This is a genomic window from Rhodococcus sp. AB351, assembly GCF_049538275.1.
Lineage (GTDB): Bacteria > Actinomycetota > Actinomycetes > Mycobacteriales > Mycobacteriaceae > Rhodococcus.
Window position 1 is genome coordinate 1 of sequence record NZ_JBMVFW010000005.1, and the last position, 115,343, is coordinate 115,343.

88 protein-coding genes, 2 tRNA genes and 1 riboswitch are annotated in these 115,343 nt (G+C 69.0%); of the genes, 33 read left to right on the top strand and 57 right to left on the bottom strand.

What is annotated here, in order from left to right:
* Positions 1–1,415: class II fumarate hydratase (locus tag ACPCXD_RS12440; protein WP_423659781.1), on the top strand; the 1,415-nt coding region annotated here is incomplete at its 5' end.
* 127 nt (positions 1,416–1,542) lie between these two features.
* Here ACPCXD_RS12440 and ACPCXD_RS12445 read toward each other — a convergent pair.
* Positions 1,543–2,133 (bottom strand): LGFP repeat-containing protein, encoded by a 591-nt coding sequence (locus ACPCXD_RS12445; RefSeq protein ID WP_423659782.1) that lies wholly within the window; start codon positions 2,131–2,133, stop codon positions 1,543–1,545.
* A gap of 161 nt (positions 2,134–2,294) precedes the next feature.
* Between ACPCXD_RS12445 and ACPCXD_RS12450 the strand changes: the two genes are divergently transcribed.
* The gene (locus ACPCXD_RS12450; protein ID WP_024103278.1) at positions 2,295–2,717 is read left to right on the top strand and encodes a limonene-1,2-epoxide hydrolase family protein; all 423 of its coding nucleotides are present in this window, start codon (positions 2,295–2,297) and stop codon (positions 2,715–2,717) included.
* 104 nt (positions 2,718–2,821) lie between these two features.
* Complete coding sequence (locus ACPCXD_RS12455) at positions 2,822–3,250, top strand: carboxymuconolactone decarboxylase family protein (RefSeq protein ID WP_423659785.1); 429 nt, start codon at positions 2,822–2,824, stop codon at positions 3,248–3,250.
* Between the two features lie 55 nt (positions 3,251–3,305).
* Here the strand turns inward: ACPCXD_RS12455 and phoH2 are convergent, their stop codons facing one another.
* The 5 genes from phoH2 to ACPCXD_RS12480 form a co-directional block, all read right to left on the bottom strand.
* A complete protein-coding gene (gene phoH2 / locus ACPCXD_RS12460) occupies positions 3,306–4,670 on the bottom strand; it encodes an RNA 5'-3' helicase PhoH2 (protein ID WP_423659787.1) in 1,365 nt (454 codons plus the stop codon).
* Between the two features lie 325 nt (positions 4,671–4,995).
* Positions 4,996–6,249: an enterobactin transporter EntS gene (gene entS, locus ACPCXD_RS12465; RefSeq protein ID WP_423659789.1), complete on the bottom strand. Its 1,254-nt coding sequence runs from the start codon at positions 6,247–6,249 to the stop codon at positions 4,996–4,998.
* Between the two features lie 10 nt (positions 6,250–6,259).
* Positions 6,260–7,303 carry an ABC transporter substrate-binding protein gene (locus ACPCXD_RS12470; RefSeq protein WP_088896598.1) on the bottom strand — a complete coding sequence of 348 codons (1,044 nt, stop codon included), beginning with the start codon at positions 7,301–7,303 and terminating at the stop codon, positions 6,260–6,262.
* Positions 7,300–19,614, bottom strand: a complete 12,315-nt coding sequence (locus ACPCXD_RS12475; RefSeq protein WP_423659791.1) for a non-ribosomal peptide synthetase — start codon at positions 19,612–19,614, stop codon at positions 7,300–7,302. The genes ACPCXD_RS12470 and ACPCXD_RS12475 overlap by 4 nt, the downstream gene beginning before the upstream one ends.
* 76 nt (positions 19,615–19,690) lie before the next feature.
* A complete protein-coding gene (locus ACPCXD_RS12480) occupies positions 19,691–30,319 on the bottom strand; it encodes a non-ribosomal peptide synthetase (protein WP_423659793.1) in 10,629 nt (3,542 codons plus the stop codon).
* Between the two features lie 137 nt (positions 30,320–30,456).
* Here ACPCXD_RS12480 and ACPCXD_RS12485 point away from each other — a divergent pair, with 137 nt between their 5' ends.
* Positions 30,457–31,332, top strand: a complete 876-nt coding sequence (locus tag ACPCXD_RS12485) for a siderophore-interacting protein (protein WP_160877115.1) — start codon at positions 30,457–30,459, stop codon at positions 31,330–31,332.
* Positions 31,333–31,408: 76 nt separating this feature from the next.
* On the opposite strand, the gene panD is transcribed toward ACPCXD_RS12485, so the two are convergent.
* The 4 genes from panD to ACPCXD_RS12505 all read right to left on the bottom strand — a co-directional run bounded on the left by panD (position 31,409) and on the right by ACPCXD_RS12505 (position 35,294).
* Entirely contained in the window at positions 31,409–31,816 is a 408-nt protein-coding gene (panD, locus tag ACPCXD_RS12490) for an aspartate 1-decarboxylase (RefSeq protein WP_160877113.1), read from the bottom strand.
* Between the two features lie 34 nt (positions 31,817–31,850).
* Positions 31,851–32,537: an isochorismatase family protein gene (locus ACPCXD_RS12495; RefSeq protein ID WP_160877111.1), complete on the bottom strand. Its 687-nt coding sequence runs from the start codon at positions 32,535–32,537 to the stop codon at positions 31,851–31,853.
* A gap of 175 nt (positions 32,538–32,712) precedes the next feature.
* On the bottom strand, positions 32,713–34,008 hold the full coding sequence (glyA, locus tag ACPCXD_RS12500) for a serine hydroxymethyltransferase (RefSeq protein WP_160877109.1): 1,296 nt from the start codon (positions 34,006–34,008) through the stop codon (positions 32,713–32,715).
* 95 nt (positions 34,009–34,103) lie between these two features.
* Entirely contained in the window at positions 34,104–35,294 is a 1,191-nt protein-coding gene (locus tag ACPCXD_RS12505; RefSeq protein WP_016691281.1) for a hypothetical protein, read from the bottom strand.
* Positions 35,295–35,445: 151 nt separating this feature from the next.
* Here ACPCXD_RS12505 and coaA point away from each other — a divergent pair, with 151 nt between their 5' ends.
* Complete coding sequence (coaA, locus tag ACPCXD_RS12510) at positions 35,446–36,378, top strand: type I pantothenate kinase (RefSeq protein WP_016691280.1); 933 nt, start codon at positions 35,446–35,448, stop codon at positions 36,376–36,378.
* A gap of 48 nt (positions 36,379–36,426) precedes the next feature.
* Here the strand turns inward: coaA and ACPCXD_RS12515 are convergent, their stop codons facing one another.
* The gene (locus tag ACPCXD_RS12515; protein WP_145692749.1) at positions 36,427–37,194 is read right to left on the bottom strand and encodes an isoprenyl transferase; all 768 of its coding nucleotides are present in this window, start codon (positions 37,192–37,194) and stop codon (positions 36,427–36,429) included.
* A 157-nt stretch (positions 37,195–37,351) separates the two neighbouring features.
* Between ACPCXD_RS12515 and trhA the strand changes: the two genes are divergently transcribed.
* Together trhA and ACPCXD_RS12525 are read left to right on the top strand one after the other, a co-directional pair.
* A complete protein-coding gene (gene trhA / locus ACPCXD_RS12520) occupies positions 37,352–38,020 on the top strand; it encodes a PAQR family membrane homeostasis protein TrhA (RefSeq protein ID WP_016691278.1) in 669 nt (222 codons plus the stop codon).
* Positions 38,021–38,094: 74 nt separating this feature from the next.
* Entirely contained in the window at positions 38,095–39,012 is a 918-nt protein-coding gene (locus ACPCXD_RS12525; protein ID WP_026060961.1) for a mechanosensitive ion channel family protein, read from the top strand.
* Here the strand turns inward: ACPCXD_RS12525 and ACPCXD_RS12530 are convergent.
* Positions 39,009–41,117 carry an ABC transporter permease gene (locus ACPCXD_RS12530; RefSeq protein WP_423659798.1) on the bottom strand — a complete coding sequence of 703 codons (2,109 nt, stop codon included), beginning with the start codon at positions 41,115–41,117 and terminating at the stop codon, positions 39,009–39,011. The two genes, ACPCXD_RS12525 and ACPCXD_RS12530, sit on opposite strands and share 4 nt — an antisense overlap.
* 187 nt (positions 41,118–41,304) lie before the next feature.
* Here ACPCXD_RS12530 and ACPCXD_RS12535 point away from each other — a divergent pair, with 187 nt between their 5' ends.
* Positions 41,305–41,967, top strand: a complete 663-nt coding sequence (locus ACPCXD_RS12535; protein WP_088896592.1) for a TetR/AcrR family transcriptional regulator — start codon at positions 41,305–41,307, stop codon at positions 41,965–41,967.
* A 4-nt stretch (positions 41,968–41,971) separates the two neighbouring features.
* Here the strand turns inward: ACPCXD_RS12535 and ACPCXD_RS12540 are convergent, their stop codons facing one another.
* The 3 genes from ACPCXD_RS12540 to mca are packed head-to-tail and all read right to left on the bottom strand — an operon-like array spanning position 41,972 to position 45,190.
* Complete coding sequence (locus ACPCXD_RS12540) at positions 41,972–43,966, bottom strand: thioredoxin domain-containing protein (protein ID WP_088896591.1); 1,995 nt, start codon at positions 43,964–43,966, stop codon at positions 41,972–41,974.
* Positions 43,967–44,009: 43 nt separating this feature from the next.
* On the bottom strand, positions 44,010–44,333 hold the full coding sequence (locus ACPCXD_RS12545; RefSeq protein WP_060651825.1) for a hypothetical protein: 324 nt from the start codon (positions 44,331–44,333) through the stop codon (positions 44,010–44,012).
* On the bottom strand, positions 44,330–45,190 hold the full coding sequence (mca, locus tag ACPCXD_RS12550; RefSeq protein ID WP_106200461.1) for a mycothiol conjugate amidase Mca: 861 nt from the start codon (positions 45,188–45,190) through the stop codon (positions 44,330–44,332). Before mca ends, ACPCXD_RS12545 begins: the two co-directional genes overlap by 4 nt.
* A gap of 180 nt (positions 45,191–45,370) precedes the next feature.
* Between mca and ACPCXD_RS12555 the strand changes: the two genes are divergently transcribed.
* Together ACPCXD_RS12555 and greA are read left to right on the top strand one after the other, a co-directional pair.
* On the top strand, positions 45,371–45,799 hold the full coding sequence (locus ACPCXD_RS12555; RefSeq protein WP_016691271.1) for a DUF4307 domain-containing protein: 429 nt from the start codon (positions 45,371–45,373) through the stop codon (positions 45,797–45,799).
* A 247-nt stretch (positions 45,800–46,046) separates the two neighbouring features.
* The gene (gene greA, locus ACPCXD_RS12560) at positions 46,047–46,541 is read left to right on the top strand and encodes a transcription elongation factor GreA (protein WP_006553878.1); all 495 of its coding nucleotides are present in this window, start codon (positions 46,047–46,049) and stop codon (positions 46,539–46,541) included.
* Between the two features lie 65 nt (positions 46,542–46,606).
* On the opposite strand, the gene ACPCXD_RS12565 is transcribed toward greA, so the two are convergent.
* The 8 genes from ACPCXD_RS12565 to ACPCXD_RS12600 all read right to left on the bottom strand — a co-directional run bounded on the left by ACPCXD_RS12565 (position 46,607) and on the right by ACPCXD_RS12600 (position 56,214).
* Positions 46,607–47,968: an NlpC/P60 family protein gene (locus ACPCXD_RS12565; RefSeq protein WP_202400335.1), complete on the bottom strand. Its 1,362-nt coding sequence runs from the start codon at positions 47,966–47,968 to the stop codon at positions 46,607–46,609.
* A gap of 149 nt (positions 47,969–48,117) precedes the next feature.
* A complete protein-coding gene (locus tag ACPCXD_RS12570) occupies positions 48,118–50,028 on the bottom strand; it encodes an SEC-C domain-containing protein (RefSeq protein ID WP_229567423.1) in 1,911 nt (636 codons plus the stop codon).
* 71 nt (positions 50,029–50,099) lie between these two features.
* Positions 50,100–50,975, bottom strand: a complete 876-nt coding sequence (locus tag ACPCXD_RS12575; RefSeq protein WP_160877101.1) for an NmrA family NAD(P)-binding protein — start codon at positions 50,973–50,975, stop codon at positions 50,100–50,102.
* 111 nt (positions 50,976–51,086) lie between these two features.
* Positions 51,087–52,238, bottom strand: a complete 1,152-nt coding sequence (locus ACPCXD_RS12580; protein WP_016691268.1) for a cystathionine gamma-synthase — start codon at positions 52,236–52,238, stop codon at positions 51,087–51,089.
* Between the two features lie 13 nt (positions 52,239–52,251).
* On the bottom strand, positions 52,252–53,637 hold the full coding sequence (locus tag ACPCXD_RS12585) for a cystathionine beta-synthase (RefSeq protein WP_016691267.1): 1,386 nt from the start codon (positions 53,635–53,637) through the stop codon (positions 52,252–52,254).
* A 131-nt stretch (positions 53,638–53,768) separates the two neighbouring features.
* Positions 53,769–54,611: a Bax inhibitor-1/YccA family protein gene (locus ACPCXD_RS12590; RefSeq protein ID WP_016691266.1), complete on the bottom strand. Its 843-nt coding sequence runs from the start codon at positions 54,609–54,611 to the stop codon at positions 53,769–53,771.
* 96 nt (positions 54,612–54,707) lie between these two features.
* Positions 54,708–55,850, bottom strand: a complete 1,143-nt coding sequence (locus tag ACPCXD_RS12595; RefSeq protein WP_088896589.1) for a class I SAM-dependent methyltransferase — start codon at positions 55,848–55,850, stop codon at positions 54,708–54,710.
* Between the two features lie 7 nt (positions 55,851–55,857).
* Entirely contained in the window at positions 55,858–56,214 is a 357-nt protein-coding gene (locus ACPCXD_RS12600) for a hypothetical protein (protein WP_145692757.1), read from the bottom strand.
* A gap of 159 nt (positions 56,215–56,373) precedes the next feature.
* Here ACPCXD_RS12600 and ACPCXD_RS12605 point away from each other — a divergent pair, with 159 nt between their 5' ends.
* Positions 56,374–59,874, top strand: a complete 3,501-nt coding sequence (locus ACPCXD_RS12605) for a protein kinase domain-containing protein (RefSeq protein ID WP_423659806.1) — start codon at positions 56,374–56,376, stop codon at positions 59,872–59,874.
* A gap of 54 nt (positions 59,875–59,928) precedes the next feature.
* A complete protein-coding gene (locus ACPCXD_RS12610; RefSeq protein ID WP_229567420.1) occupies positions 59,929–60,948 on the top strand; it encodes a magnesium transporter CorA family protein in 1,020 nt (339 codons plus the stop codon).
* Positions 60,949–60,976: 28 nt separating this feature from the next.
* Here the strand turns inward: ACPCXD_RS12610 and ACPCXD_RS12615 are convergent, their stop codons facing one another.
* Complete coding sequence (locus tag ACPCXD_RS12615; protein WP_162836410.1) at positions 60,977–61,153, bottom strand: hypothetical protein; 177 nt, start codon at positions 61,151–61,153, stop codon at positions 60,977–60,979.
* A 119-nt stretch (positions 61,154–61,272) separates the two neighbouring features.
* Here ACPCXD_RS12615 and ACPCXD_RS12620 point away from each other — a divergent pair, with 119 nt between their 5' ends.
* On the top strand, positions 61,273–61,470 hold the full coding sequence (locus tag ACPCXD_RS12620; RefSeq protein WP_026060957.1) for a CsbD family protein: 198 nt from the start codon (positions 61,273–61,275) through the stop codon (positions 61,468–61,470).
* 118 nt (positions 61,471–61,588) lie between these two features.
* Here ACPCXD_RS12620 and ACPCXD_RS12625 read toward each other — a convergent pair whose 3' ends face one another.
* A complete protein-coding gene (locus ACPCXD_RS12625; protein ID WP_006553868.1) occupies positions 61,589–61,786 on the bottom strand; it encodes a hypothetical protein in 198 nt (65 codons plus the stop codon).
* 220 nt (positions 61,787–62,006) lie between these two features.
* On the opposite strand from ACPCXD_RS12625, the gene ACPCXD_RS12630 reads away from it, so the two are divergent.
* Positions 62,007–62,153, top strand: coding sequence for a hypothetical protein (locus tag ACPCXD_RS12630; protein ID WP_016691258.1), 147 nt, complete (start codon positions 62,007–62,009; stop codon positions 62,151–62,153).
* Between the two features lie 7 nt (positions 62,154–62,160).
* Here ACPCXD_RS12630 and ACPCXD_RS12635 read toward each other — a convergent pair whose 3' ends face one another.
* Positions 62,161–63,873, bottom strand: coding sequence for a hypothetical protein (locus ACPCXD_RS12635; RefSeq protein WP_237451350.1), 1,713 nt, complete (start codon positions 63,871–63,873; stop codon positions 62,161–62,163).
* A 321-nt stretch (positions 63,874–64,194) separates the two neighbouring features.
* A riboswitch (TPP riboswitch) is annotated at positions 64,195–64,291 on the top strand.
* Between the two features lie 36 nt (positions 64,292–64,327).
* Here ACPCXD_RS12635 and ACPCXD_RS12640 point away from each other — a divergent pair.
* The 4 genes from ACPCXD_RS12640 to ACPCXD_RS12655 all read left to right on the top strand — a co-directional run bounded on the left by ACPCXD_RS12640 (position 64,328) and on the right by ACPCXD_RS12655 (position 67,602).
* The gene (locus tag ACPCXD_RS12640) at positions 64,328–65,341 is read left to right on the top strand and encodes an ABC transporter substrate-binding protein (protein WP_423659810.1); all 1,014 of its coding nucleotides are present in this window, start codon (positions 64,328–64,330) and stop codon (positions 65,339–65,341) included.
* Positions 65,319–66,104 (top strand): ABC transporter permease, encoded by a 786-nt coding sequence (locus ACPCXD_RS12645; protein WP_423659812.1) that lies wholly within the window; start codon positions 65,319–65,321, stop codon positions 66,102–66,104. Before ACPCXD_RS12640 ends, ACPCXD_RS12645 begins: the two co-directional genes overlap by 23 nt.
* Positions 66,101–66,871: an ABC transporter ATP-binding protein gene (locus tag ACPCXD_RS12650; protein WP_301851159.1), complete on the top strand. Its 771-nt coding sequence runs from the start codon at positions 66,101–66,103 to the stop codon at positions 66,869–66,871. Before ACPCXD_RS12645 ends, ACPCXD_RS12650 begins: the two co-directional genes overlap by 4 nt.
* A gap of 74 nt (positions 66,872–66,945) precedes the next feature.
* Entirely contained in the window at positions 66,946–67,602 is a 657-nt protein-coding gene (locus ACPCXD_RS12655) for an SDR family NAD(P)-dependent oxidoreductase (RefSeq protein ID WP_423659814.1), read from the top strand.
* Positions 67,603–67,715: 113 nt separating this feature from the next.
* On the opposite strand, the gene ACPCXD_RS12660 is transcribed toward ACPCXD_RS12655, so the two are convergent.
* Together ACPCXD_RS12660 and ACPCXD_RS12665 are read right to left on the bottom strand one after the other, a co-directional pair.
* Positions 67,716–67,789 (bottom strand) — tRNA-Leu (locus ACPCXD_RS12660).
* Positions 67,790–67,808: 19 nt separating this feature from the next.
* Positions 67,809–68,315, bottom strand: a complete 507-nt coding sequence (locus ACPCXD_RS12665; RefSeq protein WP_145691624.1) for a GNAT family N-acetyltransferase — start codon at positions 68,313–68,315, stop codon at positions 67,809–67,811.
* Between the two features lie 145 nt (positions 68,316–68,460).
* On the opposite strand from ACPCXD_RS12665, the gene ACPCXD_RS12670 reads away from it, so the two are divergent.
* Both ACPCXD_RS12670 and ACPCXD_RS12675 read left to right on the top strand, forming a co-directional pair.
* A complete protein-coding gene (locus ACPCXD_RS12670; RefSeq protein WP_423659819.1) occupies positions 68,461–69,714 on the top strand; it encodes a lipase family protein in 1,254 nt (417 codons plus the stop codon).
* Between the two features lie 14 nt (positions 69,715–69,728).
* Positions 69,729–70,193 (top strand): hypothetical protein, encoded by a 465-nt coding sequence (locus tag ACPCXD_RS12675; RefSeq protein WP_145691626.1) that lies wholly within the window; start codon positions 69,729–69,731, stop codon positions 70,191–70,193.
* A 123-nt stretch (positions 70,194–70,316) separates the two neighbouring features.
* Here ACPCXD_RS12675 and ACPCXD_RS12680 read toward each other — a convergent pair whose 3' ends face one another.
* From ACPCXD_RS12680 to ACPCXD_RS12740, 13 genes are all read right to left on the bottom strand, one after another.
* Positions 70,317–70,520 (bottom strand): cold-shock protein, encoded by a 204-nt coding sequence (locus tag ACPCXD_RS12680; protein ID WP_145691627.1) that lies wholly within the window; start codon positions 70,518–70,520, stop codon positions 70,317–70,319.
* 230 nt (positions 70,521–70,750) lie between these two features.
* Positions 70,751–71,695 carry a Ppx/GppA phosphatase family protein gene (locus tag ACPCXD_RS12685; protein WP_423659821.1) on the bottom strand — a complete coding sequence of 315 codons (945 nt, stop codon included), beginning with the start codon at positions 71,693–71,695 and terminating at the stop codon, positions 70,751–70,753.
* Positions 71,692–72,219 (bottom strand): DUF501 domain-containing protein, encoded by a 528-nt coding sequence (locus ACPCXD_RS12690; RefSeq protein ID WP_423659823.1) that lies wholly within the window; start codon positions 72,217–72,219, stop codon positions 71,692–71,694. Before ACPCXD_RS12690 ends, ACPCXD_RS12685 begins: the two co-directional genes overlap by 4 nt.
* Positions 72,216–72,923 (bottom strand): FtsB family cell division protein, encoded by a 708-nt coding sequence (locus ACPCXD_RS12695; protein WP_229567416.1) that lies wholly within the window; start codon positions 72,921–72,923, stop codon positions 72,216–72,218. Before ACPCXD_RS12695 ends, ACPCXD_RS12690 begins: the two co-directional genes overlap by 4 nt.
* Positions 72,924–72,931: 8 nt before the next feature.
* Complete coding sequence (eno, locus tag ACPCXD_RS12700) at positions 72,932–74,218, bottom strand: phosphopyruvate hydratase (RefSeq protein WP_094980862.1); 1,287 nt, start codon at positions 74,216–74,218, stop codon at positions 72,932–72,934.
* Between the two features lie 116 nt (positions 74,219–74,334).
* Complete coding sequence (locus ACPCXD_RS12705; RefSeq protein ID WP_423659993.1) at positions 74,335–75,057, bottom strand: lytic transglycosylase domain-containing protein; 723 nt, start codon at positions 75,055–75,057, stop codon at positions 74,335–74,337.
* 184 nt (positions 75,058–75,241) lie between these two features.
* Positions 75,242–76,249, bottom strand: coding sequence for a UDP-glucose 4-epimerase GalE (gene galE / locus ACPCXD_RS12710; RefSeq protein WP_229567414.1), 1,008 nt, complete (start codon positions 76,247–76,249; stop codon positions 75,242–75,244).
* A gap of 61 nt (positions 76,250–76,310) precedes the next feature.
* The gene (locus ACPCXD_RS12715; protein WP_229567413.1) at positions 76,311–77,774 is read right to left on the bottom strand and encodes a sugar transferase; all 1,464 of its coding nucleotides are present in this window, start codon (positions 77,772–77,774) and stop codon (positions 76,311–76,313) included.
* Positions 77,775–77,865: 91 nt separating this feature from the next.
* Positions 77,866–79,773 (bottom strand): putative bifunctional diguanylate cyclase/phosphodiesterase, encoded by a 1,908-nt coding sequence (locus ACPCXD_RS12720; RefSeq protein WP_229567412.1) that lies wholly within the window; start codon positions 79,771–79,773, stop codon positions 77,866–77,868.
* 19 nt (positions 79,774–79,792) lie between these two features.
* Positions 79,793–81,955 (bottom strand): Rv1355c family protein, encoded by a 2,163-nt coding sequence (locus ACPCXD_RS12725; protein WP_229567411.1) that lies wholly within the window; start codon positions 81,953–81,955, stop codon positions 79,793–79,795.
* On the bottom strand, positions 81,952–82,698 hold the full coding sequence (locus tag ACPCXD_RS12730; RefSeq protein WP_229567410.1) for a hypothetical protein: 747 nt from the start codon (positions 82,696–82,698) through the stop codon (positions 81,952–81,954). Before ACPCXD_RS12730 ends, ACPCXD_RS12725 begins: the two co-directional genes overlap by 4 nt.
* Before the next feature lie 73 nt (positions 82,699–82,771).
* On the bottom strand, positions 82,772–83,197 hold the full coding sequence (locus ACPCXD_RS12735) for a hypothetical protein (protein ID WP_016691478.1): 426 nt from the start codon (positions 83,195–83,197) through the stop codon (positions 82,772–82,774).
* Entirely contained in the window at positions 83,194–83,658 is a 465-nt protein-coding gene (locus ACPCXD_RS12740; protein WP_026060997.1) for an effector binding domain-containing protein, read from the bottom strand. Before ACPCXD_RS12740 ends, ACPCXD_RS12735 begins: the two co-directional genes overlap by 4 nt.
* 236 nt (positions 83,659–83,894) lie before the next feature.
* On the opposite strand from ACPCXD_RS12740, the gene ACPCXD_RS12745 reads away from it, so the two are divergent.
* Both ACPCXD_RS12745 and ACPCXD_RS12750 read left to right on the top strand, forming a co-directional pair.
* Positions 83,895–84,935, top strand: coding sequence for an NAD-dependent epimerase/dehydratase family protein (locus tag ACPCXD_RS12745; RefSeq protein ID WP_016691476.1), 1,041 nt, complete (start codon positions 83,895–83,897; stop codon positions 84,933–84,935).
* A gap of 99 nt (positions 84,936–85,034) precedes the next feature.
* Positions 85,035–86,105: an NAD(P)-binding class I SAM-dependent methyltransferase gene (locus ACPCXD_RS12750; protein ID WP_229567407.1), complete on the top strand. Its 1,071-nt coding sequence runs from the start codon at positions 85,035–85,037 to the stop codon at positions 86,103–86,105.
* 40 nt (positions 86,106–86,145) lie between these two features.
* Here the strand turns inward: ACPCXD_RS12750 and ACPCXD_RS12755 are convergent, their stop codons facing one another.
* From ACPCXD_RS12755 to ACPCXD_RS12780, 6 genes are all read right to left on the bottom strand, one after another.
* The gene (locus ACPCXD_RS12755; RefSeq protein WP_016691474.1) at positions 86,146–86,808 is read right to left on the bottom strand and encodes a nucleoside triphosphate pyrophosphohydrolase; all 663 of its coding nucleotides are present in this window, start codon (positions 86,806–86,808) and stop codon (positions 86,146–86,148) included.
* Positions 86,805–90,458 (bottom strand): transcription-repair coupling factor, encoded by a 3,654-nt coding sequence (mfd, locus tag ACPCXD_RS12760; protein ID WP_229567406.1) that lies wholly within the window; start codon positions 90,456–90,458, stop codon positions 86,805–86,807. The genes ACPCXD_RS12755 and mfd overlap by 4 nt, the downstream gene beginning before the upstream one ends.
* Before the next feature lie 88 nt (positions 90,459–90,546).
* Entirely contained in the window at positions 90,547–91,122 is a 576-nt protein-coding gene (locus ACPCXD_RS12765) for a PIN domain-containing protein (protein ID WP_423659829.1), read from the bottom strand.
* A gap of 66 nt (positions 91,123–91,188) precedes the next feature.
* Entirely contained in the window at positions 91,189–91,518 is a 330-nt protein-coding gene (locus ACPCXD_RS12770; RefSeq protein WP_088899102.1) for a helix-turn-helix domain-containing protein, read from the bottom strand.
* Positions 91,515–92,156 (bottom strand): ScbR family autoregulator-binding transcription factor, encoded by a 642-nt coding sequence (locus ACPCXD_RS12775; RefSeq protein ID WP_267499189.1) that lies wholly within the window; start codon positions 92,154–92,156, stop codon positions 91,515–91,517. The genes ACPCXD_RS12770 and ACPCXD_RS12775 overlap by 4 nt, the downstream gene beginning before the upstream one ends.
* An 83-nt stretch (positions 92,157–92,239) precedes the next feature.
* A complete protein-coding gene (locus ACPCXD_RS12780; protein ID WP_172415033.1) occupies positions 92,240–92,845 on the bottom strand; it encodes a TetR/AcrR family transcriptional regulator in 606 nt (201 codons plus the stop codon).
* 192 nt (positions 92,846–93,037) lie between these two features.
* On the opposite strand from ACPCXD_RS12780, the gene ACPCXD_RS12785 reads away from it, so the two are divergent.
* The 6 genes from ACPCXD_RS12785 to ACPCXD_RS12810 all read left to right on the top strand — a co-directional run bounded on the left by ACPCXD_RS12785 (position 93,038) and on the right by ACPCXD_RS12810 (position 99,953).
* A tRNA-Gln gene (locus ACPCXD_RS12785) sits at positions 93,038–93,109 on the top strand.
* Positions 93,110–93,188: 79 nt separating this feature from the next.
* On the top strand, positions 93,189–94,664 hold the full coding sequence (gene glmU, locus ACPCXD_RS12790) for a bifunctional UDP-N-acetylglucosamine diphosphorylase/glucosamine-1-phosphate N-acetyltransferase GlmU (RefSeq protein ID WP_258259808.1): 1,476 nt from the start codon (positions 93,189–93,191) through the stop codon (positions 94,662–94,664).
* Positions 94,661–95,638: a ribose-phosphate diphosphokinase gene (locus ACPCXD_RS12795; protein ID WP_006553847.1), complete on the top strand. Its 978-nt coding sequence runs from the start codon at positions 94,661–94,663 to the stop codon at positions 95,636–95,638. The genes glmU and ACPCXD_RS12795 overlap by 4 nt, the downstream gene beginning before the upstream one ends.
* A 33-nt stretch (positions 95,639–95,671) precedes the next feature.
* A complete protein-coding gene (locus tag ACPCXD_RS12800) occupies positions 95,672–96,301 on the top strand; it encodes a DUF2461 domain-containing protein (RefSeq protein WP_160873891.1) in 630 nt (209 codons plus the stop codon).
* A 157-nt stretch (positions 96,302–96,458) separates the two neighbouring features.
* Positions 96,459–97,142, top strand: a complete 684-nt coding sequence (locus ACPCXD_RS12805) for a hypothetical protein (RefSeq protein ID WP_026060991.1) — start codon at positions 96,459–96,461, stop codon at positions 97,140–97,142.
* A 222-nt stretch (positions 97,143–97,364) separates the two neighbouring features.
* On the top strand, positions 97,365–99,953 hold the full coding sequence (locus tag ACPCXD_RS12810; protein ID WP_229567403.1) for a LuxR C-terminal-related transcriptional regulator: 2,589 nt from the start codon (positions 97,365–97,367) through the stop codon (positions 99,951–99,953).
* Here ACPCXD_RS12810 and ACPCXD_RS12815 read toward each other — a convergent pair.
* From ACPCXD_RS12815 to egtA, 5 genes are all read right to left on the bottom strand, one after another.
* Positions 99,922–101,148: an MFS transporter gene (locus tag ACPCXD_RS12815; protein ID WP_145691643.1), complete on the bottom strand. Its 1,227-nt coding sequence runs from the start codon at positions 101,146–101,148 to the stop codon at positions 99,922–99,924. The genes ACPCXD_RS12810 and ACPCXD_RS12815 overlap by 32 nt on opposite strands.
* A 64-nt stretch (positions 101,149–101,212) precedes the next feature.
* Positions 101,213–102,169 (bottom strand): L-histidine N(alpha)-methyltransferase, encoded by a 957-nt coding sequence (gene egtD, locus ACPCXD_RS12820; RefSeq protein ID WP_088899095.1) that lies wholly within the window; start codon positions 102,167–102,169, stop codon positions 101,213–101,215.
* On the bottom strand, positions 102,166–102,915 hold the full coding sequence (gene egtC / locus ACPCXD_RS12825) for an ergothioneine biosynthesis protein EgtC (RefSeq protein ID WP_088899094.1): 750 nt from the start codon (positions 102,913–102,915) through the stop codon (positions 102,166–102,168). The genes egtD and egtC overlap by 4 nt, the downstream gene beginning before the upstream one ends.
* Positions 102,908–104,200, bottom strand: a complete 1,293-nt coding sequence (gene egtB / locus ACPCXD_RS12830) for an ergothioneine biosynthesis protein EgtB (protein WP_423659835.1) — start codon at positions 104,198–104,200, stop codon at positions 102,908–102,910. Before egtB ends, egtC begins: the two co-directional genes overlap by 8 nt.
* Positions 104,197–105,420 (bottom strand): ergothioneine biosynthesis glutamate--cysteine ligase EgtA, encoded by a 1,224-nt coding sequence (gene egtA, locus ACPCXD_RS12835; protein ID WP_145691644.1) that lies wholly within the window; start codon positions 105,418–105,420, stop codon positions 104,197–104,199. The genes egtB and egtA overlap by 4 nt, the downstream gene beginning before the upstream one ends.
* Positions 105,421–105,580: 160 nt before the next feature.
* On the opposite strand from egtA, the gene ACPCXD_RS12840 reads away from it, so the two are divergent.
* From ACPCXD_RS12840 to pth, 3 genes are all read left to right on the top strand, one after another.
* A complete protein-coding gene (locus ACPCXD_RS12840) occupies positions 105,581–106,759 on the top strand; it encodes an aminotransferase class V-fold PLP-dependent enzyme (protein WP_088899122.1) in 1,179 nt (392 codons plus the stop codon).
* Between the two features lie 232 nt (positions 106,760–106,991).
* Positions 106,992–107,600 (top strand): 50S ribosomal protein L25/general stress protein Ctc, encoded by a 609-nt coding sequence (locus ACPCXD_RS12845; RefSeq protein ID WP_088899091.1) that lies wholly within the window; start codon positions 106,992–106,994, stop codon positions 107,598–107,600.
* Positions 107,601–107,695: 95 nt separating this feature from the next.
* Positions 107,696–108,268 carry an aminoacyl-tRNA hydrolase gene (gene pth, locus ACPCXD_RS12850; protein WP_088899121.1) on the top strand — a complete coding sequence of 191 codons (573 nt, stop codon included), beginning with the start codon at positions 107,696–107,698 and terminating at the stop codon, positions 108,266–108,268.
* Positions 108,269–108,293: 25 nt separating this feature from the next.
* Here pth and ACPCXD_RS12855 read toward each other — a convergent pair whose 3' ends face one another.
* Positions 108,294–109,931: a fatty acyl-AMP ligase gene (locus ACPCXD_RS12855; protein ID WP_088899090.1), complete on the bottom strand. Its 1,638-nt coding sequence runs from the start codon at positions 109,929–109,931 to the stop codon at positions 108,294–108,296.
* A 205-nt stretch (positions 109,932–110,136) separates the two neighbouring features.
* Here ACPCXD_RS12855 and ACPCXD_RS12860 point away from each other — a divergent pair, with 205 nt between their 5' ends.
* Together ACPCXD_RS12860 and ACPCXD_RS12865 are read left to right on the top strand one after the other, a co-directional pair.
* The gene (locus ACPCXD_RS12860) at positions 110,137–111,846 is read left to right on the top strand and encodes a peptide chain release factor 3 (RefSeq protein ID WP_016695768.1); all 1,710 of its coding nucleotides are present in this window, start codon (positions 110,137–110,139) and stop codon (positions 111,844–111,846) included.
* Between the two features lie 101 nt (positions 111,847–111,947).
* Positions 111,948–112,565: a hypothetical protein gene (locus ACPCXD_RS12865; protein ID WP_202399333.1), complete on the top strand. Its 618-nt coding sequence runs from the start codon at positions 111,948–111,950 to the stop codon at positions 112,563–112,565.
* Between the two features lie 18 nt (positions 112,566–112,583).
* On the opposite strand, the gene ACPCXD_RS12870 is transcribed toward ACPCXD_RS12865, so the two are convergent.
* From ACPCXD_RS12870 to ACPCXD_RS12885, 4 genes are read right to left on the bottom strand one after another with little or no spacing between them, the layout of a single operon-like run.
* The gene (locus tag ACPCXD_RS12870) at positions 112,584–113,624 is read right to left on the bottom strand and encodes an enoyl-CoA hydratase/isomerase family protein (RefSeq protein ID WP_160873886.1); all 1,041 of its coding nucleotides are present in this window, start codon (positions 113,622–113,624) and stop codon (positions 112,584–112,586) included.
* Between the two features lie 49 nt (positions 113,625–113,673).
* Positions 113,674–114,345 carry a pyridoxine/pyridoxamine 5'-phosphate oxidase gene (locus ACPCXD_RS12875; RefSeq protein WP_160873885.1) on the bottom strand — a complete coding sequence of 224 codons (672 nt, stop codon included), beginning with the start codon at positions 114,343–114,345 and terminating at the stop codon, positions 113,674–113,676.
* A gap of 25 nt (positions 114,346–114,370) precedes the next feature.
* Positions 114,371–114,832 carry a VOC family protein gene (locus ACPCXD_RS12880; RefSeq protein WP_016695772.1) on the bottom strand — a complete coding sequence of 154 codons (462 nt, stop codon included), beginning with the start codon at positions 114,830–114,832 and terminating at the stop codon, positions 114,371–114,373.
* Positions 114,833–114,846: 14 nt separating this feature from the next.
* Positions 114,847–115,329 carry a nuclear transport factor 2 family protein gene (locus tag ACPCXD_RS12885; RefSeq protein ID WP_016695773.1) on the bottom strand — a complete coding sequence of 161 codons (483 nt, stop codon included), beginning with the start codon at positions 115,327–115,329 and terminating at the stop codon, positions 114,847–114,849.
* Positions 115,330–115,343: the final 14 nt, after the last annotated feature.

Here is a 115,343-nt window from a genome sequence, read left to right on the forward strand (position 1 = left end):
TGACCGACACCGAACAGTCTTCTCAGCAGTTCCGTATCGAACGCGACACGATGGGCGAGGTCCAGGTTCCGGTCGACGCCTTGTGGCGCGCCCAGACGCAGCGCGCCGTGGAGAACTTCCCGATCTCGGGCCGTGGACTCGAACGCGCACAGATCCGCGCGCTGGGTCTGCTCAAGAGCGCCTGTGCCCGGGTGAACAAGGACCTGGGTCTGCTCGACCCCGACAAGGCCGACGCGATCGTCGCCGCCGCCGATGCCATCGCCGCCGGTGAATACGACGACCAGTTCCCGATCGACGTCTTCCAGACCGGTTCGGGCACGAGCTCGAACATGAACACCAACGAGGTCATCGCGTCGATCGCCGCCAAGACCGGCGTCACGGTCCACCCCAACGACGACGTCAACATGTCGCAGTCGTCGAACGACACCTTCCCCACCGCGACGCATGTCGCCGCGACCGAGGCGACAGTCAAGGATCTGATCCCCGCCCTCGAGCATCTGCACGGTGCCCTCGACGAGAAGGCGAAGGAGTGGCGCACGGTCGTCAAGTCGGGCCGCACCCACTTGATGGATGCGGTCCCGGTGACCCTGGGCCAGGAGTTCGGTGGTTACGCCCGACAGATCGAGGCCGGGATCGAACGCCTCCGCGCAACCCTCCCCCGCCTCGGCGAACTGCCGATCGGCGGTACCGCGGTGGGCACGGGCCTCAACGCACCGGCGGATTTCGGTCCGCGCGTCGTGGCCGTGCTCGTCGAGACCACGGGGCTCGACGACCTGCAGCGGGCCCGCGACAGCTTCGAGGCGCAGGCCGCGCGTGACGCGTTAGTCGAGGTGTCCGGCGCGCTGCGAACCGTCGCCGTGTCGCTGACGAAGATCGCCAACGACATCCGCTGGATGGGATCCGGCCCGCTCACGGGTCTGGCCGAGATCCAGCTCCCCGATCTGCAGCCCGGTAGCTCGATCATGCCGGGCAAGGTCAATCCCGTTCTTCCCGAAGCGGTTACGCAGGTCGCCGCACAGGTGGTGGGCAACGACGCCACCGTGGCGTGGAGCGGCGCCGCCGGGGCGTTCGAACTCAACGTCTACATCCCGGTGATGGCCCGCAACGTCCTCGAGTCGATTCGTCTGCTCGCCAACGTCTCCCGGCTGTTCGCCGATCGCTGCATCACCGGACTGGTGGCGAACGTCGAACATCTGCGCACGCTGGCGGAGTCGTCGCCGTCGATCGTCACTCCCCTCAACTCCGCGATCGGATACGAGGAGGCGGCCGCTGTCGCCAAGGAGGCGCTGAAGGAGAAGAAGACGATCCGTCAGACCGTCGTGGACCGCGGCCTCGTCGGCGACCGCCTGAGCGAGGAGGAACTGGACCGCCGCCTCGACGTCCTGGCGATGACGCGGGTGGACGAGGAGTCCTGACCCGCAGGGTCCGGACCTACCCCCGCCTGCATCCGCTACGAATTTCGCCATCCGCTACAGCAAGTTCCTGTAGCGGATGGCGAAAACGTGAGCGGATAGCGAGGGCTCAGCGAGCCGGGGAGTCACCTCACTCCTGGACCACCTCGGTCCCGGCGTCGGGCGCCCACGTGATGTAACCGAACTGGAAGTTGCTCCGCGCACCGTCGGGCGTCTGTTCCTCGTCGGTGATCGGGAAGCCCAAGTCGCCGCCGGCGCCACCCGCGGCCTCCCAGGCCGTGCGGATCTCACCCCACACGATGTGGGAATCGGTGTCGGGGCTCCACGCGATGATGCCGCCCTCGAACTCCGCGACGTAACCGTCGCCGACCTCCTCCTGCTGGCCGGTCGCGGCGCCGAGCGGGCTGGACGCACCGCCGACCTCGTCGTACTTCTGCAGGATCGGTCCGCTGAGTTCGACCTGCTCGCCGTCCGGTCCCGGCACCGCACTGGACTGATCCGCCGCGGGCTCGTCGGCCTCGGGCGAATCGTCGCCCTGGGTGATCGATTCGACGGCGCTCTCCGCCTCGGACGCCACGCTCTCCGCGGCGGACTGGACCGCGCTGGTCGCGCTGCCCACCGTCTCCTCCGCGGATTGGTCGTCGCTGCAGCCCGCGACCACCAGTCCGACCGCCGCTGCGGCCGCCACCAACGCTGCTCTGCGTCGGGGAATTCGATTCATCGGTTTCGCTCCTGTCACTCGAGAGGACGGGTACCTGATTTCAGGGTGCCCGACTCCTCCGCGACACAACCCGGTTTCCGGTGATTCCGTGCTTGCACGAATCCACCCCACCCCCGGCATCCTGCCGTTACCATGCGACGCAGCCGACGCCGAGGAGAACGATGAGCACACAGACCGCCACCGCGCAGGACGCCGTCGCCACGGTGACCGATTTCCTGGAGGCAACGGCCGCGGAGGACATCGACCGCGCCGCCTCGCTGATCACCGACGACATCGCGTGGCACAACACCTGGCTCCCCACCATCCGCGGCGGTTCCCGGGTCCGGAAGATCCTCGCCGGCCTCGCACGGCCTTCGGTGGGCTTCGGTGTCGTCGTCCACCACATTGCAGCCGACGGCGACATCGTGCTCACCGAACGCACCGACATCCTGCGTTTCGGACCGGTGAGCATCGAGTTCTGGGTGTGCGGCACCTTCGAACTGCGTGACGGACGGATCGCCGTGTGGGACGACCACTTCGACGTCCTCACCTTCCTCCGCGGAACCGTCGTGGGCGTACTGCGCGCCGTCCTGCGACGCTCCTGACGATCCTCACCCCCACCGCTCCCCGAAGAGCCATGGATGGGCGCCCCCATAGAATCCGTTCGGCGCCGAACCGTTCGGCGACGGATCAGCAGGGAGCGATGAACATGTCCGACGCCGAGCACACTCCGGGATTCACGGCGGGTCTGGAGATCCGGCGCGAAGTGATGGGTGACGACTTCGTCGAGCGGGCGTTCGAGCGGTCCCGCGGCACCGACTCCGAGGCGATGCAGGAGTTCGTGACCGAGCACGCCTGGGGGGCCGTGTGGTCGCGTCCCGGCCTGGACCGGCGCAGTCGCAGCCTGCTCAACCTCGGCATGCTCATCGCTCTGCGCGCCGAGAACGAACTGCGCGGACACGTCCGCGGAGCCCTGCGCAACGGGCTCGGCCGCACGGAGATCGTCGAATCCGTCATCCACTGCTCGGCGTACTGCGGTGCCCCCGCCGGACTCGCTGCGATGCGCGTGGTCCAGGAAGTGCTCGAGGCCGAACTCGGCCCTCGCCCCGAGGACACCGACGCCTCCGACGAGGCCTGACGACGACGGCGCGCCCGGCGGATGCCGGACGCGCCGTGTCGGCCGTGCTCGGGCGTCAGGCGCCCGGAGCGAACCCCTCGAGCATCTCCGTCACCAGCGCCGCGATCGGCGACCGCTCACTGCGGGTGAGCGTGACGTGCGCGAACAGTGGATGTCCCTTGAGCTTCTCGATGACCGCCGCGACACCGTCGTGCCGGCCGACACGCAGGTTGTCGCGCTGGGCGACGTCGTGGGTGAGCACGACGCGCGATCCCGCACCGAGCCGCGACAGGACGGTGAGCAGCACGTTGCGTTCGAGCGACTGTGCCTCGTCGACGATGACGAACGAATCGTGCAGCGACCGGCCGCGAATGTGCGTGAGCGGCAGCACTTCCAGCATTCCGCGGCTGAGCACCTCCTCGAGCACCGCCGGGCTGGCAAGTCCTTCGAGGGTGTCGAAGACCGCCTGGCCCCACGGATTCATCTTCTCGGCCTCGGTACCCGGCAGGTAGCCGAGTTCCTGCCCACCCACCGCGTAGAGCGGCCGGAAGACGACCACCTTGCGGTGGGTGCGTCTTTCCAGGACGGCCTCGAGTCCGGCCGTCAGTGCCAGGGCGGACTTTCCCGTTCCGGCCTTGCCGCCGAGGGAGACGATGCCGACGGATTCGTCGAGCAGCAGGTCGAGGGCGACGCGCTGTTCGGCGGAGCGTCCGTGCAGTCCGAACGCCTCCCGGTCGCCGCGGACGAGCTGCACCCGCTTGTCGGCGGTGACCCGGCCGAGTGCGCTGGACGAACCACCGAGAAGTCTGATCCCCGTGTGGCACGGCAGATCCCGCGCGTCGTCGATGTCGACGATGCCCTCGGTGAACATCTCGTCGATGAGGGCCCGGTCGACTTCGAGTTCGATCATGCCCGTCCATCCCGAGATCACCACGTCCTGGGCGTGGTACTCGTCGGCGTCGAGGCCGACGGCACCGGCCTTGACGCGCAACGGGATGTCCTTGCTGACGAGCACCACGTCGCGACCCTCGGTGGCCAGGTTCAGGGCGCACGCGAGGATGCGGGAGTCGTTGGTGTCGGTGCGGAATCCCGCGGGCAGGACCATGGGGTCGGTGTGATTGAGCTCCACGTGGAGGGTGCCACCCTCGTCCCCGATGGGGATGGGCTGGTCGAGGCGTCCGTGCCGCTGCCGCAGGTCGTCGAGCAGGCGCAACGATTCGCGGGCGAACCAGCCGAGTTCGTGGTGGTGCCGTTTCCCTTCGAGTTCGCCGATCACGACCAGCGGGAGGACGACTTCGTGCTCGGCGAACCTGGTGACCGCCCAAGGGTCGGAGAGCAACACTGAAGTGTCCAGCACGTAGGTGCGTACAGCGGATTCTTTCGCAGCGGCGGTACCGGAGGCGTGGCCGGAGCGGGTGGGGACGGAGCGTGTTGCGTTCACGTGGGGCTCCTCGGCCCGGACGGCACCGCCCGGACGTATTCGGTGGGCCGGTGGGTCCCCGGTGTCGTCACGACCACGGAGGCCCGGTGCCGGCCCCCTCGCTCGGACTGTGTCAGCCACACGATCAGGGACCTCCCGTGTAGACGGCACCTGCGCCGCCTACACCCCCGACGCTAACCCCGATACGGACGATTCGCTCGGCAGGGGGAAGCGTGTCGGTGAAGATTGCGTTAACGACACCTCGTAAGTACCCCTGAACCCCAGCAAACACAGTCGACTCCGCTGCGTCAGGAGCGCGCGAACCCGTGGATCGCGCGGCGTACGGTCACTCGACCGTGACCGGATACGCGCTCGGTTCCACCGCCGCGCCGCGCAGGCGCCGCAGCACCAGGGTCACGAGCAGCGCGAGGACCGCCATCGCGGCGCTGTACCAGACGACCGCGTCCGGGGCGTCGAAGATGCCGCCGAACAGGCCCGCGACGAGCGCACCGACCGACATGCCCGCGACCTCCTGGGCGGACCACAGGCCGTTCACCCGGCCGAGCAGCGTGTGGGGCGTGTGCGTCTGGATCAGCGAGTAGCGCAGCACCTCCTGGACGGCCCCGAACACACCGACGATCACGAGCAGCACGGCGGTGAGCGCCAGGACGGACGTGAAGCCGACCAGTGCCTGGACGACGAATCCGAGGATCAGTGCGGTGAGCAGCACGCGGCCGGGCCGCACCGACCGGCCGAGCCACCCGCTGGTGACCGTGGCCGCGGCGGCACCGAGCGCGATCGCCGCATACATGACGCCGATGGCGACGGCGTTGCCCTCGAAGCGCGCGTCGGCGAAGGCCGGGACGAGCACGAGCACACCGCCACCGAGCATCGCGACGACACCGGCGATCATCACGCCACCGACGACGCGTTCGCGGCGCAGGAAGCCGGTCACCGTCTCCGAGGGTGTGTCGGCGTCGTGCCCGGCATCCGACTTCGGCGGGTTCAGCGCGGGCAGGCCCGAGAGCAGGGTGACGGTCACGGCGGTGCCGATCGCGGCCACCCAGTAGTTCCACGCCACCGAGAACGTAGCGATGACGAGACCGCCGAGCGCCGGGGACAGGACGGCTCCGGCGCGGGCACTGAGGACGTTGAGCGCGCCGACGGCGACGAGCTGGTCATTGGGGACGAGGGTGGGTACGACTGCGAGCAGAGCGGCGATGCTGATCGACCCGATCAGGCCGTTGACGACCGTCAGGGCGATGATCGCCGGCACCGAGGGCGACGACAGGCCGGCGTTGACGGCCAGTCCGACGAAGGTGAGACCGGAGACGGTGCGGGCGAACAGGATCAGGAACTTGCGGTTGTCGCGGTCGGCGAGCATGCCGCCGAGCAGCATGCCGCCGATCGCAGCGCCCCCTTCGAGCGCGGAGACCAGACCCACCATCGGTGACGATCCGGTCAGGTCGTAGACCTGGATCGGTACGCCGACCATGAGCATCCCGATACCGAAGATCGAGATGGTGCGAGCGATGAAGATCCGGCGGAATGCCGCGCTCTCGCGCAGCGGCCGCAGATCGAAGAGGGCGCCGTTGCTCATTGCCGGGCCGTCACTCGGACTTCGCGGCGGCGTCGGCGAGCATCGGGGCGATCTCGTCGGTGGCCCACTTCAGCGACAACGCCGACGGGAAGCCCACGGCGTTCGGCATGCCGGTGTTGCGGGCGAGCGAGACGACCGCGCCGCGCTCGACGGCCGGCAGACGGTTCCACGCCTCGAACTTGGTCAGGTATCCGAGATCGCCGGTGGGCGAGACGACGACGAGCAGGTCGGCGTCGAGCTGCGAGATCTCCTCGTAGGACAGCACACCGCGTCCGTCGGCATCGACCTGCAGTGTGTTCGCGTACTCGCTGAGCTCGAGGCCGAGGGAGTTCAGGAACTGCCCGATGCCGCGGTCGTCGGCGGCGAGCACCGACAGCTGACCACCGGTGTCACCGATGATCGCGTTGTAGGTCGCGCCGTCGAGCGCGGGGTACTGCTCCTTGGCGGCGTCGAGATCGACCTCGGCCTGCTCGATGACCTCCTCGGCCTTCTCTGGGATGCCGAGGGCCGAGGCGATCTTGCGGGTGGAGTCCTGCCACGGCTCACCGTTGGCGCGGTAGTCGAAGTGGACGACGGGGAACTGTTCGGCGAGCTGGTCGTAGGTGTTCTGCTCGAGTCCCCAGAAGCCGGTGGAGACGATGATGTCGGGCTGCAGCGCGGCGATCTGCTCGGCGATCACCGTGGCACCGCCGTCCATGTTCAGCAGCGGCGGGACGTCGGCGCCGAGCGCTTCGGCCTCCCACGGCCACACACCGGTGCCGCCGGTCGCGGCGAGGTTCTGGGCATCGACGGGGAGCGCGAGCGGGGTGACGCCCAGCGACAGCAGGATGTCGGCGTCCTGCGGCGACAGCGGCAGGGCGCGGGTCGGGGCGGACTCGACGGTGGTGTCGCCGAACTTGCCGGAGACGGTGACCGGGAACTCGCCGTTCGCCGCCGTCGCGCTGCCGGACGAGCCACCGCTGTCGGTGTCCGAGCCGCACGCCGTGACACCGACCAGCATGGCGGTGGCGGCGAGGGCGACGCCGATCCGGCGCAGTCGCTTGTGGATCCTCATCGATTCTCCTCTGCTGTAGAACACTTCGTGGGTCCGCCGGCCGGGTCCCCGTTCCCGGCGCCGCGGATCTCGTTCTCGTGGAGGGTCGCGGCGAGTCCGCCGATCGACCCGGTGGTGAAGATCGACTCGGCGTCGATCACGTATCCGGCCGCGCGCAGTCCGCCGAGGATCCGCATCACCGAGATGCTGTCGCATCCGAGTTCGAGCAGATCGTCGTCGACGCCGACCTGCTCGACGCCGGTGACCTCGGAGGCGAGGGCGCACAGCAGTTCTTCGGCCGGTGTGGACGGTGCCCGGTGCGTTCGCGGGGCGAGTTCCGGTCGCGGCAGCGCGGCGCGGTCGATCTTGCCGTTGGCGAGCGTGGGCAGGGTGTCGAGCACGACCGTCGCCGACGGCACCATGTAGTCGGGCAGCACCCGCGCGACCGCGCGTCGCAGCGTCTCGGCGTCGAGGGTGTGCCCGGCGGCCGGGACGACGTAGGCGACGAGACGTGCCGTCGCACCGAGATCGGTGCGGGCGAGCACCACGGCGGTCGCGACGTCCGGTCGCGACGACAGCACGGTCTCGATCTCGGCCGGCTCGATCCGGTACCCGCGGATCTTGACCTGGTCGTCACCGCGGCCGCGGTACCGGATGTGTCCGTCGGGCGTCCACAGGGCCCGGTCACCCGTGCGGTACATGCGGTCGCCGGGGAATTCCGGATCGATCGTGTCCGCGACGAAGCGGTCGGCGGTGCGACCCGGGTCGGCGAGATAGCCGCGGGCCAGTCCACGACCGGCGAGGTAGAGCTCACCCTCCACGCCGATCGGCGCGGGACGCATCCACCGGTCGAGGATGTAGGCCCGGGTTCCGGCGACCGGTCGGCCCGCGACGGGCGCCTCGGCGTCCGAAGCCCGTGCGACGAGCGCGTCGACGGTGCTCTCGCTCGGCCCGTAGAGGTTGTAGGCGCTCACCCCGTCCAGGTCGCGCAGCCGGTCCCACATCGGTTGGGAGACGGCCTCGCCACCGAAGCCGAGCGAGGCCGGGCACCGGCCGTCGTCCGCGAGTCCGTGATCGAGCAGCTGCGCGAGGTGCGACGGGGTGACCTCGACGAAGTCCCAGCGGGATTCGTGGGCGACGCGGACCATCTCGGCCGGGTCGCGCTGGACCTTCTCGTCGACGACGTGCACCGCGTGCCCGTCGAAGAGCCACAGCTGCGGTTGCCACGACGCGTCGAAGGCGAACGACCACGCGTGGCCGACCCGGAGCCGGTCGCGTCCGGTCCGTGCCTGCGTGGGCGCGTAGAGGTCGGCGCGGTGGCTGTGGAACAGCGCGGTCAGGCCGCGGTGCAGGGCGAGGACCGCCTTGGGTGTGCCGGTGGAGCCGGAGGTGTACACGACGTAGGCCGGGTGGTCGGCGCGCAGCGGTGCGAGCCGGTCGGCGTCGGTCAGCGGGGCGCCGTCGTAGCCGGCGACCCGCGCCGCGAGCGTCTCGTCGTCGAGCGCGAGCACCGGCGCGTCCACCGCGGGCAGCGACGACGCGAGCTCCGCGGTGGTGAGCACGACGACCGGCTCCGCGGTGCCGAGGATCGTCGCGACACGCTCGGTGGGAGTGCGCGGTTCGAGCGCGACGTAGGCGCCGCCGGAGACGAGCACCGCGAGCATCGCCGCGATCGAGTCGGCCGTGCGGGGCAGCACGAGCGCCACGCGGGTCTCGGGAGCGACACCGTGGTCGACGAGCAGGCGCGCCCATCGGCGGACCCGGGACGCGAGGTCGGCGAAGGTCCATTCGAGATCGCCTGCCACGAGCGCGGTCTCGTGCGGGTGGCGGGCGACCGCGTCGTCGAACAGGTCCGCGACGGTGACGGCCTCGGTGACCGGTGCCGGTGTGGCCCGCCACTGTTCGAGCCGGGCGCGTTCGTCGGCCGGCAGGACGTCGATGGCGGACAGGCGCCGGTGCGCCTCTCCCCCGGCCAGCGTGCGCAGCACCCGGTCGAGTCCGGCGGCGAGACGTTCGACGGTGCCGCGGTCGTACAGGTCGGAGCTGTACTCGACGACGCCGACGACGGTGTCGGTGCCCGCATACTCGACGAGGTCGAACGACAGGTCGAACTTCGAGGTCTCCATCGGGTGCGGTTCGGGGGTGACACCCGCCGTGAGCCCACCCGCACTGCGCGGATCGGGTTCGACGAGATAGACGATCATCACCTGGAACAGCGGGTGCAGGGCGCGCGAGACGGATCGGTCGGAGCCGAGCACCGCGTCGACGACCTGCTCGAACGGCAGGTCCTGGTGGTCGAACGCCTCGAGGTCGGTGCGGCGGATCCGGTCGAGCAGTTCGGCGACGGTCGGGTCGCCGGACAGGTCGGTGCGCAGCACGAGGGTGTTGAGGAAGAAGCCGACGAGATCCTCGAGTTGCGCGTCGCCGCGTCCGGAGACCGGGGTGCCGAGGGGGATGTCCTCGCCACCGCCGTAGGCGGCGAGCAGCACCGCGACGGCGGCCTGCACGACCATGAACATCGAGACGTCGTGTGCGCGTGCGACTTCCCGCAGTGCGCGCACGACCTCCGGGTCGAGCGCGAACGGCACGGCGCCACCGCGATAGGAGGTGCGGGCCGGACGGGTCCGGTCGGTCGGCAGCGGCAGTTCCTCGGGCAGGCCGGCGAGGGCGTCGCGCCAGTAGGCGCGCTGACGCGCGGCGAGCGACTCCGCATCCGCCGGGTCGCCGAGCAGGTCGCGCTGCCACAGTGTGAAATCGGCGTACTGCACGGCGGGCTGCGTCCACTCCGGTGCCTGCCCCATCTGCCGCAGCGCGTAGGCGGTCGCCAGATCGGTGAGCAGCGCCTTGGTCGACCACTCGTCGACGGCGATGTGGTGGATCACCAGCGCCACGACGGTGTCGTCCCCGGCGTCGAGGACCGACAGCCGCACCGGCAGCTCGGCCGACAGATCGAAGCGGTGATCGATCGCCTCGGTGAGCGCGCCGCGGACGTCGGCCGGGTCGACCGGGCGGTGGTCGGCGATCACGCGGACCTCGTCGGGCGTGAGCACCTGCTGGTAGGCCTGTCCGTCCTCGGTCGGGAAGACAGTGCGCAGCGCCTCGTGACGCAGGACGACGTCGCGCACGGCCGCTTCGAGTGCCGGGACGTCGACGCGTCCGTGCACCCGCCACGTGACCGGCACGTTGTACACGCCGCCGCGGGCCCCGAGCTGGTCGAGGATCCAGAGGCGTTGCTGCGCGTACGACAGCGGCACCATCGCAGGTCGCGGGTCGGCCGCAACCAGCGCGGGTCGCGGCGACGCCTGACCCGCCGCCGCGCACCGCTGCGCGAGCGACTCCACCGTCGGGGCGTCGAAGACCGTGCGCAGGGCCAGATCGGCGCCGAGCTCCGAGCGGATCGCGTTCACGAGCCGGATCGCAGCGAGCGAATGCCCACCGAGCGCGAAGAAGTCGTCGTCGATACCGACCTCGTCGAGTCCCAGCGCATCCGCGAACAGTGTCGCGATCGTCGCTTCGAGCTCGGTACGCGGCTGCCGTCCGGATCCGGTGTCGAACTCCGGTGCCGGAAGGGCACTGCGATCGAGTTTGCCGTTGAAGGTCGTCGGGACCGCGTCGATCACGAGAATCCGTGCGGGCAGCAGATAGTCGGGCACACGTCCGACGAGCGCCTCACGGACCGCCACCGGGTCCACCGCGACTTCCGCTGCGGGAACGACATATCCGACGAGCACCGAATCGCCTGTGCCGGTCGGACCGGCAGAGCCGGCGGGACCGGGTTTGACCGCCGCTACGGCACGGGCGACACCGTCGACGGCATCGAGAGCCGCCTCGAGTTCACCGAGCTCGATGCGCAGACCTCGCAGCTTGATCTGGTCGTCGCCGCGACCGAGAAATTCGAGGTCGCCGCGGGCGTCCCATCGCGCGAGATCGCCGGTGCGGTAGAGCCTCTCACCGGTATCGCCGTAGGGGTCGGCGACGAACCGCTGCGCGGTGAGTGCCGGGCGCCGCAGATAGCCCTGCGCGACCTGCACTCCCCCGATGTACAGCTCACCGGGGGTGCCGGCCGGCACGGGGCGCAGATACCGGTCGAGCACGTACAGGCACACGTTCGCGCCCGGCCGGCCGATGACGGAACCGCGGGTGGGCGAACCGATCCGGGCACCCGGGTCGGCGTCGAGGGTCACCTCGACGGCAGCTTCGGTCGGGCCGTACAGGTTGTGGACCTTCACCTGCGGCAGCACCTTCGCCGCGCGTTCGACGGTGCGGGGCGACAGTGCTTCTCCGCTGCACACGATGCGGCGCAGGTTCGCGGCGTCCGCGGTGGCGGGCACGGCGAGAGTCTCCTCGAGCATCGACGGCACGAAGTGGGCGACGGTGATGTTCCCGTCGCGCAGCAAGGTCGCCGATTCGACGGGATCGCGATGCGCGTCGGGTCCGCCGACGACGACACTCGCACCGTCGACGAACGGCGCGAACAACTCCCACACCGACACGTCGAAGGTCGCGGGCGTGCGCAGCAGCACCCGGTCGTCGGGCGAGAGCGGCAGTTCGCGGCGCACCCATTCGAGCCGGTTCGCCACGGCGCGGTGCGACACGGCGACGCCCTTGGGCAGACCCGTCGACCCCGAGGTGTAGATGACGTAGAGCGGGTGGTCGAGGGTGAGCGGCGCGATCCGGTCCGTGTCGGTGACGGGCTCCGGGCTGCGGGCGTCGATGCGGGCACGGACCTCGGCGTCGTCGAGGTCGAGTCGCGGATGCTCACCGGGCAGTTCGATGTCGCTGCGCGTGAGCACGACTCGCGGACGCGCGTCGCCGAGCAGGTACTCGATGCGCGTTTCGGGCAGCGTCGTGTCGATCGGCTGGTAGGCCGCACCGGACTTCACGACGGCGTGGATCGCGACGACCTGCTCCACGGAGCGGGGCACCGCGACCGCAACGATCGCACCCGGTCCGGCACCGAGCGCCACGAGTTCGCGGGCGAGGCGGTTCGAGGCGGCGTCGAGCGCAGCGTGGGTGAGGGTGCGGTCGGCCGCGACGAGAGCCGGCCGTCGGGCGTGCTCGGCGGCACTGCGCGCGAGTGCCTGACTCAGCGGGACGAGAGCGAAGTCGACGCGCTCGCCGGTGCCGACGGCGAGCTGCCCCGCGGCCTCGTCGGCGTCGAGGATCGCGACGTCGCCGATCCTGGTCTCGGGTGTGCTCGCGACCTGATCGAGCAGCGTGAGCAGCGCGGCGAGCAACGTATCGGCCGTGGTGGCGTCGAACAGGTCGGTCGCGTACTCCACCGACACGGCGACCTCACCGGTGTCCGGGGCGTCGACGAAGGTGAGATTGAGGTCGAACTTGGCGCGGACGTTGCTCAGCGGCTCCCAGCGGGTGGGCACACCGAGCAGGTCGGGCAGCTGCGCGGGGCGCTGCAGGTAGCTCACCATCACCTGGAACAGCGGGTTCCGTCCCTCGACGCGCGGCGGTGCGAGTCGCTCGACGAGCTGCTGGAAGGGCACCTCCTGGTGCGCCATCGCCGCGAGATCGGTTTCGCGCACCCGGTCGAGGAGATCGGCGAAGGTGGGTTCGCCGGACAGGTCGGTGCGCAGCACGAGGGTGTTGACGAAGAAACCGACGAGTTCGTCGAGGGCGGTGTCGGACCGGCCCGAGACCGGGGTGCCGACGACGATGTCGTCGCCCGCGCCGAGCCGCGAGAGCAGTGCCGCGACGGCCGCGTGCAGCGCCATGAACATCGTGCCGCCACGGGCATCCGCGACCGCACGCAGGCGGGCGGCGATGTCGGCGGGGACCGTCGCGGTGGTGTTGCCCGCCGCGCCGGTCGGCCGCGCGGGGCGGGGCCGGTCGGTGGGCAGGACGATCTCGTCGGGCAGCTGCGCGAGAGTGTCGGTCCAGTAGTCGATCTGGGTGTCGATCCGGCCGGACTCGATCAGTTCGCGCTGCCACAGCGTGTAGTCGGCGTACTGGACGGGCAGCGGCGACCACTCGGGTGCCGCACCGGCCGATCGGGCGAGGTAGGCGCGGGTGAGGTCGCCGAGCAGCGGCGCGTCCGACCATTCGTCGGTCGCGATGTGGTGCAGCACCACCGCGAGGACGTGCCGGTCGGGTGCGACGCGCACCAGCACGACCCGCAGCGGCGGGTCCGTGCGCAGATCGAACGACGCGGTGAGCCGCTCGGTGAGCAACACCCGGACGGCATCCTCGGATTCCGTCTCGTGCAGTTCGAAGCGCACGGCCTCGGCTGTGGACAGGATCCGCTGGTAGGGCGTGCCGTCCTCGGACTCGACGACGGTGCGCAGGCTCTCGTGACGTTCCACGACGTCGGCGACCGCCGCGGCAAGGGCATCGGCGTCCACCGCACCGTCGAGGCGCGCGACGTGCGCGTAGTGGTAGGCGAGGCTGTCGTCCTGCAGTTGCTGCAGCAGCCACAGGCGTTCCTGGGCGGCCGACAGCGGCACCCGGTCGGGGCGCGGCAGCGCGGTGACCGGCGGGAGCGCCGCTGCGGCACCGGGAATGCGGCGGGCGAGTTCCTCGACGCTGCGGGCCTCGAACAGGTCGCGGATGGTGACGTCCACGCCGAGTTCGGAGCGGATGCGGCCGACGATCCGCATGGCGATCATCGAGTGCCCGCCGAGTTCGAAGAAGTCGTCGTCGGCGCCGACCTCGTCGATGCCGAGGACGTCGGCGAAGACCTCGCACAGGACCTTCTCGGTCCCGGTGCGCGGTGCGCGTCCGCCGAGGCCCGTGGCGGCCTGCGGTTCGGGCAGGGCGCGGGTGTCGAGCTTGCCGTTGACGGTCATCGGCACGGAGTCGATGAGCTGCACCCCGGCCGGGACCATGTAGTCGGGCAGCTGGGCGCGCAGGTGGGCGACGAGCCGCGAGGACAGATCGGACGGATCACCGGCACCGACCGGAACCGCGTAGGCGGCAAGTCGTTTCGTGCCGGGTACGAGCGGGTCGTCGACGGCGATCACCGCCGCGGTGCCGACCTCGGGGTGCTCCTCGAGCACGGCCGCGATCTCGTGCAGTTCGACGCGGTAGCCGCGGATCTTGACCTGGTCGTCGACGCGGCCGAGATAGTCGAGGTTGCCGTCGGCACGCAGGCGCATGAGGTCGCCCGTGCGGTACATGCGACCACCGGCCGACCACGGATCGGCGACGAACCGGTCGGCGGTGAGCCCGAAACGGTTCAGATAGCCGCGCGCGAGACCCACACCGGCGATGTACAACTCGCCGACGACACCGTCGACGACGGGGCGCAGCCACGGGTCGAGGATGTAGGCGCGGGTCGCGCGGATCGGGACGCCGACCGTGGGGGTCGCGCTGTCGTCGGTGCCACCGCCGAGGGTGTTGATCGTGTACTCGGTGGGGCCGTAGAGGTTGTACCCGAGGGTGCCGTCGGTCTCGCGCAGGCGCGTCCACACCGAATCCGACACGGCCTCACCGCCGAGCAGGACGAGCGGCGGGCGGTGCTGTCCCGGCCCCTCGTCGAGCATGCCGTCCGCGATCAGCTGCGTCGCGTAGGTGGGGGTGACGTTGACGACGTCGATGGCGTGGGTGTTGCAGTACTCGACGAGCGCGGTGGCGTCGCGACGCAGGTCCTCGTCGCAGACGTGCACCTCGTGACCCTCGACGAGCCAGAGCAGTTCCTCCCACGACATGTCGAAGGCGAACGACACGGTGTGCGCGACCCGCATCCGGCGTCCGTCCACCGACGAGACCACCGGATCGAAGATCTCGTCCTGATGGTTGCGCTGCATGTTGGTCAGGCCCCGATAGGGGGTGACCACACCCTTCGGCTTGCCGGTGGACCCGGAGGTGTAGATGACGTAGGCGGGGTGCTCGAGCCGGCCCGGACGGCCCGGGGCGAACGCGCCGAGTTCGGCGTCGGTCAGCGGCGCGGTGTCGGCGGTGCCGAGTTCCATCGCGACCGCTTCGTCCAGGCGGATGCTGCGGTCGGCGGGCAGGCCGAGACGGTTCTGCACCGCGGTCGTGGTGAGGAACAGCGCCGGCTGCGCGTCGTCGATGACGGTGCGCAGACGCTCGTCGGGCTGGTCGAGTTCGAGCGGCAGGTAGGCGGCACCGGTGCGCAGGATCGCGAAGAGCGCGACGACGGTGTCGATGCTGCGGGGCAGGCCGAGGCACACGATGGTCTCGGGCCCCGCTCCCCCGGCGATGAGGGTGCGGGCGAGCGCTTCGACGCGGCCGGCGAGTTCGCCGTAGGTGCAGCTCTGTTCACCGGAGACGAGGGCGATGCGGTCGGCGTCGGTCGCGGCGCGCGCGATGAGCATCTCGGCGACGGTGACGTCCTCGACCTCGGGGATCTCGGCGCGCAGCCGGGCATCGGTGACGGCGTGCTCGGCGGCCGTCAGTGCCGGCACGGACGCGACCGGCAGATCCACTCCGCGGGCGACGAACTCGAGCAGCGCCATGAAGCGGTCGTGCAGGGCCCGGGCACGCGCGCCGTCGACGACGTCGGGCCGGTAGTCGATCTTGACGTGCATCGTCTGTCCCGGCGACACGACGATCGCGAGGGGATAGTGCGTGTGGTCGAGGCTGTCCTCCGCGACGATGTCGTGCCGCGCGGACTGCCGGGCCATCTCGTCGGCGTCCTTGAAGTTCTGCAACACGAACAGGGTGTCGAACAGTTCGGAATGACCGACGGCGCGGAGGATGTCGCCGAGTCCGAGATACTCGAACTCCATGCGGTCGGCGTACTCGTCCTGCATGCGGCGCAGCAGGTCCGCGACGGTCTCGGCGCCGGACAGGCGCACCCGCACCGGGACGGTGTTGAGGAACATGCCGATCACGCGGTCGAGTCCGACGATCTCGGTGGGCCGCCCGGCGACGGTGGAACCGAACACGACGTCGGTGCTGCCGGACTCGGCGGCGAGCAGCAGGCCCACGACGGCGTTCATCAACGCGTTGAGGGTGACACCCGTGCTGCGGGCCCGGTCGCGCAGTGCCGCGGTGAGCGTCTCGTCGATGAACGACTCGATGCGCAGCGGCACGATGGCGGCGCGGTCGCGGGTGGATCCGGCGAGCAGCGTGGGCTTGTCGAAACCGGCGAACTCGTCGCGCCAGGCCTGCTCGGCGGCGGCGCGGTCGCGTGCGGCGAGCCACTGCAGGTAATCGGTGAAACCCGCTTCGGGCGCCGCGATCTCGTCACCGGCGTAGCGGGCGAGCAGTTCGTCGACGAACAGCGCACCGGACCAGCCGTCCCACAGGATGAATTCGCGGTTGACGACGAGACGGTCGATGCCGTCGAGGTGCAGCAGCAGCATGCGCCACAGCGGCGGGGACGCGAGGTCGAACGGCTGCAGCCGATCCTCCTCGATCAGTTTCTCGGCGCGGGCCTGCTGCTCGGCGGGGTCGAGGTCGGTGAGGTCGACCTCGGTGAACGGCACCTCGAGATCCGCCGCGCCGATGAACTGCACCGGATCGGACAGACCGTAGTCGGTGAAACCGGCACGCACGGTGGGATTCTCGGCGAGCAACCGTGCGGCGGCGCGGCGCAGGCGCGCGACGTCGAGGCGGTGGCCGAAGTCGAGCGAGAACTGGGCGGTGTAGATGTCCTTCGACGAGTCGAAGACCGACTGGAAGTACAGGCCGCGCTGCAGCGGCGACAGCGGCCAGATGTCCTCGATCCGCACGGGCGCGATCCGTGCGACACGATCGATCTCGGCCTGCGTGAGCGTGACGTGCCCGAGATCGGACGGGGTGAGGGAGGTTCTTCCCGAGGCTGCGTCGGCGCGGCCGAGGAGATCGTCGAATGCCGCGCGCCATGCCTCGGCGAGCCGGGCCACGAGATCGGGGTCGAGAGCCTCGTCGGCGGTGAGATGCACCGTGGCGCCGCCGGTTCCCCGTTCGACGTGGATGTCGAGCAGGTAGTTGCCGATGCGGTCTCCGCCGCTCCGCACGAGCACCTGCGGCTGCCCGAGCGGCGCGAGGGCCGGTCCGGCCTGGACGTTGGCGTAACGCAGCATCGGCCAGCCGATGCCCCGGTCGGGGGCGGCGCGCAGGCGTTCCTTCGCGGCGCGCAGGGCGTCGAGCGGATCGGTGGCGAGCGCCAGCCGCACCGGCGTCGTCCAGTCGAGCGCGCCGACGGTGCGGGTGAGGTCGGCGTCGGCGGTCAGTGCGATGCGGCCGTCGCGGACGATGTCGACGAGCAGTTCACCGTCGCCGCTCTCACGGGTGTTCGCGACCGCGGCTGCTGTCACCGCGGTCCACACATCGGTCGAGTCACCCGAGACGAGACCGGCCACCGTGGTTGTCGCCGTGGCGAATTCGTCGTCGGTCAGCGTGACGGTCACGGGCGTCCGTGTGCGGCCGGTGGCCACCGCTGCGGCGAACTCGGCACCGGGTGCGACGGTGGTCATCCAGTCGGGCAGTTCTGCGAGTCGCTGCGGGGAGGCGGCCTGCTCGGTGAAGACGCGGGCGTGGGTCGCGGGCGAGGTGGGCACGGGCGGCAGCACGATCTGCGTGCCGCGCCGGGCGGCGCGCAGGGCGCGGTGCAGGTCGGCGGTGACGATCGACCAGGACGTCTCGTCGACGAGTCCGGCGGGGGCGAGGAAGACCAGTTCCCCGGCGGTCTCGTCCGCGCCGGTGAGCCGCACCGCGGTCAGGATCCGGCCGACGGTGGCCTCGGGACGCAGGGGCAGGTCGGCGGTCGCGGCTCCCGCGGGCAGCGCGGCGTCCGCGACGAGAGTCCGGGCGTCGACGGCGGCGGTGTCGTTCACCGACAGCAGCCACAGCACCGGGGCCGGTGCGGTGAGGGTCGTCCGCAGCGCCGGGTGGTGCGCGACCACGGCGGCGACGGCGGCGGCCAGGGTGTCCTCGGTGAGATCCTCCGGAGCCGGAATGCGGTATTCGCGCAGGTCGGCGTCGACGGCGAGTCCGGCGTCGCGGCGTCGCGCGGTGGCCGGCATGAGCGCGAGCGGCCCCGCGATGGTGTCCTCGTGCCCGGCGGCAACGCCGATGTGATCGGCCTCGGAACTCTCGCCCACGTGGTCGGCCTCGGGGTTCTCGGCGAGCGACGGTGCCGGGGCGACGTCGAAGGTGCCGAGCGGCGCGTCGAGGTCGTCGAGGATCGCGGTGAGGAAGTCGTCGAGGTCGGCGGCGCAGCGCTGCGCGAGCGGTGCATCGTCGGCGTGGCCGCGCAGTCCGATCTCGATCGGGTGCCCGGCCTTCTCGAGCACGAGGATGAATTCGAGTTCGCCGACCGGTCCGGAGGACAGCATGTGCGCCTGCGATTCCCGGCCGACCGAGTACCGCGAGGCAGCTGCGGGCATGATGTTCACGCCGACGGTCGGGGGCCGCCAGTCCGGGTCGATCTCGGCGAGTTCGCGGCCGAGATCCTCGCCGCGGTACCGGCCGTGCTTGAGCAGTCCGAGCAGTTTGCCGTCGATGACCTCGGCGACGTCGGCCAGACGCGCGTCGTCGGGCACGTCGAAACGCAGGGGCAGGACGCTGGCGACCATCGCGGGCACGGTGCGCAGTTCGCGGGTGCCACGCGCGGTCGTGGGCAGGCTGATCACCACGTCGCGGCGGCGGGTGGCCCGGGCCAGATAGGCACCGAGGAGTGCGATGAGCACGGTGGCGGGCCGGGTGCCGTGGGCCTTGGCGTACCGCTCGAGCCGGCCGCGTCCGTCGGCGTCGATGTGCGACCAGGCGACGAGTTCGCCGGGGCTCGACAGGCGACCCGAGCCGAGCAGGCGCGTCACCTGCGGGAGGTCGGCGAGTTCGTCGAGCCAGTAGCGCCGGTCGAGTTCGCGCTGTTCGCTCGCGACGTACGCCTCGTCGACGCGCACGTACCGTTCGAGGGTCCACTCCGCGGCGCGGTCGGGGCCCTTGCCCTCGACGTACGCCTTGGTCATCGCGGTGGTCGCCAGGCCGATGCCGTAGCCGTCGTTCACGATGTGGTGGTACTGCTGGTACAGCCGCACGGTGTCGTCGGACAGGCGGTGGATGGCGAATCGGAACAGCAGGTCGCGGGCGAGGTCCTGCGGTTCGCTCATCGTCTCGCGCATCCAGCGGTCGGACGCCGCCGCCGGGTCGTCCTCGCCGCGGAAATCGATGACCGGCAGGTCCCACTCGTGGGTCGCGCGCGGGATCTGGACGACGTTGCCGTCGGCGTCGACGTCGAAGTTGACGTGCAGGGTCTCCGCGACGTCGAGCACCGAGTGGATCGCCGTGATCATCCGGTCGATGTCGATGTCGTCACCGATGGTCTCGGTGTACATGCCGGTGTTGTAGAGGTGCCCGGTGGCGTCGAGCTGATGACCGAAATAGATGGTCCGCTGCGCGCGCGTGACGGGATACACCGACTGCATCGAATTTTCTCTCTCCCACGGATGCCGCGACGAACCGCGGGCGCATACCGACTAGCTGATGGTTAGGCTAACCATACTAGGTGCCCGAGGGGGTGCTGAAACCTGCTCCCACCGGCGCGTTCATCGCCGTCGTCCAGGCCTCGGACAGCGCTCGGATCTCCTCGGAGGGAATTCGTCCGTCCGACCGCATCGTCGCCACGAATATGCGACCGTCCGCCTCGTCCTCGATCCGCACCGACAACTCGAGGGCGTGACCGGACGGGGTCCGCCGTTCCGTCGGCACCGTCTCGATCCGGACGAGGACGTCGGGTCGGGCCAGCGCCATGAAGGCCGGCGCGGCCTGGGCGTTGAGGTGTCGCAGCAGCGCGTAGCCGGAACCGTCCCCGGGCACGGCGTCCACGGCGGCGGTCACACCGGCCGACACGGCGTCCGGATCGTCGGCGACGGGAACCCGTACGGGCACACCGACGGCGAACGGCCCGACGGTCCGGATGCAGTCCGGCTCGCCGTCGGAGACCCGGCGCGGGTCGCGTTCGATCTCGACGAGCAGCTGTGCCGGCGCGGCCTCGCGGACGCGTGCGACAGCGACGGCCAGCGCGGTCACCGCTGCGGCAGCGGGGTCCAGCTCATCGGCCGGACCGGCGGGGATCTCGACGGGGGCGACCTCGACAGGTTCGACCGGATCGCCGACGGGGAGCACAGCCGTGCTCAGCGCGGCCCCCGGTGCGAGGACCTGCGCCCAGTGCGCCAGTTCCCCGAGCAGCGCCGGATCCTGCGCGCGCTCGTTGATGCGGGTCGCGAGTCCCCGCGCGGTGGCTGCGGGAACGGCGACCGGTCTCCCGGTCACCGCCGCAGCGAGGTCGGCGGCGAGCACGCCGACGGAGACACCGTCGGCGACGATCGGGTGGACCGCCACCACGAGGCGACCCGCCTGTCCGGTGGTCAGCAGGACGGCCGAGAGCACCGGCCCGGATTCGGGGTCGAGCGTCGTGGCGGCCTCGATGCGGGCCCGCTGCTCGGCGGCTGCGAGATCGGTGGTCTCGACGACCCGGACCGGCACCTCGTCGGCGGGGTGGGTGTCGAGCGACCACAGCACCGACGCCACGCGGGTCAGCCGCATGCGCAACGCATCGTGCGCGGCGACCACCGTGCGCGCAGCCTCGGCGACCTGCTCCTCGTCCGCCGGGGTGTCGACGGCGAACACGATCGCCGCACCGGCCGGCTCGATGCCGGTCTCGCGCAGCGCGTGCACGGCCGGCGGTACGGGCACCGGGCCCGGCTCCCGATCGTCCACGGGACCGGCCGGCCGTTCGGCCGTCTCGGCGAACTGCGCGACGGCGGCGAGACCGGCCGGGGTGCGCCACCGGAAGATCTCGCGCGGACCGAATTCGATGCCCTTGCGACGCGCGGCCGTGACGACCTGCATCGAGACGATGCTGTCGCCACCGAGCGCGAAGAAGTCGTCGTCCGGTCCGACGACGTCGAGACGCAGTGCCTCCGCGAACAATTCGCACAGTGCGGCCTCGGCGGGGGTCTCCGGGTCGCGGCGCGCCGTCACGGTCGGCTGGGGGTCCGGGAGTGCCCTGCGGTCGAGTTTGCCGTTCGGTCCGAGCGGCAGTGCATCGAGCACGGTCACGGTGACCGGGACCATGTGATCGGGCAGGGAGGTCGCGGCGTGCACGAGCAGGTCCGCAGGTTCGACGGTGTGCCCGGACAGGGGCACCACGTAGCCGGTGAGCATGCCGTCGCGCACGACGACGGCGCTCTGCGCGACGTTCGGATGCGCGACCAGCGTCGCCTCGATCTCCCCGAGTTCGATGCGCAGGCCGCGGAGCTTGACCTGGCCGTCGGCGCGACCGATGTAGTCGAGTTCGAGGCCCGCGCCCCGGTCGCGCCATCGCACGAGGTCGCCGGTGCGGTAGAGCCGCTCCCCCACGTCACCGAAGGGGTCGGCGACGAACCGGCCCGCCGTCAGGCTCGCCCGCCGGTGGTAGCCGCGGGCGAGCTGGACACCGCCGAGATACAACTCGCCGACGACGCCCGGCGCCACCGGCCGGAGCCGTTCGTCGAGGACGAGGGTGCGGGTGTTGTCGATCGGTCGCCCGATCGGGACCCACGGGATGTCCTGCGCCGGAATCGGTGCCGCGGTGACGTCGACGGCCGCCTCGGTCGGGCCGTAGAGATTGTGCAGTTCGGCGTCGACGAGGGTGTGGAAGCGGTCACGGTGATCGGCGGTCAGCGCCTCACCACTGCAGATCACCCGGGACAGGCGCAGCGGCCCGTCCTGCTCGGCGAGCACGTCGAGCAGCGCCGCGAGCATCGACGGCACGAAGTGCGCCGTGGTGATCGACTGCCGGGCGATCACGTCGCGCAGATAGTGCGGGTCGCGGTGACCGTCGGCGGTCGCGACGACGAGCGTGGCGCCGGTGATCAGCGGCCAGAAGAACTCCCACACCGACACGTCGAATCCGGACGGGGTCTTCTGCAGCACCCGATCCTCGGCGGTGAGACCGTATTCGTCCTGCATCCACCGCAGCCGGTTCGCGACGGCGCGATGGCCGACGACGACGCCCTTCGGGGTTCCGGTGGATCCGGAGGTGTAGAGCACGTACGCCGCGCGGTCGAGAGGCATCGCGGCCGGTGCGGTGACCGTCTCTACGGGATCGGTACCGACGGAACCGGATTCGTCGGCCTCGAGCACCGGCACACCGGAGTCGAAGGTCATCGCCACGTCGGTTGCCACCACCGCCGCGACGGGCTGCGCATCGGAGAGCATGTACGCGAGTCGGTCGGCGGGATAGTTCTCGTCGAGCGGCAGATACGCCGCGCCGACGCGGTGGATCGCGAGCAGGGCGACCACGAGCGCGGTGCTGCGCGGAATCGCCACGGCCACGACGGCATCCGTTCCTACTCCGGGCACGGAACGCAGGTGTCCGGCCAGGGCGGCGACGGCACGGTCGAGTTCGGCGTAGCTCCACCGCCGTCCGGTGGCGTCGTCGACGAGTGCGAGGGCATTCGGTGTCGCAGCGACCTGCTGTGAGAACAGTTCGGGGATCGTGCGATCGGGACCGTTGTCGCGGACCGTGCCGATCTCCGCTGCCGCCAACACCTTCCGGTCGCCGGCGGTGAGCACGCTCAGCTCCGACAGCGAGGCGTCCGGATTCGCCGCGATCTCCGCCAGCAGGGCCGTGAGCCGCTGCGCGAATCCGTCGACGGTGTCGCGGTCGAACAGATCGGTCGCGTACTCGATGCGACCGCGGATCCCACCGTCGTCGGTCTCGGCGAGGTCGAAGGTCAGGTCGAACTTCGACGTGCCGGTCTCGACGAAGACCGGTTCGGCGTCGAGACCGGGCATGCGGATCTCGTCGAGCCGGTCGCGGTACTGCACCATGATCTGGAACAGCGGCTGGCGCGCGAGCGACCGGGCCGGGGCGAGTCGTTCGACGAGCACCTCGAACGGCAGGTCCTGGTGCGCGTAGGCGTCGAGATCGACTTCCCGGACCCGCGCGAGCAGGTCGCGGACCGTGGGATCGCCGGACAGATCGGTGCGCAGCACGAGCGTGTTGACGAAGAAGCCGACGATCCGATCGAGGGCGGCGTCGGGGCGCCCCGCGACGGGAGTGCCGACGACGATGTCGTCCCCGGCGCCGTGCGCGCGCAGCAGTGCCGCGACGACGGCGTGGGTGAGCATGAACATCGTCGCGCCGGATTCGGCGGCGACATCGGCGAGTGCCGAGCGGGTCTGCGGGTCGACGGTGAACGGGACCGCGCCGCCGCGGTAGCTGCTGACGGCACCGCGCGGCCGGTCGTGCGGCACGGCGAGTTCTTCGGGTGCGCCGTCGAGGACGCGTGCCCAGTACTCGGTCTGGACCTCACGCAGAGACTCTTCCCCGGTACCGAGACGTTCGTCCTGCCAGAGAGTGAAATCCCGGTACTGCACCGGCAGCGACGCAGGTGCGGGCGCCCCGGTGGTCAGGTGCGCGTACCAGGCCGACAGGTCGGCGACCAGCGGCGTGGCGGACCACTCGTCGGCGGCGATGTGGTGCACGAGCACCATCAGGTGCGCGTCGTCGGGAGCGGTGCGCACGAGCGTCGCGCGGATCGGCAGGTCGTGGGCGAGATCGAACGGGCGGCCCGCCTCCTCGGCGAGCAGCGCGTCGAGATCCGCCGGGGCGGTGTCGACGATCCGCAGGTCGACGGTGCAGTCCTCGACGGGCAGCACCCGCTGGTAGCCGATCTGCTCGACGTCATCCTCGTCCGGTTCGGTGAACACCGTGCGCAGCGTGTCGTGCCCGGCGATCAGGTGCTGCAGGGCGCCGCGCAGGGCGTCGATGTCGAGTGTGCCGCGCAACCGCATCGTGTACGGGATGTTGTAGGTCGCCGACGCGCCCTCGAGGCGGAAGAGGAACCACAGCCGGCGCTGCGCCGCCGACATCGGGACGAGATCGGCGTGGTCGCGGCGCACGAGTTCGGGTCCGGCGGCGGTGGCCGGGACCGTCGCCGCGAGTCGCGCGGGGGTGCGCAGATCGAAGATGTCGCGGATCGACGGGTTCCGGCCGGTGCGCACGCGCAGCACAGCGGACAGACGTGTCGCGAGGAGCGAATTGCCTCCGAGGGCGAAGAAGTCGTCGTCGGGGCCCACCTGGGGGACACCGAGGAGTTCGGCGAGCACCTCGCACACGGCGCGTTCGTCGTCGGTGGCCTCGCGCGTGCTGTGGCTCTGCGCGGGATCGGGCAGAGCCGCGCGGTCGACCTTGCCGTTGGGCAGGGTCGGCATGGCGTCGAGGACGGCGAAGACGGCGGGAATCATGTAGTCCGGCACCACCGTCCGCAGGTGGTCCTGCAGGTCGGTGACCGTCGGGCGCGGTGCGGCCGGATCGGCGACGACGTAGCCGACGAGCAGATCGGTTCCGGACGCCGACGGGCGCACGGTGACGAGGGCCGCGGTCACCGCCGGGTGGCGCCGCAATGCGACCTCGACCTCGCCGGGTTCGATGCGGAAGCCGCGCAGGCTCAGCTGGTGGTCGGCGCGCGAAACGAAGTCGAGTTCTCCGGAGGAACTGCGCCGCACCAGGTCTCCGGTACGGAACAGCCGAGCGCCGCTCCCGGTGGGGTCGGCGACGAACCGCGCCGCGGTCAGGTCCGGGCGGCCGAGATAGCCGCGGGCGGACTGCACTCCCCCGACGTAGAGTTCGCCGGTCACCCCGTCCGGGACGGGACGCAGGTGCCGGTCGAGGATGCGTGCGGTCACGCCGTCGACGGGGGCACCGATGCGGACGCGGTCGACGTCGGAGCCCGGCGCCGTCCAGGTCGTGACGTCGCCGGCGACCTCCGACGAACCGTACGAGTTGATCACCCGTGCGCCCGGCAGTGCCGCGATCACGCTCGCGCCGAGGGGTTCTCCGCTGAGGAACCACGTGTCGACGAGTTCCGCGGCCTCGGGGCGCAGGGCGGCGAGGGTCTCGGCGAGGCTGGGCACCGCGGTGAGCATCCGGACGCGGTGCCGGGCGACGAGATCGGCGAGGGTCTCGGCGTCACGGGAGGCCGCGTCGTCGGCGAGGACCATCGTCGCACCGGAGAGCAGACCGGCGAACAGTTCGGTGGAACCGTCGATGAAGCTCAGCGAGCTCTTGGCCAGGCGCACGTCGTCGCCGGCCGGGCGGACGCGTGCCGCCTGCCACGCCAGCCGGTTCGCCAGCGCCGCAGCGGTTCCGACGACCCCCTTGGGCACACCCGTCGAACCGGAGGTGTAGACGACGTACGATCCGTCCTCCGGATGCAGCGGCCGGGTGCGGTCGAGGTCGGTCACCGGCGCGTCGGGGTGGCCCTGTGCCGCCTCTGCCAGTGCGGCGAGGGTCAGCTCCGGTGCCCCTCCGGGCACGGCGCCGTCCGTATCGACGAGCACGAGATCGGGTGCGGCGTCGGTGAGCATGAACTCGATGCGTGCCGGCGGGTACGACAGGTCGACGGGCAGGTAGGCGGCACCGGCGACGACGACGGCGGCCAGGGCCACCACGGCGGCGTCGGAGCGTGCCGCCGCGACCGCGACGACACTGCCGGGTCCGATGCCCCGCTCGGCGAGCGCACGAGCCGAACGATGCACGCGCGCCCCGAATTCCCGACTGCTCAGGGTCTCGGTGCCGAACACGAGCGCCGGGCGGTCCGGGTGGGTGGCGAAGGCCGCCGCGAGCAGATCCGGCAGCAGCTGCGTGGTGGCGGGCACCGCCTCGGCGGTGCCGGCGGCGCGCTCCTCGTCGGTGCGCACGTCGATCGTCGAGAGGTGCCGCGGTTCGGGTTCGGCGAAGGCCGCGAGCACCGACAGCAGACGCTGCCCCAGGGTCCGTACGCTCGTACGGTCGTAGAGGTCCTCGGCGTACTCGAAGCGGATCGACAAACCGTCGGTGGCGTCGACGAAGTCGACGGTGAGATCGAACTTCGACGCGCCGGTGGACAGATACGACACGGTCGCGACGGTGTCGCCGATCTGCGGGACGACCGGTTCGGTGCGGTACTGCACCATCGTCTGGAAGAGCGGGTGCCGCGCGAGCGACGGGGTGACACCGACGGCGTCGACCACCTCGTCGAACGGCACCTCCTGGTGGGCGAGCGCGGCGAGGTCGGCGCGCCGTACGCGTGTCAGGATCTCGGCGGTGTCGGGATCGCCGGACAGATCGGTGCGCAGGGCGACGGTGTCGACGAAGAAGCCGACGATGTCCTCGAGCCCACTGTCGGCGCGACCCGCGACGGGCGCGCCGAGCACGATGTCGTCGCCCGCACCGAGCGCGGAGAACAGGGCGGCCACCGCGGCGTGGGTGAGCATGAACATGCTCGTCCCGGAACGGGCACACGTATCCCGAAGGGCCGCAGACAGTTCCGAACCCACCTGCACGTGCACCTCGCCACCGCGGTGACTCGGCACCGCGGGTCGCGGACGGTCGTGCGGCAGGGCGAGTTCCTCGGGTGCCCCGGCGAGGGTGGAACGCCAGAACGCGAGATCGCGGTTGCGGAGCGCGGCCGCGGCGGGGTCGTCGGCGAGACCGCGCTGCCACACCGCGAAGTCCGCGTACTGGGGACGCGGCGCGTCGTCGGGCACACGACCCGCCGAGAGATCCGCGTAGGCGGCGGCGAGGTCGGCGAAGACCGTCTCGGCCGACCACTCGTCGCCGGCGATGTGGTGCACGACGAGCAGCAGCACCGCGTCATCCGGTGCGCGTCGCACGAGATGCGCACGGAACGGACGGTCCTGTCCGAGGTCGAAGGATGCCCGCGCAGCCGCGTCGAGAAGTGCCGCGGCATTCCCGTCGCGCGCCTCCGCGACCTGCAGGATCGTCGACGGCGTGTCGGTGACGACCTGCACGGGCTCACCGTCGACGACGCCGACGACGGTGAGCAGCACCTCGTGCCGGGCAACGACGTGCACCAGCGCACGGTCGAGCAGGTCGGCGTCGAGCCGGCCGTGCAGTTCGAGGGCGAACGGGATGTTGTAGGTCGGCGACGGTCCCTGGGCGCGGTCGAGGAACCACAGGCGTTGCTGGGCCGACGACAACGGGATCCGTTCCGGTCGCGGCCCTGCGACGAAGCGGGGCCGTGCCGGGCTCGCACCGTCGACCACCACGGCCAATTCGGCCACGGTGGGAGCGTTGAAGACGTCGCGCAGCGACACCTCGACGTCCAGCGCCGAACGGATCCGCGCGACGAGTCGGGTGGCGGACAGCGACGTTCCGCCGAGGGTGAAGAAGTCGGCGTCGACACCGACGGCCGGGAGCCCGAGCAGGTCGGCGAAGACATCCGCGAGGGTGTGTTCGGTGGCGGTCTCGGGATCGCGTCCGGTGTCGGGGGCGCCGATCTCCGGGGTGGGCAGGGCCTTGCGGTCGACCTTGAGGTTCGCGGTGAGCGGGAACTCGTCGAGCACGACCGTCACCGACGGCACCATGTACTCGGGCAGACGCGTGCGGAGGAAGTCGTGCAGCGCTGCGGTGTCGACGTCGGTGCCGGTCACGTAGCCCACGAGGCGGGCCGCTCCGGTGGCGTCGGGCCGGGCGACCACGACGGCCTGCGTCACGCCGGGGAAGTGCGCTGCTGCGGTTTCGATCTCGCCGAGTTCGATGCGGTGGCCGCGAACCTTGACCTGGTCGTCACCGCGTCCGAGATACTGCAGGGTGCCGTCGGCGGTCCAGCGCACGAGATCGCCCGTGCGGTACATCCGGCCGTCGCCGAAGGGGTCGGCGACGAAGCGGGTCGCGGTGAGGCCAGGGCGGCCGCCGTAACCGCGTGCGAGCTGCTGCCCCACGACGTACAGCTCACCGGCCGCGCCGACCGGCACGGGCTGCAACTGACGGTCGAGCACGCGCACACCGGTTCCCGGATAGGGGCGGCCCACCGACCCGGTCCACGGCAGGTCCGGCGCGACCGGAGCGGAGGTGCACCACACCGTCGCCTCGGTGGGACCGTACATGTTGACAACCGAACGCGCTCGCGCGGCGAGGGTTCCGGCCAGGACGGCGGGTAGGGCCTCGCCGCCCACGAGCACGTCCGCACCGGCGAGATCCAGACCGTCGTGCTCGACGATCGCGCCCCACAGCGACGGGGTGGCCTGGATGCAGTTCACCGACTCGGTGGCGGCGAGCGTGGCGAGGGCCGCCGGATCGCGCGCCTCGTCGTCGCCCGCGAGCACGACGGCCCCGCCGCGGCACAGCGGCACGATCAGTTCGAGCACCGAGATGTCGAACGACAGGGTGGTCAGGGCGAGAAGCCGGGTGTGCGTGCCGATTCCGGTGAGATCGGTCGCGGCGTCGACGAAGCGGGCGAGTGCGCCGCGCGAGAGCACGACACCCTTCGGCCGGCCGGTCGACCCCGAGGTGTAGATGACATATGCCGACTGGTCGGGCACGACTCGCCCGGAAGGCGTGGTGCCGGCGGGGACGTCGCCGCGCCAGTGCAGGACGCCGTCACGGAAGACCGCCGTGGCGTCCGGGATCGATGCGCCGAGACGGTCGGCGAAGTCGTCGGTGGTGAGCAGGATCGCCGGTCGCGCGTCGTCGAGCATGTACTCGAGTCGCTCGGCGGGAAAGGCGGGGTCGAGCGGCAGGTACGCCGCGCCCGTCCGCAGCACGGCGAGGAGCGCGACCACCATGTCGGCGGTGCGCGGCAGCGCGAGCGCGACCGTCACCTCGCGTCCCGCGCCGGCCCGTGCGAGTTCGTCTGCGACGGCATCGATGCGCGCGTCGAGTTCGGCGTAGGTGAGACGGTCGGCGCCGGCGACGAGCGCGGGCGCGGCACCGGTGGCGGCCACCTGCGCGTCGAACAGATCCATCGCGTCGGGCGCGACGGATTCGGCGACGGTTCCGTGCCAACGGGATTCGAGGCCGGCACGGAAATCCGGGTCCAGCAGGTCCGCGTGAGCGAGGGGACGCTCGTCAGCGTCCTCCCGGGCGGCGAAGGCGAGCAGTCGCGCGAGGGCCGCGGCGTGACCGGCGACTTCCTCGACGGTGTACCGGTCGGCGTCGGCGTCGAGGGTCAGTTCGAGTGCGCGGGTGCTGTCGACGCGACGGGCGACCACCGCGAGGTCGTGGACGGGACCGCGCGCGAGCGAGTGCACGGTGGCGGTCGCGTCGCCGAATCGCACGGTGTCGCCGAACGGCTTGATGTTGACGGTGGGGCCCACCGGACCGGGGCTGGTCGCGGGCAGACGCAGGTCGCGGTGGATGTCCTCGCCCCGGTAGCGGGTGTGGCGTCCCTGTGCGGCGACGGTGGCACGCACATCGGCGGCGAGCGCCGCGAGACTCGCCTCCGGGGCGACCTCGATGCGGAGGGGCACGACGTTGACGGCGGTGGTGAGCACCTTCGCGGCGACGCTGCCCATCCGGTTCATGGCCGGGAAGCCGAGCACCACGTCGCGGACCCCGGTGACCCGGCCGAGATAGGCGGCGGTCGCGGCGGTGACGAGGTCGGGCCAGCCCACCCCGGCGCGGCGTGCTGCTGCGTCGAGTGCCTCGGCGACGTCCCCGGGGACCTGCACCGATTCGGTGACCACCGCGCGGGCGAGCGACGATGCGGCCGGCACCGCGGTCTCTGCGAGGCCGAGTGCGTCGGGCGCACCGCGCAGCGTCCCGGTCCAGAAGTCGCGGTCGGCGACGATGCGCTCGCTGCTGCGGTACTCCTCGTCCTCGGCGACGATCTGCTCGACGGAAGCGAAGGTCGCGGGCGGGACGTCCTCGCCGCGCACGAGTGCGGTGTACACGGCGACGATGCGGCGTTCGATCAGGCTGTAGCCGTAGACGTCGAGCAACGCGTGGTGGGCGCGCAGGAACAGCAGGACGCGGTCCGGTCCGAGGACGAACACCCGGGCGCCGATGCCGGCTTCGGCCGTCGGATCCATCGGCACGCGCAGGATCGCGCACATCGTGTCGACGGCCGTCCGCCGCGGGTCGGCGTCGGCGGTGAGGTCGGTGACCTCGATCTCCGGCGCCGGATGGGCACCGGGGAACTGGACGGGCACCTCGTCGACGACGGCGATCCGGGCGCGTAGTCCGGCGGACTCGGCGAAGACCGTGTGGACGGCGCTGGCGAGGACGGCCGGATCGATGGCGCCGTCGATCTCGAGGAAGTGCCCGGTGACGAGTGTCGGGTTCGACGGGTCGATCGTCTGCGCGAACCACATTCCCGCCTGGGCAGCGGTCAACGGCAGAGGCACGATCGATTCCACGGGTACTCCTCGACATTCCTGGACCCGCCCCCTCGGATCCGCCCCTCCGTCCGGATATAGTTAGGGCCGCCTAACCATACCAGCAGCGACGCGCCCGCCCGAATTGTCCGGCCGGTCCCGTCCGGAAGGAGCTCACCATGCCGGTGACGACGCCCCCGACCCGCGTCTCCCTGCCCATCGTCCTGCGGCGCCTGACCGTGCTCCGCGCGGTGGACGTGACACCGCGGATGCGTCGGATCACCCTGGGCGGCGAGCAGCTCGGTGCCTTCCGCAGCGGCGACTACGACGCCCCGGCGTTCACCACCGAGGGTGCCGACGACTACGTCAAGATCTTCCTGCCCGAACCCGGCAGCGACACCCCTGCCCTGCCCGAGCAGCACGACGGGCACCTGCACTGGCCCCGCAAGCCCGCACCCGTGGCCCGCGCCTACACCGTGCGGCGGTTCGATCCCGTGGCCGGGGAGCTCGATCTGGATTTCGTCCTGCACGGCCACGGCCCCGCCGGTAACTGGGCCCGCACCGCCGAACCCGGCAGCGTGCTCCATCTCGCGGGACCCAAGGTCGCGATCATCCCGCCGCAGGGCGCCGACTGGTGGCTGCTCGCCGGCGACGAGACCGCACTGCCCGCGCTGGGGCGCTTCGTCGAGACCTTCGGCGGCACGGTGCCGATGCACGTCTTCGCGCTGGTCGACGGTTCGCAGGAGGAACAGTCCGATCTCGCGGGCGTGACGTGGGTGCACCGCCGTCCCGGCGTCTCCGACGCCACCGTGCTCGCCGAGGCCGTCGAGTCGGGTGCGCCGCGCGGCGGCGAGGGCTGGATGTGGATCGCCGGCGAGGCGTCGATCGTGAAGGAACTGCGCGCCGTGTCGAAGCGGCTCGGCATCGCCAAGCCGATGCTCGACGCGTCGGGTTACTGGCGCAGCCCCGAGTCCGATCGCCCACTGGCCCGCCTGCGGCTGCTGCGCGAGCAGGCCGTCGAGACCCTCGAGGCGCGCCGTCGCGGCACCACCTAGACGATTCCTGTGTGCTCTGTTTCGGTGTTCTCGACAGCGCCTGGCGAGGTCGAGAACACCGAAATCGTTTCCCGGGTCAGCGCGGTGAGAGTTGGCCGGTCGCGCCGGGGACGGGTCGTGCCGGATCGGCGCCGAGTTCGACGATCGTGTTCACCCCGTCGACGTGCACGATGCGCGGCCGGAAGTCGCGGGCCTGCTCGTCGTCGACGTGACGGTAGGACAGGATGATCACGAGGTCGCCGGGCGAAACGAGCCGTGCCGCAGCACCGTTGATGCCGATGACACCCGACCCGCGTTCCCCCTCGATCGCATAGGTCTCGAGCCGTGCCCCGTTGTCGATGTCGACGATGTGCACGAGTTCGCCCTCGCGGATGTCGGCGGCGTCGAGGAGATCGCGGTCGATCGTCACCGATCCGACGTAGTGCAGATCGGCGTGGGTGACGGTCGCGCGATGGATCTTGCCGGACAGAAGAATTCGCTGCATGTGCTGACGTTCCTGCTTTCTCGGACCGTGTCGGTCAGCGCAGCGACGCGGTGAGTTCTTCGGTCTCGCGATCGCGGCGACGCGCCGACGCGGTGATCGACTCGATCAGCGCATCCGTGGTCTCGACCCGGCCGACCCGCTTGGCGACGTACTGCAGCGCCATGAGGTGCTCGTCGCGGGAGAAATCGGCGGTGGCGTCGAGGGCCATGAACGGCGCGACGTCGCTCATGAAGGCGTCGGCGGCGCTGAGCATGCAGCCCATGTGCGCGTAGACGCCGGTGACGATGAGCTGGTCGCGGCCGTTGTGCGCGAGCAGCTGACGGAAGTCGGTGCGCTGGAACGCCGAGTAGCGCCACTTGGTGACCTGGATGTCGTCCGGGCCGGGGGTGAGTTCGTCGATGACCTCGGTGTCGCGGCCCGTGCTCAGCCCCACGCCCCAGAAGTCGGCGAGGATGCCGCGACGCGACGGATGCTGGTCGCCGGGCTGCATCGTGTAGACGACGGGGATACCGGCGGCCAGGCACGCCTCGCGGAGGCGGACGATGTTGGGCACCACGGTCGCGAGCGGTTCGGCGTCGCGCTGGTAGGCGTCGATGAAGTACCTCTGCATGTCGTGGATCAGCAGGGCGCAGCGGGACGCGTCGAGCGTCCAGTCCACCCGAGCATCGGGAATCTCGTCGCCGGTGGGCAACTCGTACGGATCGATGCTCGGGATGGCCATGCGACTTCCTTCTGCTGTTCGGGGGTACGCGTGCGGGCACCGAAAGTGTCGGCATGCGTAGGCTACCCTAACCAACCCTGCGGTGGGATGTCTCGTCCCCCGGATACGCGACCGGCCCGCACCGGAGTTCGGTGCGGGCCGGTCGGCGACAGTGGAAGCCGTCAGTGGAAAACCGTCAGATCAGACGCCAGTCCTCGAGGCCCTCGTACAGCGGCACGGACTGCGCCAGGGCGCTCACGCGGGTGCGCAGCGACTCGGCGTCGGCGCCACCGACGAGCGTCTGCGCGATGATCTCGGCGACCTCGGCGAACTGCTCGTCGCCGAAACCGCGGGTCGCGAGCGCCGGGGTGCCGATGCGCAGGCCCGAGGTGACCATCGGGGGACGCGGGTCGAACGGCACGGCGTTGCGGTTGACGGTGATGCCGACCTCGTGGAGGGCGTCCTCACCCTGCTGGCCGTCGAGCTGCGAGTTGCGCAGGTCGACCAGGACCAGGTGCACGTCGGTGCCGCCGGTGAGCACCGAGATGCCCTTGTCGGCGACGTCGGACTGCGACAGGCGATCGGCGATGATCCGGGCACCGGAGAGGGTGCGCTGCTGACGGTCCTTGAACTCGTCGCTCGCGGCGATCTTCAGTGCAACGGCCTTTGCGGCGATCGCGTGCATGAGCGGGCCGCCCTGCTGACCGGGGAAGACGGCCGAGTTGATCTTCTTCGCCCATTCCTGCTTGGCGAGGATCAGGCCGGAACGCGGGCCACCGAGCGTCTTGTGCACGGTGGTGGAGACGACGTCGGCGTAGGGCACCGGCGACGGGTGCAGACCCGCGGCGACCAGACCGGCGAAGTGCGCCATGTCGACCCACAGGTAGGCACCGACCTCGTCGGCGATGGAGCGGAAGGCGGCGAAGTCCTCGTGACGCGGGTAGGCGGACCAGCCGGCGACGATGACCTTCGGCTTCTCGCGCAGGGCGATGTCGCGGACCTCGTCCATGTCGATGCGGTGGTCGTCCTTGCTGACCCCGTAGGACGCGACGTCGTACAGCTTGCCGGAGAAGTTGAGCTTCATGCCGTGCGTGAGGTGGCCGCCGTGCGCGAGGTCGAGACCGAGCAGCTTCTCGCCGGGCGTCATCAGCGCCATGAGCACCGCCGCGTTCGCCTGCGCACCCGAGTGCGGCTGGACGTTCGCGAAATCGGCGCCGAAGAGCTCCTTGGCGCGGTTACGGGCGAGGTCCTCGACGACGTCGACGTTCTCGCAGCCGCCGTAGTAGCGACGGCCGGGGTAACCCTCGGCGTACTTGTTGGTCAGGACGCTGCCCTGGGCCTGGAGGACGGCGCGCGGCACGAAGTTCTCCGACGCGATCATCTCGAGCGTGTCGCGCTGACGCGACAGCTCGCCGGCCATGGCCTCGGCGACCTCGGGATCGAGGTCGTTCAGTGCGGCAGTGTTCACGTCGGCGCCGGGCGCAGCGGTCATCGAGGTTTCTCCAAGCAGAGGGCGTCAGGGATACGAGCTCCAGTCTACGAAGGCCGTCCACCGCTGCGGAAGCCGGTCCCCGAGCAACCTGCGGTTCACCGCAGGCTGCTGGGCACCAGGGGTTCGTCGAGCAGGCGCCGGAAACGGTCGGCGCGCTCGGCTCCGGCCGGAACCTGCTCGAGCCAGCCGCCGAGGAGCCGGTAGCCCTCGACGTAGGTGCTGATGTAGGCACGCCACAACGGCGACGACAGAAAGCGCAGCGACTGCCGGGCACGTTCGGGGCTCGACAGCGACCAGCGCTGCAGGAATTCGACGACCTCGTCGTGGCTGCGCCCGCGGTCGTGGAGCAGCAGCGCGGCGTCCTGCCGCACCGACAGCAACTGCTCGGACGCCTCGGACAGTTGTTCGGCGAGTTCGCCGTCGAACCGGAGCCCGAGATCGGCGTAGATCTCCTGCGCCCACGTCCCCCAGCCCGGGCCGACGATCGCGTCGAGTGCGAGATCGGCGAGCCCTTCGGCCATGAGGCACTGCGGGGTGTTGACGAGGAACAGCGTCTGCTCGGCCTGACCGCCGGCGACGAGACCGGCCTCCTTGCGGCAGTGCTCGGTGTGGTGACCGGGATACGCCTCGTGCGCGATCAGCCGGGGCAGGTGCGCCATCGTCTGTTCGAGATCGGAGTTGATCGCGACCCGCGACCGGTAGTCGCCGAGGTAGTAGTTGAAGCCCGACCACGGCTTGTCGCCGACGACCTCGTACTCGACACGCTCGGTGTCGGGCAGCGGGTGGACCGCCCGCACCTTCTCCCGCAGAGCGCTCGAGAACGCCTCGACGCATTCGGCGAGACGATCGGCGGGGATCACCTCGGACTTGCGGTGGGCCTGCATCCGTTCGGTGAGCGATCCGGTGCCGGGCAGCAAAGCGTCGAGGCGACGGTGCGCGTCGCGGTAGGCGTCCTCGTCGCCGGGCTCGATGCGGACGTCGAAGTACGCCTCGACCTCGTCGACGAAACCGATCTCCTCCCCCGCGAACTTGCGGGCCGAGCAGTCGAGGGCGCGCAGATGCACGTCGAGGAAACGGGTGCGCTCGTCGGACAGTCCCGCACCGGGCAGTTCGTCCCGCAGCCGTCGCGCGGTGTGTGATAGATCACGGGGATCGGGAGTCGGGGCGTTCTCGACCTTCCGCCGCAGCGCGGGATCGCCCGTGTAGGCGTCGACGAACCCTTCCTCGAGCCGGTCGAAAGCCAGGCCCAGCAGCAGATATTCGTTCACGAAGTCGTCGGCTCCCATACCGGCCGAGCCTAGTCGCTCGTCGGCGAGCCGACACAGGAGAACCCGCCGGAGTGGGGACCCCGGGGAGGCATCCGCCTGTGTCAGCGAGCACAATCCGTTACATGGACATGCAACGCCGCATCCGCCGCGCCACCGGGAAGCCGTGCCGATGGCTCGTCTGAACGAACCGAGCCCGTATGTCGAGTTCGACCGCAAGCAGTGGCGGACGCTGCGGAAGTCGACTCCCCTCGTCCTCACCGAGGACGAACTCATCGGGCTTCGGGGCCTGGGCGAGCAGATCGACCTCGCGGAGGTCGCGGAGGTGTACCTCCCCCTCGCCCGGTTGATCCACCTGCAGGTCGCAGCGAAGCAGCGGTTGTTCGCCGCGACCGCGACCTTCCTCGGGGAGAAGCATCCCGACCAGCAGGTGCCGTTCGTGATCGGTGTGGCCGGTTCGGTGGCGGTCGGCAAGTCCACCACGGCACGTGTGCTGCAGGCGTTGCTGGCACGCTGGGATCACCACCCGCGGGTGGATCTCGTGACCACCGACGGGTTCCTCTACTCCACCAAGGAACTGGTGCGGCGCAACATCATGCACCGCAAGGGTTTTCCCGAGAGCTACGATCGACGCAAGCTGCTGCGGTTCGTCACCGAGGTCAAGTCGGGAGCGAAAGAGGTTGCGGCGCCGATCTACTCCCACATCTCGTACGACATCATCCCGGGCCAGTACCACATCGTGCGGCAGCCGGACATCCTCATCATCGAGGGCCTGAACGTGCTGCAGACCGGTCCGCGACTGATGGTCTCCGACCTGTTCGACTTCTCGATCTACGTCGACGCGCGCATCGAGGACATCGAGAAGTGGTACGTGGAGCGCTTTCTCGCGCTGCGCAAGACCTCCTTCGCCGATCCCGAGGCGCACTTCCACCACTACGCGAACCTGTCGGACCGGGACGCGATGAGTGCCGCGAAGGAGATCTGGCACTCGATCAACCTGCCGAACCTGGTGGAGAACATCCTGCCCACGCGACCGCGCGCGACCCTGGTCCTGCGCAAGGACTCGGATCACGCCATCAACCGGCTCCGGTTGCGCAAGCTCTGACGCGGCCTGCCGCTCGGCCCTGCCTCAGGCGCCGAACCGGCGGTGCTGTCAGGCGCCGAAGCGGCGGTGCCGTGCGGCGTAGTCGCGCAGCGCGCGCAGGAAGTCGACCCGGCGGAACTCGGGCCAGTATGCCTCGGTGAACCAGATCTCCGAGTAGGCGGACTGCCAGAGCAGGAATCCGGACAGTCGCTGCTCGCCGGACGTACGGATCACGAGATCCGGATCGGGCTGGCCGGACGTGTAGAGGTGACTGTCGACGCCGTCGACGGTCACGGACTCGACGAGTTCCTCGCCGCGCAGCCCCTGCGCGTAGCGCACCCGCAGGAGCGACTGCACCGCATCGACGATCTCCTGGCGACCGCCGTACCCGACGGCGACGTTGACGTGCGTGCCCGTCCGGCCCGCGGTGCCGGCCGCGGCCTCGTGCAGTCGCTTGGCGTGGTCGGCCGGGAGGAGGTCGGTGGTGCCGACGATCTTCACGCTCCAGTTCTGGCCGGGCGCGGAGATCTCCTCCACCACGTCGGAGATGATCTCGAGCAGAGCATCGAGCTCCTCCGGGTCGCGCCGGAGGTTCTCGGTGGACAGCAGGTAGATCGTCGCCGTCTCGATGCCGGCCGCGTCGCACCAGCCCAGCAGTTCGGCGATCTTCTTGGCGCCCTCGCGGTGACCGTGACTGACGTCGGTGAAGCCGTTCTCGCGCGCCCAGCGCCGATTGCCGTCGCACATCACCGCGACGTGTCGCGGATTCCGTGCTCCTTCGAGTTCCTTCAGCAGCCGGCGTTCGTAGAGCCGGTACAGCAATCCGCGGACGCTCACCCCGTCATCACCACGCGAGTCACATTACGCCCAGGCACAGGGAGGGTCGCGTCGGTGGTCACAGAGTCTCCCGGAGCGCGGTTCCACGCTGTAACGTGGCGACGGAACAAACCTACGGGTGCGTAGGTTACTGTCCGGTACCGGAAGGAGCGCACGCATGACGGCCTTCGGCCTCGAGGAACTGCCCGTCAAGCCGCGGATGCGCGGATGGATCCACGCCTGGGCGTTCGGCGTGGCCGTCGTCGCCGGTGCCGCACTCGTCGCGGCAGCGGCCTTCCTCGCCGACCGTCCGGACGCCGTACTCCCGGCGACGGTCTACAGCCTCACCGTGTGCGGAGTGTTCGGAGTCAGCGCCCTCTACCACCGCCTGAACTGGGGTCCCCGGGCCCGCGTGTGGATGAAGCGCGCCGACCACTCGATGATCTTCGTGTTCATCGCCGGCAGCTACACCCCGTTCGCGACGCTCGCCCTGCCCCCGGAGTCCGGGCGGCCGCTGCTGATCGTCGTGTGGGCGGGCGCACTGGCGGGCGTGGCTCTGAAGATGCTGTGGCCGACCGCGCCGCGCTGGGTCGGTGTGCCGCTGTATCTGTTGCTCGGATGGGCGATCGTGCCCGTCGCCGGACAGCTGGTCGCCGAGGTCGGTCTCGCCCCCATGCTGCTCCTGTTGGTCGGAGGGCTCTTCTACAGCGGAGGTGCGATCCTCTACGCCACCCGCTGGCCCGATCCGTGGCCCGCGACCTTCGGGCACCACGAGTTCTTCCACGCCGCGACGGTGATCGCGGCCCTGTGTCACGCGGTAGCGGTGTGGCTGGTGATTCTCGGTTGAAACCTCATGGGCCGCTTCGTGCAACTTCTCACACCACCTGAAGCAACCGGCACCCGTTTGTAGACTCGCGAGGGATGTCTATTCCGTTGCTCGCCTTCGAACTGACCGAGACCAACCGGGACTGGCTGATCCACCGGCCGCTGGCGATCGTGAGTTACATCGTCGTCGCGATCGCGCTCCGCTTCGTCCTCCACCGGCTGATCGACCGCATGACGAAGCCGCGCGAGAGATCCGGCAAGCCCCGCCGATCGTTCCTCGCGCCGCTGCAGGAACGCGCCGAACGCGCCATCGGTGATCCCTACGCGCGCGAACGCCGGATCCAGCGTGCCCAGACGATCGGCTCGGTGTTCAAGTCCGGTGTGTCGGTCGTCGTGCTCGTCTGGGTGGTGCTGCAGACGCTCGACACCCTCGGCTTCAACGTCGCGCCGTTCATCGCCTCGGCCGGTATCGCCGGTGTCGCGCTCGGTTTCGGTGCGCAGAACCTCGTCCGGGACTTCATCTCGGGCATGTTCATGCTGCTCGAAGACCAGTACGGCGTGGGCGACGTGGTGGACCTCGGCGACGCGGTGGGCACCGTCGAGTCGGTCGGCCTGCGCGTGACGACCGTCCGCGACATCGACGGCACCCTGTGGTTCTGCCGCAACGGCGAGATCCTGCGCGTCGGCAACATGAGCCAGGGCCACGCCGTCTCCGTGATCGACGTGCCGATCGCGCCGACCTCCAACGTCGACCGCGCCTGCCAGATCGCCCTGCGGGCCGTGCTCGACGGCGTCGAACGCGAGGACATCGCACCCGACGTCCTGGAGAAGCCCGAACTGCTCGGGGTCAACTCCGTGACGGCGGGTGCGGTGACGCTGCGGCTGACCGTGCGCGTGCGCGCCGGCAAGCAGTGGGCGATCCGCCGCAGCCTCACCCGCTCGGTGCTCGAGGCATTCGATCAGAACGGCATCGAGTCGCCGAACCTCGCGGTCGCAGCTCCCGTGAGCAGCTAGACCCTCTCCGGCGAGCGCTCCACCACCGGATCCGCCTCGGTCCGCCGACCGGCGCGGATCCGGTCGAAGGCGATCACGAAGAGCAACGAGACAGCGCCCCAGATCGCGAACGTGACCAGGTGCGGACCGACGGTGTCGCCCCCGAAGTAGAGGATCGAGCGCACCGATTCCACGGCCGCCGGCATCGGCAGCACACCGTGCAGGAACCGGAAGGCCTCCGGCGTCATGTACATCGACATCGCCCCGTTCGAGGCGGGCACACCGAGGAACATCAGGATGCCGACGGCGGGGATGACGGCGAGCAGCCCGAACAGACGGTGCAGCGCCAGCGTGAACATCGAGGTCGTGAACGTCGCCACGATCCCCACGCCCCACAGGGGCAGGAAGTGCCCGTCGACGGCTCCGGTGATCGGGTCGGCGATCACCCACAGGACGGCCGGCATGAACAGCGCCCACCCCGCGGAGATCGGCAGGAAGCGGCGCAGGACCATCGCGGCGGGCTGCGCGCCGCCGGCCACGACGACCACCATGAAGCCGGACATGATCCAGCCCATCGCGACGTAGAGCGTCACCGTGCCCATCGTGTCGGAGCCCGGCAGCGGCGTCATGTTCTCGACGGTGAGCGGCAGCTGCATGCCGCCCGCGACCTGCTCGAAGACCCGCTGCACGACCTGCTGCTGGCTCATGCCCGCAGCCTCGTTGGTGATGAGGGTCGCGGTCGGGGACGCCGCAGACGGCAGGACGAACGCCGCGACGATCTCGCGATCCCGGACGTCGGCGCGCGCTGCCTCGATCGAATCCGAGGTCCGCAGGTCGAACAGACCGGACATGTTCTGCTCGAGCCCGGCGACCGTCTGTTCGGTCTGTTCGGTGCTCGCGGCGACGACGGTGACGGGCATGTCGCGCGGCGTCGGCTGGTACATCGCGCCGAGCATGATCGACAGCATCAGCACGACCATCGCGAACGGGAAGAACGCGAGGGTCAGGTACCGGACGCGGTTGCTCTCCGGACGCGGTCCGGGCGTGAGCGACGGCATCGTGATCTCGGGATCACCGGCGTCGGGGTTGCGGCGACGCTTCAGGGCATCGACCCCGAGGGTCGCGGCGAGCGCAAGCACCGCACCGATCACCAGCACCAGGAGGTGCCCGCCGACCCCGTCGCCGCCGAAGTAGACGACCGACCGCAGCGACTCACCGGCGGCCGCGGTGGGCAGGAAGCCGTGCAACCACGGGTAGATCGACGGCAGTGCGTACACCGACATACCCAGATTCGACGCGGGGACGCCGAGGACCATCACGAAGAGCATGCCCACCAGGACCGCCATCGGTCCGAGGATCCGGGTGAGGAACAACTGCACCGAGCCCACGGCGAAGATGGACAGCCAACTGATTCCCAGCAGCGTCGCGGTGGGGCCCTCGACCGCGCCGAGGATCGGTCCGGCGACGAGCCACACGAGCGTGCCGATCAGCACCGACCAGCCTGCGAGCAGGGGCACGATGCGACGGAAGCGCAGCAGCTCGGGCGAGTTGGACAGCATGATGCTCAGCGGCATGTAGCCCGCGAGCATCAATGCCTGCGCCATGAACATCACGCCCAGACCGGCCATGTCGTGGTCCGGTAGCGGAGCCAGGTCCTCGGCCGTGAGGTCGAGACCCGATCCGATGATCGGCGGGGCCACCAGACCGGTGACCATGTTCGACTGCGAGGCCCCGGCGGCGCCGGCGGTGTACACGGTGGCGGTGCCCGCGTCGGACAGCGAGACGGCGCCCGCGACCTCCCGGGAGAGCACGAGGTCGCGTGCCCGGTCGTCGGTCCCGACGACGCGGACGTCGACCGCCTCCGGATCGGCGCCCTCGAGTGCGCGGGCGAAGTCGTAGGCCTGCTGCTGCGACGATCCGGCGACGGCGATCGGCATGTCGTGCGGGGCCGGTGCGTGCATCGCGTACAGATAGCCGGTGATCATCATGCCGACCATCAACAGCGGCATCACGAAGATCGCGACGTAACGCCCGATCTGTTCCTTGCGGGCGCGGGCGAGCTCGGCCTCGGTCGGGCCGTCACCTCCCGGTGGATCGTTCTTCTCGGTCGTAGCGGTGTCGGTCACTGACGAACTCCTCGATATCCGGTCATGGACTGAACGCTTCCCGGCCGGTACCGGCAACTCGGAAATACGCTGACTGACTTAAAAAGCTACGCCGCGTGTCTTAAAGTGGACAACCTGAGACACTGGTGACGTTCGTCCCACCCACCGATGAGCCGTACGGCAGAACGAGAGAGCAGCGGGTTCCAGCGTGAGCACCTACGGCGACCAGGCACGGCGAGCACTACTCGACTCCGCGGAGGAACTGTTCGCGACCTACGGCGTCGACGGGGTCTCGAACCGGCGCATCGCCGAGCACGCGGGCAACGCGAACCACTCGGCCGTCAACTACCACTTCGGGAGCAGGGACGAACTCGTCCGCGCGATGGTCACCCGCTACGCCGAGGACACCCGCCGACGACGAGCCGAACTCGTCGGCCTGCTCGGCCCCGAACCGGGACTGCGCGACTACCTGAGCTGCCTCGTCGTCCCGTTCACCGATCAGCTCGCATCGATGCCCGTCCCCAGTTGGCGCGCCCGGTTCCTCCGACAGCTCCGGACGGTCCCCTCGATGGTCGACATCGTGGGCCGCAGCGTCGTCGAGGATCCCCATCTGGACGCTCTGATCGAACGGGCCAGGGCGTGCGTCGCCGACATCCCCGACGGTGTGATCACCGGTCGGTCGTGGCTGCTGGGGAAACTCGTCGTGGACGCGTGCGCCGACTACGAAGCACGGCTCGAACGGGAACGGGTGGAACCCGACTGGACGGGTTTCGCCCTGTTCCTCGTCGATGCGATCGCCGGAATGTTCGAAGCGCCGGTGACGAGCGTGGGCGATTTCCTCGGCTCGCGCACCGTCTCCGCATGGCCGTGACAGGTCAGACCGCGGCGAGGACCTCGCGCAGTTCCGTCGCCGTCGTCACCGGCCGATCGCACACGAAACCCCTGCACACATAGGCCGCGGACGCTCCGTCGACGAGCGGCCGACCGTCGAGCAGCGGCGACGAGTCCGGTTCGCCACCCACGACGACCGCTCCCCCGGGCGCGATCCGGCGCGCGAGGTCCAAGAGTTCGCCCCCACCCACGACGGCGACCTGCAGCGGACCGCGCACCGACGCCTCGGCCACGGTCAGCCAGTGCCCTCCGGCACGCGGCGCCTTCTCGAGCAGGATCGACGCCGCCGACAGCGACAGCGCGGCGGCGTCGGCGTAGCGGGGGTCGTCGTGCACGAGCGCGGACAGACCGAGCAGCGCCTCGGCGATCAGCGAGGCCCCCGACGGCGTCGCCCCGTCGACCGGATCGCGCGGCCGGGCGACCAGCGATTCGGCGTCGTGCGCGGTGTCGAACCAGCTCCCTGGACGATCCGGATCCGCGAACTGCGTGAGCGCGACGTCGGCGAGTTCTCGCGCGCGCTCGACCCAGCTCCTGTCCCCGGTCCCCTGATGGACGGCGAGCAGTGCGGTGACGAGCGCTCCGTAGTCCTCGAGCACGCCCGAGGGAGATCCGACGACACCTCCGAGCGACGCGCGGCGCAGTCGTCCGTCGACGAGGTGCCGGTCGAGCAGGAACCGCGCGCACCTCGCCGCAGCGTCGATCCAGGCGGGTTCGCCCAGTGCGACGCCGGCCTCGGCCAGTGCGGTGATGGCGAAGCCGTTCCAGGCGGTGACGACCTTGTCGTCGCGCCCGGGTTGCGCGCGATCCTGCCGGGCCGCGAACAGGCGGGCCCGCACGTCGGCGAGACGGGTCGGATCGTCGGGCTCGTCGAGCAGCTGCAACACCGAGGTGCCGTGCTCGAAGGTGCCGCCGGGAGTGACGGTGAAGGCCTCCGCGGCCCACCGGCCGTCCTCCGCGCCGAGCACCTCGACGAGCTGGTCGGGAGTCCACACGTAGGTCAGGCCCTCGACCCCGTCTGTGTCGGCGTCGAGCGCCGAGGCGAATCCGCCGTCCGTGGTGAGCAGGTCGCGTAGCAGGAACTCGGCGGTCTCCCGGGTGACCCGCGTCGGCAGTTCCGCGCCGGTCACCCGCGCGAGGTGCGCGTACAGCCGCAGGAGCAGCGCGTTGTCGTAGAGCATCTTCTCGAAGTGCGGCACCGTCCAGGCGACGTCGACGCTGTAGCGGGCGAAACCGCCACCGAGCTGGTCGTAGATCCCACCTCGCGCCATCGCGTCGGTCGTGCGCTCGACGAGACCGAGCGTGTCGGCGGAGCGCGTGCGCTCGTATCCGCGCAGCAGACCCTCGAGCAGGTTGGACGGCGGGAACTTGGGTGCACCCCCGAAGCCACCGTGTTCGCGGTCCTCGTCGGTGGCGATCGCAGCGGCTGCCGCGTCGAGTAGGGGCGCCTCGACGGCGGCTTCCCCGACGGGCAGTCCCCCGCTGCTGCGACGGAGCTCGGTGGCCACGGCGTCTGCGGCCTGCGTGACCTCGTCGCGACGGTTGCGCCAGGTCTCGGTGATGGCCTCGAGCAGTTGGACGAAGGACGGCATGCCGCCGCGCGGCGTGTTCGGGTAGTACGTGCCGCAGTAGAAAGGGGAACCGTCCGGGGTGAGGAAGCAGGTCATCGGCCACCCGCCCTGACCGGCCATGGCGACGGTCGCGTTCATGTAGACCGCGTCGATGTCCGGCCGTTCCTCGCGGTCGACCTTGATGCACACGAAGTTCTCGTTCATGACGGCGGCGGTGGCCTCGTCCTCGAACGACTCGTGTGCCATGACATGACACCAGTGGCAGGCCGCGTACCCGATCGACAGCAGGATCGGCACGTCGCGCTCGCGCGCCTCCGCGAGCGCGACGTCGCCCCATTCCTGCCAGTGGACCGGATTGTCGGCGTGCTGCCTCAGATAAGGGCTCAGGGCGTCGGCCAGTCGGTTCGCCATGCCCCCACGCTACGGAAGGAGCATCGTCGGTGACGGCCGGTCGTCAGCTTCCCTTGGTGGGTTCCGGACGTTCCGGACCGGTGGCCTTCGTGCCGCCGGCCTTCTCCTCCTCGGCACCGCCGGGGATCGCACCCGGCAGCGTGCCGTCGTCCACGGCCTGGTCGGGCTCGGGGTGCTCCGGCTGGAAGTTCTCGGGCAGCTTCTTCAGCCGCTTGTTCATGTTCCAGATCAGCAGAGCGGTCGCGACCAGCAGGACCACCACGATGGCCAGTCCGAGCGGGGACGCCTTGCCGAACTCGGGGCCGGTCGGCTCCTGAGCCAGAATCTCGACGGCCAGAACATCGACCGCGAGCGTGCCTATCGTCATTTGCCCTGTCCGTCCTCGATGCCCGCGAACAGATCCGTCTCGGGAAGCTCCGTGCTCACGCGGGTCTTGGCCAACTCGAACTCCTCGGTCGGCCACACCTTCTGCTGGATGTCCAACGGCACCGCGAAGAACGATCCGTTGGGGTCGATCTGGGTGGCGTGGGCCCGCAGCGCGTCGTCGCGCTTCGGGAAGTAGTCGCCACAGGTGATCTGGGTGGTCACGCGCCCCATGATGTCGCCCTGCTCGGTGCGCCACTTGCTGAGCCACTGCTCCATCGGGAAGGGCTCCCCGCGACGCTCGTACTCCTCGCGGAACAGTTCGAGCCGCTTACGGATGAACCCGTGCGAGTAGTAGAGCTTGCTCACCGCCCAGGGCTCGCCCAGCTCGGGGTGGAAATCCGGATCCGCGGCCGCTTCGTAGGCCGCGACCGACACCTCGTGGCACCGGATGTGGTCGGGGTGCGGGTAGCCGCCGTTCTCGTCGTAGGTGGTCATGACGTGGGGGCGGAACTCGCGCACCGACTGCACGAGCCGGCGGACCGGTTCGTCGAGCGGGATCGCCGCGAAGCAGCCCTCCGGCAGCGGAGGCTTCGGGTCGCCCTCGGGCAGTCCGGAGTCGACGAAGCCGAGCCACTGCTGCCGCACCCCGAGGATGCGGGCCGCCTCGGCCATCTCCTCCTGGCGCACCTCGCTCATGCGCTCACGGATGCCGGGCACGTCCATGGCGGGATTCAGGATGTCGCCGCGCTCTCCGCCCGTGAGCGTGACCACCAGGACCTCGTGCCCCTCGGCCGAGTACCGGGCCATCGTGGCCGCGCCCTTGCTCGACTCGTCGTCGGGATGGGCGTGCACGGCCATGAGCCGTAGTCCGCTCACGTGTATTCCTCCACCTCACGTCGTCTGCTTCGCCGGAACCGACCCTGCGCCCGCGTCGCGGTCGCTTCGGATCCGTCCTCTATAGTTCCACCTGATAATTCCGACGTCAGCCGTGACCCTGCGGCGACGCCCGATCCATCGTTCCGCTGTGAAAGCAAAGTGATGAGCAACACCGTGCCCACCGACCGGTACCCCTCCTCCCGGTACCCCGGACCCCGCGTGTCGACACGCGGCAAGCGCTGGGGTTTCACCATCGCCGGTCTGCTCGCGGGGCTCGTCGTGGCGTTCGTTCTGTTCCAGAACAACTCGGCTCCGATCGAGTCGGAGGTCGTCGCCTTCGAGATCATCGACGACAGCACCATCGACATCCAGCTCAAGGTCACGCGCGACGATCCGTCCGAGGACGCCGTCTGCATCATCCGGGCCCGGTCGAAGGACGGCAGCGAGACCGGACGGCGCGAGGTGCTCATCCCGGCATCCGATTCGCAGACGGTCGTGCTGACCTCCACGGTCAAGACGTCACAACGCCCCGGAATGGGCGACACCTACGGCTGCGCCACCGAGGCCCCCGAGTACCTCCGCGCACCCTAGGAACCTGCCGCGACCAGCGTCTTCCTGCGCTTTCCCGGAGCAGCGACGGGAGTGATGCTAAAATAGCCGGATACACGGTTCCACCCTTTGGGGCCGTGTATTGCTGCATAAGAGCATCAACAGACAGTACGACTTCCGTTCAGCCTGACAACAAGGGGGGACGACGGGGGTCGTGCTGTCGCGGTCGTTGCATGTGCACGACTTGTCCACGGAGCCGGGGGCTCCAACCCGAAGGAAGTGATCGAGGATGACCGAGACCCAGGTGACCTGGCTGACGCAGGAGTCGTACGACCGGCTCAAGGCCGAGCTGGACCAGCTCATCGCGAATCGTCCTGTCATCGCCGCCGAGATCAACGAGCGTCGCGAGGAAGGCGACCTCAAGGAGAACGGTGGCTACCACGCAGCCCGTGAGGAACAGGGCCAGCAGGAAGCCCGTATCCGTCAGCTCCAGGAGCTGCTGGGCACCGCCAAGGTCGGCGTCGCTCCGACCGAGTCGGGTGTCGCCCTCCCCGGTTCCGTCGTCACCGTCTACTACGCCGGCGACGAGACCGACACGGAGACGTTCTTGATCGCGACCCGCGAGGAAGGCGCCCGCAACAGCGAGCTCGAGACCTACTCCCCCAGCTCGCCCCTCGGTGGCGCCCTGATCGACGCGAAGGTCGGCGAGACCCGCGAGTACACGCTGCCCAACGGCAACACCATGAAGGTGACCCTGGTGAGCGCTGAGCCCTACCGCGGCTGATCCCTCCGCAGACGAAGGCCCGACCGGATTCTCCGGTCGGGCCTTTCGCGTGTTCACGGCAGGTATCAGAAGATGCGCCGCGCCTTCATATCGGGGAAGACCGGCCCCACCCGCACGACGTCGCCGGTGGTGGGTGCGTGCACCATCTGCCCGCCGCCGATGTAGATGGCGACGTGACCCGGTCCGCCGGCCTGCCAGTTGCCGAACAGCAGGTCGCCGGGGCGTGCCGCGTACAGCGGCACCTCGGTGCCGATGTGCCACTGTGTCTCGGACGTGCGCGGCAGCGTGATGCCCGTCGCAGCGAAGACCGCGTACGACGTCAGGCCCGAGCAGTCGAAGCCGCCGCCGGACGGCCCGTTGATGTTGCCGCCACCCCAGACGTACGGCAGGCCGAGGTACTTGAACGCCAGGTCGACGATGCGATTGCCGATGTCGCCGGCCCCGCCTCCGATGCCCAGACCCAGGAACGGCGAGAGCATGCGGGCGAAGACGTGCTCGGTCGCGCGGATCTTCGCGACGTAGGGCTTCGTCTGGTTCTCGTAGTCGGGATGACCGGACGGCATGCCACCCGAGCGTTTCACCGCGCCGACGCCGGCGTTGTAGGCCGCGAGGGTCAGATCGAGGGTGTCGCCCTCGACCAGACCGCGCTTCTTCCAGTCGTCGATGAGCTTGTAGTTGTCGCACAGGAGGTTGCCCGACGCCATGACCGGGTCGGCGATACCGAGGACGTCGGCCTTGCCGTCACCGTCGGCGTCCTTGCCGTACTGGTCCCAGGTGCCGGGCATGAACTGTCCCGGACCGCGGGCGCCGACCGGCGAGACCGGCGCGGTCGGGCCGTACCGGAAACCGTTCTCGGCGGAGTAGAGGGCCGCGAGGACCGGCGCGGAGATCCCGTCGCACAGTTCCCCGGCCTTCTTCAGCCACGGCGCGAACACGGCGATCGCACCGATGGGTGCGAGTCGCGTTCCGGGAAGGATCGCCGGGATCGACGGCAGTGCGATCCCGGTGCCGGGGATCGTGGGACCCGGTTGCGGGTTCCCGACCGCGCCGCTCGCCGGCGGTTGGACCGGTATCCCGAAGGGCCCGGGCCGGGCGGCCGGCGGTTCGGGCGCCAGCGCGGGCGGAGCCGCTTCCGGATCGGCGGGGTGCAGTGCCGCGGCCGCCTCCTCGGGCAGATGCGGCTCGATCGCCCCCGCGACCGCCGTCGTCGCATCCGCGACCGCCTGTTGGGCTCCCTGCTGCATCGGCTCCGGCAACGACGCGACGAAACTCGCCACGTCCGTGTCGGCGTTCTCCGCAGTTGCCTCGAACGACTCGATCGCCCCGTTGATCTGATCCTTGATCTCTGCTGGTAAGTCCACACCCTGAACGAGCGCACTTGCTGCCGTAGCCACTGCCACGATGACCGCAGACGGGTCCACCGACATCCGCTACCCCCACATCCATCCATCAACCGCTCTCACCGTAGCTGTGAGGTCGATCACCAGTACGGCTTCCGGATGTTCTTATCACATATATTCAGGAACACGTTCTAGTACTGGGACCAGTGGGATCCGTGTTTCCCGAGTGACCAGAGTTACGGTTCCGGATAGAAGTCCGCAGCATCGGGATGGGTCAGGACGTCCATGATGTCCACCGGATCGACCGTGCCCTCGGCGAGCAGCGCCACGAGCGTGTCCCGCTGGTCCTCCGTCACCGGTTCGCAGCCGCCGGGCATCACCCATCGGCCCTCACCCACCGGCATCACGCGGGCGCACAGCAACGTACCGGCAGGCACCTCACCTGCGAGCCAGGGCGCGGACACCTCGACCACCCGATCGCTGCGCACGTCGCGCAGCGTGAGCGACTCCTCCGGCGCACTCGCCTCGACCTCGAAGACCGAACGCTCGACCGCCAGCCACGAGCGGGCGAGCTCCGCCTCGTCCTCGGGAAGCAACTCCCCGCGACGCTCGACGAAATCCGCGAACGCGCCGGCATCGAAGAGCAGGACGTCCTCGACGAGCGGATCGGCCACGGCCTCGGCCACAGCATCGTCGTCCCCGTAGCCCGAGCGGGCCTCCGCCAGCGCGACCCGCTGTTCCGCCCATCCGGGTTCCAGGGCGTGCATGGCCGCCTTCATGTACAGCCAGTCGGACCGGTCCTCGAGCGAGTGGTCGGCGCGCCCGAGATGGCACGCCTTGTACTTGCGGCCCGACCCGCACCAGCAGCGGTCGTTGCGGCCGAGCCCCGGGACCTCCTTCGGCCGGTACCGTTCGAGCACTTCGTGGAGGGGATGTTCGTCACCGCCCGGCACCCGAGCGAGCAGGGACAGCCCCCGGATCGCGTCCCCGCGATCGGAGGCGAAGCGCGCGAGGTCGAACAACGGCAGGTCGAAGGCGGAGTCGAGGTCGGCCGAACGCTCGTAGTGCCGTTCGGCTTCCGTGAGGCGTCCGGTCGATTCGGCCGCGCGACCGGCGATCCAGTGCGCCGCCCCCGCCGCGCGTCGCGGCGCATGGTCGAGCAGCCACAGCGCGGCCTGTTCGATCGCCTCGGGCGCGAGTTTCTCCCCCACCAGTTCGTCGTAGACGGTCTCGGCGATCTCGGGATCGGACAGCACCGAGTACAGACCGGATTTCCCCACGGCGAAACGCTCGTCGAGTTCGGCGTCGTCGCCGCGTTCGAGGGCTTCGACCAGCGACGCGAACAGGGCCACGCCGGGCACGGCGTCGACGGGGATCCCGAGCTGTTCGGCATAGATCTCGAACATCGCCCGGTCGGAGTATCCGTCGAAGTCGAAACCGTTCGGTGCCACCAGGTCTCCGCTGCGGGCCAGACCGGCTCCGGCGAGCAGTTCCCCGAGGGGCAGGGACGGCGTGGAGAACGCGTCCGGCGTGTCGGCGAGCACGTCGAGGAAGGCGCCCTCGAGGCTCGCCACCTGCTCGCGGGCGATGGTCTGTTCGAGCGCGTGCACGAATTCACTCTCACTGCTCCGGACTTCGTCGTCGATCGGAGCGAACGACAGACGACCGTCCCGCGCGGTGAGCGCGAGCAGATCTCCCGGCTCGTGACCCGACAGTGCCTCTTCGGGAAAGACGATCGTCTCCTTGCGGAAGATTCCACCCGAATCCGTATCGTTCTGCGCGGCAGCAGCTTCGGATCCACCGGGCTGCACGAGATCGAACTCGTCGTCGTCGGAGACGAGCAGCAGGAGCGGTTCGATGTCGTCGACCGGGATCGCGTGCCGATCGAGTTCGTCCGCGGTGAGTCGGTGTGTCAGCGTCCTGCCCTCGAACAGCGCATCTGTCGCCGCGACACGGTCGTCGGACAACCACATCAGCAGCGGATGCGGTTCCGACTGTTCGAGATCGATCATCACCTGCTCGGCGGAGCCGAATCCGTGCTCCTCGAGATGATCGGCCACCTCGTCGATCGTCATGGGTCCGTGGCTCCGTACCGTATCGAGCACGGTGTCCCACAGGGCGGATTCGGGATGTTCGCTGTCCGTCACCACGTGATCGTACGGCCCCCGGCAGTGCTTCCGGGGGCTATGCGGTTCCTTCCGCAGGTCGCCGTCACGCGTCACGCATCGCAGGCGGCCTTCAGTCGGGTTCGGGCCCAGCCGGCCAGCGGGGTCGGGGTCGTGGTGGTGTAGTCGCGCGGGTTCTCCGGCACGAATCCGTCCCGGATGCCGGCCGTCATGTCGACGATCGCCGCCACCTGCTGCGGAGTCAGTCCGGCACCTTCCAGTTCGGCGCGGACGTCGTCGTCGGAGACCTGCCGGACGGTGACGGAGCGATCCAGCACTTCGCCGAGCACGGCCGCGACCTCCCGGAAGGACAGATCTTCCGGACCGTGCACCGCCTGGACGTGCCGTCCGTGCCAGTCGGAGGAGAGCAGCCGGGCGGTCGCGACGGCGGCGATGTCCTCGGGCGCCACCCACGGGAGCGGGCGGTCGACGTCCATCGCCGTCGTGAGCGTGCCGCCCAGGATCGAATCGAGGTCGAACAGCAGATTGGTGAAGAAGTACCCGCAGCGCAGGTGGGTCACGTCGATGCCCAGCTCGTCGAGGGCGGTCTCGGTGAGGGCGAGCCCGTCGATGTCGCCCATCCCCCGTCTGCGTTCGGCACCGCCGCTCGACTGGAAGACGACCCTGCGGATCCCGTTGGTGCGGACGGCCGCGACGAGACTCTCGGTGGCCAGCCGGTAACCGTCGAGCGGATCGGGCAGGGAGGTCGGTGGGTCCACCCAGTACAGGGCGTCGACCCCCTCCGTGGCTTCGACGACCGAGTTCGCATCCAGTTGGTCCACGCGAACGGCGTCGACGTATTCGCGTACATCGGAGGACAGGGCGGACGGATGCCGGAGCAGGACGCGGGGACGGAGGCCGGCCTGCACGACCAGCCGTACGACATGGCGCCCGACGTTCCCGGTCGGTGTGGTGATGGCAACGGTCATGGCTCCGACTCTTCCGAAACGGAGGGCGACGCGTCGATGTTTTTCCCGATCGAAACGAGAAGAAGGCGCCCTTCGGGACGCCTTCTTCTCGTGTCTTCTACGACCGGTGTGTCAGCCGAGCGCCTGTTCGACGTCGGCGAGCAGGTCGGCGGCATCCTCGATGCCCACCGACAGCCGGACGAGATCCTCCGGGACCTCGAGCAGCGACCCGGCGGTGGAGGCGTGGGTCATCGCACCCGGATGCTCGATGAGCGACTCCACGCCACCGAGCGACTCGGCGAGGGTGAAGATCTCGGTGCGCTTGCAGAAGTCCAGCGCGGCCTGGCGGCCACCGGCGAGGCGCACGGAGATCATGCCGCCGAAACGGCGCATCTGCTTGGCCGCGTACTCGTGGCCCGGATGCGATTCGAGACCCGGGTACAGCACCTTGCTCACGGCCGAGTGGCCCGACAGGAAGTCGACGAGCTTCTCGGCGTTGTCGGAGTGCTTCTCCATCCGCACCGCGAGCGTCTTGATGCCGCGCAGCGTGAGGAAGGCGTCGAACGGGCCCGGCACGGCACCCGCACCGTTCTGCAGGAACGCGAAGGCGGCGTCGAGCTCCTCGTCGTTCGTCACCAGCGCGCCACCGACGACGTCGGAGTGACCACCGATGTACTTGGTGGTCGAGTGCAGCACGACGTCAGCGCCGAAGGTGAGCGGCTGCTGCAGGTACGGCGACGCGAAGGTGTTGTCGACGACGATCTTGGCACCACCCTCGTGCGCGATGTCGGCGAGTGCCGAGATGTCGCCGATGTTGAGCAGCGGGTTGGTGGGCGTCTCCACCCACACGAGCTTGGTGTTCGGGCGCACCGCCGCGCGCACCTCGTCGGCGTCGTTGATCGCGGCCGGGGTGTACTCGATCCCCCACTGCGTGAACACCTTGTCGATGAGGCGGAAGGTGCCGCCGTAGGCGTCGTTGGGGATGACGAGGTGGTCGCCCGGACGCAGCACCGAACGGAGCAGGCAGTCGGTGGCGGCCATGCCCGAGCCGAACGCCCGGCCGTAGGTGCCGTTCTCGAGCGCGGCGAGGTTCGCCTCGAGGGGACGACGGGTGGGGTTGCCGGTGCGGGCGTACTCGAAGCCGCTGCGCATCTCGCCGACGCCGTCCTGGGCGAAGGTCGACGACGCGTAGATCGGCACGTTGACGGCACCGGTCTGGGGGTCGGGCTCGTACCCGGCGTGGATGGCGCGGGTCGCGAAACCGTGCTGGTTCTGGTCTGTCATGAAGATCTGTGTCCTATCGGCCTTGAGAGATGAATCCGAGCAGGTCGTGGCGGGTGATGACGCCGACGGGCTTGCCGTCGTCGATCACCATGAGCGCATCGGTGTCGCCGAACGCCTTCGTGGCGGCGTCGATCGATTCGCCCACGCCGATGTTCGGCAGCGGCGGGCTCATGTGCTTCTCGACCGGATCGGCGAGATGCGCGCGACCCTCGAAGACCGCGCTGAGCAGTTCGCGCTCACTGACCGAACCGGCCACCTCACCTGCGGTGACGGGCGGCTCGGCACCCACGACCGGCATCTGCGAGACGCCGTACTCGCGGAGGATCTCGATGGCGTCGCGCACCGTCTCGGACGGGTGGGTGTGCACGAGGTCGGGCAGGTCACCGCTCTTGCCGCGCAGCACGTCGCCGACGGTGGAGTCGTCGGGCTTGCCGTCGAGCGGAGCGCGGAGGAAGCCGTAGCTGGCCATCCACTTGTCGTTGAAGATCTTCGACATGTAGCCGCGACCACCGTCGGGCAGCAGCACGACGACGACCGCGTCGGGGCCCTCACGCTCGGCGACCTGCAGTGCGGCGACGACGGCCATGCCGCACGAACCGCCGACGAGCAGGCCTTCCTCGCGGGCGAGACGACGGGTCATCTCGAACGAGTCGGCGTCGGAGACCGCGATGATCTCGTCCGGGATCGACGGGTCGTAGGCGGAGGGCCAGAAGTCCTCACCGACACCTTCGACGAGGTACGGCCGGCCGGTGCCGCCCGAGTACACCGAGCCCTCGGGATCGACGCCGACGACCTTCACCGCACCGTTGGAGACCTCCTTGAGGTACCGGCCGGTGCCCGAGATGGTGCCGCCGGTGCCGACGCCCGCCACGAAGTGCGTGATCTTGCCGTCGGTGTCGTTCCAGATCTCCGGGCCGGTGGTCTCGTAGTGGCTCGCCGGGCCACCCGGGTTGGAGTACTGGTTCGGCTTCCAGCCGCCGGGGAGCTCGCGGGCGAGACGGTCGGAGACGCTGTAATAGCTGTCGGGGTGCTCCGGCGGGACGGCGGTCGGGCACACGACCACCTCGGCGCCGTAGGCTCGCAGCACGTTGCGCTTGTCCTCGCCGACCTTGTCGGGACACACGAACACGCACTTGTAGCCGCGCTGCTGCGCGACCAGGGCCAGGCCGATGCCGGTGTTGCCGGAGGTGGGCTCGACGATCGTCCCGCCCGGCTTCAGTTCGCCCGACGCTTCGGCCGCATCGATCATCTTCACCGCGATGCGGTCCTTGGAGCTACCGCCGGGATTGAGGTATTCGATCTTCGCCGCTACGAGCCCCGATCCGGGTTTCACCACCGTGTTGAGCTTGACGAGGGGGGTGTTTCCGATGAGGTCGATGACGGAATCCGCAATGCGCATGACTCCATGTTCCCACGTCGTGACTTTCCGGCAGGGTGACGGTGTACACCCCCTCGGAAACGCCTCCGGCAAACACCCCGGCGAAACGACGAAGACCCCGGACCGTGGTCCGGGGTCTTCGTGGCGTACTGCTAGTCGTTCTGGAAGTAGCTGAGCAGTCGCAGGATCTCGACGTACAGCCACACCAGGGTGACGGTCAGGCCGAGGGCGACACCCCAGGCGGCCTTCTCCGGGGCCTGTGCGCGGATCAGCTGATCTGCGGAGTCGAAGTCCAGCAGGAAGCTGAACGCCGCGATGCCGATGCACACGAGGCTGAAGATGATGGCGATCGGGCCGCCGTCGCGCAGGCCCAGGCCACCGTCGATGAAGAAGCCGGCGATGAGGTTGCCCAGCGCCAGGACCAGGACACCGACGAGGGCGCCGACGATCATGCGGGTCAGGCGCGGCGTGACGCGGATGGCGCCGGTGCGGTACACGACGAGCATGCCGAAGAACACGCCGAAGGTACCGAGGACGGCCTGCGCGATCAGGGTCGCGCCGCCCGCGCCACCGAACGTGATGTCGGTGAACATGAACGACAGCGCGCCGAGGAAGAAGCCTTCCGCCACCGCGTAGGCGAGGACGATCGCCGGGTTGTCCATCTTGCGGCCGAACGTCGCGACCAGCACGAGGACGAGACCGATCAGACCGCCGCCGATGACGAACGGAGCTGCCAGGCCGACGTTGGAGTTGACCAGCACGTAGGAGATGAGTGCCGAGACGGCGAGCACACCGAGCGTGATGCCGGTCTTGGTGACGACGTCGTCGATGGTCATCGTCCGCTGGTCGGTGGGGCGTGCCCACGGATCCGTCTGCGGCTGACCGAATTGCTGAGTGACCTGCGCGGCGCCCGCCGTCGCAGAGCCGAACGTGGCGTATCCGCCGCCCTCTTGCTTGGGCAGGTTGCGGAACACCGGGTTACTGGTGGTGCGCACCGTGCACTTCCCTTCTCGTGGTCGCTTCTGTCCGTTCAACGAGGCAGTGACCTCACGAGTTCCCGTTTTGTCGAGAAAGCTCGGACGAAACGGACTCTACCGGCTCCGCACCGACCGGGTCACGGTGAACTTGCGGTTGCGTCCCTCGACGCGGGTCGGCCCGACGATGCGCATCAACGCGGGGCGGTAGTCGAGATGGCGGTTGTAGACCGTCCACGTCTGTCCTCCCGGGCGGAGGATCCGGGCCGCGGCGTCGAACATCTTGTGGGCCGCGCCGGTGTGCACAGCGGCGCCGATATGGAAGGGCGGATTGCACACCACGAGGTCGACCGACCCCGCAGCGATCGTGCTCGCGGCGTCGTCGCGGAGCGTGTCGATCCGGTCGGCGAGCCCGTTCGCGGCGGCCGTCTCCGCGGCGGAGGCGACGGCGGCGGCGGATTGATCGGTCGCGATCACCCGGATCTCGGGCAGCTGCCGGGCGAGCATCGCGGCGAGGATGCCGGTGCCGCAGCCGAGGTCCACGGCGAGCCTCGCGTCCGTGTCGTTGCGAGGCAGTCCGAGATCCGGGAAGTGATCGAGGAGGAAGCGGGTGCCGATGTCGAGGCGCGGGCCGGCGAAGGCGGCTCCGTGCGCGACGACGGTGAGGTCGAGTTCGTCGAGCCGCTCGCGGACGGGATACGAGGCCGGTCCGGGAGTTGCTCTGCGCGCGGTGAGCACCCGCGACTTCTGTCGTCCCCGGGACGCGCGCACCTCGGCGAAGGACGCACCGAGGACGTCGTTCATCGCGAGGCCGATGTGCTTGTCGCGGCCACCGGCGAACACGACGACCTCGGGGTCGGCGTGGCGGGCCACGGTCTCGGCGATCTCGGTCAGTGCCGAGAGCGAACGGGGAAGGCGCAGCAGCACCACCCGGGCGCCGGTGAGCAGGTCGGCGTCGAGTCCGCACGAACGGTAGCGGTCGGTGAGATCCTCACGCTCGGCGTTCGCAGCGAGGGCGCGCTCGGCCACCACCGAGTCCTGATGCACCCGGATCCGCTCCGCGCCGAACCGGACGGCCGCACCCAGGGTCAGGGCGCCGTACTGGTCGTCGACGATCACGACCGTGCCCGGCGCGGCGGACTCCAGGGCGGGAGCGGCTTCGTCGAGGAGCAGGCGATCGGCCCCGTCGACGGCGAACAGGTTGGGCGCTTCCACATCCGGGAAGCGCCTCAACCTGTCGTACAACTCGTCGATCAACACTCGACCGTCAGCACTCGCCCTTTCCGGCGTTCTCGATGGCACGCAGGGTGTCGGCCTGCTCCTCTTCGCTGAGGTCCTGCCAGGCCGGGAGCTGCTGCTGGGCGTCGGCGACGGCCTGGGCCGCGGCCGCGCGGTCCTGGCCCCACTCCTCGAGCTCGTCGAGGTAGGGCAGCAGAGCCTCGCAGTTCTCCTCGTAGCTCTTGCCGAGTTCGACGCTGGTACCCGAGGTGCCGGCCTCCGCCGAAGCCGAGGTGGTCGTCGTGGTGGTGGTCTCCTCGGCCGAGTCGGATCCGTCCGAGGATCCACACGCCGCCGCAAGCAGGACCACACCTGCACCGAACAGCGCCGCGAGAGTCTTCTTCATCTATGTCCCACTTCTGGTCGCAGTGTCGTTTCGTCCGTTCCCGGTGAGGCACCGTGGTCCGGCCGGACCACGTTAGACCAGGGGCGACGCACGATCTGCAGCGGGCGTGCACATTTCGAGACTATCCTGGGGAAACGGCTTCCCGAGGTGATTGCGCCGATGACCGAGAACGATCCGGCCGCCACTCAGCGCGCGCCGATTGTCGACGTCGCAGAGACCGACATCGTGCGCGCGCTGCACGATGCCGGTTTCACCGACGCCGTGGAGATCGGCCGCGGCGGCTTCGGTGTGGTCTACCGCTGCCGGCAGGCCGAACTCGACCGCGACGTCGCGGTGAAGGTGCTGCGGCGCTCCCCCGAACCCGCCGATCTCGAACGCTTCCTGCGCGAACAACGCGCGATGGGACGACTCTCCGGCCACCCCAACATCGTCACCGTGCTGCAGGCCGGCGCGACGGACACGGGTCTGCCCTATCTGGTGATGCACTATCACCCGCACGACTCCGTCGACACCCGCATCCGGCGGCACGGTCCGATCACCTGGCCGGAAGCGGTCCGGATCGGGGTGAAGGTCGCCGGTGCGCTCGAGACGGCCCATCGTTCCGACGTCCTGCACCGCGACATCAAGCCCGGCAACATCCTGCTCACCGAATACGGCGAACCGCAGCTGACGGATTTCGGTATTGCCCGCATCGGCGGCGGCTTCCGCACCACTGCCGGGGAGATCACCGGCTCCCCCGCGTTCACGGCCCCCGAGGTGCTGCGCGGTCACGCCCCGACTCCGGCCGCCGACGTCTACGGCCTTTCCGCGACCCTGTTCGCGGCGATCACCGGTCACGCGGCCTTCGAACGGAAGGAGGGCGAGAAGATCGTCGCGCAGTTCGTGCGCATCACCTCCGAGCCCGTCCCCGACCTGCGCGGCGAGGGCATCCCCGACGACGTGTGCGAGGTCCTCGAGCGCGGCATGGCGACCGAGGCCGAGGACCGGCCGCAGACGGCCGCCGAGTTCGGCGATCTGCTCCGCGACGTCCAGCGCGCCCACAACCTGCCGATCGACGAGATGGCGCTGCCCGGGTCACCGCCGTCCGGCCCGTTCCCACCGCGTTCGGCGCCACCGGTCACGGGGCCGGCCTCCACGGTCTCCGGCCGGTCGGCCACGGTCTCGGGACGCACGGGTCCGTCCACCGCACCGTCGACCAGGTTCCGGCCGCCCTCGACGTCCCGTCCTCTGATCGAACGCAGCCGTCTGATCTCGTTCCTGCGAGCCGGGGGACGACGCCGTCTCATCGCCATCCACGCCCCCACCGGCTTCGGCAAGTCCACCCTCGCGGCGCAGTGGCGCAACGTGCTCGCCGCCGACGGCGTGCCGGTCGCGTGGTTGACGGTGGACAGCGACGACAACAACGTCCTGTGGTTCCTCGCGCACCTCGTCGAGGCCATGAAACAGATCCGGCCCGTGCTCGCACGCGAGCTCGGCCAGATCCTCGACGCGCACGGCGACGAGGCCGAACGGTACGTGCTGTGCACGCTCATCGACGAGCTGCACCGCACCGACACCGCGGCGACACTGGTGATCGACGACTGGCACCGCGTCACGTCGAAGGAAACCGTCGCCGCCCTCGAGTTCCTGCTCGACCGCGGATGCCATCACCTGCAGATCGTGGTGACGAGCCGCAACCGTTCCGGACTTCCGCTCAGCCGCATGCGCGTTCGCGACGAGTTGGTCGAGATCGATTCGACGGCACTGCGATTCGGCGTGGACGAATCGAACGCGTTCCTGCGCGACATCGGCGGGATAGACCTCGACCCCGAGGACGTGGAGGATCTCACCCGCACCACGGAAGGGTGGGCCGCGGCCCTGCAGCTCGCATCGTTGTCGTTGCGCGACAGCGACGATCCGTCGTGGCTCATCGAGAACATCACCGGCCGGCACCATGCGATCGGTGAGTTCCTCGCCGACAACGTCCTGGCCGGGCTCGAACCCCGGATGTACGAGTTCCTCCTCGCGACCAGCATCACCGAATCGATCAGCGGCAGCCTCGCCGCGGCACTCACGGGCGATCCGCGCAGCCAGGCGATGCTCGAGGAGGCCGAGGAACGCGACCTGTTCCTGCGGCACGTCGACGACGAACGCGTGTGGTTCCGCTATCACCACCTGTTCCTCGACTTCCTGCGGCGACGTCTCGAACGCGACCATCCCGGCGAGGTCGCGGATCTGCACCGCACCGCCGCCGACTGGTTCGCCCGCAACCGCATGCTGCAGGAGGCCGTCGATCACGCCCTCGCCGCCGACGACACCGACTTCGCCGTCGACCTGCTCGCCGACGACGGCATGTACCTGATGGAGCACGGCCACATCGCCACCCTGCTCGCCCTCATCGACAAACTGCCGCCGCGGGCAGTCGCGAACGATCCGCGCCTGCTGCTCACGCAGGCCTGGGCCAACAGTGCGCTGCTGCGACTGGACCGGTGCCGCAGAACCCTCGCAGCGGTGCGGGAACTACTCGACCGTGGGGTGCCGGACAGCTACGACGTCGAAGCACTGGGCATCGAGGCGAACGCCGTGGAGGCGTCGATCCTGATGAACTCCGATCGTATCGACGGCATCGACGAACTCATCGCGCCGTGCCTGGAGAATCCGACGTCCGTCCACCCCTGGGTGGTGGCCGCCGCAGTCGACTTCGCCTCGTACGCCGACATATTCCGCTTCGACTTCGCCTCCGCGATCCGGTGGCAGGAATGGGCGGAGCCCTACCACCGCGAGACCCGCGGGCCCTTCGCATCGATCTACGGTCAGTGCCTGTGCGGCATCGCCGCGAACGAACGGCTCGACGTCGCCGCGGCCGAGAAGTACTTCCGCACAGCGCTGCGCCGAGCGCGGCGCAACGGCGGGATCCACACCCACGGCGGACGTCTCGCCGCCGCCATGCTCGGAGAGTTGCTCTACGAACAGGGCCGGATCGCCGAGGCCGAAGCGTTGCTCGACGAGAGCAACCTTCTCGGAATAGAAGGCGGTGGAACGGATTTCCTCATCGCCCGCTTCGGTACCGCTGCCCGACTGAAGATGTTGCAGGGCAACCGGGAGGCGGCCGTCGCCCTGCTCGCCGAGGGACTGCGGGTGGCGGCCCTGCACGACCTGCCGCGCCTGCGGGCACGCATCGAGAACGAGCAGGTCCGGCTCGGACTCACGGCACCCGGAACACCGGCACGCACGATGCCGGAGGACACCACACCCCATCCGGACGGAACCGTCGAGATCACCCTCCAGATCGAGGACTCCACCGCCATCCGGCTGCTCAGCGAGAACGGGGAGCCCGAGGCAGCGGAACAGGCCGTCGACTGGGCGCGGATGTGGGTGCGGCGCACCGCCTCGCGTCCCCGCGCCCACCTGCAGGCCCACCGCCTGCTCGCCTCCTGCCTGCATGCGGCCGGACGCATCGAGGAGGCCGAGGAGACCCTGGCCGTCGTGGCCGACGCGTGCGCGGCGCGCGGGATGGTGCGCTACCTGACCGACGGTGGGCCACACGTGATCGCCACGCTCACCTCGATGCGGGAACGGATCGAGCAGGGTACGTGGCCTGACGATCGGCCACGGATCGACCTCGCGTTCGTCGACGAGGTGCTGCGATTGGTGGACACCGCGCATCGTCCTGTCGTGTGACCCCTACGGCAGAGACGTGGTGTGAACACCGCGCATCGGGGGGATCCTGCCGAAGTGACGGACCGATACGACAACTCCATCCGGACCCGACGGTGGACCCAGGGGAAACTCGTGGACGAGGGTTTCCCGCTCTCCGCCGTCTCGGAGCATCTCGCCGATCCCGAGGCCCTCGTCTGGGTGGATCTGTGGGATCCCGAGCACGCGGCCCTGCTCGAACTCGCCGAGGAATGGAATCTCGACCCGCACGCAGTCGAGGATGCGCTCGCGCACGGCGAGCGCACGAAGGCCACCCGCTACGCCACCCACACCTTCCTCACGGTGTACGCGACCCATCTGTTCCCGGATTCCGAGGACGAGGATCAGGCGCACGAGTCCCGGCTCCGCACCACGCGGATCTCCGCGTTCGTCCTGGCCCGCGGCATCGTCACCGTTCGCCGCGGCACTCCGTTCGACATCGACGAAGTGGTGCGCAGGTGGGACGAGAACACCGACCTGCTGCAGTACGGGCCGGGTGCGCTGATCCACGGTCTGCTCGACACGGTCGTCGACGGGCAGTTCGAGACCATCCAGGAACTCGACGACGCTGCCGAGGACCTCGAGGACTGCCTCTTCGAGGACGGCGCTTCCACCCGGCAGATCCAGCAACGCGTCTACCGGCTCCGCAAGGAACTCGTGCAACTCCGGCGGGTCGTGCTGCCGATGCGCGAGGTCGTCAACGCCGTCCTGCGCACCCGCGCCGAGAGCAACCACCACCCCGAGCTCGACAGCTCCTACAACGACCTCTACGACCACGTGATGCGTGCTGCGGAGTGGACCGACTCGCTGCGCGAGATGGTGAACACCGTCTTCGAGACGAACCTGTCGCTGCAGGACGCGCGCCTGAACATCGTCATGAAGAAACTGACGGGATGGGCCGCGATCATCGCGGTCCCCACCGCCGTCACCGGCTGGTACGGCATGAACGTGCCCTATCCCGGAGTAGGCGAGGCGTGGGGACTGATGAGTGGGGTCGGGATCATGGTCGTGTCGGCGATCGTGCTGTACGTGCTGTTCAAGCGCCGCGACTGGTTGTGAACCCGCGTTGCTCGGTGAACGGTTCTGTTCAGAGGAAGACGACGAGCAGCACGACGATCACGACGACCACCGCGACGGCAGCGATCACCGCACCCGCCGAACGCCGGCGCTGCACCGGCCCGTCGCGGACGAGCTCGGGATCGGCGTCGGGAGCGTCGCCGATCGGGTCGTTGTTCTCGGGACCGGAGTTGGTGGGATGCGACATCGGTCTCCTCCTGGCTGTCTGTGTCGAAGTCTGACACGGACGAGCCGGTCGTGTTCGGTTTCAGGCTGTTCGGGTCGGGTACTCCGTCAGGGCAACGTTCGATGACACAGGAGGACCCCATGGCCGACTTCGTCGACAAGGCAAAGCACAAGGCAGAAGAAGCGGGCGGCAAGATCAAAGAGAACACCGGTCAGGCGACCGGCGATCGTGATCTCGAAGCCGAGGGTCGCGGCGATCAGACCTCCAGCGGTCTGAAGCAGGCAGGCGACAAGGTCTCGGATGCCGTCGAGAACGTCAAGGACGCTTTCAAGAAGTAGCCCCTGAACTGCGCGGTGCCGGTAGTTACGACTACCGGCACCGCGCTGTTCGGGCGCTGCGCGCCGCGTCGTTCGGGTACTACGCAGCAACCCCGCTCCCAAGGGGTTGCTGCCGGGACTACTTCGAGGAGGTTCCTTCGGTGTCGTCGAAGAAGTGCCAGGTGCCGTCCTGCTCGTTCTGCGCCTCCATGCGCCAGCCGAGTTCGCTGTTGTCGGCACGCTGGTCGACGAACCAGGCGTGCGCGTCGTCCGCGCTCTCGATTTCCTTGGTATCCACGACGTTCCCGGTCGGGTCGATCACTCTGTAGGTAGCCATGCCGAGTGTCTTCCCACGCGACTCGCCGGTCAAACGTCGCGCGAACCTTCTGGTGTAGGGTGGAGACATCGTTCGGCTCGCACATGATGAGCAACCTCGCACCACAGTGCCCGAAGGTTCCGAACCGGACGTGAGAGTTCCCCGCCGCGTGTACCGCGGCCCCTCTTCTTCGCACTGCCCTACGGCCGGGGTCTACCCGGCCGCACCCGAAAGGACGGCCATGAGCCAGAACAAAGAATTCGACGGACCCCTCTTCCTCGCGCCCACCACTCCGGAGGCCGACGCCGAGACCGAACCGGTCACCGCTGTCGCCGAGGTGAGCGGCCCCCACGACTACACCTCGATCTTCTCCGCACGCGGCGCCTGATCCCGCATCATCCGGCCGCGACGCTTCCGCCTCGGTCGGCTGCGAAGTCGGCCAGCGCCTGCGACACCTGCTCGGGCCGCCCGTCGTTCTGATCGGCGGCCGCAGTGAGCACATCGATGTGGTTGTATCCGGGCAGAACCCACCTGCGTTCGTTCGGATGATCCGTCTCCGGCAACGAGATCCCACCGCTCGCCACCAACGTCACCACAGGATTGCGCGCGACACCGTCGCGGTGGAGATGACCTTCGAAACGGGTCGCCGACGCCAGGTCGAACGGAAGCTTCGACGGGAAGTACCACTCGGTGAAATCCAGTGGTGGCTCCGACAGATTCCGCGCCAGCTCCGCGATCGACGTCACCTCGCTCCCCCGATCGGTATACCGCGCCTCGTCCGGTGACGACGCCGCCGTGCCCACCTCGTCGTAGTCGAGCCACCGGTAGACGACTCCCGGATCCGCGAACACCGCCGGCGACGCCTTGGGCGCATCGCCGAAGAATCCAGACCTGAGCACCTCAGGTGTGGCGGGAACAGGAAACAGCTTGTCGCGCACGGGCGCACCGGTGATGAATCCGACGCTCGCCTGCAGGAACCCCAGCGGTTGCGAATTGTCGTCGAGGATCGCGCCGAGCACCGCCTCGTTGGTCGCATTCAACGTCCGCACATCCGGGTTGCCCGTCGCGAACATCGCGTAGTCCCCCGACAACAGAGTGCGCAACGTCCAGTCGACGTTCGGGTTGTCGGGCATGCGCGGGACGATTCCGTCGGTGCCGTCCGGGTCCAGTCGCGCGGCGAGTCCGGTGAGTGCGAGCAGATTCGTCGTCTCGGGATTGATGACGGCGGGAAGTGCCAGCACCGGCGACGCCGTCGAGATCGATCCGGAGAACGCATCGAGCGGCGCCGAGACCGCGTCCGGCACATCCGGGAGGGCGCCCCGCCCCGGGAACGGCGCTCCCGCCTCGATCACCGTATCGAGCGCGAAGTACCCACCGCACTGGTTGTAACCGGCATCGTCGGTGGTGGCGGGATCTCCGTCGAAGTCCCATTCCGCGAAGTAGCCGGTGATGAAACCGCCGAGAGAATGCCCGCCGCACAACATCTTCCGTTTCCGCAGCGCCGGGTCGGGAAGCTCGTGACGTAGCAGGTCGTACTGGTCGCGCAGCGTCTGTTCGAGTCCGACCTGCGAGAGCCACGCGACGTCGGTGCCGCTCGCGTGGCCGGCGAATCGTCGCCCGTCCACTTCGGCACCGCGGAAGTAGTAGTCGGTCGCGGTGTCGAGCGAACCCGTCCGCAGTGCCGCCCGGGTACCGGTGTGGTCCTCGAGGCAGTTCGATCGCCGGTCGAGTGCCCAGAACTCGAGGTGGGCACCGCGGGCCGCCGCCGCGACGACGGTGTTGCGCGCGACGCTCTCGAACGCACCCGCTCCCTCGAAGATCCCCGGTTGGGCGACGAGTATCCGGTCGGCGTCGGCCGAACTCTCCGGTCCGTCGGCCGACCGCCACCGCAGATACGACAGTCGGTCACATGCGGCGGGTCGTGGTCCGGCCTCCGGCGGCAGCGGTGCGGGTATCGACACCACGGACCCGAGCACTTCGCCGGCCAGCGGCGCCGACGAGGCATACGGCGCCTCGGTACGCCCGGTCGGTTGCGCCGACACCACCGGCGCCGTCAGGACACTTCCCATCGCCGCCGCAGCCAGTGCGGCGCCCATCATTGCGCGCATTCCCCATCCCCCGATCGGTTCGTGCGTATTGAACACCTCTGCGGGAGCCAGGTCTACGGAAACGGCAGAAGAAAGGGCCCGTCGGAGTTCACCGACGGGCCCTTCATCGTCCACGCAAGGGGGAGACGTGCGCAGACCGATGGCCCCTGCCGTTCGGGGGAGGTGACAGGGACCATCACTCGAAGAGTCGGGACTTTCGGCCCTTCCGTTACGGGTGAAATGTGAGGGTGACACCCTGACCTGGGCATTTCCGTAACTTCGGGTCACATCTTCCGTTCTGCTGCCGTCCCGGCGGTCCCCGGAGGGCATGGTGCTAGGGTCGCCCGTGACACGGGGTGCTCCGCACGAGCGGGGCTGAGATCACACCCGTCGAACCTGATCAGGTAATGCTGACGAAGGGATGTCCCGACATGACCATGCCTGTCCCCACATCGATCCGTACCCTGCTCGCGCAATGAAGGCGCGGCGGACTCTCGCCGGACTGCTCACCCTCGTCGCCGCACTCTCCGCGGTCGTCGGGTGCTCGTCCGATTCCGGGAGCGACACCATCCGATTCGCGTTGGACTGGACGCCCAACACCAATCACACCGGTCTGTACGTGGCGCAGCAGGAGGGGCTGTTCGCCGATGCGGGTCTCGACGTCGAGATCCTGCCGTACAACAACGCGACCCCCGACACCCTCGTCGACGCCGGCAGCGCCGAGTTCGGAATCTCCACGCACGCCACATCGACCATCGCCAGAGCCGCCGGGTCCCGGACCGTCGCGGTCCTCGCACCGCTGCAGCACTGGGCGACGGGGATCGCCGTGCGAGCCGACAACGCCGAGATCACGCGGCCGGCGGATCTCGACGGCAAGACCTTCGCGGGCTTCGCCAACCCCGGTGAGGACGAGATGCTCGCCGAAGTGATCCGCAACGACGGTGGTCGCGGTGAGTTCGAGAACGTGACCCTCGGGACGTCGTCGTACGAGGCCGTCTACTCGTCGACCGCCGACTTCACCGTGTCGTACCTGGCGTGGGAGGGTCTCGAGGCCGAGCACCGCGGCCTGCCCATGCGGTACTTCGGTTTCACCGACTACGGCTTCCCCGACGCGTACGCGATCGTCGTCGACGGCAACGAGGACTGGATGACGGAGAACCCGGAGCAGGCACGCGCTTTCGTGCAGGCGCTGCACCAGGGTTACCGGATCGCCGCCGACGATCCCGATCGCGGGGCACGAGCTCTGATCGAGGCGAATCCCGGGGCCTTCCCCGACGAGGAACTCGTCTACGAGAGCCAACGCATGCTCGCCGCCGAGTACATACGCGACGCCTCCGGCGCCGTCGGGGTCCTCGACGCCGGGAAATGGTCGGGCTACGCCCGATTCCTGTACGAGAACGGCCTGCTGTCCGGACCCGACGGCAGCCCGTTGACGACCGAGCCGGACTGGTCGACCTATGTCACCGATGACTACCTCGAAGACCGATAGCACCGGCCGCGCACGTCGATTCCTTCCCGCCCTGCTCGTCGCCGGGGTGCTGGTCGGGATCTGGCAGTCGTACGTCGTAGTGAGCGGTATCCGACCGCAGGTGTTGCCCTCCCCCGCACGCGTTCTCACGCAGGGATGGGCGCATCGCGTCGACATCGCCGGGCACGCCTGGTCCACTCTGCAGGTCACGCTCGTCGGGTTCGCCGTGTCGCTGGCACTGGCGTGGGCTCTCGCGATCGCCGTGGACTTCTCGCCGTGGCTGCGACGGGCTTTCGTGCCGTTGTTCGTGGTGTCGCAGACTCTGCCGATCATCGCGATCGCCCCCTTGATGATCATCTGGTTCGGATTCGGACTGCTGCCGAAGATCCTCGTCATCGCGCTCGTGACGTTCTTCCCCGTCGCGATCGGACTGCTCGAAGGGTTCGCGGCGGCCGACCGCGAGGCGGGTGCGTTGCTGCGCAGCATGGGCGCGTCGCGGTGGCAGCAGTTCCGTTACGTGCGCCTGCCGTCCGCGCTCCCCCGCTTCTTCACCGCCCTGCGGATCGGCATCACCTACGCCGTGGTGGGCGCGGTGTTCGCCGAATACGTCGGCGCGACATCCGGTCTGGGCATCTACATGAGCACGCAGAAGAATTCGTTCCGCACCGATCTCGTGCTCGCAGCCGTGGTGGTGACGGCCGTTCTGTCGCTCACGCTGTACGCGCTGACCTACGTCGTCGAACGGGTTGTCGCGCCGTGGGCTCTCACGAGGAGTACGACATGAGTGCGGTGACGGTGACATCGGTCCGCAAGGCGTACGGCGACCGGGCGGTGATCGACGGCATCGACTGCTCCGTCGAACCCGGTGAGTTCGTGTCCGTCATCGGGCCGAGCGGCTGCGGCAAGTCGACGCTGTTCTCGATCGTCGCGGGACTCGAACAGCCCGACGCCGGACAGGCTCTCGTCGGCGACTCCCCCGCGGCGCCCGGGCGGGTCGCGCTGATGCCGCAGAAGGACCTGCTGTTCCCGTGGCGGACGGTGCTCGACAACTGCGCCCTCGGACTCGAGGTGCAGGGCGTGCCGCGATCCGACGCTCGTGCCCGCGCCCGTGAGCTGTTGCCGACCTTCGGCCTGGCGGGCTTCGAGGACGCCGCCCCGCACCAACTGTCGGGCGGTATGCGCCAACGCGCGTCGCTCGCACGCACGGTGCTGCAGGGGCGCGACGTGCTCCTTCTCGACGAGCCGTTCGGCGCACTGGATTCGCTCACCCGCACCGAGATGCAACTGTGGTTGCAGCAGGTGTGGCAGCAGCATCGGTGGACGGTGCTGATGGTGACGCACGACGTCCGCGAGGCAGTGTTGCTGTCCGATCGGGTCGTCGTCCTCGGTCCGCGACCGACGCGGGTGCAGCACGAGGTGCGTGTGCACCTGCCCCGACCTCGAACCCTGGAGACGTGCGTGTCGAGCGAGTTCGTGGCGCTCGAACACGAGCTCATGGAGGTCCTGCACCGCTCACGTCACGAGGATCAGCGGAGGATGTCCCCGAGATAGTCGCCGGTCGCTCTGCCCACCGGCGGTGCATCCGCTACAAAGTTCGCCGTCCGCTACAGAAATTGCCGTAGCGGATGGCGAGAACGGTAGCGGACGCGTCCGACGTACGCGACGCCGACTCCGTCGACGCGTTCTTCGCGACCGTCTACGACACTCTCGGCCCGGTCACCCTGGCGATCAACAACGCGGGCGTCGAGCAGTTCGGCTACCTGTGGGAGGTTCCCGCCGAGGATTGGCAGCGTGTTCTCGACATCAACGTCACGGGTGTGTTCAACGGCGTGCGGTCCGTCGTCCCGCGCATGGCGGAGGCAGGCATTCCGGCACACATCTGGAATCTGTCGTCCATCGGGGGGATCGGAGCAGCTCCGCGTCAAGCGCCCTACATCGTGTCCAAGCACTCGACCCTTGCCCTGACCGAGTGCCTGAAGCTGGAGGTCGAGGCGGCGGGATACGACATCACCGTCGCGGCGGTTCTGCCCGGCCCGGTGGTCAGCAGGATCTTCGAGCGGGCCGGCGGGGACTCGGAAGCCGGTGCACTCGAGCGCGAGGCGATGTTCAAGGTCGGTGAGAGCGCGATGCCCGCTATGGAAGCGGCGGAACGGATCTTCGCCCAGGCGGCCGACGGCGCGTTCTACCTGTCGACGCATCCGGAGATGACCGGCTACCTGATGAACGGACGCGCCGAGCAGCTCCGGGCCCAGAGCGCTCCGCAACTGCCTGTGGAGGCGTAGCACACCTTCGAGCTGTGACCATTCATCCGCTACAAAAATCGCCATCCGCTACGGCAATGCGCTGTAGCGGATGGCAAGAGAGGTAGCGAATGCATCGGGCGACCACGGACTTGTGCCCCCAGTGGGACTCGAACCCACACTTGGCGGATTTTAAGTCCGCTGCCTCTGCCAATTGGGCTATAGGGGCGTGGGGATCACATTAGCGTTCACGACTGTCCACCACCGCGCCGGGGCGCGAGATTCTTGAAGTACCGTGCGACGGGCCAGCGTTCGTATCCGGCACTCTCGTAGACGGCGCGCGCACCGGCGTGTCCGGGGTCGCCGCCCGTCTCGACCATCATCATGGTCATCCCGGCGGCGCGGACGAGGTCGTCGGCGTGGTTCATCAACGCCGACGCGACGCCTCTGCGCTGATGACGTGGGTCGACAGCGAGCACGTAGATCTCGCCCATGTTGTCCTCCGGGTGCACACGCACCGACACCCAGCCGAGCAGTTCGTCGCCGTCGACGGCCAGGTGGACCGACTCGGGTTCGTCGTCGAGAACCCGGCCGAGGTCGTCGATCTGCCGCGCCTCCCAGCCGTTCGGATAGAAGGAGTCGTAGACGAAGGCCGGGACGGCGGGCCGGTACAGCTCGAAGACGGGACGCCACGCCCGGATCGAGAGATCGAGTATGTCGCTTCGTCGTTCGGCCGTGTACTGTTCGATCCTCATGGCTCCTCGACCTCCTCGGATCCGATTTCGAGTGTGCTCTCACCCCGGCTGTAACGCACCTCGATTTCCGGCCGACATCCTGCGGGGACACAAGTACACAGCGGACAGCCGGGTGGTGGACCGGGCACGAAGAGAAGGACCATGGATGCGCTTCACGACCGCACGACCACTGACCGGGCGACTCGCCACCGCGGTAGCCGTCATGGCTCTGGCCGCGACGCCGAGCCTGGTGGCCCCACCTTCTGCACAGGCCGAGGGCATCGTCTACCCCGCGTCCGTGAACGACTCCTTCTACAGCACCCCCGACGACATCGCCGACCGGCAGCCCGGTGACGTCCTCGCCGCTCGCGTCGTTCCGCCGCCGCTCGGATTTCCCGGCACCGACGCCGTGCAGCTGAAGTTCCGGTCGACGAATTCCGCCGGCGAACCGATCTCCGCCGTGACGACCGTGCTGTCGCCCCAGGGTGGGGCGCCGGGTCGTCCGTTCGTCTCGTACCAGGCGATCATCAATGCACTCGGGCTCGAGTGCGCCCCGTCGGCCGCGCTGTACGCACCGAATCCGCTGCGAGGGATCCGGGAGTCCCCCGGCCTGCTCATCGCGATCCAGCGCGGCTGGTCGCTGGCCGTTCCCGACCATCTCGGACCGAACAGCGCCTACGGCGCCGCGAAGGTCGGCGGACAGATCACCCTCGACGGTATCCGGGCCGCGCAACGCTACGCCCCGCTCGAACTCGCCGACAGCCCGGTCGGAATCGCCGGCTACTCCGGCGGCGGGATGGCGACGGCGATGGCCGCGGCACTCGCCCCGACCTATGCGCCCGAGATCCCGATCGTCGGCTCCGCCTACGGTGGCGTCCCGATGGACATCGGCGAGATGGCCAGGGAACTCGGCGAATCCGCCCATCCCGCCTTCGGATTGGCGATGGCGGCCGCCCTCGGCCTCGAACGTGAGTACCCGGACCGCATGCCGGTCAGCGAGCAGCTCAACGGTGCGGGGCAGGAACTGCGCGACCGTATCGCCAACGCGTGCACCAACGAGATCCTGCTCGCCGGTGCGGGTCGCAGCATGGCCGACGTCGCCGACGCCGCGGTGGGTCTCGCCCTGCTCGACAGCCCGAGCGTGCAGGAGGTGCTGATGGAGAACAGCGTCGAGAAGGTCCCGACCGTGCCGAATGCGCCGGTGTACGAGTGGCATTCACCGACCGACGTGCTCATCCCCCTCGACGCGATCTCCACGACCCTGCGCAGGTACTGCGACGCCGGGGTGCCGGTGCGAACCGAACTCGTGCCGAGCCCCGATCACATCACCGCCGCCGTGATCGGCCTGCCGGGTGCGCTGGACTTCCTCGACGGCCGATTCGCCGGCGTCGCGCCGTCGTCGAACTGCGGGACGGTATGAACACCGCTCGGAGCGTGACCGGACGACGATTCCGTCGGACGTTCGCGGTCGGCGGCATGTCGCTTGCCCTGCTCGCGGTTCTTCCGGGCACGGCGTCCGCGCACCACCAGGAGTTCGTTCCTCTGCCGACCACATACTCGTTGGGGCGGGACCACTCGGTACCGTGCAGCGGGCAGCTGACCGGCCACGTGTTCGCCCCGCACGATCGACCGGGAACGATCCTCATCGATCTGTCCTGGTCGACGTTCTTCGGCGGTTCGTGCACCATCACCGCATTCGTCAACCACTGGGGAAGCAAGAGGAACGGCGTACGCGCCCTCGAGCTGACGTCGGCTCCCGGCGAACCCGGGCACGCTCCCAGCGGACAGATCAGTATCGACATCGGTTCCGGCGATGCGGGAATGACGGTGACCACGGACGGCCTCAACACGACCTATCTCGACCCCGCCCGGTTCACCACTCGCTTCACGGTGCCCTGACGGGATTTTCCGGTCGTACAATCGTTTCCGCTCGATCCGGCCAGGACATGCATCAGGCCCGTCTCGAATGACGAGGCGGGCCTGATGGTGTCTCGGATCCCCTGGGGGGGACGGGAGATCGAATCAGATCACGGTGATACCGGTGGCCTGGGGACCCTTGGCGCCCTGGCCGATCTCGAAGCGCACGCGTTGGTTCTCGTCGAGGCTGCGGTAGCCGCCCGACTGGATCTCCGAGTAGTGCGCGAACACGTCAGCGCTGCCGTCGTCGGGGGCGATGAAGCCGAATCCCTTGTCGGCGTTGAACCACTTCACGATTCCCTCTGCCATATCTGTCTCCTTCTGTCGTGTTACTCGAGCTCCGCCGAGAGTTCGGTGGAGCGAGGCCGCCATCACATGCGGTGACTTCCGAAAGGAGAACCAACCGCTCGCAACAAGGATTTGCGAGCGTGGACAAGACGCGAACAAAAACTTCGACCGAGGCACAGTCAACCACACATTCGCCGATTCGTGTGGATCGAACCCCGGAAACCGGGGTCGAACCCACACGAATCGGTGAACTAGCGGGCGACGGACAGGGCGATGCCGTCGAGGATGTCGTGCTCGCTCACGACCAGCTCGGTGATGCCGGCTCGGCGACCGAGTTCCTCGGCGAGCACCGTGGTGATGATCGAGCCGCCACCGATGACGTCGACGCGGCCGGGGTGCATCGGGCCGAGCGCCGCGCGCTTCTCACGGGTCGCGGCGACGAGACCGTCGCACACCTCGCGGAGGCGGTCGAACGGCACCGACGACAGGTGGATCTTCTCGGAGTCGTACTCGTCGAGTTCGAGGGCGAGCGCGGCGAGGGTGGTCATGGTGCCCGCGACACCCACCCAGGTGTGCGCCTGCTCGACCGGCACGCGTTCGAGTGCTTCGCGGATCTTGTCCGCCGCGACCTCCCGTGCCGCCGCGACCTGCTCGGCGGTCGGCGGGTCGTCGTGCAGGCACCGCTCCGTCAGCCGCACGCAGCCGATGTCGGTGGAGTAGGCCGCGTGCACACCGTCGGCGTCGCCGAGCACGACCTCGGTGGAACCGCCACCGAGATCGACGACGACGAAAGGCCCACGCGCGGAGTCGAGTTCACCGACAGCGCCGGCGAAGGACAGACGCGCCTCCTCGTCGCCGGTGATGACCTCTGCCTGGGCGCCGGGGATCACAGCACCGAGCACCTCGCGGGTCATCGCGAAGAAGTCCTCGCGGTTGCTCGCGTCGCGCGTGGCCGAGGTGGCGACCATGCGGACTGCGGTGGCGCCCGTCTCGCAGATGAGGTCGGCGTACTCCACCAGCGCGACCCGGGTGCGTTCGATCGCCTCGGGTGCGAGGCGACCGGTGGCATCGACGCCCTGCCCGAGCCGCACGACCTTCATGAGTCGGGTGACGTCGGTGAGCGTGCCGTCCTCCGCGATGTCGGCGATCAGCAGGCGGATGGAGTTGGTGCCGCAGTCGATTCCCGCGACCCTCACTGTTCTTCTCCGTGCAGCTCGGCGTAGGTGGGCCAGTCGGCGGGGATCGCCGTGCCACGCAGACCGGCGTCGGCGGCGAGGGCGACGGATTCGTCGCCGAGCGGGTTGACGCCCGGTCCCTTCGCCAGGGAGTGGGCGATCAGCACGTGCAGGCACTTGACGCGCTCGGGCATGCCTCCGCCGGTGAAGTCGGTGCCGAGCGACTCGATCGCGTCGCGTTCGGCCAGGTACGACTCGTGGGCGCGCAGGTAGCCCGCAGCCAGTTCCTCGTCGGTGCCGAGACGTTCCGTCATCTCCTTCATGACCCCGGCCGATTCCTGCCGGCTGGCCTCGGCCGTGAGGCGCGGGTCGGTGAGGTAGTAGAGCGTCGGGAAGGGCGTGCCGTCGGGCAGCTTGGGCGCGGTCTTCACCACTCCGGGCGCACCGTCGGGGCAACGGTAGGCGATGGCCAGGACACCGCGGGGTTCACGCCCGAGCTGGGCGGCGACGGCGTCGAGGTCTTCTTGCGTGACGTGATCGGTCACCCGGGAACATCTCCTGGTTCTGGGGGTGCCACAGGCATCTGCTGCGGCACGGGTTCGGGCTCGGGTTCGGGTGCCGGTTCGGAGACCGACAACCACAGGTCGCTGTACCAGGCGCCGGTCGTCGGCCGCTCGGGTTCGCGTTCCTCGCGTTCGGGTGGGGCGTCGCCCGGCAGTTGCACCTGGTAGGGAATGTCGCCGGGGACGACGAACCGCAGTCGCTCGCGGGCCTGGGCACGGACCCAGGCCGGATCCTCCATGCGGGCCTTCTGTTCCTCGAGGGCCGCGATCTCCTGTTCGAGCTGCACGCGTTCGGCGGCGAGCTGCTCGGCTTCGGAACGCTGGCTCACGTAGGTGCGCAGCGGTACCGCGAGGGTCAGGGCGAGACCGCACACGACGAGGGCGAGCACCACGGCGCGGCCGGTGGACAGGCCCAGGACGGTGCGTTCGGTGCGGGGACGGCGGGAGTCGCGGGGCGCGCCGACCCGGGTGGGGCGCGCTCGCCCCGAACCACCGGGGCGGCCGCGACCGGGCGACGAATGAACGGGGTCCTCGCGACCGGCCGGCCGCGCACCCGCGTTCTCGGCCGAGTGTTCGGCCGGGGCGGTAGATCCCGTGGGCCGGATCCGGCCCGGACGCCGGACGCCCGACACACCCTCGGTGCGGGTGCGCCTCGCTCCGGGACGGGATCTACCGCGCTGACTCATGCCGGCGATCAGCCCTCGACGGAGAACCGCGGGAAGGCGAGCTCGCCGGCGTAGCGAGCGACGTCACCGAGGGACTCCTCGATGCGCAGCAGCTGGTTGTACTTCGCGACACGCTCCGAACGGGCGGGCGCGCCGGTCTTGATCTGTCCGCTGCCGACGGCGACGGCGAGATCGGCGATGGTGGTGTCCTCGGTCTCGCCGGACCGATGGCTCATCATCGTCTTGTAGCCGTTGCGGTGCGCGAGGTCGACGGCGTCGAGGGTCTCGGTGAGGGTGCCGATCTGGTTGACCTTCACGAGCAGCGCGTTCGCGGCGCCCTTGACGATGCCGTCCTCGAGGCGCTCGGGGTTGGTGACGAACAGGTCGTCGCCGACGAGCTGGATCCTGTCGCCGATCTCTTCGGTGAGCGCGACCCAGCCCTCCCAGTCGTCCTCGCTGAGCGGATCCTCGATGGAGACCAGCGGGTACTGGCCGAGCAGCTCGGCGTAGAAGGCGCCCATCTCGGCGGCCGTGCGGTTCTGGCCCTCGAACTTGTAGCCGGTGCCCTCGGTGTAGAACTCGGTGGCCGCGACGTCCAGCGCGAGCGCGACGTCGCTGCCCAACTTCAGGCCGGTCTTACCGATGGCCTCGCTGATGAGGTCGAGCGCGGCCTTGGTGCCCGCGACGTCGGGGGCGAAGCCGCCCTCGTCGCCGAGGCCGGTGGCCAGGCCCTTGCTCTTGAGCACGGACTTGAGGGAGTGGTAGACCTCGGCACCCCAGCGGAGGGATTCCTTGAAGGTCGGGGCGCCGATCGGGGCGACCATGAACTCCTGGACGTCGACGCCCGTGTCGGCGTGGGCGCCACCGTTGAGGATGTTCATCATCGGAACGGGAAGGATGTGGGCGTTCGGGCCGCCGACGTAGCGGAACAGCTCGAGTCCGGACGACTCCGCACCGGCCTTCGCGACGGCGAGCGACGCGCCGAGCAGGGCGTTCGCGCCGAGGCGGCCCTTGTCGGGGGTGCCGTCGGCGTCGAGGAGGGCCTGGTCGACGGTGCGCTGCTCGGTGGCGTCGAGGCCGATGATGGCCGGGCCGATCTCGGCGAGGACGGCCTCGACGGCCTTCTCGACACCCTTGCCGAGGTAACGCTCGCCGCCGTCACGCAGCTCGACGGCCTCGTGCTCGCCGGTGGAGGCGCCCGACGGCACTGCAGCGCGGGCGAAACTTCCGTCCTCGAGCAGCACCTCGACCTCGACCGTGGGGTTGCCACGGGAGTCGAGGATTTCGCGGGCTCCTACCTGCTCAATGATGGCCACTGGCTGATTCTCCTTCGATGGACTGTCACGCTGCGGTGTCTGCACGCTGGGGACAGCCTAACGGTCGCGACCTGCGTGTGAGGCACAGGCGCGCTCGAGGCCCGGCGCGGTACCGTCTACGGCCGCACTCCCACGCCGTAGGCGGCGGCGCGGTCGCGGACGAGCATCAGGTATTCGGTGGACCGGTTGTAGGCCATCAGGGCGTTCGTCCAGCCCTCCGCGGTGGTCAGGTCGCCTCCGCGGGCGCACAGATAGCGACCCGCGGTCAGGGCTGCGTCGTCGATGTTGTCGGGGTCGGCGATGCCGTCGCCGTTCGCGTCGACACCCCACCGGTCCCAGGTCTCGGGGATGAACTGCATCGGCCCGACCGCCCGGTCGAGCACCGGGTCGCCGTCGAGGCGGCCACCGTCGGTGTCGCGGATCTCGGCGTTGCCCCGGGTGCCGTCGAGCGGGACACCTCGGATGGGCGGCGAGACGCTGCCGTCGGATCCGACGGACGCGCCGCCGAACCGTCCGTGGCTGCTCTCCACGTTGCCGATGCCGGCGAGGGTCGTCCACGACAGGCCGCATCCGGGGGTGCTGACCGCCAGGACGGCCGCCGCGTGCCCGTACGCCTCGAGTGCAGTGGTGGGGATGCCCAGTTCGCGGGACTGTGATTCGGCCCAGTCGGCGAGCTGCGCCGCTGTGCGGCCGGGACCGTTCACGTCGATGGGCGGAACGGGCAGGCCGGGAGCCGGTGGAACGCCGTCGGGGATCTCGACGGACGGCCGCCGGGGTGAGTGCAGTGCGGACTCGACCGCCACGAAGACGACGGCGACGAGCGCACTGAGCAGGACCACCGGCCACAGCCAGCGTCGGGGTTCTCGATCGGACGGCACCCCTCCATATTCCATACGGGACGAAAACCCCATGTAGACGCACCGGCAGATGCACCGGCAGACCCACCGGCGCCGACGATCCCGCCTGATCGTCGGCGCCGGCCTCGGAGGGTGGAATCCGCGAGGGGTCGGACTCCACCGGGGGTCAGGTTCCGACCGGGATGGTGTCACCCTCCTCACCCGGCACGGCGGCCACGGGTCGCGCACCGGACCACGCCTGCCACGCGCTGCTCACGATGTCGTTCAGGTCGCGGCGGGCCTGCCACCCGAGATCTCGGCTCATGCGTTCCGCATCGGCCACCACCCGCGCCGGATCCCCGGCACGTCGATCACCGACCCGCCAGTCGAAGCACACGCCGCTCGCGCGCTGCACCGCCCTCATCACTTCCAGCACACTTGCGCCGTGCCCGCGTCCGACGTTGTAGGTGGCGGCGGTGCGTGCGGACCGTGTCGTCGGCACCACGGCCGCGTGCGCATCTGCCAGGTCTGCGACATGGATGTAGTCGCGGATGCATGTTCCGTCCGGAGTCTCGTAGTCGTCTCCGTAGACGGTCGGGGGTAGACCCTCGTCCAGGGCCTGGAACACCTTCGGGACAAGATTGTGCGCCCCCCTGTCCGCGAGACTCGGTTCTCCGGCTCCTGCCACGTTGAAGTACCGCAGGGCCGTCCAGCTGATGCCTTCGGCTGCAGCGATGTCGCGCAGCATCCACTCGCACATCAGCTTCGTCCGCCCGTAGGGGGAGGCCGGGTTCGTGGGCGAGTTCTCTGTGACCCTCTCGCAGTCGGTCGTGCCGTATACCGCTGCGCTCGACGAGAACACGATCGACCGCACGTCCGTACGCACCATTGCCTCGAGAATGCTCAACATCCCGAAGACGTTCTCGCGGTAGTAGTACCCGGGCCGGGCTGTCGACTCGTCCACGGCCTTCCGACCGGCGAGGTGGACCACGGAGTCGACGTCGTAGAGATCGAGCACATCGGCCACGAATGCACTGTCGCAGACGGTCCCGGTCTCCAACGGCACACCGTCGGGGACCAGTTCCGGCCGTCCGGTGGAGAGGTCGTCCAAGACGACGACCTCATGGCCGTCCCGGAGCAACGACCTGACGACATGCGCTCCTATGTAACCGGCACCTCCGGTGACCATCAGCATCGTGTCCGCCTCTCGTAGACAAGCGTGGGTCGGGATCGAATTCGGAACAGAAGGGTGTGGATCAGTACGCACTGTCGCCGCGGAGGACGGCGCCCACCGTGCGCCGGAGGATCGACAGATCCATCAGGAGCGTCCAGTTCTCGATGTAGCGCAGATCCAGCCGAACGGACTCGTCCCAGTGGAGATGGTCACGACGACTGACCTGCCACAGTCCGGTGAGTCCGGGTTTGACGAACAACCGGCGCGCGGCGCCATCGTTCCCGTACCGCTCGACCTCGGATTCGAGCGGTGGCTGGGGCCCTACCAGCGACATGTCCCCCTTGACGACGTTGACCAGCTGTGGAAGTCCGTCGAGCGAATGCCGGCGGATGAACCGCGCGATCCGGCTCGCGCCCGGATCGTTGCGGAACTTGTATACGGTGTACGTGCGTCCACCGCGTCCCACCCGGACCTGGGAGTGCAGAATCGGACCCGCACCGTCGACCTTCGTCGCGACAGCGACGACCAGCATCACCGGTGCGAAGATCATCAGGATGAGCATCGCCAGGACCCGGTCGAGTACGTTCTTCACGATCCAGGCGGGGCCGCTGTAGCAGGGGGCGCTCAACTGCAGCAGAGGTAGCCCCGAGACCGGGGTGATGTGCAGGCGCGGTCCGACGACGTCCATGAGCACAGGGGCGACGAGCAGGTCCGCGCCGAGCCGTTCGAGTTCCCAGCTCAGGTTCCGCATCCTCGGATGTGACCATCGGCCGGACGGCAACAGCGCGACCGCTTCGAAACGATGCTGTTCGACGATGGTGATGACGTTCTCGTCCGTGCCGAGCACGGGGACGTCGTCGATCGCGAGGGGGCGGGCATCGGCAGAAGCGTCGGGCGCAAGGCAGATGCCGTCGACCCGCCACCCCGCTTGCTGCAGAGAATCGGCACGCGCGACGAGTTCGTGCACTTCGTCGAGGTCCCCGGCCACCAGCACCGAACGGAGACAACGACCTTGCGAACGCCCCCGGGACAGTCGCCACTGCAGGATCTTCCGGCCCGCCAGGGTGAGCACGAGCGCGATCGGCAAGGCGCCGAAGGCCCAGGACCGGCCCGCAGAGGTCCCCCATCCGTATCCGGCGACAGCGAGCGCCGCGATCGCGAACAGGTATCCTCGGAGGATTCGCCGATACTCCTCACCGCCGGATCCGAGAGTCCTTTCGTCCCAGACCCTCTGGGCGGCAAGCGAGACGATCGTCGTCAGCAGGGCGGCAGCGACGACGACCGGCGCCCGCCACGAGTCGATTCCGCCACGCAGGTAGCCGACCATCACGACGGCGTGAGCGACCACGAGAGCGAGCAGGTCGCAGCACACCACTGTCGTCCGGTACCGGCGTTCCCATCCCGTCCTCTGGATCACCGGGGCGACAGGAGCGAACGGCACGTCGGCAGGGAGGACGATCGAGTATCCCGGCTTCCGATGCCGCAGTAGGGCCACCCGGGACGAATCGTCGAGCGTTGCCGCAGAACCGTTCTCACGCTTGTACATTCAAGGTCATCCCTGCTCGGAGTCGTTGACGCCCCGACCATCAAACCGTACCTTGAGAATGTTTTATTGGCAATAACAAACTTGCCGTCAATCAATATTCGATTGTTCCGTATCCGTTCGCCGGCCCCCTCCATCGGTCCGCTCCCCACGGCAACCGGATGTGCCCGGTCCGCAACATCGGTTCGATCCGTTCCGGTGCGGCCGGCTTACTCAACAGGAAACCTTGCGCACGCGTGCACCCCAGTTCCAGAAGGTGTTTCACCGCCCCCATCGTCTCGACACCCTCTGCCACGACGTAGAGCCCGAACGAGGAAGCCAGTCCCACGATGGAATCGACGATGACCCGATCGCCCTCACTGTGCTCGAGATTCCGGACGAACCCTCTGTCGATCTTCAAGGTGTCGACGGGTAGGGACTGCAGATGCCCCAGGGAGCTGTATCCGGTTCCGAAATCGTCGATCGCGACCCAGACCCCCAGCCGCTCGAGGCGGGAGAGGGTGTCCTTCGTCCGATTCAAGTCACCGACAACTACATTCTCGGTGATCTCGAGGCACAACTCCGACCCCGCCATGTCGTATCGCCGAAGAACCGATTTGACTGTCGTGTCGAAATCCATCGATACCAGTTGCACCGGCGACACGTTGACACTCATGATCATGCGGAGATCCGGTATCCGCTGCTTCCATTCCGCCAGCTGCGCACACGCTCGTCCGATCACCCATTCGCCGAGTTCCCCGGCAAGATTGGTCGACTCTGCGATCTCGATGAACTCCCCCGGCTGGAGGAGACCCAGCGGTGAATTCTTCCACCGCACCAGCGCCTCGACGCCGAGGATCTTTCCCGTACGAAGGTCGACCTCCGGTTGGTATTCCAGCATCAGATGGTCGTCGTCGATCGACGTGCGCAGGTTCATCTCGATGATGGTCCGGCGTTCGACCTTCTCGTTCATGTCCTCGGTGAAGACACCGATACCGTTGCCTCCCTGCCGCTTCGCCACCATCATCGCCTGATCTGCATGACTGAGAAGGGCTGCCGAGTCCACCTCTCCCGGTGTTCCGAGCGCAACACCGACGCTGACCCCGCGGCCGACGGTCTGTCCGCCGAGCGCTACGGACACCCCCACCGCTTCATGCATCGCTTCTGCGCGTGTCATCGCCTCCTCGAGGGAGCTGACCCCTGCCAGCACGATCACGAACTCGTCACCTCCGAGACGCGCCACCAGGTCGTCTTCTTCACTTCCCTTCGAGAGGCGTTCAGCGATACGGCAGAGATATGCGTCAGCGGCCTGATGCCCCAGGAAGTCGTTCAACGCCTTGAGCCGGTCGAGATCGAGGAACAACACTCCGACCGGACCCGGTTCGTCCTCCTGCAATCTGTGGTCGAGATGTTCGAACAACGCGCGCCGACTCGCCAACCCGGTGAGTGCGTCGTGATACGCCGCTCGTCGTAGATCCTCCTCGGCTTGAACACGGGCCTGCACCTGGGCGAGGAGAGCTGCGATGAGCGTCAGCGCATTGACCTCGTCCTCGCTCCACGGCCGGTACCCCTCCTTCACGAAACCCAGCGTCCCGGTCGTCACCTGTCCGGACACCAGTGGCACCGCGGCCACTGAGACATCCGGCATTCCGGAACCCGCGCGTACCCGGTCGACGTAACCCGACGCGTCCAGCGGAGTATCGGACGGCAGTTCCACAGGAATCAGCAACGGCTTCTTCATGTGTTCGGAGGCGGCGAATATCGGGTCCGCGTCCCGGAAATAGACCGTCCCCAGCGGATCCGGGTCGGGAACGTTGCCGCGTGGCGGCCACTCCGCGATCAGGATCGTCGCTCCGATCGCATGATCGTTGTACCGAAGGAAACAAGTGTCGATGTCGAGGTGCTCGAAGAGATCCTGCAGCACGCCCCGGGCGACCTCCCGATGTGATGCGGCATCCGCCGGCATCAGACGTGCTGCGATCCTGGTGACCAGGCTCTCGAACGTCGATCGTGTCCCGGGCATCGCGTCCCCATCGTCGAATTCAGCAAGTGGTGGTCCCACCGGCGGCCGTGACGTCCCGCACCCGATCGGTGCGACGCCTGCTGCGGGGCGTACCGACAGGGGCGCGGCCCAGACGCATCAGCAGGGCGACCCTGCGGTCTCCATCGACCTGCAGCACCGCAGCGAGATCCTTCTGCAGCGCCCCGAGGTCGTCCACCCGCTCCGGACACAACCGCGCCAGATCCTCACAGGAGTCGGCATACAGGAAGATCGGTGAGACCGGATGCACTGCCAGTCCCTGCCGTTGCGCTGCGATCCACACACTTTCGACCGCAGCGCCGGCGCGGACGTAGTCGGCCGGGGATGCCCCTTCTGCGAACACGGCGAGGACTCCGGGACTTCCCGATACTCGATCCCGCGTGATCCTGCCGAGCCCACCGCCGAGATCCCATTCTCTGAGCCGATCGAGAGCATCGTGACGGAGAACGACGTCGAGCATCGCCTCCTCTGCGGTGTCGAGACCGAGTGAGGCCACCTCGATTCCGCTGTCCGGATCGGGATCGCCGGGCCACCGCAATTCACGGATCAGCTCTGTCCGGAGCGAAGGGGTCAGATACCGCAATCGATCCGACTCCGCCAGGATCTCGGCGATCGCACCGATCTCGTCGGGCGCGGTGACGAGCCGGATCTGCCCCTGGACGAGTTCGGCCGCCGTGTGCAGCGCCGATATCTGGCCGTCGGTGATCGCGTACCCGTCGCTGGGATATCGATTGGTCTCGCGAGCGAGCATCGTGTCGTACTGCGCCGCGAGATCCGGGTCCGTACCGATGCCGAGTTCGAAGCGCATGACCGGGACACCCGGCCCGATGTCGTCGTCCTCCGCGAGAAAAGTATGTCCCCCGAGAACGCCGTGGACTGCGGCAGCGACACGCGCGTTGTGCAGCGCCGCACCGAGCGCTACCCAGCTTCCTCGCCGGTGCAGATCCATGAGCACCGGCTCCGGATCGTGCGCGAGAGCGAAGACCGCGCTGCCGGACTCGACGAGGATGGACCACGGCTGGGCGTTGCCACCCGAGGGTGCCCTGATCGCAGCGTCCACGATCGCGGTCATCGGATCGTCCACCACCGGTTTGCTCGGCGAGACGGCATCTGGTTCGACCATCGCGTGTACCGGGACTTCGGGAAGGGCGAGCCTGAGATCGAGATCGATTCGGCATCGGCCCGATCCGATCGGGTCGCCGAGGACGATTGCCCGCACCGCGGTCGCCACCGTGACTCCCCCCAGGCCGACATCGCTGCCGAGCTGTGGCCACGCCTCGAGCGTCTCGCCCACCTCGAGGAGGGATGCGGCCAGCCTCGTGGATATCTGCTCCGCGCCGAGGATCCTCAACACGTACGGAACCTTGTCGCGGTTGGAGAGCGTAGCGAGTACCTCGGGATCGAGGTCGCCGAGCAACCCGTGGAAGGGTGGGCGTTCGTCGACGTCGAAGCGCTCGACGTCGAGCAGACCACGGTCGCTGGTGTGCATCACCACGGGAACGCGCCGGCGAGCGGCTGCGATCCGGATCAGCAGCTTCACGTCGAGCGAGTCGCATTCGTCGACCGTCACGTCGAGGCCGTCGACGAAGGCGTCGACCGTCTCGGGGGTGACGCCCTCGGACCACACCTCGATCGGAAGGTAGGGATCGAGTTCGGCGATGCGCCGCGCGGCAATGACGGCCTTGTTGGTCCCGAGGTCCAGCAGCGATACCGGGATCCTGTTCAGATTCGATAGTTCGAGTGTGTCGAAATCGGCGAGTCGCAGCGCACCGCACGCACCTTCCAGTGCCAGGGTGTACGCCACGGCATGGCCGACGCTGAGCCCCACGACTCCGACCGTCGCGGTACGAAGCCGCGTCTGCTCACTCCCGGTGATCTTGTTCCGGTTGCGGTCCAGACGAAGTCGCTCGAATCCCTCGGGGCCGAGGACTCGCACCACCGTGCGACGCCACGGATAGTAGGCCCACCGGGGCGCTTCCTCCGTCGTCCCATCGCCGAGACGGGCCAGGCCGGTGAGCTGCTCGTCCAGCCGATCCCGCACGGTGACTCCCTCACCTCGCAGGCGATGCAACTCCTCCATGTCCGCTTCCCGATCCTCGGCCAGCAGTACCGCGCTGTACACCGTCTCCCCGGAACCGTCACCCCTATCCGGACCTGCAGTCATCCCGCCTCCGTGCCCGATGCGTCGCGTATGTCCCTACTCCCCGGGAACCACGTCGCGGGGTCCTCCCCACCGGGAACCAGAAGCGAGGCACCGAGCTTCTCGAGGTCCCGGCTCCGCCGGTCCGACCCGCACCGCATCCGGTCCCACAGCAACAGTTGCGTCTCGTACCGGTCGTCGGGATAGGGAGCGGACGGTATCCGATCCACGACGTCCGCACCGGTCCTGCGCCACATCTCCAGCGCGTTCCGCGAAGCGGTACCCACCAGATACCGGGCTCCCAGCAGTTCCATGCAGTAGGTCGCCGTGCGCGCCACTCCCGCGCTGAGCTCCCGACGGTTCGACGCGTCCTCCGCCACCCACCCCGTCTTCGCCTCGACCAGACCGTGCGCGAGACACGGTTCCAGGGTCCGGACCACAGCCGCCCGGTGAAGAGGATCCGTCCACTCATGCACCGCATGTGCCTCCTCGGCACGCTCGTACGGCCCGAGAGCCCGCGACCCGCCGTGCACCTTCCCGTCCGCAGTAACGGCGGCGAAGAAGTAGGTCGTGATCGTGCCGTCGCGGATCAGGTCGTATTCGAGTGCGATCTCCACGTCGTACCGCCGATAGGAGTTCCGGGCGCCGGCCAGGAATCGACGCCACAATTCCGGTTCGGTCGTCGGCGACGCGGCGACGAAGTGATAACCCGAATCCTCGTCCCAGAAGCCCAGCGTGCGGTGCGATAACGGAAGTTTCGGCTCCACGAACACCCTTTCCCCCGGGAACGACGAGCACCCCCCGACCACAACGAGGTCGTGTGCTCGTCGCCGGGCTCGGTCAGGCCAGCGAGATATACAGTTCGGGTTCCCCCCGCTCGGGAATGCAGGCCACCTCTTCTCCGAGCGCCCGATTGATGAGCCCCTCCTTCTCCGCCATCTCGACCTGACGCCACAGTTCGCGGTAGGGGTCGGGCGACGGCCCGTCCAGGACGAACCGAGCGGCGAACTTCTCCCCCACCCGGACCATCGAATCCCCCACGGCAAGCTCTTCCGGCTCGTCGCATCGGTATCCGAACACTGCCGACCATCCTGCTCTCGGATGACAGACGAACACAACGGTCAGGTCACGAATATTACGAGCGCGCAACCGTTCGACGGTGAATTCCATCAGTCCGTCCGAGTCCCGCGTCACCCCGGGTTCCAGACCCGGAACCACCAGTCCGCCGACGAGATACGGCTCGACCTTCACGATCGTGAACGTCATTTCGCCACTTTCTCATCCGGTTCGACAATGGCGATGTAGAGTTCGATACCGTATGCGTGGGGGTAGTACTCGAAATCCCCCGTGAAGGCACGTTCGATCAGACCACGGGCCTCGGCGTCCCAGATCTGCTCCCACAGTTGCTCGAACACCTCGGTGAACCTGTCCCCCACTGCGGAGAATTTCGCATACCGGCCGGCAGGCACGCGCGAGACGAGATATCCCGGGGGTATGCCGTCGAGCGACTCGCAGCAGAATCCGACGGTCTGCGTGTAGTAGGAACCGATCTCCTCGGCATGATCCGTGTACGTCGCGGCCAACGGGCCACGCGTCTCTCCGTTGAGCACCGCCGACCATGCTCGTTCGAGATGCGGGTCGCGGACCTTTCCCAGGGCTCGACGAGGGCTTCGTACGGGAACACCCGCAACAAAAGTTTCACGACGATCCACGATTTGAAACGACATCGGGCTTCCTCCAAGCAAACGCTTCTGCGTCCCCCCCTGCTTCGTGGTGCCGCCCGACATCGGCGCCACGACTGGGACCAGTACGAGCGTATGTGCAAAGGGATACGGTTTCAAACGCAAATCAAAACCAAATTTAAGTATGTTTCGGCCTTGTTTTCATTCTTTGAGTATGCTTTATTGAGAACGTCGAGCCGGTCGGCAAGGACCGGCACCGACCGGATCCGAGAGAAGTCGACATGCGCGTACTCGTCACAGGACATCAGGGTTATCTCGGTTCCGTCTTGGTGCCGATTCTCCGCAACCGCGGCCACGAGGTATTCGGCCTCGACAACGGCACGTTCGCCGATTGCACGCTGGGCTCCGCGCCCCACGACCCGCCCGGAACGACGGTCGACATCCGGGACGTGAGAGCCGAGATCCTCGCAGGTTTCGATGCGGTCGTGCACCTTGCGGCCCTCCCGAACGACCCCCTCGGCACACTTCCGGCGGACGTCGTGCACGATGTCAACCATCGGGGCACAGTTCATCTGGCCCGCTGCGCGAAGGATGCAGGCGTCCGCCGGTTCTTGTACGCCTCGACCTGTTCCGTGTACGGCAATGCCGGAGGCGAACTCATGACCGAGAATGCTCCGCGTCGTCCACTCACCCCGTACGCCGAGAGCAAGGCACGGGCGGAGGATGATCTGGCAGACCTCGCCGACTCGGATTTCGCTCTCGTGTTCTTGCGTTGCGCAACCGCGTTCGGCGTATCACCGCGGATGCGCACAGACATCGTGCTCAACGGATTCGTGGCGTCGGCCGTGCGCACCGGAGAGATCCGCGTACCGTCCTACGGCATCCGATGGCGGCCACTGGTCCACGTGCGCGACATCGCGCAGGCCTTCGCCTGTGCACTCACGAGACCCGAACACGAAATACGGTGTGCGGCCGTCAACATAGGCACCGAGGAGGGCAATGTGACAATCCGTGAGATCGCGGAGTCCGTCGCGCACACGGTTCCGGGGACGACCGTGACCCTCACCTGCGAGTCCGACCCCGACCTCCGCTCGTACCGCGTGGACTTCTCGGCCGGCCGCCGTGCCCTGCCGGACTTCGTTCCCTCGTGGACCACCGCTGCCGGGGTGACGGAGCTGTATCGGAGCCACCTCGACACCGGAATCACCCGGGACAGTTCCGCACACCGCTTCACACGACTCGAGTATCTGCACCGCCTCGCGACCCGGGGACTGCTCGACCCGACCTTGCGGCCGAGACCGATAGGCGCGCACAGTGGATGAGCTGTCGAACGCCACCTCACGAGAGGGGTCGGGCGATCGCCGGATCGGCTCGGTCACGTGAACAGATGTCGTGCGTGTGGTCACCATCACCTGGAGCGCGTGCTCGATCTCGGCTCCGTACCTCGCGACGATCTCTTCCCACCCGTCGAAACGGTCTCCACCACAGCAGAATCGGGTCCCACCCTGGCGATGGAACTCTGTGCGGGTTGCGGACTCGCCCAGCTGGCCGTGACCACCATCGTCCCCGACGAACCTCGAGGACACGAATCGCGGGCCCTGCAGGAACAGGCGCGATCGGCGGTCGAAGCCGTCGAAGCCGACGGATGGCTCCGCGGTAGCACGTTCACCGAGTTCGGTAGCCCGCACAGCGGATCATGGTTGCCGCTGCTCGTCGAGCGGGGCTTCCATCCCACCCCGGTGGGCGCTTCTGCTTCTCTCGTCCTCGATTCCTTCGCGATGATGCACGAACCCGACCAGCGAGCCGGTTTCCTGAAGCGTGCGGCAGCCCTCGAGCCCGATGGCACCTTCCTGATGCAGTTCCAGTCCCTGTCGGCGATCACGTCTCGAGGACGATGGAATACCTTGCGGCACGGTCACTTCGCTTACTACTCCCTGACCGCACTCCGCCGGTTGCTCGGTGACGTGGGCCTACACATCGCCCAGACGTGGATCTTCGATCTACACGGCGGATCGGTCCTGCTTGCAGCGCAACGTGATCCGTGGACGAGTTCGGCACCGGGAACACGGCGCCTGTTGGCCTCCGAACGCGCGATGGAATTGACGAACCCTGTCACTCTCGGCACCTTGCAACGGCAGGCCGACCGACAGGCAGCCGAGTTGAACAGCTGGTTGAAACAGATGCACATGCGGAATCGGAAGGTCTTCGCCTACGGATCGGCCTCCCAGGCCGTCGCTCTGTTCGTCCGGGCTCACGTGGATCGCTCCGTCATGGCCGGCATGGCCGACGGTTCTCTGCCCGCAGCAGGCCACCGCATGCCCGGCACCGACGTTCCCATCGTCGGCCTCGACGCATTACGTGCCGCGGCGCCCGACTGCATCCTGCTCACGGCTCCTGAACGGCTACACGAAGCACGAGTGCAGCTTCCGGAATTCCACGGCCGCTGGTATCTGTCACCGGACGGCCGGAACGGAGTCCGGTTCGGCGGCTGAGCGCTCGGTATCGATGCGGAGTGGACCGGATACTCGTCGCCTAGGAGGCGGTTCTCCAGTAGCGGCGCCACGTTTCCTCGTCGAGCCCGCCGCGCGGAACACCGTCGGTGTGCGCGGCCTCCTCCGCCGCCCGGATCGATCCGGCGAACGCGAGGATCGCCGACCGGAGCGTCGACTCCGTGTCACCCGTGCCGGTGATCCGGACGACCCGCAACGCCTCGGGCACCAGGTCCTCCGGGAGGCCCGCCCGCATCGCGCGTTCGATCACCTTGTCGGCCAGGGAGAGTGCAGGCTGCGCCGTCGCGATCCCGTCGAGGCACGACGCGCGTGCCTTCTCCGCCTTCTTCGCGACCTCCCACGCCGCTTCCTGCTCGGCGACGTCGAGCGGACCGGTGTGGCCGTTGGTCAGGTGCGGGCTGCGCGCTGCCAGCTTGGCGACGAGCGTCGCCGCCACGTCGTCGACCGTGAACTGCCCGTTCGCCTCGGCGATCCGGGAATGGAACAGCACCTGCAGCAGCAGGTCGCCGAGTTCTTCGCGGAGCTCGTCCGGATCACCCGACTCGACGGCGTCGAGGACCTCGTAGGTCTCCTCGATCAGATAGCGGCGCAGACTCTCGTGGGTCTGGGTGACCTCCCAACCCCCGAACGACCACAGTCTGTCCATCACGGCCGCCGCCTCGGCGAGAGCGGTGTAGTCGGTCATGCATTCACCGTCGCCGCGCTGTTCAGATCCACCGAACCCTGCGGCTTGCCGTCGAGAACGAGCAGGAAGTCGGCGATGTACTGCAGCAACGCCACGTCGCGCACCCGATCCGATCCGACCCCGCCGGTCCGCGGGATCGGCAACTGCACCAGACCGCTCGTCGCGCGGTACTGCGCGCCCGGATACAACCGCTTGAGCCGCATCTGCTTCGAGTCGGGCAGCTCCATCGGCGAGATCCGGATCTGGGTGCCGGTGACCGCGACCTCCTCGAGACCGTACTCGCGGCACAGCAACCGCAACCGGCCGACGGACACGAGCCGCTGGACCTCCTCGGGCAGCGGACCGTAGCGGTCGACGAGTTCGTCGACGACCGTGGCGATCGCGGCGTCGTCGTTCGCAGCGGCGAGCTTGCGGTACGCCTCGAGCCGCAACCGGTCGGACGCGACGTAGTCGGCCGGGATGTGCGCGTCGACGGGAAGGTCGATCCGCACCTCCTTGGGTGCTTCGTCGGTGGTGACCGTGCGGCCGTCGGCCGCGGCCCGGTACGCCTCGACGGCCTCGCCGACGAGCCGCACGTACAGGTCGAAGCCCACGCCGGCGACGTGGCCGGATTGCTCGGCACCGAGAACGTTGCCGGCGCCGCGGATCTCGAGGTCCTTCATGGCCACGGCCATACCCGCGCCGAGATCGGAGTTCTGCGAGATCGTGGCGAGCCGGTCGTAGGCGGTCTCCGTCAGCGGCTTCTCCGCCGGGTACAGGAAGTACGCGTAGCCACGCTCGCGCGAACGCCCGACGCGACCGCGCAGCTGGTGCAGCTGCGACAGGCCGAGCGAATCCGCGCGTTCGACGATGAGCGTGTTGGCGTTCGAGATGTCGAGACCGGTCTCGACGATCGTCGTGCACACCAGCACGTCGAACTCGCGCTGCCAGAAGCCCTGCACCGTCTTCTCGAGCGTCTCCTCGTTCATCTGCCCGTGCGCGACCGCGACCCGCGCCTCGGGGACGAGATCGCGGAGTCGCTTGGCGGCCTTGTCGATCGAGCTCACCCGATTGTGGACGTAGAAGACCTGGCCGTCGCGCAACAACTCCCGGCGGATCGCCGCGGCGACCTGCTTGTCGTTGTAGGCGCCCACATAGGTGAGGATGGGGTGCCGTTCCTCGGGCGGGGTGAGGATGGTGGACATCTCGCGGATCCCGGCCATGCTCATCTCGAGGGTTCGCGGGATCGGTGTGGCCGACATCGTGAGCACGTCGACGTGCGTGCGCAGCGCCTTGATGTGCTCCTTGTGCTCGACGCCGAAACGCTGCTCCTCGTCGACGATCACGAGACCGAGGTCCTTCCAGCGGATCCCGGTCTGGAGCAGGCGGTGGGTGCCGACGACGATGTCGACGGTGCCGTCGGCCATGCCCTCGGTGATCGCGCGCGAATCGGATGCGTCGGTGAACCGGCTCAGTCCCTTCACCGTCACGGGGAAGGCCGCCATCCGCTCGGTGAAGGTCTGCAGGTGCTGCTGCGCGAGCAGAGTCGTGGGGACGAGCACCGCGACCTGCTTGCCGTCCTGCACGGCCTTGAACGCCGCACGCACCGCGATCTCGGTCTTGCCGTAGCCGACGTCGCCGATCACGACGCGGTCCATCGGCACCGCCTTCTCCATGTCGGCCTTGACCTCGGAGATCACCGTGAGCTGATCCTGTGTCTCGGTGAAGGGGAAGGCGTCCTCCATCTCCTTCTGCCACGGCGAGTCGGGCGCGAAGGCATGGCCGGGCGAGGCCTGCCGCGCTGCGTACAGCCGCACGAGCTCGCCGGCGATCTCGCGAACCGCCTTGCGCGCCTTGCGTTTGGTGTTGGCCCAGTCGGATCCGCCGAGCTTGCTGACGGACGGCAGCTCACCGCCGACGTACCGGGAGAGCTGGTCGAGCTGTTCCATCGGCACGAACAGCTTGTCGCCGGGCTGGCCACGCTTGCCGGGTGCGTATTCGATGACGAGATATTCGCGGCGGGCACCGCCGACGGTCCGCTCGACCATCTCGACGAACTTGCCGATGCCGTGCTGGTCGTGGACGACGAAGTCACCGGCGTTCAGGGCGAGCGGATCGACCTGGTTGCGACGCTTGACGGGAGTCTTGCGGCCCTCGGTGACCACGCGGTTGCCGGTGAGGTCGGCCTCGGTGACGACCACCAGCCCCGGCACCACATTGTCGTCGTTGCCGGGGAGGACGACGCCCTCGTGCAGGCAACCGCGCATGACACCGACCTGCCCGCGCACCGGTTCGGTGCCCGGTTCGAGCTTCGCGGCGGGGACCTCGTTCTCCTTCAGCCGCTCGAGGATCCGCTGTCCGGTGCCCGCACCGGCGACGACGATCACCGCGCGGCCACCGGCGGTGACGTGGGCGCGCAGGTTCACGAACAACATCGACAGCAGGTCCTCGGAGCCGCGGACCTCGGGGGCCGGCTGCACGTCGAGGACGAGTTCGGTGTCGGCACCGGACGCGAGCGGGCTGAGCGTCCACCATGGTCTGCCCGCGGCCTGCGCGGCCTCGCGCACCTGACGCAACGACCGGTAGGCCGACGCACCGAGATCGAGCTTCCGGCCGTCCACTCCGTTGAGGTTCGAGGTGTCGAGCGGCGCCGCGCCCCCGATCGAGGCGGCGGTCCACGACGCCTCGAGGAACTCCTGCCCGGTGCGGGCGAGATCGCTCGCGCGGGTGCGGACCTTCTCCGGATCGCAGATCAACACGTGCGTTCCGGCGGGCAGAACATCGGTGAGCAACTGCAACTCGCCGGGCTGCAGCACCGGCAGCAGCGCTTCCATGCCCTCGACGGGGATGCCGCCGGCCATCTTGTCGAGCATCTCGACGAGGGCCGCGTCGGCCGGGTTGTCCTGGGCGAGCTGCGCGGCGCGGGCCTTGACCTCGTCGGTGAGCAGCAGTTCGCGGCACGGCGACGCGACGAGCACCGGCACGTCGACGTCGGAGATCGAACGCTGGTCGGCGACGGAGAAGCAGCGCAGTTCGGTGACCTCGTCGCCCCAGAACTCGACGCGGACCGGATGGTCGGCCGTGGGCGGGAAGACGTCGAGGATACCGCCGCGCACCGCGAACTCACCGCGCTTGCCGACCATGTCGACGCGGGTGTACGCGAGTTCGACGAGTCGCTCGACGAGTTCCTCGAAGTCGTGTTCGGTGCCGACCCGCAGCGTGACGGGGTCGATCTCGCCGAGTCCGGGAGCCATCGGCTGCACCAGCGACCGCACGGTGGCGACGACGACCCTCAGTTCGGGTCCGAGATCGCGATCGTCGGGACGGGCGAGGCGGCGCAGGACGTGCAGGCGACGGCCGACCGTGTCGGCGCTCGGCGACAGGCGCTCGTGCGGCAGGGTCTCCCACGAGGGAAACTGCGTGACGCCCTCGCCGAGCATCTCGGTGAGTTCGGCGGTGAGATCGTCGGCCTCGCGTCCGGTGGCGGTGACCACGAGCAGCGGTGACTTCTCGGCCAGCGCCGCCGCGACGAACGGCCGCGCGGCGGGTGGTGCGACGATCTCCTGTTCGGCGGAACCGGCGAGCTCGCCGATCCTGCGCAGTCTGTCGTCGGCCAGCGCGATCCGCGCCAATCCGGACAGTGGGACAGCGGCCGGGGGCACAGCAGACAAGGAAGGCGCTCCTGAGTGTGGGACGAGAACCTTGTCGAGTCTATTCCGCTGTTCCCCCGGGCGTCACCGCGCCGGGGCGCGAGGATGATCACCGTATGGGGACGAGGAGGTCGGCGCTGTTGGCACCGAGATCGCGCGCCGCCCACTCGGCCAGCTTTGCGAGCAGTTCGTCGTCGTCCGCCTCGCGCCGGGTGTCGTCGTCGGCGAGCCAGCGGCGGCGCACCATCCTCAGCAGTGCCGCGCGGGTGCGGGCGGGATCGGCGTCGAGCGCGAAGGTGACGAAGGCGTCGGGTGTCCACGCTTCGATGCCCGATCGTTCCAGTGCCCCGGTGAGCTCGGGGTCGGCGGTGACGACGGCGTCGGCGTGGCACAACAGCGCCACCGAGGTCACGTGCGCCTCCCTCGGTCCCGTCACGTGCGGCACCTCGCGGAGCACGGTGGTGGGCCAGACCACCCGGGCGTCGGGGAAGGCGCGGTCGAGTTCGGCGAAGAGGAAGTCGCGGGCGGGACGCAGCAGTTCCTGCGGCAGTCGGCGGTCCACTTCCGCGATGATCCCGTCGCTCCAGAAGGGTTGGTAGAGGCCCTCTTCGGCGAGGGCGAGCGCCACATCGCGCAGGCGGGGGCGGGCGAGGACCGTCGCACCGAGCACCACTCGAACCGGCATCGTCACCCTTCGTCGAATCGTCGGAACGGACCGTACCGTGCTGCCGCGACGGGCCGCGTCATGCTGTCAGAACGGGTCGTACAGTCCTTCGCGCCGCGTGAGGTCGGCGAGTCCGTCGAGGACCGTCGTGACCACCTCCGCCTGCTGCTTCGCGAGTTCGAGGACGTCGGAGCGCGACACCCTCCGGTGCAGGCCGTGGAAGTCGGCGGCGAGTGCGCCCGTGTCGACCAGGCGGGCGACGTGTCGGCGGGAGCAGCCGAGGACGTCGGCGGCCTGGGCGATGGTGAGCAACGACGGCACGACACCGATCGTCACGGCGGTGTCGGGCCCGAACCGGTCGAGCAGACCCGCCAGCGCCGCGGGGGCCTCCTCGGCGGAGAACGGCCCGAAACTCACGACTGCAGCCGCAGACGGCGCTCCACGAACTGCCGGAAGTATTCGAGCTTGTTCGCCGGCACCAGCGCGGGCAGGATCATCCGCCACATCGCGCCCGTCTGTTCGGCGAGCCGTTCGGTCGCCTTGAGGGCGTTCGCCATGATCCGGGCGCCCATCGCCTGCTCGAGCAGCAACAGGGAGACGGCGTGGACGTCGACGTCCTCGACGAGGTCGCCCTCCTCGGCGGCCCGGGCCGCGAGTTCCTGCAGGTTGTTCTGCCAGATCTCGTAGGGCCGGTGCTCGGTGCCCTGGTAGTCGCCGATCTCGACCAGCAGCCGGAACATCGCCCGCACCACGGAATCGGTCTCGGACATGTCGACGTGCAGGACCGACAGGTCGATCAGTGTCTCGAGCGCCGGGGAACGGCGGTCCATCTTGGATTCGGCGGCGGCCTCGAAGCGGAGATAGCCGGAGTCGATCACCCCGCGCGCCAGTTCTTCCTTCGAACCGAAATGGAAGTACAGCGCACCCTTGGTGACGCCGGCCTCCTCGATGATGTCGCCCAGGTTCGCGTCCGCGTACCCGTCGCGCACGAAGATCGTCGCTGCGCCCTGCAGCACCGATTCGCGCGTCACCTCTGCGCGTACTTGTCGTCCCACCACAGCCTGCCTTCTCACGGGTATCCCAACGATAACGCCACTTACCTGAAAGTAGAGAGCAGACGGTCCCGAAAACGAGAGGACTATTCGGAAACCGGGGGTTCCCCGAGCTTGGGGTCCGCTTCCAGACCGATGAGGCCGTTCCAGCACAGGTTCACGAGGTGGGCCGCCACATCCTCCTTCGACGGGGTGCGGCGGTCGAGCCACCACGTCGCGGTGGTGGCGACCATGCCGACGAGCGCCTGGGCGTAGAGCGGGGCGAATTCGGGGTTGAGGCCCCGCCGGGAGAAGTCGCCGGTCAGCAGCTCCCCCACCTGCCGCATCGCCTCGTTGAGCAGGCTCGAATAGGTGCCTTCCTCGGCGGACATGGGCGAGTCGCGCACGAGGATGCGGAAGCCGTCGGTGCGTTCCTCTATGTAGGTGAGCAGCGCGAGCGCGGCCCGCTCGACGCGGATCCTCGACCGGTTGCGGGTGAGGCTCTCGGTGACCATCGACATGAGAACGGTCATCTCGCGGTCCACGACCACCGCGTAGAGGCCTTCCTTACCGCCGAAGTGCTCGTAGACGACCGGCTTGGAGACCTGCGCCCGCTGGGCTATCTCCTCTATGGAGGTGCCCTCGTAGCCGCGCTCGGCGAACAGGGCGCGACCGATCTCGATGAGCTGTTCCCGACGCTGCGTGCCCGTCATCCGGATCCGCGGAGCGCGCTCGGTTCGCTTCTGCGACGCCTGCGACACAGGTCCTCCTTCGGCGGCGCGACGTACTCGAACGTTCGACAGCCTATCCATTCCCGATCGCGCCACCCCAGGTTCGACGTCGACGCCGTCTCGTGCGAGGATCGGGGGCGCACGCCCGCCGGTTCCGCCGCGGGGGTGTGGCAGTCCGCCGTGGTGTAATCGGCAGCACCTCTGATTTTGGTTCAGATAGTTCAGGTTCGAGTCCTGGCGGCGGAGCGGGAACCGTCCCGGGGAGCCTCAGCGCTTCCCCGGTGCACGCACGGACCGGCGTGCAGAAACGTGTCGAGGGAGCTACATGCAGGTGCAGACCGCGATCGTCGTGCTGGCAGCCGGAGCAGGAACAAGGATGCGGTCGAAGACACCGAAGGTGTTGCACACCCTCGGTGGACGCACGATGCTCGCGCACTCCCTGTACGCCGCCGCCGCACTCGGACCCGCCCATCTCGTCACCGTCGTCGGGCACCGCCGCGAGGAGGTCTCCGCCGAGGTGAGCGCCGTCGCCGCGGGTCTCGACCGCGAGATCCTGGTGACCGTCCAGGAGGAACAACTCGGCACCGGCCACGCCGTGGAGTGCGGCCTCGGTGCCCTCCCCGACGACTTCGACGGCACGGTCGTCGTCACCGCCGGCGACGTCCCGCTGCTCCGCCCCGACACCCTGCAGGAACTGCTCGACGCGCACCTCGACACCGAGCCGGCCGCCGTCACCGTCCTCACCACGACGGTGTCCGAGCCCACCGGCTACGGACGCATCGTGCGCACCACCGACGGCGACGTCGCCGGGATTGTCGAGGAGAAGGACGCCTCCCCGACGCAGCGCGCGATCCAGGAGATCAACACGGGCGTGTACGCCTTCGACGCGGCCGCGCTGCGATCGACCCTCGGCAAGCTGAGCGCCGACAACTCGCAGGGCGAGCTGTACCTGACCGATGTCGTGAAGATCGCCCGCGGCGAGGGCCACACCGTCCGCGGTGTGCACACCGACGACGCCGTGCAGGTCTCCGGCGTCAACGACCGCGTCCAACTCGCGGCACTGACCACCGAACTCAACCGGCGCCTGCTCGAGCACTGGATGCGTGAGGGCGTCACGGTGATCGACCCGGCCTCGACGTGGATCGACGTCGACGTCGTGCTCGGCACCGACGTCACCATCCACCCGGGTGTGCAGTTGCGCGGCCGCACGGTGATCGCCGACGACGCGGAGGTCGGCCCCGACACGACGCTGACCGACGTGCAGGTCGGCGCCGGTGCCACCGTGGTGCGCACCCACGGCTCCGACGCGGTGATCGGCGCGGAGGCCACGGTCGGCCCGTTCACCTATCTGCGTCCCGGCACCGAACTCGGCGCGTGCGGCAAGCTCGGCGCCTTCGTCGAGACGAAGAACGCGCAGATCGGGGCGCATTCGAAGGTCCCCCACCTCACCTATGTCGGCGACGCGGAGATCGGCGAGCACTCCAACATCGGAGCGTCGAGCGTGTTCGTCAACTACGACGGGGTGAAGAAGTACCGCACGGTCGTCGGGTCACACGTCCGGACCGGGTCGGACACGATGTTCGTCGCTCCCCTCACGGTGGGCGACGGCGCCTACACGGGCGCCGGAACAGTACTCCGTCGCGACGTTCCTCCGGGGGCGCTGGCGGTGTCGGGTACGCCACAGCGCAATATTGAAGGATGGGTCCAGCGAAATCGCGCCGGTACCCCCGCTGCCGAGGCAGCATCGAGAGCACAGCAGCAGCACGACCACGATCGCCAGAAGGACGGCCAGAACCAGTGACCAATTGGATCGACAACCAGAAGAACTTGATGCTCTTCTCCGGCCGGGCCCATCCCGAGCTGGCGGAGCAGGTCGCGAAGGAACTGGGCGTCCCCCTCACCCCGCAGACGGCACGGGACTTCGCGAACGGTGAGACGTTCGTGCGTTTCGAGGAGTCGGTGCGTGGTTCGGACGCCTTCGTGCTGCAGAGCCATCCGTTCCCGCTGAACCAGTGGGTCATGGAACAGCTCATCATGATCGACGCGCTCAAGCGTGGTTCGGCCAAGCGCATCACCGCGATCCTGCCGTTCTACCCCTACGCCCGTCAGGACAAGAAGCACCGCGGCCGCGAGCCCATCTCCGCCCGCCTGATCGCCGATCTGCTCAAGACCGCCGGCGCCGACCGCATCATCACGGTCGACCTGCACACCGATCAGATCCAGGGCTTCTTCGACGGTCCGGTCGACCACATGCACGCCCAGGGCCAGCTCGCCGAGTACATCCGCGGCAAGTACGGCGTCGAGAACATCGCCGTGGTCTCCCCCGATTCCGGTCGTGTGCGTGTCGCCGAGAAGTGGGCCGACACCCTCGGTGGCGCACCGCTGGCGTTCATCCACAAGACCCGCGACCCGCTGGTGCCCAACCAGGTCAAGTCGAACCGCGTGGTCGGTGAGGTCGACGGCCGCACCTGCATCCTGATCGACGACATGATCGACACCGGCGGCACCATCGCCGGCGCCGTGAAGATCCTCAAGGAGGCCGGCGCGGGCGACGTCATCATCGCCGCCACCCACGGTGTGCTCTCCGATCCGGCCGCCGAGCGCCTCGCTTCGTGCGGCGCCAAGGAGGTCATCGTCACCAACACGCTGCCGATCCCGCCGGAGAAGCAGTTCGACTGCCTCACCGTGCTGTCGATCGCTCCGCTGCTCGCGCAGACGATCCGCGAGGTCTTCGAGAACGGCTCGGTCACCTCGCTGTTCAACGGGGTCGCCTGACCTTCCGCTCGACGACGGGGCAGACTTGTCCGGGTGTTCACCGGATTTCCCGTCGCGGCCCTCGACTTCTACGACGATCTCGAGGCCGACAACAGCAAAGCATTCTGGGCCGCGCACAAGGCCGTCTACGACGACTGCGTGCGCGGCCCGATGCTTGCCCTGCTCGCGGAACTCGAGGAGGAGTTCGGGGAGGGCAAGGCCTTCCGTCCGTACCGCGACGTGCGGTTCAGCAAGGACAAGCTGCCGTACAAGACCCATCAGGGCGGATTCGTCTCCGTCGCGCAGAGCGTCGGTTACTACGTCGAGATCAACGCCGCGGGGCTGCGGGTCGCCGCGGGCCTGTTCCACGGCTCGTCCGACCAGATCGCCGGATACCGGGCCGGGGTCGATCACGACCGTCGCGGCCCCGAACTCGGGAGGATCGTGCGCAAGCTCGAGCGCGCAGGATACGAGATCGGCGGCGACCGGTTGAAGTCCCGGCCGCGCGGCGTGGACGCCGATCATCCCCGCATCGAACTCATGCGTCACCGGTCGCTGTGGGCCGGCCGCACCGAGATCTCCCCGCCGTGGATCGACAGTCCGCGCACCCTCGAGGAGGTGCGTTCGGCATGGCGCGAGTTCCGGCCGCTGGTGCGCTGGCTCGCCGCCGCCACCGCAACGTGATCCGGCAGACCGGGTGGTATGGAAATGCTGTGTGGCGCAATGGTTTGAAGGACGCGCCGGGAGGGGAATGATCTTCGTCACGCCGCGCGAAATCGTCGCAGGTCGTGCGAGACCCCCCTCCCCTGCGTAACTCGGCTTTCACCTAAAGTGGCACCTCGTGACCGACGCGCAAACTCTCGAAGCCCCTACGGAAAACGCGACAATCCGAACGGTCCGACGATGGTCGCCGGGTGCGTGCGTCTGGTGTGGTGACACCGACTCGGTCGAGGTCTTCCGCAACGAACCTCGCTGTGCCACATGCCGTAAGCACGAAGCCGTCATCGACGAGGCCCGCAAGTTCATGGGCATGTACGGCCTGCGCCCCATCGGCGGCACCCTGCAGTCCGACGACGAGGAGGAGTACGAGCACCGCCTCGCCGCCCGCGAGGCCCGCCGCGCCCTCAACGACATCCGTCTCGCCGAGCAGCCCGACCCGGCACTCGTGCGCAAGGCGCTGCGTCCCCGCGCCGCCGCGATCACCGAGAGCCACACCGGTTCCTCCGCGCAGACCTCCACGCGTCCGTCCTCCGCATCCCGAAGCTCGTCCTCGTCCTCCTCGCCCAAGCCGGCGAAGACCGCGGCTCCGGTCCGGACGGGTGCCGTGGACGTCGAGGAGATCCAGACCCGCGCCCTCGCGCTGCTCGATCAGCTCTCCGCGATCGACGCGCAGCTCGCCCTCGTGGCCGAGCAGAGCGGTCTCGCCGCCCGCGCCCGCCGCAGCGATCTGGAGAAGCAGAAGGCGACGATCCTGCGCACCCTCGCCGCACTCGAGAAGGCACGTCTGAGCGCATCCGGCAGCTAGTCGCCGGACCGCACCACCGCAGCCCCGCCCCGCTCCGTCGAGTCCGCTCGACGATCCGGGTGCGGGGCTGCGGTCGTTACCGCACGTCACAGTAGGTGTCGTTACCCCACCTCACGACAACGGACCGGGTAGTCTGTGATCGACCAAGGGCCTGTCGGGGGGCGCTGCTCGGGCGTTCTCGCCTGCGCGGATCCGGGCCGAAGCCTGTCCGAAGGAGTGCGCGTGAGTGTTTCCGACTCCCCTCGCGTCGGTGCACCCGCGTGGCGATCGTTGTCCTCGGCCCTGGCGCGACCCCGACTGTTCGCGTGTCTCGACCGGTGCTCCACGCTGACGGTGATCGACGCTCCCCCGGGCTTCGGCAAGCGGACACTCGTCGCGGGATGGCTTCATCAGGGCGGCGCACCCGACCACACGATCGTCTGGATTCCCGAACTCACCGCGTCCGGCGACGGCGACCTGTCCGAGCGTGTGCTCGAGGTCCTCGCCGACCACCCGGCCGTCGACGTCGCCACCGAGGGTTCCGACGAGTCCCCGTTCGAACGCGTGGTCCGTACCTTCCGCGATCTGGGCTCACCCTGCCTGCTCGTGCTCGCCTGTGTGTCGCCGGAGAACTCGGCCGACGTGCTCGAAGGGACCCTCCGGCTGCTCGATCGCTGCCCGCGGCTCGATGCGATCGTCTGCCTGCCGGGAAACAGCACCGACATGACCGAGGTCGTCCTCCGGGGAATCGACTCCACGTACGTCCCGGCCGCCGATCTCGCGTTCACCGTCGAGGAGACGACGACGCTGTTGCGCGACGCCGGACCGGAGCGCTCCGACAGCGAGTGCGAGGTCGTGTGTCGCGTGCTCGGTGGTGTGCCCACCTTGGTCTGGGCGGCCGCGGTCGTCGCCCGGAGCCGGCCCCAGCGCCTGATCGACTCCCGGGGACTGCCGACCCCTGCCTTGGCCCGCCTCGTGCGGACGTACGTCGAGAACCGGCTCGACGAACTCGACGACGCGCACCGCGAGTTCGCGTTCTCGGTCGCCGCTGCCCACAGTGTCACCGCCGACCGGGCAGCCGAACTGACGGGCACGGCGGATGCCGAAGCATCACTGGCCATGCTCGCCGCGGCAGGCCTCGTGATGGATTCGCCCTTCGACGATCCCCGGACGTGGCGGTGGCCCGACGCCGTCCGCTCCTGTGTGCTCGACATCTCCCGCCGGGAACACCCCGGACGGGTCGACGCACTGCTCGTCGAACTGGCCCGGGCGCACCGCGACGCCGGCAAGCCCGCCGAGGCGTCGATCTATGCCGTCGAGGCCGGCGACTGGCAGACCGCCGTGGCGATCGTCGAGGAATCCTGGGCGCGCATGGTCGACAGTTCCTTCGACGTTCTCGTCAAGGTGCTCCGGCAGATCCCCGACCAGGAACTCGGCGACCATCCGTCGGTCCAGGCCGGTCGCGCGCTGTTCACACAGATGCTCGACGAACATTCGATCCTGCACGCCTCCCTGCCCACGGATCCCGACGAACTCGCCGAGCTCGGGAAGACGCCCGGCGCCGCGCAGGCCGTCTACGTCGCGACGGTGCAGACCCTGACCCTGCGGGTCTCGGGCGAGTTCGGTGAGGCCGCGCGGTTGACGCTGCTGTTACGTCCGCTGGTCCATTCGATCCTCGAACACCGGCCCGACGATCTCGGCCCGCAGCTTCCGCTGCTGCGCGTGCAGTGGGCGATCACGCTCCAGCTCGCCGGATATCTGACCGAGTCCACCACTGTCTTCCGCCGCGCCTACCGCGGTGCCTACGCCGCGAACATCGCCTTCGTCATCCAGAACGCCGCAGGCAGCTCGGCGCTGAACTGGGCGGTGACCGGCGACAATCCGCGCGCCCGGGAATGGCTGCGCACCGAGAGCAACGCCGAGCCCACCGAGGGCCGCTGGGGCGAGATGGTCAAGGTGGGCGGCCGGGTGGCGTCCACGCTCGTCCACCTCGACTCGCTCGAGCTCGACCGTGCCGTCGGATATCTCGACGAGCTCGGCGTCCCGCGGGTCTCGGAGGAACTCTGGGGATTCGTCGCCTACGGCCGGGCCTACTACAACCTGGTGACGGGCAACGCCTACGACGGACTCACCGAACTCCACCGGCTCATCGCCTCGCACCACGACCTGTTCGCCCGCGGCGCGTTCTCCCGCATCCTGCTCGGGGCTGCCGAGATCGATCTGCATCTGGCGCTCGGCAACGGCAACCTCGCGCGCGCCCTCGCCGAGGAGGCGCCGCAGAACCATCCGATACTCGTGGTGACGAATGCGCGCGTCGAACTGTTCACCGGCCATCCCGACGTCGCGCTCAAGAAGCTCAAGCGCGTTCACTGGACGGAGTGCGGCTTCCCGCGCGCACATCTCGAGGCGTTGCTCGTCGAGGCGAGCGCCCATCTCGATCTCGACGAGAAGGACGCCGCGGTCCGCAGTTGGCAGCGGGCCTGCACACTCGCCGAGGCCCTCGGCAACCGCCGCGCCTTCACGACTCTGGCCGAAGGTGTCGCCGGGCGTCTCGCGGAACTCGGCGGTCCCACCGGCCCGGACGAAGCGATCGGGTCCGTCTTCACCGAACCCGTCACCCACGTCGAACTGTCCCGGCGTGAGACGGACGTGCTGGAGTTGCTCGCACTGGGATCGACGCACGCCGACATCGCGAAGAAGTTGTTCGTCTCGCACAACACGATCAAGACCCAGTTGCGCAGCATCTACCGCAAGCTCGGGGTGCACACGCGGGTGGAGGCGATCGGCCGGGCGCGTGATCTCAGGCTGTTGCCGGTCCGCCGGTCGCTGTAGCCGAACGCGCACGCATCCGGGCGGTGAGCCGCAGATCGAGCGCCCACACGACGCCCGCGAGCGCCGCCAGTCCGACACCGAGCACGCACACAGCGGTCCACCCACCGGCGCTCCACGCCATCGTGCCGAGCGCCGAACCGGATGCCGCCCCGACGAAGTAGCCCGTCATGTAGACCGAATTGACGCGCGAGCGGGCGTCGGGGTCGAGGGCGTACACGATGTTCTGGTTGGTAATGTGCACGAGATTGAGCGCGAGGTCGACGACGAGCATCCCGACGACGAACCACACCAGCGAACTCCCACCCGCCGCGAGCGCCGCCCACGACGCGATCAGCGTGAACACCCCCACCGCCGTCGTCGGCGGTCCGTAACCGCGGTCGACGAGCCGGCCCGCCGCGGTCGCGGCGAACGCACCGGCCACCCCGGCCAGCCCCACGAGGCCGATCTGCAGGTCGTCGAGGCCGAACGGCGGGTCGGACAGCAGGAACGCCATCGTCGAGAACAGCGCACCCACCGACGCGAAACCCAGTCCGCCGAGCAGCGTCCTGGTCCGCAGGCGGGGATGCGTGACGATCAACGTCCCGAGGGATCGCAGGATGCTGCCGTAACCCTGACGGACCACCGGTGGCGTCGCCGGCAGCACCCGCCACAACGCGAGGGCCACGATCACCATGGCGACCGTGCTCACCCGGTAGACCGTCGTCCAGCTGTCGCCGAGTTCGGCGAGGATGCCCGCGACGCTCCGGGCCACGAGGATCCCGACGAGCAGGCCGCTCATCACGGTACCGACCGCGCGACCCCTCGATTCCGGCGTCGCGAGGGTCGCCGCGAACGGCACCAGTACCTGCGCGGCCACCGAGAACAGACCGGCGATCGCGGTGCCCACCACGAGCACCCCGATGTTCGGTGCGAAACCGCTCAGCCCCTGACCCGCCGCCGCGGCCAGCATGAGCATCACCGCCAGTCGCCGCTGCGGGAACATGTCGCCGAGCGGCACGAGGAACAGCAGGCCGAGAGCGTAGGCGACCTGTGCGACCGTCACAGTGGAAGCGGCGGCCGATCGGGAGGTGTCCAGCGCTTCGGCGATGGAGTCGAGCAGCGGCTGGTTGAAATAGTTGCCGCCCACACACAGACCCGTCGCCACGGCCATGAGCACCAGGACCGGGGTCGTCAGGACGGCACGGGAGGACGTCATGTCCTCCAGCGTCCCGTGTGGGCGCGGCGGAAGTCGAATCGCCTCGTCGGCCGCCTGTCGAGGGCTACTCCCGGGACGCGGCGAGCAGGACGAACCGTCCGTCCGGATCCACCCATTCGTGCCGGACGACGAATCCCGCGTCGGCGAGTTCCTGCGAGATACCGACGAGGCGGAACTTCGCGGAGATCTCGGTCCGGATCTGCTCCCCCTCGGCGAGGGTGATCTGCAGATCGAGGCCCGGGATACTCACGTCCATCGCCTCGGTCGCCTCGAGGCGCATCTCGATCCACTCGTTCTCCGGGTCCCAGACGGCACGATGCACGAACCGGGCGGGATCGAAGTCGGCGCCGAGCCGGGCGTTGAGCACCCGCAGGACGTTCCGGTCGAACTCCGCCGTCACCCCCGCCGCGTCGTCGTAGGCGGCGATCAGGGTGTCGCGGTCGATGACGAGCCCGGCGCCGAGCAGCAACCACTCGCCGGGGTCGAGGATCGCGGCCGTCCCGGCAAGGAACTGTGCGCGCTCGCTCGGGACGAGGTTGCCGATCGTGCCGCCGAGGAACGCGATCGCGCGTTTCCCGCCAGCAGGAAGATGCGCGAGCGAATCGGTGAAATCGCCGACCACCCCGTGCACCGTCAGGTTCGGATACTCCGCCGCCAGTCTGGTGACGGCCGACCGCAACGCCGGTTCGGAGACGTCCTGCGGCACATAGGTGTGGAGATACGGTTCGAGGGCGTCGAGCAGCACGTGCGTCTTCTCCGACGACCCGGAGCCGAGTTCGACGAGCATCTCGGGGCGGGCGGCGTCGGCGAAGTCGGCGGCGTGCTGTCGCAGCAGGGTGAACTCGGTGCGCGTCGGGTAGTACTCGGGCAGCCGCGTGATCTCGTCGAACAGTTCGCTGCCGCGCGCGTCGTACAGCCAGGTCGGTGACAGGTACTTGGGATCGGACGTGAGTCCGCGCCGTGCGTCCTCGCGCAGTTTGGCGTCGAGGTCCTCGGGGCGCAGATGCACGTCGACGATCACGGTGAGCCGACCTCCAGTGGTGAGACGATGAGTTTGCCCGGCATCGCAGCGACGAGATGCCGGTCGGGTACGGGTTTCCAGCGACTGTCGTCGTCGAACGGTTCGGACGCCACGATCGCGACCTGCTCGTCGACGAACGTCCACAGCGAGTGGTACCAGGCGGTGGCCCAGATCCCGGATTCGTTGCACAGCAACATGTTCAGCCGTGAGTCCGGTGCGAGTTCCAGCACGTCGTGGACGAGTGAGATCAGTGCCGGTTCGGGATCGGCCGAGCGCAGCCGCGATTGGAGCAGGAGCCACAGCGTGGCGGCGTCGGTGGGCGATTCGAGCCGCAGCAGTTCGGCGACGGGCAGCGCGGCGGCGAGCGTGACGAGCGATCCCGGCCAGCCCCGGACGACACCGTTGAGGCTGAACGCCCACCGGTCGTCGGAGAAGGGTGCGGACGCCGATCGTTCGACGGGCATCCCCTCGGTGGCCGAGCGGGTCGCGGCGACGACGGTGCGCGACCGTATCGACGTCAGGCCTTCACCGACGAAGGAATCGGACCAGATCGGCAACGCCGACCGGTAGCGTCCGAAGGTGCCCTCGGCACTCCACCATCCGACACCGAAACCGTCGGCGTTGATCGTGCCTCCCCCACGCATGTCGGTGGGCGCCCACGACTGGCGGAGCAGTGAATTGGTTCCGGTGGACAACAGTGCGGCGACGTTCGTCTCCGGTCCGATGTACGCCAGATGTCTACACATCGCCCGTCCCGTACGCGACGCGGAGCCCGGAGAAGATCTGGCGGCGGATGGGCAGATCCCAGTTGCGGAAGGTTCCGCGGCACGCGACCTCGTCGGTTCCGAAGGAGCCTCCGCGCAGCACCCGGTGTCCGTCGCCGAAGAAGACCTCCGAGTACTCGCGGTACGGGAACGCGCGGAAGCCCGGATAACCGGTGAACGGGGTGGACGTCCACTCCCACACGTCGCCGATCAGCTGGTGCACTCCGAGCGGTGACGCTCCCTGCGGATACGCGCCGACGACGGCGGGACCGAGATGACGCTGACCGAGATTGGCGTGGTCGGGGCCGGGATCCTCGTCGCCCCACGGGAATCGGCGGCTTGCTCCGGTGGCCGGATCCCAGCGTGCCGCCTTCTCCCATTCGGCCTCGGTCGGAAGACGTCCACCGGCCCAGCAGGCGAACGCCTCGGCTTCGTGGAAGCACACGTGCACGACCGGCTCGTCCGGGTGCAGCGGCGCGGTGCGACCGAAGGCCGTTCGGTTCCATCCGGTTTCGTCGTGACTCCAGAATTGCGGGGCCTCGAGACCGGCGTCGAGGCGATGCCGCCAACCGACCTCGCTCCACAGTTCGGGCCGCTCGTAGCCACCGTCCTCGACGAACTCGAGGTACCGACGGTTGGTGACGGGCACCGCGTCGAGCTCGAACTCCGGCACCTCGACGACGTGCGCCGGACGTTCGTTGTCGAGGGCCCACGGATCGGTGGACGTGCCCATCTCGAATGCGCCGGCGGGGATCCGGACGCGTTCGGTGTCGCGGACGGTTCCGGTGCGCGGCGCGTCCGGCGCGTCGAGCAGCGGCGGCCCCTGCCGCAGTTGGTGAGTCGCGAGCATCGTCTCGTCGTGCTGCTGTTCGTGTTGTGCGACCATCGCGAAGACGAAGCCCTCGCGGGTCAGCTCGTCGTCGAATGCACTGTGCTCGAGCACGTCCCAGGTGAGATCGCGGACGGCACGCGCGTAACCGCGGGCGGCGTCGGGGTCGAGCAGCGGCAGCCCCGTGCGGGTCGCGCGGGGATGCCGGAACGCGTCGTAGAGATCGTCGATGTCGCCGCGGACCGCAGGGCGCCGGCCCGCGACCCGCACGAGCCAGCGTTCCTCCTGGTTGGCGATGTGCGCGAGATCCCACACCAGCGGGCTCATCAACGGCGAATGTTGTGCGGTGAGATCCTGTTCCGGCACGGAGGTGAGTACCTCGGTGCGGGCACGCGCCCGCTCGAGGTGACGCCTGAGCGCAACACGAGCAGGTGTCACCGCACCTCCTCACCCGGCGCCAGTCCGCGCAGGCACCGTGCCGCGGCCGCGTCGAGCGCCGCGGTGAACCGCATGTCGCGGGAGGACTCCGCCGCGAGCGAGAGCAGACCCGCTGCGGCAGCACGCAATTCGAGCGATGCGAGACCGACGCGGGCCGCCTCGGCCCACTGGTCGCGTACCGGGGCGGCGATCGCGCACGCCTCCACGGAGACCTCGGGTGCCGACAGCAACGCCTCGAGGGCCGCGACGGGTACCTGCCACGACTCGGCCGGTTGCGCATCGAGATAGCGCACCTCGAGGTGCCCGCACGGCCGAACGGGCGGGAACAGCGTCGTCATGTGGTAGTCGAGGTCGTCGACGGTGGGTCGACGACGGATGTCGGCGTCGAGCTCGCCCGCGAGCCATGCCGCGAAGGTCGCGCCGGGCGGTGCGTACCACTCGGGCAGCTCCGAACGCACGCAGGTCAGCGGTGCGTCGAGCACCCACGCGGGGTAGTCGGCGGGATGGTCGACGTGACCGAGAGCGGGATCGAGTTCGAGCCACGTGCGCATCCGCTGCGACGCCCAGTCGCCCTCCGGAGCGCCCCGCAGCCGGGGCGAGCACGCGAAGGCCGCGATCATCGCCGGGCCGATGGCGTGGAGCAGCTCCCAGCGCTGCACGATCTCCGCCTCGTCGCGTCCCGCGTCGACGGAAACCTGCACCGACGCAGTGCTGTTCATCATGAGCCGGCCCATCGGGCCGATGCGGTCGTAGCGGAGTTCCATCGCCCCGTAGCGCGGGGTGCGTAGCAGACGGTGGGGAGGCCGCACCTCGTCGGCGGCGCGGTCGAGCATGATCACCGACCGGCGGGCCAGCAACGCCCGGAGCATGCGGAGGTCGGCCGTGAGCCGATCGCACACCTGCCGCGCCGAGGTGCACGGCACGCTCGACAGCTCGACCTGACCACCCGGCTCGACGCTGACCGCACTGCCCGACGGCAGGGGACGGGCGGACGACGACGGCGCCACCGTGCGCGGTGCGTGGGGCCCGAGGGCCTCGACGAGCGTCGTGAGTTCGGGACGCGATTCGGTGCCGTCGGCCCGCGCGGTGAGCCATTCGAGTTCGACCCCGATCAACCTGGGAATTCCCAGCCGGAACGCCCTGCTGCGGACGTGATCCTCCGCTGCTGCTCGGGAGCCGAGTTCCTTACGGGCACGGGAGGCCGAGGCATCGACTGCCATTGCCATTCGTCCACCCCCTCGGCCGGTGCGCCAGGTCTGCGGTCGAGACTAACCCGCCCGGGGACACGACGCGCGGATAACGCACCGGTGCGTGCGCGAACGCACTCCACCGGGCAGGCTCGACTCCGACGATACGGACGACGGAGGAGGTGAGCGGTCCGTGCTGGACCTCCAGGCGGCTCGACGCGACACACCGGGATGCTTCGACCGGGTCTTCCTCGACAGCGCCGGCTCGTCGCTGCCCCCGACACCGGTGCTCGAGACGATGCTCGCGCACCTGCGCCGCGAGGCCGAGGTCGGCGGGTACGTGGCGGCCGACGAGCGGCTCGACGACCTGACGGCCGTGAAGACCTCGCTCGGTCGCCTGTTCGACGTGCCGGAGACCTCCCTCGCGCTGTCCGACGGCGCCTCGCGCGCATGGACGTCCTTCTTCTACGCCGTGCCGCTCCAACCGGGTGACCGCATCCTGATCTCGCAGGCCGAGTACGCCGCGAACGCGATCGCCGCGCTGCAGCGCGCGCAGGCGACCGGCGCCACCGTCGAGGTCGTTCCGTCCGATCCGTCCGGTCGCATCGACGTCGAGGCACTCGAGGGGATGCTCGACGAACGGGTGCGGCTCGTGTCCGTCGTACACGCCCCCACCAACGGCGGGCTGGTCAACCCCGTCCGGGAGATCGCCGACGCCGCGCACGCGGTCGGGGCGCTCGTGTTGCTCGACGCGTGCCAGTCGGTGGGGCAACTGCCGGTGAGCGTGCCCGAACTCGATGTCGACGCACTGTCGGGCACCGGGCGCAAGTGGCTCCGCGGTCCGCGCGGCACCGGTTTCCTCTACGTGCGGCCGCGGCTGGTGACCGAACTCGAACCGGCGGTGCTCGACCTGCGCAGTGCCTCGTGGACCTCGGCCGACAGCTACGAGCTCGCCCCCGACGCCACGCGCTTCGAGATGTGGGAGGCCTCGGTGGCGGCCCGGCTCGGTCTCGGCGCAGCCGTGGACTATCTCCTCGATCTGGGTGTCGACGCCGTGGCCGAAGCGGTGGCCTACCGGGCCGGGCACGTGCGGGACGGGCTCGCAGGCATCGACGGCGTCACCGTCACCGATCTCGGTGAGCAGCGCAGCGGCATCGTCTCGTTCACCGTGGACGGCCGCGACCCGCGGGAGGTCCGCGATGCCCTGGCCGAGCGGTCGGTGACGGTCACGGTCAGCAGCCGCAGTTCGACGCTGCTGGACATGACCTCGCGCGACCTGCAGTCGGTGGTGCGGGCGTCGCCGCACTACTTCGTCTCGCCCGCCGACGTCGACAGGTTCCTCGCCTCGGTGCACGACATCGCCCGTTCGTGAGGCCGTGCGCCGCTCGTGGCCGCGAGTCGACGACAGGGCTGTTTGTCCCCGCTCGACGTCGTCCGGTAAAGTGGTTCGAGTTGTCTCGGCGAGGGTGAACCGCAATATCGCTGGATCACCGTGATCGACGCGGCTGCGACGGAAGCAATGTGCTCCCCGGTCGCACGTGTCGGATCCGTTCGTTCGAGAACACCCGACCACGAAGTGCCACCAGCGTAGGAGCCGTCACATCATGTCCGACGAGAATCGTCTCGTAGCCAGCGTCCGCACCGAGTTCGGCAAGGGTGCCGCACGCCGCGCCCGTCGCGCCGGCCAGGTCCCCGCCGTCCTCTACGGCCACGGCACCGAGCCCCGGCACCTCGCCCTCCCCGACCTCGAGTTCGCAGCCGTGCTGCGTAACCACGGCACCAACGCCATCCTCACCCTCGACATCGACGGCGAGGATCAGCTCGCGCTGACCAAGTCGGTCGTCGTCCACCCCATCCGCCGCTACATCGAGCACGCCGACCTGCTCGTCGTGAAGAAGGGCGAGAAGGTCACCGTCGAGGTGCCCGTCGTCCTCTCCGGTGAGGCCGGCTCCGGCACGCTGGTGGTCAACGAGGTCAACACCATCAAGCTCGAGGCCGACGCCCTCAACATCCCCGAGGAGATCACCGTCTCGATCGAGGGCGCCGAGGCCGGCACCCAGATCCTGGCCGGTGGCGTCGAGCTGCCCGCCGGTGCGACCCTGCAGGACGATCCCGAGCTGTTGCTCGTGAACATCGTCGAGGCTCCCTCCGCCGACGCCATGGAAGGCGCCGAGGGCGAAGAGACCTCCGAAGAGGCCTCCGAGGAGGCCTGAGCCTTCCCCGGCTCCCTGTGAAGTCACTCGTGCGGCGCGTCATCCCTTCGGGGTGGCGCGCCGCACGTCGTTCGAATGCACGGAAGGATCAGCTCGTGGGCGACGACGCCGCGCTCGTGGTCGGTCTCGGCAACCCCGGCCCGAAGTACGAGAACACCCGGCACAACATCGGATTCATGGTGGCCGACGTGCTGGCCGGACGTGTGGGCGGCAAGTTCTCCGCGCACAAGCGCAGCAACGCCGACATCGTGCAGGCCCGGCTCGACGGGCGGCAGGTGATCATCGCGAAGCCGCGCACCTACATGAACCTGTCCGGTGGTCCGGTCGCCTCCCTCGCCAAGTTCTTCTCGGTCGATCCCGCGAACGTGATCGTCGTGCACGACGAGCTCGACCTGGACTTCGGGACGATCCGGCTCAAGCTCGGAGGTGGCGAGAACGGCCACAACGGCCTGCGGTCGACCTCGTCGGCGCTCGGCACCAAGGACTACCTGCGGGTCCGGATGGGCATCGGCCGCCCGCCCGGTCGCCAGGATCCCGCCGACTTCGTGCTCAAGCCGTTCTCGGCCATCGAACGCAAAGAACTCGACGTGTGGTGCGAGGAAGGCGCCGACGCCGTCGAACTGCTGTTGAAGCTCGGCCTCGAGGGCGCCCAGAACCGCATCCACTGACCCCGCATCGATCGGCGCGGGACGGTCAGGCCCGCGTCAGCAGCGCCAGCGAGGTGCCGCGACGCAGCTTGCCCGAGGAGGTCTTCGGGATGCTGCCGGGACCGAGCACCGCGACCGTGCGGGGCCTCACGCCCACCTCGGCGACCACCGCGTGCACGACGTCGTGTTCGATGCGGCGCACCTCGTCCGGGTGGTCGAAGAGTTTGGTCTCCACGGCCACCGCGAACGATTCGCGCTTGTCCCCCGCGTCGAGCCGGATGGCGACGGCGTTGCCGGGACGCACGCCGTCGACGGTCCCCGCCGCCCGTTCGATGTCGGTGGGATAGATGTTGCGGCCGCCCATGATGATGACGTCCTTCACCCGGCCGCACACCACGACGAGTCCGTCCTCGGTGAAGTAGCCCACGTCGCCGGTGTCGAGCCAGCCGTCCGCATCCTGCGCGGGGACGGGTCCGTCCACGGTGAGATAACCGTGCGTGACGGCCTCGCCGCGCAACTGGATGATGCCCACGCCGCGGGGCGGCAGCACCTGCCCGTCGCGGTCGACGACCCGGCCCTCGAGACCGGCCACGAGACGGCCGAGGGTGGGCATGCGGCGTGCGTGGGTGCGGTTGGTCGGCACGGCCATCCCGCCGGCTTCGAGCAGGTCGGGGTCCACCACGTCAAGCACCATCCCGCGTCCCGGATCGGGAACCGACACCGCGAGGGTGGTCTCGGCCATCCCGTAGGAGGGCGCGAGGGCGGACGGGTCGAGACCGAAGCGCTCTCCGGCCTCCGCGAGCGCCTCCATCGTGTCGGGATCGACCGGCTCGGCACCGTTCCACATCCAGCGCATCGACGACAGGTCCAGCGCGCCGTCCGGCGCCTGCGACAACTTCCGGGCCAGCAACGAGTACGCGAAATTCGGTGCTGCGGTGAGGGTTCCGCGATACTTGCTGATCAGCTCCGCCCACAGGATCGGCGAACGCAGGAAGTCCAGTGGCGTGACCGACACGACCTCGGCGCCCACCTGCATGGGGACGCTGAGGAAGGCCACCATGCCCATGTCGTGGAACAGCGGCAGCCAGCTGATCATGACGTCGTCGTCGAGCGAGAACTTGACGCGGTCCATCATCGCCGTCGCGTTGGCGTAGAAGTTGCCGTGCGTGATCCGCACCGCCTTCGGCGAGCCCGTGGAGCCGGACGTCAGCTGTTGCAGCACGATGTCGGACTCCGCCGTGTCGACGGGATCGACGGGCCTCCCCTCCCGCATCCGCTCCACGGTGACGACGGAGATGCCGCGTTCGCGCAGCAGCGGCTCCGCGATCTCGAAGGGTGCGCCGAGCACGACGGCGCGGGCGTCGATCATCCGCAGCACCACCTCGGTGTCGCGCGACCACATCTGCAGGTCGGTGCGCGGGGTGGGCTGGTGCAGCATCGTCACGCTTCCGCCGCGCATCCAGACAGCCTGGCAGACCGGCGCGATGTCCACCGGCTGTCCTGCGAGGACGCCCACCGCGTCACCGGGTCCGATGCCCGCCGCGGCCAGCGCGCCGGCCATGCGTCGCGCCTGCCGGTGGATCCCTCCCCAGCTCTGCCGCAGCGGCGTATCCGGTTCGCCGGTGATCAGAGCCCCGGTGTCCGCCTCCGCCGTCGCGTACATCTCCTCGGTGAACCTGCTCACGACCCGCTCCTCGTCCGGTGGTGCACGACCTCGATCAAGATCCGGTAGTTGCACATCAGCGTGCGCCGTCGAGCGGTCGGTATGGGGCGACCCCGGGGAAACGTGATCGAATCTGGCGGAAATCGACACCGAATCGCCGAGTAACATGGACGAGTTGGCGGCGATAGCGCCCCTACTCCCTGCCCCCTTCGAGAGGTTTTTCCCGTTGAGCACCCCGCACGCTTCGGCCGACAGTCAATCCACCGGCACGACGGAGCCTGCGCAGTCCTCCGGCACAGCGAAGCCCGGGTCCGCGAAGGAGGTCAGAGCCGAAGCCGAGCGCAGACGCACCTTCGCCGTCATCTCCCATCCCGACGCCGGTAAGTCGACGCTCACCGAGGCGCTCGCCCTGCACGCGAAGGTCATCTCCGAGGCCGGCGCGGTCCACGGCAAGGCCGGCCGCAAGTCGACGGTCTCCGACTGGATGGAGATGGAGAAGGCCCGCGGCATCTCCGTCAGCTCCACGGCCCTGCAGTTCAACTACACCCGCTCGGACATCGCGGGCACCGACGACGAGGTCGTCAACGTCGTCAATCTCGTCGACACCCCCGGCCACTCCGACTTCTCGGAGGACACCTACCGCGTCCTCACCGCCGTCGACGCCGCCGTCATGCTCATCGACGCGGCGAAGGGCCTCGAGCCGCAGACGCTGAAGCTGTTCCAGGTGTGCCGCCACCGGGGCATCCCCGTGGTCACCGTCATCAACAAGTGGGACCGCCCCGGCCGCACTCCGCTGGAACTGCTCGACGAGATCGACGAGCGCATCGGCCTGACGCCGACTCCCCTGTTCTGGCCCGTGGGCATCGCCGGCGACTTCCGCGGTCTGCTGCGCCGCGGCGAGGACGGAGACGCGGCCGAGTACATCAAGTTCACCCGCACGGCCGGTGGCGCCAAGATCGCGCCCGAGGAGCATCTGTCCCCCGACGAGGCGCTCGCCCTCGAGGGCGACACCTGGGTCGAGGCCGCCGAGGAGTCCGAACTGCTGTCGGCCAACGGCCAGGACCACGATCAGGAGTTGTTCCTCGCCGGGCAGACCTCGCCGGTGATCTTCGCGTCGGCGATGCTCAACTTCGGTGTGCGGCAGATCCTCGACACCCTGGTCACGCTCGCTCCGCCGCCGCGGGCCCGTCTCGCGATCGACGAGACCGCTCGCGAGGTCGACGATCCGTTCAGCGCCGTCGTGTTCAAGGTGCAGGCCGGCATGGACACCGCCCACCGCGATCGGCTCGCGTTCATGCGTGTGGTCTCGGGTGTGTTCGAGCGCGGCATGGTCGTCACGCACGCGCAGACCGGTAAGCCCTTCGCCACCAAGTACGCGCTGACGGTCTTCGGTCGCGAACGCTCCACGGTGGAGAACGCCTATCCGGGCGACGTCGTCGGCCTGGTCAACGCGACCGCGCTGGCGCCGGGCCACACCCTCTACGTCGACAGGAAGGTGGAGTTCCCGCCGATCCCGTCGTTCGCGCCCGAGCACTTCGCGATCCTGCGGGCCGAGAGCGCCTCGAAGTACAAGCAGTTCCGCAAGGCCGTGGACCAGCTCGACTCCGAGGGCGTCGTGCAGATCCTCCGCAACGACGTCCGCGGCGACGCGTCGCCGGTGATGGCGGCCGTCGGTCCGATGCAGTTCGAGGTGGTCGCGGCGCGGATGAAGGCCGAGTACAACGTCGATCCGAAGATCGAGCATCTCGGCTACTCGCTCGCGCGTCGCACCGACGCGGCCTCGGCCGACGAGCTGAACCGCCAGCGCGGTGTCGAGGTGTTCACCCGATCGGACGGCGTGCTCCTCGCTCTCGTCAGCGACAAGTGGCGGCTGCAGTACATCCTCAAGGAGCTGCCGGAGCTGACTCTCGAACCGTTGGTCGCGGCCACCGACTGACCGTCCCGACGACGCCGGACGGGTAGTGCGTCCAGCGGATTTTACTGATACTTTCCCTTTCGTCGATCCGACGTATTCGGGTGGAATCAGGAGTTGTGTCGATGAACGACGACGTACCGGCCACGGCCGGTGAGGACCTGTCGTCCGGTGGGACGGCGGAGACCGGCAGGCGATCCGGACGCGCGAAGCGCTCGGGCACCTTCGTCTACCCGTTGCCGAGCACTCCTCTTCCGAGCAGTACCCCGCTGACGAGTACGCCGGATCCCGGAACACACCGCACGAGCGTGGGGGACGCAGTGCTCGAAGGTGACCCGGCCGGCGGGGTGGGCGCCGGCAATTCCGAGGAAGGAACGACCCTGGTGAGCAGCACCGGCACGAACGGCTCCGCGAGCGGGCCCGCCACCACCACCACGACGACCACGACGGCCACCGAGAGCCTCGGCACGATCACCGCACCGGGCCCGGTCCCGTCACGGCGCAATTCGATGGGCGTGGCGTCGGTGCGCATCGCCGCGCGACTCGCGCAGAACGAACTGACCTCCCGCGACTCGCGCGGCATCGGCTCGCACGGCGACCCGATGGCAGATGACGACGAACTGCTCACCCTGCTCGGCGAGTACCTGCTCGCCGGTGGCCTCGAGAAACCCGAGATCCACGCGACCCTCGGTGGGCAGCCCATCGTCGTCGACCTGCAGGTACCGCAGCGTCACGCCCGGTAGCGGCGGGCAGGTCCCGGGTTATCCGTCGCCGAACAGTGCGGCGATCGCCGCCGGATCGACGTCCTCGAGCGTCGCGGGCGACCACTGCGGGTCGCGGGTCTTGTCGACGAGCACGGCGCGCACACCTTCGATGAAGTCCGGCGTCGCGGCGACGCGCACGGCGACATCGAGTTCGCGGGCGAAGCATTCCTCGAGGGTGCTCTCGGCGCCGCGCCGCATGAGTTCGGCCGTGGCCCACACGCTCGTCGGCGACAACGACCGCAGGGCCGTGCGGGTCTGCTCCGCCCACTCGGCGTCGATGTCGGTGAGGCTGTCGAGGCGGGCCACCATGTCGAGCACCGTGCCGTCGCCGAACACCGTTTCGATATCGGGGAAACGGTGTGCCAGGGAGGATCCGGGGGCCGGTTCGACGAACTCGTCGAGGGCGTCGCGCCACTGGCCGGCGCGGATGCGGTCGGCGAACTCGTCGATGCGGGCGCTGGGCACATGGTGCGTGGCCAGGCCGACGGCCAGCGCGTCGCCGGCGTCGATGCGGGCACCGGTGAGTGCGAGGTACATCCCCACCGCGTCGCACCGCGCGGTGGTGCCGCGCAGGCGCGGGAGGAAGTGGCTCGACCCGATGTCGGGGACGAACCCGATGGCGGTCTCGGGCATGGCCATCGTGGTCTTCTCGGTGGTGACGCGCACCACGCCGTGCACCGAGATACCGAGGCCACCGCCCATCGTGACGCCGTCGAGGACGGCGAGATAGGGCTTCGGGTAGGTGGCGACCAGTTCGTCGAGGCGGTACTCGTCGGCGAAGTACTCCCGGACGGTGTCGAAGCGTCCCTCGAGGGCCACCTCGCGCACCGGCTTGACGTCGCCACCGGCGCAGAACGCGCGGTCGGACGTGCTGGTGACGAGCACGGCCGTGACGGCCGGGTCGTCGCGCCAGGCGAGAAGCGACGAACGGACGTCGCGGATCATCGACCGGTCGAGCGCGTTGAGCGCACCGGGACGGTCGAGTTGCACTTCGCCGACTCCGTTGGCGACGCGTGTGCGGATGAAGGACTCGTTCACGGGCGGGAGCCTACCGGTCGCACGGGACGGATCCCTCTCACGCGACACGTCACGGATGAAGTTCCTCGGTGACCCACCGCTCGCCCACCCGACGGTAGCGACACCGCAGGTGCCGCCGGCCCGGGTCCGCCTGCCAGAACTCCACGGCCTCGGCGGCGACGCACCACGCCGTCCAGTGCGGCGAGACGAGGTCCGGATCGTGTTCGAGCGCGGTCAGGCGTTCCCGCACGAGGGCGTCGTACTCGGCGGGATCGGTGAGGACCTCGCTCTGGTGTCCCGTGGACGCGACCGCACGGGCGAAGATCGACCGTTCCCGGAAGTCGCGGGCACACACCTCGGGTGGGCCGACCAGGACGGGCCCGCGCACGCGGATCTGCCGGCCGAGTTCGCGCCAGTACACGGTGAGCGCGGCGGCCGGTGTCGTGTCGAGCTGGCGGCCCTTCGGGGAACGGTCGTCGCCGGAGAACCACCAGCCGTCGTCGGTGACGTCCTTGATGAGCAGCATGCGTGCGTCGGGCGTCCCGGACGGGTCGACGGTCGACAGGGTCGCGGCGTGCGGCTCGGCGACGCCGGCCTCGGCCGCCTCGGCGAGCCACCGGAGGAAGGTCTCCTGCGGCGTCGCGGCCGGTTCGAACCGCGGGGCGGACGCCGTGAGGGTGGGCAGGGCCCGGATCCAGCCACGGACATCGGGAAACTCACTGCGACGCGCGATCTCGCTCATCGCCGCATGGTACCGAGCGGGGAGCTCATTCCCGAGGGGGCGGCAGCTTGCCGGTCAACGGGCCGACGAGCATCCAGCGATGCCCGAAGGGATCGAGCAGGGTGGCGTTGCGATGACCGTGGGCCTCGTTGATCCACCTCTCGACCGAACCGCCGGCCAGACGGGCGCGGGTGAGCACCGTGTCGGTATCGGCGACCTCGAGCATCAGGCTCACCGAGACCGCTCCCTCCTGCGGCGCGGTGAGTCCGAGTTCAGGGAATTCGTCTGCGAGATAGATCATTCCACTGGGGAACCGCAGTTCGGCGTGCCCGACACGACCGTCGTCCATCACGACCGGTTCGGCGGTCAGCGAGGCCCCGAACACCCGGGTGTACCACTCGATCGCCTCGTGGGCCCGCGGCACCGTCAGATAGGGCAGCGCCCCCGGGCGGGGAAAATCGCCGGAGCCTCCCGGAGGGGGAAAATCGGCGGAGCTCTCCGAGACCATCTCGTCGTTCCCGCTCAGGACGCTTTCGGTTGCTGCAGCAGCGCCCATCGATTGGTCGTCAACCGGACCGAAGGCGAGTCGCCCATGCATGTGACCGTCTCCCAGTTGCGTTGATATCCGGTGCGGCTGATCCGCCAGCATCCGTCGTCACCCAGGCTGTATCGATCGTGGTAGTAGGCCGATCCGCGCAACATCATCCCGTCCTCGGGGATGATCACGGTGTCGGACAGCAACCACACCCCGGTGGCGGTGCGGCCGTCGTCGGCGATGTCGATCTCGGGATGGGAACACGTGTGCTCCGTGATCAAGCGCGTTCCCAGCGTGTTCTCGAGGAAACCTATGAAGGCGTCGCGTGAGTCGAAAACGAGATGCTCCCCGTAGACGGCGTGTGCGTCGGGGGTGAGGGTGTTCGCCAGTTCGTCCCAGTCCTTCGTGTCGAGCGCTCGCGCATAACGGTATTTGAGCCGCGTGATCTCCGCTACCGCCTGCACATCCATCGTCGGCCTCCCAT

Bases quoted from the DNA above. Each gene is read 5' to 3' on its own strand.
- ACPCXD_RS12575 (WP_160877101.1), bottom strand. From the start codon at position 50,975: ATGACCGTTGCCATCACCACACCGACCGGGAACGTCGGGCGCCATGTC.
- ACPCXD_RS12720 (WP_229567412.1), bottom strand. From the start codon at position 79,773: ATGCCCGGGACACGATCGACGTTCGAGAGCCTGGTCACCAGGATCGCA.
- ACPCXD_RS12600 (WP_145692757.1), bottom strand. From the start codon at position 56,214: ATGAAGAAGACTCTCGCGGCGCTGTTCGGTGCAGGTGTGGTCCTGCTT.
- ACPCXD_RS12485 (WP_160877115.1), top strand. From the start codon at position 30,457: ATGCCGGTGACGACGCCCCCGACCCGCGTCTCCCTGCCCATCGTCCTG.
- ACPCXD_RS12765 (WP_423659829.1), bottom strand. From the start codon at position 91,122: ATGCCGGTTCGAGTGGTGCTCGGTGCGACGGTCCTCGCCCGCCCCCGC.
- ACPCXD_RS12885 (WP_016695773.1), bottom strand. From the start codon at position 115,329: ATGGATGTGCAGGCGGTAGCGGAGATCACGCGGCTCAAATACCGTTAT.
- ACPCXD_RS12625 (WP_006553868.1), bottom strand. From the start codon at position 61,786: ATGGCTACCTACAGAGTGATCGACCCGACCGGGAACGTCGTGGATACC.
- ACPCXD_RS12815 (WP_145691643.1), bottom strand. From the start codon at position 101,148: ATGACGTCCTCCCGTGCCGTCCTGACGACCCCGGTCCTGGTGCTCATG.
- coaA (WP_016691280.1), top strand. From the start codon at position 35,446: ATGGCTCGTCTGAACGAACCGAGCCCGTATGTCGAGTTCGACCGCAAG.
- ACPCXD_RS12780 (WP_172415033.1), bottom strand. From the start codon at position 92,845: ATGACGGGCACGCAGCGTCGGGAACAGCTCATCGAGATCGGTCGCGCC.
- ACPCXD_RS12670 (WP_423659819.1), top strand. From the start codon at position 68,461: ATGCGCTTCACGACCGCACGACCACTGACCGGGCGACTCGCCACCGCG.
- ACPCXD_RS12715 (WP_229567413.1), bottom strand. From the start codon at position 77,774: ATGTACAAGCGTGAGAACGGTTCTGCGGCAACGCTCGACGATTCGTCC.
- ACPCXD_RS12755 (WP_016691474.1), bottom strand. From the start codon at position 86,808: ATGACCGACTACACCGCTCTCGCCGAGGCGGCGGCCGTGATGGACAGA.
- ACPCXD_RS12725 (WP_229567411.1), bottom strand. From the start codon at position 81,955: ATGACTGCAGGTCCGGATAGGGGTGACGGTTCCGGGGAGACGGTGTAC.
- mca (WP_106200461.1), bottom strand. From the start codon at position 45,190: ATGGCCGTGCACGCCCATCCCGACGACGAGTCGAGCAAGGGCGCGGCC.
- ACPCXD_RS12455 (WP_423659785.1), top strand. From the start codon at position 2,822: ATGTCCGACGCCGAGCACACTCCGGGATTCACGGCGGGTCTGGAGATC.
- ACPCXD_RS12540 (WP_088896591.1), bottom strand. From the start codon at position 43,966: ATGGCGAACCGACTGGCCGACGCCCTGAGCCCTTATCTGAGGCAGCAC.
- egtC (WP_088899094.1), bottom strand. From the start codon at position 102,915: ATGTGTAGACATCTGGCGTACATCGGACCGGAGACGAACGTCGCCGCA.
- ACPCXD_RS12475 (WP_423659791.1), bottom strand. From the start codon at position 19,614: ATGCAGTCGGTGTATCCCGTCACGCGCGCGCAGCGGACCATCTATTTC.
- galE (WP_229567414.1), bottom strand. From the start codon at position 76,249: ATGCTGATGGTCACCGGAGGTGCCGGTTACATAGGAGCGCATGTCGTC.
- ACPCXD_RS12615 (WP_162836410.1), bottom strand. From the start codon at position 61,153: ATGTCGCATCCCACCAACTCCGGTCCCGAGAACAACGACCCGATCGGC.
- ACPCXD_RS12555 (WP_016691271.1), top strand. From the start codon at position 45,371: ATGAGCAACACCGTGCCCACCGACCGGTACCCCTCCTCCCGGTACCCC.
- trhA (WP_016691278.1), top strand. From the start codon at position 37,352: ATGACGGCCTTCGGCCTCGAGGAACTGCCCGTCAAGCCGCGGATGCGC.
- ACPCXD_RS12545 (WP_060651825.1), bottom strand. From the start codon at position 44,333: ATGACGATAGGCACGCTCGCGGTCGATGTTCTGGCCGTCGAGATTCTG.
- ACPCXD_RS12655 (WP_423659814.1), top strand. From the start codon at position 66,946: ATGGCGAGAACGGTAGCGGACGCGTCCGACGTACGCGACGCCGACTCC.
- ACPCXD_RS12695 (WP_229567416.1), bottom strand. From the start codon at position 72,923: ATGAGTCAGCGCGGTAGATCCCGTCCCGGAGCGAGGCGCACCCGCACC.
- ACPCXD_RS12630 (WP_016691258.1), top strand. From the start codon at position 62,007: ATGAGCCAGAACAAAGAATTCGACGGACCCCTCTTCCTCGCGCCCACC.
- ACPCXD_RS12865 (WP_202399333.1), top strand. From the start codon at position 111,948: ATGAACGACGACGTACCGGCCACGGCCGGTGAGGACCTGTCGTCCGGT.
- ACPCXD_RS12680 (WP_145691627.1), bottom strand. From the start codon at position 70,520: ATGGCAGAGGGAATCGTGAAGTGGTTCAACGCCGACAAGGGATTCGGC.
- ACPCXD_RS12585 (WP_016691267.1), bottom strand. From the start codon at position 53,637: ATGCGCATTGCGGATTCCGTCATCGACCTCATCGGAAACACCCCCCTC.
- egtA (WP_145691644.1), bottom strand. From the start codon at position 105,420: ATGGCAGTCGATGCCTCGGCCTCCCGTGCCCGTAAGGAACTCGGCTCC.
- ACPCXD_RS12470 (WP_088896598.1), bottom strand. From the start codon at position 7,303: ATGAGGATCCACAAGCGACTGCGCCGGATCGGCGTCGCCCTCGCCGCC.
- entS (WP_423659789.1), bottom strand. From the start codon at position 6,249: ATGAGCAACGGCGCCCTCTTCGATCTGCGGCCGCTGCGCGAGAGCGCG.
- greA (WP_006553878.1), top strand. From the start codon at position 46,047: ATGACCGAGACCCAGGTGACCTGGCTGACGCAGGAGTCGTACGACCGG.
- ACPCXD_RS12445 (WP_423659782.1), bottom strand. From the start codon at position 2,133: ATGAATCGAATTCCCCGACGCAGAGCAGCGTTGGTGGCGGCCGCAGCG.
- ACPCXD_RS12735 (WP_016691478.1), bottom strand. From the start codon at position 83,197: ATGACGTTCACGATCGTGAAGGTCGAGCCGTATCTCGTCGGCGGACTG.
- ACPCXD_RS12845 (WP_088899091.1), top strand. From the start codon at position 106,992: ATGTCCGACGAGAATCGTCTCGTAGCCAGCGTCCGCACCGAGTTCGGC.
- ACPCXD_RS12745 (WP_016691476.1), top strand. From the start codon at position 83,895: ATGCGCGTACTCGTCACAGGACATCAGGGTTATCTCGGTTCCGTCTTG.
- ACPCXD_RS12450 (WP_024103278.1), top strand. From the start codon at position 2,295: ATGAGCACACAGACCGCCACCGCGCAGGACGCCGTCGCCACGGTGACC.
- ACPCXD_RS12565 (WP_202400335.1), bottom strand. From the start codon at position 47,968: ATGTCGGTGGACCCGTCTGCGGTCATCGTGGCAGTGGCTACGGCAGCA.
- glmU (WP_258259808.1), top strand. From the start codon at position 93,189: ATGCAGGTGCAGACCGCGATCGTCGTGCTGGCAGCCGGAGCAGGAACA.
- ACPCXD_RS12665 (WP_145691624.1), bottom strand. From the start codon at position 68,315: ATGAGGATCGAACAGTACACGGCCGAACGACGAAGCGACATACTCGAT.
- glyA (WP_160877109.1), bottom strand. From the start codon at position 34,008: ATGACCGCTGCGCCCGGCGCCGACGTGAACACTGCCGCACTGAACGAC.
- ACPCXD_RS12740 (WP_026060997.1), bottom strand. From the start codon at position 83,658: ATGTCGTTTCAAATCGTGGATCGTCGTGAAACTTTTGTTGCGGGTGTT.
- ACPCXD_RS12650 (WP_301851159.1), top strand. From the start codon at position 66,101: ATGAGTGCGGTGACGGTGACATCGGTCCGCAAGGCGTACGGCGACCGG.
- ACPCXD_RS12645 (WP_423659812.1), top strand. From the start codon at position 65,319: ATGACTACCTCGAAGACCGATAGCACCGGCCGCGCACGTCGATTCCTT.
- ACPCXD_RS12875 (WP_160873885.1), bottom strand. From the start codon at position 114,345: ATGAGCGAGATCGCGCGTCGCAGTGAGTTTCCCGATGTCCGTGGCTGG.
- ACPCXD_RS12495 (WP_160877111.1), bottom strand. From the start codon at position 32,537: ATGGCCATCCCGAGCATCGATCCGTACGAGTTGCCCACCGGCGACGAG.
- panD (WP_160877113.1), bottom strand. From the start codon at position 31,816: ATGCAGCGAATTCTTCTGTCCGGCAAGATCCATCGCGCGACCGTCACC.
- ACPCXD_RS12640 (WP_423659810.1), top strand. From the start codon at position 64,328: ATGAAGGCGCGGCGGACTCTCGCCGGACTGCTCACCCTCGTCGCCGCA.
- ACPCXD_RS12580 (WP_016691268.1), bottom strand. From the start codon at position 52,238: ATGACAGACCAGAACCAGCACGGTTTCGCGACCCGCGCCATCCACGCC.
- ACPCXD_RS12620 (WP_026060957.1), top strand. From the start codon at position 61,273: ATGGCCGACTTCGTCGACAAGGCAAAGCACAAGGCAGAAGAAGCGGGC.
- ACPCXD_RS12635 (WP_237451350.1), bottom strand. From the start codon at position 63,873: ATGCGCGCAATGATGGGCGCCGCACTGGCTGCGGCGGCGATGGGAAGT.
- ACPCXD_RS12505 (WP_016691281.1), bottom strand. From the start codon at position 35,294: ATGGGAGCCGACGACTTCGTGAACGAATATCTGCTGCTGGGCCTGGCT.
- ACPCXD_RS12605 (WP_423659806.1), top strand. From the start codon at position 56,374: ATGACCGAGAACGATCCGGCCGCCACTCAGCGCGCGCCGATTGTCGAC.
- ACPCXD_RS12880 (WP_016695772.1), bottom strand. From the start codon at position 114,832: ATGGTCTCGGAGAGCTCCGCCGATTTTCCCCCTCCGGGAGGCTCCGGC.
- ACPCXD_RS12525 (WP_026060961.1), top strand. From the start codon at position 38,095: ATGTCTATTCCGTTGCTCGCCTTCGAACTGACCGAGACCAACCGGGAC.